The organism is Bradyrhizobium sp. HKCCYLRH3061 (genome assembly GCF_051168015.1).
Classification (GTDB): domain Bacteria; phylum Pseudomonadota; class Alphaproteobacteria; order Rhizobiales; family Xanthobacteraceae; genus Bradyrhizobium.
Map to the genome: position 1 here is coordinate 396,701 of NZ_JBNPUE010000002.1, position 111,961 is coordinate 508,661.

At 66.1% G+C, this 111,961-nt stretch carries 107 protein-coding genes and 4 tRNA genes (2 of these 111 cut by a window edge); 48 read left to right on the top strand and 63 right to left on the bottom strand.

The genetic code is table 11. The features are described 5' to 3' along the window. Positions 1-126, top strand: partial view of a transglutaminase-like cysteine peptidase gene (locus ACQR2C_RS05695; protein ID WP_316176994.1) — the 3' portion only. 501 nt of this gene lie to the left of the window's left edge; 126 of the gene's 627 nt are visible here — the last part of the coding sequence; the start codon falls outside the window, past its left edge; it ends in the stop codon at positions 124-126. 492 nt (positions 127-618) lie between these two features. Here ACQR2C_RS05695 and ACQR2C_RS05700 read toward each other — a convergent pair whose 3' ends face one another. Further along, entirely contained in the window at positions 619-1,617 is a 999-nt protein-coding gene (locus ACQR2C_RS05700) for a hypothetical protein (protein WP_315801064.1), read from the bottom strand. Between the two features lie 281 nt (positions 1,618-1,898). Here ACQR2C_RS05700 and ACQR2C_RS05705 point away from each other — a divergent pair, with 281 nt between their 5' ends. The 3 genes from ACQR2C_RS05705 to ACQR2C_RS05715 all read left to right on the top strand — a co-directional run bounded on the left by ACQR2C_RS05705 (position 1,899) and on the right by ACQR2C_RS05715 (position 4,288). Beyond that, the gene (locus ACQR2C_RS05705) at positions 1,899-2,321 is read left to right on the top strand and encodes a hypothetical protein (protein WP_315801065.1); all 423 of its coding nucleotides are present in this window, start codon (positions 1,899-1,901) and stop codon (positions 2,319-2,321) included. A gap of 242 nt (positions 2,322-2,563) precedes the next feature. Continuing rightward, positions 2,564-3,079 (top strand): hypothetical protein, encoded by a 516-nt coding sequence (locus ACQR2C_RS05710; protein ID WP_434880668.1) that lies wholly within the window; start codon positions 2,564-2,566, stop codon positions 3,077-3,079. A 396-nt stretch (positions 3,080-3,475) separates the two neighbouring features. Then, complete coding sequence (locus ACQR2C_RS05715; RefSeq protein ID WP_434880771.1) at positions 3,476-4,288, top strand: dienelactone hydrolase family protein; 813 nt, start codon at positions 3,476-3,478, stop codon at positions 4,286-4,288. A gap of 103 nt (positions 4,289-4,391) precedes the next feature. Here the strand turns inward: ACQR2C_RS05715 and ACQR2C_RS05720 are convergent, their stop codons facing one another. From ACQR2C_RS05720 to ACQR2C_RS05730, 3 genes are all read right to left on the bottom strand, one after another. Continuing rightward, positions 4,392-4,544 carry a hypothetical protein gene (locus ACQR2C_RS05720; protein WP_315801393.1) on the bottom strand — a complete coding sequence of 51 codons (153 nt, stop codon included), beginning with the start codon at positions 4,542-4,544 and terminating at the stop codon, positions 4,392-4,394. Positions 4,545-4,674: 130 nt separating this feature from the next. Then, the gene (locus ACQR2C_RS05725) at positions 4,675-4,974 is read right to left on the bottom strand and encodes a hypothetical protein (protein ID WP_315801068.1); all 300 of its coding nucleotides are present in this window, start codon (positions 4,972-4,974) and stop codon (positions 4,675-4,677) included. A gap of 158 nt (positions 4,975-5,132) precedes the next feature. After that, positions 5,133-5,570 (bottom strand): hypothetical protein, encoded by a 438-nt coding sequence (locus ACQR2C_RS05730; RefSeq protein WP_434880669.1) that lies wholly within the window; start codon positions 5,568-5,570, stop codon positions 5,133-5,135. A gap of 75 nt (positions 5,571-5,645) precedes the next feature. Here ACQR2C_RS05730 and ACQR2C_RS05735 point away from each other — a divergent pair, with 75 nt between their 5' ends. After that, a complete protein-coding gene (locus tag ACQR2C_RS05735) occupies positions 5,646-5,909 on the top strand; it encodes a hypothetical protein (RefSeq protein ID WP_434880670.1) in 264 nt (87 codons plus the stop codon). Positions 5,910-5,947: 38 nt separating this feature from the next. Beyond that, positions 5,948-6,115, top strand: a complete 168-nt coding sequence (locus ACQR2C_RS05740) for a hypothetical protein (protein WP_434880671.1) — start codon at positions 5,948-5,950, stop codon at positions 6,113-6,115. Between the two features lie 31 nt (positions 6,116-6,146). On the opposite strand, the gene ACQR2C_RS05745 is transcribed toward ACQR2C_RS05740, so the two are convergent. Together ACQR2C_RS05745 and ACQR2C_RS05750 are read right to left on the bottom strand one after the other, a co-directional pair. Then, the gene (locus ACQR2C_RS05745; protein WP_434880672.1) at positions 6,147-6,677 is read right to left on the bottom strand and encodes a gamma carbonic anhydrase family protein; all 531 of its coding nucleotides are present in this window, start codon (positions 6,675-6,677) and stop codon (positions 6,147-6,149) included. Positions 6,678-6,760: 83 nt separating this feature from the next. After that, positions 6,761-7,090, bottom strand: a complete 330-nt coding sequence (locus ACQR2C_RS05750; protein WP_009027540.1) for a DUF6949 family protein — start codon at positions 7,088-7,090, stop codon at positions 6,761-6,763. A 196-nt stretch (positions 7,091-7,286) separates the two neighbouring features. Between ACQR2C_RS05750 and ACQR2C_RS05755 the strand changes: the two genes are divergently transcribed. Continuing rightward, the gene (locus ACQR2C_RS05755) at positions 7,287-7,985 is read left to right on the top strand and encodes a hypothetical protein (RefSeq protein WP_315801073.1); all 699 of its coding nucleotides are present in this window, start codon (positions 7,287-7,289) and stop codon (positions 7,983-7,985) included. A 391-nt stretch (positions 7,986-8,376) separates the two neighbouring features. Here ACQR2C_RS05755 and ACQR2C_RS05760 read toward each other — a convergent pair whose 3' ends face one another. Beyond that, positions 8,377-8,589: a DUF3126 family protein gene (locus tag ACQR2C_RS05760; RefSeq protein WP_006611186.1), complete on the bottom strand. Its 213-nt coding sequence runs from the start codon at positions 8,587-8,589 to the stop codon at positions 8,377-8,379. A 277-nt stretch (positions 8,590-8,866) separates the two neighbouring features. Next, positions 8,867-9,697 (bottom strand): serine O-acetyltransferase, encoded by an 831-nt coding sequence (cysE, locus tag ACQR2C_RS05765; protein WP_315801074.1) that lies wholly within the window; start codon positions 9,695-9,697, stop codon positions 8,867-8,869. 495 nt (positions 9,698-10,192) lie between these two features. Here cysE and ACQR2C_RS05770 point away from each other — a divergent pair, with 495 nt between their 5' ends. Beyond that, positions 10,193-11,521 (top strand): hypothetical protein, encoded by a 1,329-nt coding sequence (locus ACQR2C_RS05770; protein WP_434880673.1) that lies wholly within the window; start codon positions 10,193-10,195, stop codon positions 11,519-11,521. A 109-nt stretch (positions 11,522-11,630) separates the two neighbouring features. Here the strand turns inward: ACQR2C_RS05770 and ACQR2C_RS05775 are convergent, their stop codons facing one another. Together ACQR2C_RS05775 and ACQR2C_RS05780 are read right to left on the bottom strand one after the other, a co-directional pair. After that, positions 11,631-12,380 carry an alpha/beta fold hydrolase gene (locus ACQR2C_RS05775; protein ID WP_315801075.1) on the bottom strand — a complete coding sequence of 250 codons (750 nt, stop codon included), beginning with the start codon at positions 12,378-12,380 and terminating at the stop codon, positions 11,631-11,633. A 147-nt stretch (positions 12,381-12,527) separates the two neighbouring features. Continuing rightward, positions 12,528-13,679, bottom strand: a complete 1,152-nt coding sequence (locus tag ACQR2C_RS05780; RefSeq protein WP_434880674.1) for a hypothetical protein — start codon at positions 13,677-13,679, stop codon at positions 12,528-12,530. A 292-nt stretch (positions 13,680-13,971) separates the two neighbouring features. Here ACQR2C_RS05780 and ACQR2C_RS05785 point away from each other — a divergent pair, with 292 nt between their 5' ends. Together ACQR2C_RS05785 and ACQR2C_RS05790 are read left to right on the top strand one after the other, a co-directional pair. After that, positions 13,972-14,214 carry a zinc-finger domain-containing protein gene (locus ACQR2C_RS05785; RefSeq protein ID WP_315714692.1) on the top strand — a complete coding sequence of 81 codons (243 nt, stop codon included), beginning with the start codon at positions 13,972-13,974 and terminating at the stop codon, positions 14,212-14,214. A 10-nt stretch (positions 14,215-14,224) separates the two neighbouring features. Continuing rightward, a complete protein-coding gene (locus ACQR2C_RS05790; RefSeq protein ID WP_316215988.1) occupies positions 14,225-15,424 on the top strand; it encodes an FAD-dependent monooxygenase in 1,200 nt (399 codons plus the stop codon). Positions 15,425-15,439: 15 nt separating this feature from the next. On the opposite strand, the gene ACQR2C_RS05795 is transcribed toward ACQR2C_RS05790, so the two are convergent. Continuing rightward, a complete protein-coding gene (locus ACQR2C_RS05795) occupies positions 15,440-15,895 on the bottom strand; it encodes a hypothetical protein (protein ID WP_315801077.1) in 456 nt (151 codons plus the stop codon). Positions 15,896-16,307: 412 nt separating this feature from the next. Between ACQR2C_RS05795 and ACQR2C_RS05800 the strand changes: the two genes are divergently transcribed. Beyond that, a tRNA-Leu gene (locus ACQR2C_RS05800) sits at positions 16,308-16,394 on the top strand. A 36-nt stretch (positions 16,395-16,430) separates the two neighbouring features. Here the strand turns inward: ACQR2C_RS05800 and ACQR2C_RS05805 are convergent. From ACQR2C_RS05805 to ACQR2C_RS05820, 4 genes are all read right to left on the bottom strand, one after another. Then, entirely contained in the window at positions 16,431-17,156 is a 726-nt protein-coding gene (locus tag ACQR2C_RS05805; protein ID WP_315801078.1) for a Crp/Fnr family transcriptional regulator, read from the bottom strand. A gap of 231 nt (positions 17,157-17,387) precedes the next feature. Further along, a complete protein-coding gene (locus tag ACQR2C_RS05810; RefSeq protein ID WP_315801079.1) occupies positions 17,388-18,047 on the bottom strand; it encodes a glutathione S-transferase family protein in 660 nt (219 codons plus the stop codon). A gap of 30 nt (positions 18,048-18,077) precedes the next feature. Next, positions 18,078-18,563: an SRPBCC family protein gene (locus ACQR2C_RS05815; protein WP_315801080.1), complete on the bottom strand. Its 486-nt coding sequence runs from the start codon at positions 18,561-18,563 to the stop codon at positions 18,078-18,080. Then, a complete protein-coding gene (locus tag ACQR2C_RS05820; protein WP_315801081.1) occupies positions 18,556-18,885 on the bottom strand; it encodes an ArsR/SmtB family transcription factor in 330 nt (109 codons plus the stop codon). The genes ACQR2C_RS05815 and ACQR2C_RS05820 overlap by 8 nt, the downstream gene beginning before the upstream one ends. A 221-nt stretch (positions 18,886-19,106) precedes the next feature. On the opposite strand from ACQR2C_RS05820, the gene ACQR2C_RS05825 reads away from it, so the two are divergent. Next, positions 19,107-20,510: a methyl-accepting chemotaxis protein gene (locus ACQR2C_RS05825; protein ID WP_315801082.1), complete on the top strand. Its 1,404-nt coding sequence runs from the start codon at positions 19,107-19,109 to the stop codon at positions 20,508-20,510. 127 nt (positions 20,511-20,637) lie between these two features. Here ACQR2C_RS05825 and ACQR2C_RS05830 read toward each other — a convergent pair whose 3' ends face one another. After that, positions 20,638-22,251 carry an ABC transporter substrate-binding protein gene (locus tag ACQR2C_RS05830; protein ID WP_434880675.1) on the bottom strand — a complete coding sequence of 538 codons (1,614 nt, stop codon included), beginning with the start codon at positions 22,249-22,251 and terminating at the stop codon, positions 20,638-20,640. A gap of 263 nt (positions 22,252-22,514) precedes the next feature. Between ACQR2C_RS05830 and ACQR2C_RS05835 the strand changes: the two genes are divergently transcribed. Beyond that, a complete protein-coding gene (locus tag ACQR2C_RS05835) occupies positions 22,515-22,655 on the top strand; it encodes a hypothetical protein (RefSeq protein ID WP_315801084.1) in 141 nt (46 codons plus the stop codon). 98 nt (positions 22,656-22,753) lie between these two features. Here ACQR2C_RS05835 and ACQR2C_RS05840 read toward each other — a convergent pair whose 3' ends face one another. Beyond that, on the bottom strand, positions 22,754-24,367 hold the full coding sequence (locus ACQR2C_RS05840; RefSeq protein WP_315801085.1) for an ABC transporter substrate-binding protein: 1,614 nt from the start codon (positions 24,365-24,367) through the stop codon (positions 22,754-22,756). A 269-nt stretch (positions 24,368-24,636) separates the two neighbouring features. Here ACQR2C_RS05840 and ACQR2C_RS05845 point away from each other — a divergent pair, with 269 nt between their 5' ends. The 8 genes from ACQR2C_RS05845 (at position 24,637) to ACQR2C_RS05880 (ending at position 35,466) form a co-directional block, all read left to right on the top strand. Further along, positions 24,637-25,767, top strand: a complete 1,131-nt coding sequence (locus ACQR2C_RS05845) for a M20/M25/M40 family metallo-hydrolase (protein ID WP_316215986.1) — start codon at positions 24,637-24,639, stop codon at positions 25,765-25,767. A 391-nt stretch (positions 25,768-26,158) separates the two neighbouring features. Then, entirely contained in the window at positions 26,159-27,100 is a 942-nt protein-coding gene (locus ACQR2C_RS05850; protein WP_315801087.1) for an ABC transporter permease, read from the top strand. 12 nt (positions 27,101-27,112) lie between these two features. Then, the gene (locus ACQR2C_RS05855) at positions 27,113-28,003 is read left to right on the top strand and encodes an ABC transporter permease (protein ID WP_315801088.1); all 891 of its coding nucleotides are present in this window, start codon (positions 27,113-27,115) and stop codon (positions 28,001-28,003) included. Between the two features lie 133 nt (positions 28,004-28,136). Next, the gene (locus tag ACQR2C_RS05860) at positions 28,137-29,783 is read left to right on the top strand and encodes an ABC transporter ATP-binding protein (protein WP_434880676.1); all 1,647 of its coding nucleotides are present in this window, start codon (positions 28,137-28,139) and stop codon (positions 29,781-29,783) included. Positions 29,784-30,031: 248 nt separating this feature from the next. Next, on the top strand, positions 30,032-31,531 hold the full coding sequence (locus ACQR2C_RS05865; RefSeq protein ID WP_434880677.1) for a M81 family metallopeptidase: 1,500 nt from the start codon (positions 30,032-30,034) through the stop codon (positions 31,529-31,531). 22 nt (positions 31,532-31,553) lie between these two features. After that, positions 31,554-32,717 (top strand): M20 aminoacylase family protein, encoded by a 1,164-nt coding sequence (locus ACQR2C_RS05870; protein ID WP_434874259.1) that lies wholly within the window; start codon positions 31,554-31,556, stop codon positions 32,715-32,717. Positions 32,718-32,782: 65 nt separating this feature from the next. Next, positions 32,783-34,219, top strand: coding sequence for an amidase (locus ACQR2C_RS05875; RefSeq protein WP_315801092.1), 1,437 nt, complete (start codon positions 32,783-32,785; stop codon positions 34,217-34,219). Between the two features lie 356 nt (positions 34,220-34,575). Further along, on the top strand, positions 34,576-35,466 hold the full coding sequence (locus ACQR2C_RS05880) for a crotonase/enoyl-CoA hydratase family protein (protein ID WP_315801093.1): 891 nt from the start codon (positions 34,576-34,578) through the stop codon (positions 35,464-35,466). 315 nt (positions 35,467-35,781) lie between these two features. On the opposite strand, the gene ACQR2C_RS05885 is transcribed toward ACQR2C_RS05880, so the two are convergent. From ACQR2C_RS05885 to ACQR2C_RS05895, 3 genes are all read right to left on the bottom strand, one after another. Continuing rightward, complete coding sequence (locus tag ACQR2C_RS05885) at positions 35,782-36,759, bottom strand: NADPH:quinone oxidoreductase family protein (protein WP_434880678.1); 978 nt, start codon at positions 36,757-36,759, stop codon at positions 35,782-35,784. Next, the gene (locus tag ACQR2C_RS05890) at positions 36,759-37,367 is read right to left on the bottom strand and encodes a 2-hydroxychromene-2-carboxylate isomerase (protein WP_434880679.1); all 609 of its coding nucleotides are present in this window, start codon (positions 37,365-37,367) and stop codon (positions 36,759-36,761) included. The genes ACQR2C_RS05885 and ACQR2C_RS05890 overlap by 1 nt, the downstream gene beginning before the upstream one ends. Positions 37,368-37,499: 132 nt before the next feature. Further along, the gene (locus ACQR2C_RS05895) at positions 37,500-38,207 is read right to left on the bottom strand and encodes a glutathione binding-like protein (protein WP_434880680.1); all 708 of its coding nucleotides are present in this window, start codon (positions 38,205-38,207) and stop codon (positions 37,500-37,502) included. A 137-nt stretch (positions 38,208-38,344) separates the two neighbouring features. Here ACQR2C_RS05895 and ACQR2C_RS05900 point away from each other — a divergent pair, with 137 nt between their 5' ends. Next, on the top strand, positions 38,345-39,367 hold the full coding sequence (locus tag ACQR2C_RS05900; RefSeq protein WP_434880681.1) for a methionine synthase: 1,023 nt from the start codon (positions 38,345-38,347) through the stop codon (positions 39,365-39,367). 385 nt (positions 39,368-39,752) lie between these two features. Then, a complete protein-coding gene (locus ACQR2C_RS05905) occupies positions 39,753-42,596 on the top strand; it encodes an autotransporter outer membrane beta-barrel domain-containing protein (protein ID WP_434880682.1) in 2,844 nt (947 codons plus the stop codon). Positions 42,597-42,695: 99 nt separating this feature from the next. On the opposite strand, the gene ACQR2C_RS05910 is transcribed toward ACQR2C_RS05905, so the two are convergent. The 3 genes from ACQR2C_RS05910 to ACQR2C_RS05920 all read right to left on the bottom strand — a co-directional run bounded on the left by ACQR2C_RS05910 (position 42,696) and on the right by ACQR2C_RS05920 (position 44,893). Further along, entirely contained in the window at positions 42,696-43,358 is a 663-nt protein-coding gene (locus ACQR2C_RS05910; protein ID WP_434880683.1) for a hypothetical protein, read from the bottom strand. Between the two features lie 137 nt (positions 43,359-43,495). Beyond that, entirely contained in the window at positions 43,496-44,017 is a 522-nt protein-coding gene (gene gpt, locus ACQR2C_RS05915) for a xanthine phosphoribosyltransferase (RefSeq protein WP_315714724.1), read from the bottom strand. Between the two features lie 138 nt (positions 44,018-44,155). After that, on the bottom strand, positions 44,156-44,893 hold the full coding sequence (locus tag ACQR2C_RS05920; protein ID WP_434880684.1) for a competence/damage-inducible protein A: 738 nt from the start codon (positions 44,891-44,893) through the stop codon (positions 44,156-44,158). Positions 44,894-45,121: 228 nt separating this feature from the next. Here ACQR2C_RS05920 and ACQR2C_RS05925 point away from each other — a divergent pair, with 228 nt between their 5' ends. The 5 genes from ACQR2C_RS05925 to ACQR2C_RS05945 all read left to right on the top strand — a co-directional run bounded on the left by ACQR2C_RS05925 (position 45,122) and on the right by ACQR2C_RS05945 (position 50,487). Continuing rightward, on the top strand, positions 45,122-46,540 hold the full coding sequence (locus ACQR2C_RS05925; RefSeq protein ID WP_434880685.1) for a circularly permuted type 2 ATP-grasp protein: 1,419 nt from the start codon (positions 45,122-45,124) through the stop codon (positions 46,538-46,540). 236 nt (positions 46,541-46,776) lie between these two features. Then, the gene (locus tag ACQR2C_RS05930) at positions 46,777-47,721 is read left to right on the top strand and encodes an alpha-E domain-containing protein (protein ID WP_315801100.1); all 945 of its coding nucleotides are present in this window, start codon (positions 46,777-46,779) and stop codon (positions 47,719-47,721) included. A 163-nt stretch (positions 47,722-47,884) separates the two neighbouring features. Continuing rightward, entirely contained in the window at positions 47,885-48,733 is an 849-nt protein-coding gene (locus ACQR2C_RS05935; RefSeq protein WP_315801101.1) for a transglutaminase family protein, read from the top strand. A gap of 205 nt (positions 48,734-48,938) precedes the next feature. Next, the gene (locus tag ACQR2C_RS05940) at positions 48,939-49,697 is read left to right on the top strand and encodes a peptidase (protein ID WP_315714729.1); all 759 of its coding nucleotides are present in this window, start codon (positions 48,939-48,941) and stop codon (positions 49,695-49,697) included. A 34-nt stretch (positions 49,698-49,731) separates the two neighbouring features. Beyond that, positions 49,732-50,487, top strand: a complete 756-nt coding sequence (locus ACQR2C_RS05945; protein ID WP_434874255.1) for an SDR family oxidoreductase — start codon at positions 49,732-49,734, stop codon at positions 50,485-50,487. A gap of 240 nt (positions 50,488-50,727) precedes the next feature. Here the strand turns inward: ACQR2C_RS05945 and ACQR2C_RS05950 are convergent, their stop codons facing one another. After that, positions 50,728-51,954 carry an MFS transporter gene (locus ACQR2C_RS05950; protein ID WP_315801103.1) on the bottom strand — a complete coding sequence of 409 codons (1,227 nt, stop codon included), beginning with the start codon at positions 51,952-51,954 and terminating at the stop codon, positions 50,728-50,730. A gap of 116 nt (positions 51,955-52,070) precedes the next feature. On the opposite strand from ACQR2C_RS05950, the gene ACQR2C_RS05955 reads away from it, so the two are divergent. Next, positions 52,071-53,321 (top strand): NupC/NupG family nucleoside CNT transporter, encoded by a 1,251-nt coding sequence (locus ACQR2C_RS05955; protein WP_434838405.1) that lies wholly within the window; start codon positions 52,071-52,073, stop codon positions 53,319-53,321. Here ACQR2C_RS05955 and ACQR2C_RS05960 read toward each other — a convergent pair. The 3 genes from ACQR2C_RS05960 to ACQR2C_RS05970 form a co-directional block, all read right to left on the bottom strand. After that, on the bottom strand, positions 53,259-55,280 hold the full coding sequence (locus ACQR2C_RS05960; protein WP_434874254.1) for an acyltransferase family protein: 2,022 nt from the start codon (positions 55,278-55,280) through the stop codon (positions 53,259-53,261). The two genes, ACQR2C_RS05955 and ACQR2C_RS05960, sit on opposite strands and share 63 nt — an antisense overlap. A 222-nt stretch (positions 55,281-55,502) precedes the next feature. After that, positions 55,503-56,081 (bottom strand): cupin domain-containing protein, encoded by a 579-nt coding sequence (locus tag ACQR2C_RS05965; protein WP_434846342.1) that lies wholly within the window; start codon positions 56,079-56,081, stop codon positions 55,503-55,505. Positions 56,082-56,214: 133 nt separating this feature from the next. Beyond that, on the bottom strand, positions 56,215-56,499 hold the full coding sequence (locus ACQR2C_RS05970) for an usg protein (protein ID WP_315801107.1): 285 nt from the start codon (positions 56,497-56,499) through the stop codon (positions 56,215-56,217). Positions 56,500-56,879: 380 nt separating this feature from the next. On the opposite strand from ACQR2C_RS05970, the gene groES reads away from it, so the two are divergent. Together groES and groL are read left to right on the top strand one after the other, a co-directional pair. Beyond that, on the top strand, positions 56,880-57,194 hold the full coding sequence (gene groES / locus ACQR2C_RS05975) for a co-chaperone GroES (RefSeq protein ID WP_315801108.1): 315 nt from the start codon (positions 56,880-56,882) through the stop codon (positions 57,192-57,194). A gap of 147 nt (positions 57,195-57,341) precedes the next feature. Next, positions 57,342-58,982 (top strand): chaperonin GroEL, encoded by a 1,641-nt coding sequence (gene groL / locus ACQR2C_RS05980; RefSeq protein WP_315719441.1) that lies wholly within the window; start codon positions 57,342-57,344, stop codon positions 58,980-58,982. A 165-nt stretch (positions 58,983-59,147) separates the two neighbouring features. Here groL and lepB read toward each other — a convergent pair whose 3' ends face one another. The 10 genes from lepB to ACQR2C_RS06030 all read right to left on the bottom strand — a co-directional run bounded on the left by lepB (position 59,148) and on the right by ACQR2C_RS06030 (position 67,833). After that, entirely contained in the window at positions 59,148-59,930 is a 783-nt protein-coding gene (gene lepB / locus ACQR2C_RS05985) for a signal peptidase I (RefSeq protein ID WP_316238853.1), read from the bottom strand. 158 nt (positions 59,931-60,088) lie between these two features. Further along, positions 60,089-61,432 carry an RtcB family protein gene (locus ACQR2C_RS05990; protein WP_434880686.1) on the bottom strand — a complete coding sequence of 448 codons (1,344 nt, stop codon included), beginning with the start codon at positions 61,430-61,432 and terminating at the stop codon, positions 60,089-60,091. 159 nt (positions 61,433-61,591) lie between these two features. Beyond that, positions 61,592-62,164 (bottom strand): 2OG-Fe(II) oxygenase, encoded by a 573-nt coding sequence (locus tag ACQR2C_RS05995; protein WP_434880687.1) that lies wholly within the window; start codon positions 62,162-62,164, stop codon positions 61,592-61,594. Between the two features lie 54 nt (positions 62,165-62,218). Continuing rightward, a complete protein-coding gene (locus tag ACQR2C_RS06000) occupies positions 62,219-63,370 on the bottom strand; it encodes a slipin family protein (RefSeq protein WP_316215965.1) in 1,152 nt (383 codons plus the stop codon). Between the two features lie 356 nt (positions 63,371-63,726). Continuing rightward, positions 63,727-63,792: transfer RNA gene (locus ACQR2C_RS06005), tRNA-His, on the bottom strand. Between the two features lie 2 nt (positions 63,793-63,794). Then, a tRNA-Phe gene (locus ACQR2C_RS06010) sits at positions 63,795-63,867 on the bottom strand. Positions 63,868-64,305: 438 nt separating this feature from the next. Further along, complete coding sequence (locus ACQR2C_RS06015) at positions 64,306-64,842, bottom strand: HNH endonuclease (protein WP_434880688.1); 537 nt, start codon at positions 64,840-64,842, stop codon at positions 64,306-64,308. A gap of 45 nt (positions 64,843-64,887) precedes the next feature. Continuing rightward, positions 64,888-64,959 (bottom strand) — tRNA-Asp (locus tag ACQR2C_RS06020). Positions 64,960-65,001: 42 nt separating this feature from the next. Next, a complete protein-coding gene (locus ACQR2C_RS06025; RefSeq protein WP_434880689.1) occupies positions 65,002-65,190 on the bottom strand; it encodes a hypothetical protein in 189 nt (62 codons plus the stop codon). Between the two features lie 1,455 nt (positions 65,191-66,645). Continuing rightward, positions 66,646-67,833: a tlde1 domain-containing protein gene (locus tag ACQR2C_RS06030; RefSeq protein WP_434880690.1), complete on the bottom strand. Its 1,188-nt coding sequence runs from the start codon at positions 67,831-67,833 to the stop codon at positions 66,646-66,648. A gap of 540 nt (positions 67,834-68,373) precedes the next feature. Between ACQR2C_RS06030 and ACQR2C_RS06035 the strand changes: the two genes are divergently transcribed. Further along, positions 68,374-69,171: an FkbM family methyltransferase gene (locus ACQR2C_RS06035; protein ID WP_434880691.1), complete on the top strand. Its 798-nt coding sequence runs from the start codon at positions 68,374-68,376 to the stop codon at positions 69,169-69,171. 8 nt (positions 69,172-69,179) lie between these two features. Here ACQR2C_RS06035 and ACQR2C_RS06040 read toward each other — a convergent pair whose 3' ends face one another. The 3 genes from ACQR2C_RS06040 to ACQR2C_RS06050 all read right to left on the bottom strand — a co-directional run bounded on the left by ACQR2C_RS06040 (position 69,180) and on the right by ACQR2C_RS06050 (position 72,379). Continuing rightward, positions 69,180-70,697 carry a glycosyltransferase family 39 protein gene (locus ACQR2C_RS06040; protein ID WP_434880692.1) on the bottom strand — a complete coding sequence of 506 codons (1,518 nt, stop codon included), beginning with the start codon at positions 70,695-70,697 and terminating at the stop codon, positions 69,180-69,182. Next, positions 70,694-71,827 (bottom strand): glycosyltransferase, encoded by a 1,134-nt coding sequence (locus ACQR2C_RS06045; RefSeq protein ID WP_434880693.1) that lies wholly within the window; start codon positions 71,825-71,827, stop codon positions 70,694-70,696. Before ACQR2C_RS06045 ends, ACQR2C_RS06040 begins: the two co-directional genes overlap by 4 nt. A 351-nt stretch (positions 71,828-72,178) precedes the next feature. Then, positions 72,179-72,379 (bottom strand): hypothetical protein, encoded by a 201-nt coding sequence (locus tag ACQR2C_RS06050; RefSeq protein ID WP_315801119.1) that lies wholly within the window; start codon positions 72,377-72,379, stop codon positions 72,179-72,181. 157 nt (positions 72,380-72,536) lie between these two features. Here ACQR2C_RS06050 and ACQR2C_RS06055 point away from each other — a divergent pair, with 157 nt between their 5' ends. Continuing rightward, on the top strand, positions 72,537-73,361 hold the full coding sequence (locus tag ACQR2C_RS06055) for a DUF72 domain-containing protein (RefSeq protein WP_316176920.1): 825 nt from the start codon (positions 72,537-72,539) through the stop codon (positions 73,359-73,361). Between the two features lie 16 nt (positions 73,362-73,377). Beyond that, on the top strand, positions 73,378-73,839 hold the full coding sequence (locus ACQR2C_RS06060) for a DUF488 domain-containing protein (protein ID WP_316176918.1): 462 nt from the start codon (positions 73,378-73,380) through the stop codon (positions 73,837-73,839). 4 nt (positions 73,840-73,843) lie between these two features. Here the strand turns inward: ACQR2C_RS06060 and ACQR2C_RS06065 are convergent, their stop codons facing one another. The 18 genes from ACQR2C_RS06065 to ACQR2C_RS06150 form a co-directional block, all read right to left on the bottom strand. After that, positions 73,844-75,529 (bottom strand): tannase/feruloyl esterase family alpha/beta hydrolase, encoded by a 1,686-nt coding sequence (locus ACQR2C_RS06065; protein ID WP_434880694.1) that lies wholly within the window; start codon positions 75,527-75,529, stop codon positions 73,844-73,846. A 91-nt stretch (positions 75,530-75,620) separates the two neighbouring features. Then, complete coding sequence (locus ACQR2C_RS06070) at positions 75,621-76,931, bottom strand: adenylate/guanylate cyclase domain-containing protein (protein ID WP_434880695.1); 1,311 nt, start codon at positions 76,929-76,931, stop codon at positions 75,621-75,623. Between the two features lie 40 nt (positions 76,932-76,971). Then, a complete protein-coding gene (locus ACQR2C_RS06075; RefSeq protein WP_315801124.1) occupies positions 76,972-78,129 on the bottom strand; it encodes an ABC transporter permease in 1,158 nt (385 codons plus the stop codon). Further along, a complete protein-coding gene (locus ACQR2C_RS06080; protein WP_316176913.1) occupies positions 78,126-79,064 on the bottom strand; it encodes an ABC transporter ATP-binding protein in 939 nt (312 codons plus the stop codon). The genes ACQR2C_RS06075 and ACQR2C_RS06080 overlap by 4 nt, the downstream gene beginning before the upstream one ends. Then, entirely contained in the window at positions 79,061-79,852 is a 792-nt protein-coding gene (locus ACQR2C_RS06085; protein ID WP_315801126.1) for an HlyD family secretion protein, read from the bottom strand. The genes ACQR2C_RS06080 and ACQR2C_RS06085 overlap by 4 nt, the downstream gene beginning before the upstream one ends. Beyond that, positions 79,849-80,517: a TetR/AcrR family transcriptional regulator gene (locus tag ACQR2C_RS06090; RefSeq protein ID WP_315801127.1), complete on the bottom strand. Its 669-nt coding sequence runs from the start codon at positions 80,515-80,517 to the stop codon at positions 79,849-79,851. The genes ACQR2C_RS06085 and ACQR2C_RS06090 overlap by 4 nt, the downstream gene beginning before the upstream one ends. A gap of 121 nt (positions 80,518-80,638) precedes the next feature. Further along, positions 80,639-81,919 carry an alpha-glucosidase/alpha-galactosidase gene (locus tag ACQR2C_RS06095; RefSeq protein ID WP_315801128.1) on the bottom strand — a complete coding sequence of 427 codons (1,281 nt, stop codon included), beginning with the start codon at positions 81,917-81,919 and terminating at the stop codon, positions 80,639-80,641. A gap of 96 nt (positions 81,920-82,015) precedes the next feature. Continuing rightward, positions 82,016-83,041, bottom strand: coding sequence for an alcohol dehydrogenase AdhP (adhP, locus tag ACQR2C_RS06100; RefSeq protein ID WP_315801129.1), 1,026 nt, complete (start codon positions 83,039-83,041; stop codon positions 82,016-82,018). Between the two features lie 122 nt (positions 83,042-83,163). Beyond that, the gene (locus tag ACQR2C_RS06105; RefSeq protein ID WP_315759242.1) at positions 83,164-83,577 is read right to left on the bottom strand and encodes a DUF2000 family protein; all 414 of its coding nucleotides are present in this window, start codon (positions 83,575-83,577) and stop codon (positions 83,164-83,166) included. A 124-nt stretch (positions 83,578-83,701) separates the two neighbouring features. Further along, positions 83,702-84,106: a DUF4189 domain-containing protein gene (locus ACQR2C_RS06110; RefSeq protein WP_315801130.1), complete on the bottom strand. Its 405-nt coding sequence runs from the start codon at positions 84,104-84,106 to the stop codon at positions 83,702-83,704. Between the two features lie 90 nt (positions 84,107-84,196). Next, positions 84,197-85,801, bottom strand: a complete 1,605-nt coding sequence (locus ACQR2C_RS06115) for an NTP transferase domain-containing protein (protein ID WP_434880696.1) — start codon at positions 85,799-85,801, stop codon at positions 84,197-84,199. Further along, entirely contained in the window at positions 85,798-86,499 is a 702-nt protein-coding gene (locus tag ACQR2C_RS06120; protein ID WP_434880697.1) for an XdhC family protein, read from the bottom strand. The genes ACQR2C_RS06115 and ACQR2C_RS06120 overlap by 4 nt, the downstream gene beginning before the upstream one ends. Before the next feature lie 3 nt (positions 86,500-86,502). Further along, entirely contained in the window at positions 86,503-86,826 is a 324-nt protein-coding gene (locus ACQR2C_RS06125; protein ID WP_315750017.1) for an XdhC family protein, read from the bottom strand. Positions 86,827-86,839: 13 nt separating this feature from the next. Next, entirely contained in the window at positions 86,840-88,045 is a 1,206-nt protein-coding gene (locus ACQR2C_RS06130) for a vWA domain-containing protein (protein WP_434838421.1), read from the bottom strand. A gap of 169 nt (positions 88,046-88,214) precedes the next feature. Beyond that, positions 88,215-89,123, bottom strand: a complete 909-nt coding sequence (locus ACQR2C_RS06135) for an AAA family ATPase (protein WP_434880698.1) — start codon at positions 89,121-89,123, stop codon at positions 88,215-88,217. A gap of 31 nt (positions 89,124-89,154) precedes the next feature. Then, positions 89,155-90,012, bottom strand: a complete 858-nt coding sequence (locus ACQR2C_RS06140; protein ID WP_315801135.1) for an FAD binding domain-containing protein — start codon at positions 90,010-90,012, stop codon at positions 89,155-89,157. A 48-nt stretch (positions 90,013-90,060) separates the two neighbouring features. Further along, complete coding sequence (locus tag ACQR2C_RS06145; RefSeq protein ID WP_315737418.1) at positions 90,061-90,546, bottom strand: (2Fe-2S)-binding protein; 486 nt, start codon at positions 90,544-90,546, stop codon at positions 90,061-90,063. A 131-nt stretch (positions 90,547-90,677) separates the two neighbouring features. After that, positions 90,678-91,124: an SRPBCC family protein gene (locus ACQR2C_RS06150; protein WP_315801136.1), complete on the bottom strand. Its 447-nt coding sequence runs from the start codon at positions 91,122-91,124 to the stop codon at positions 90,678-90,680. A gap of 232 nt (positions 91,125-91,356) precedes the next feature. On the opposite strand from ACQR2C_RS06150, the gene pcaD reads away from it, so the two are divergent. Beyond that, positions 91,357-92,139: a 3-oxoadipate enol-lactonase gene (gene pcaD, locus ACQR2C_RS06155; RefSeq protein WP_315801137.1), complete on the top strand. Its 783-nt coding sequence runs from the start codon at positions 91,357-91,359 to the stop codon at positions 92,137-92,139. Positions 92,140-92,161: 22 nt separating this feature from the next. Here the strand turns inward: pcaD and ACQR2C_RS06160 are convergent, their stop codons facing one another. Continuing rightward, positions 92,162-92,710 carry a hypothetical protein gene (locus ACQR2C_RS06160; RefSeq protein WP_315801138.1) on the bottom strand — a complete coding sequence of 183 codons (549 nt, stop codon included), beginning with the start codon at positions 92,708-92,710 and terminating at the stop codon, positions 92,162-92,164. 172 nt (positions 92,711-92,882) lie between these two features. Next, on the bottom strand, positions 92,883-93,152 hold the full coding sequence (locus ACQR2C_RS06165) for a hypothetical protein (protein WP_434838423.1): 270 nt from the start codon (positions 93,150-93,152) through the stop codon (positions 92,883-92,885). 85 nt (positions 93,153-93,237) lie between these two features. Between ACQR2C_RS06165 and ACQR2C_RS06170 the strand changes: the two genes are divergently transcribed. From ACQR2C_RS06170 to ACQR2C_RS06205, 8 genes are all read left to right on the top strand, one after another. After that, positions 93,238-94,443 (top strand): HlyD family secretion protein, encoded by a 1,206-nt coding sequence (locus tag ACQR2C_RS06170; protein ID WP_434880699.1) that lies wholly within the window; start codon positions 93,238-93,240, stop codon positions 94,441-94,443. Beyond that, a complete protein-coding gene (locus ACQR2C_RS06175; protein WP_434880700.1) occupies positions 94,443-96,413 on the top strand; it encodes a glycosyltransferase in 1,971 nt (656 codons plus the stop codon). Before ACQR2C_RS06170 ends, ACQR2C_RS06175 begins: the two co-directional genes overlap by 1 nt. A 10-nt stretch (positions 96,414-96,423) precedes the next feature. After that, on the top strand, positions 96,424-97,536 hold the full coding sequence (locus ACQR2C_RS06180; protein WP_434880701.1) for a hypothetical protein: 1,113 nt from the start codon (positions 96,424-96,426) through the stop codon (positions 97,534-97,536). Between the two features lie 297 nt (positions 97,537-97,833). Continuing rightward, a complete protein-coding gene (locus ACQR2C_RS06185; protein ID WP_315801143.1) occupies positions 97,834-98,751 on the top strand; it encodes an ABC transporter permease subunit in 918 nt (305 codons plus the stop codon). 13 nt (positions 98,752-98,764) lie between these two features. Then, positions 98,765-100,093, top strand: a complete 1,329-nt coding sequence (gene livM / locus ACQR2C_RS06190) for a high-affinity branched-chain amino acid ABC transporter permease LivM (RefSeq protein ID WP_316238837.1) — start codon at positions 98,765-98,767, stop codon at positions 100,091-100,093. Beyond that, complete coding sequence (locus ACQR2C_RS06195; protein WP_434838429.1) at positions 100,090-100,923, top strand: ABC transporter ATP-binding protein; 834 nt, start codon at positions 100,090-100,092, stop codon at positions 100,921-100,923. The genes livM and ACQR2C_RS06195 overlap by 4 nt, the downstream gene beginning before the upstream one ends. After that, complete coding sequence (locus ACQR2C_RS06200; RefSeq protein ID WP_434873146.1) at positions 100,920-101,651, top strand: ABC transporter ATP-binding protein; 732 nt, start codon at positions 100,920-100,922, stop codon at positions 101,649-101,651. Before ACQR2C_RS06195 ends, ACQR2C_RS06200 begins: the two co-directional genes overlap by 4 nt. Before the next feature lie 157 nt (positions 101,652-101,808). Continuing rightward, entirely contained in the window at positions 101,809-102,927 is a 1,119-nt protein-coding gene (locus ACQR2C_RS06205; RefSeq protein ID WP_315714776.1) for a branched-chain amino acid ABC transporter substrate-binding protein, read from the top strand. Between the two features lie 124 nt (positions 102,928-103,051). Here ACQR2C_RS06205 and ACQR2C_RS06210 read toward each other — a convergent pair whose 3' ends face one another. Further along, the gene (locus ACQR2C_RS06210) at positions 103,052-103,453 is read right to left on the bottom strand and encodes a response regulator (protein WP_315801147.1); all 402 of its coding nucleotides are present in this window, start codon (positions 103,451-103,453) and stop codon (positions 103,052-103,054) included. Between the two features lie 236 nt (positions 103,454-103,689). Here ACQR2C_RS06210 and ACQR2C_RS06215 point away from each other — a divergent pair, with 236 nt between their 5' ends. Together ACQR2C_RS06215 and ACQR2C_RS06220 are read left to right on the top strand one after the other, a co-directional pair. Continuing rightward, on the top strand, positions 103,690-106,464 hold the full coding sequence (locus ACQR2C_RS06215) for a PAS domain S-box protein (RefSeq protein WP_315801148.1): 2,775 nt from the start codon (positions 103,690-103,692) through the stop codon (positions 106,462-106,464). A 77-nt stretch (positions 106,465-106,541) separates the two neighbouring features. Further along, entirely contained in the window at positions 106,542-107,540 is a 999-nt protein-coding gene (locus tag ACQR2C_RS06220) for a P1 family peptidase (protein ID WP_315801149.1), read from the top strand. A 2-nt stretch (positions 107,541-107,542) separates the two neighbouring features. Here ACQR2C_RS06220 and ACQR2C_RS06225 read toward each other — a convergent pair whose 3' ends face one another. Continuing rightward, positions 107,543-108,316, bottom strand: a complete 774-nt coding sequence (locus tag ACQR2C_RS06225) for an EF-hand domain-containing protein (protein ID WP_434880702.1) — start codon at positions 108,314-108,316, stop codon at positions 107,543-107,545. A 229-nt stretch (positions 108,317-108,545) separates the two neighbouring features. On the opposite strand from ACQR2C_RS06225, the gene rpe reads away from it, so the two are divergent. Genes rpe through ACQR2C_RS06240 form a run of 3 tightly spaced genes read left to right on the top strand, consistent with a single transcriptional unit; the run spans position 108,546 to position 110,624 of the window. Continuing rightward, complete coding sequence (rpe, locus tag ACQR2C_RS06230; protein WP_315801151.1) at positions 108,546-109,247, top strand: ribulose-phosphate 3-epimerase; 702 nt, start codon at positions 108,546-108,548, stop codon at positions 109,245-109,247. Between the two features lie 15 nt (positions 109,248-109,262). Further along, positions 109,263-109,748, top strand: coding sequence for an ureidoglycolate lyase (locus tag ACQR2C_RS06235; protein WP_434880703.1), 486 nt, complete (start codon positions 109,263-109,265; stop codon positions 109,746-109,748). A 45-nt stretch (positions 109,749-109,793) separates the two neighbouring features. Continuing rightward, positions 109,794-110,624 (top strand): bifunctional allantoicase/(S)-ureidoglycine aminohydrolase, encoded by an 831-nt coding sequence (locus tag ACQR2C_RS06240; protein ID WP_434880704.1) that lies wholly within the window; start codon positions 109,794-109,796, stop codon positions 110,622-110,624. A gap of 86 nt (positions 110,625-110,710) precedes the next feature. Here the strand turns inward: ACQR2C_RS06240 and ACQR2C_RS06245 are convergent, their stop codons facing one another. Then, positions 110,711-111,961, bottom strand: partial view of a protein kinase domain-containing protein gene (locus ACQR2C_RS06245; protein ID WP_434880705.1) — the 3' portion only. It continues 207 nt past the right edge of the window; the window shows 1,251 of its 1,458 coding nt (coding positions 208-1,458); its start codon lies beyond the right edge, outside the window; it ends in the stop codon at positions 110,711-110,713.

Genomic DNA, 111,961 nt, shown 5'->3' on the forward strand with positions numbered 1-111,961 from the left:
GTCGTCGCCTGGACCGAAACCGGCTACCGCTTCGTCAAGCGGCAGTCGCAGAGCGACCCCAACGTCTGGGTCTCGCTCGGCGACGGTCGCCCGGCAGTGGCCACCGCCAGCGCCAGAGAACGCTAAGGCGTCCGCGAGCGCTGATCAGAGAGGCGAGACACGAATTCGAGTTACGCGACCCGGTCACATCCCCACCCCTCCCCGTCCCAGACCGGTTCGCGCGCGGCCAGCTCTCCCCCAAGGGCTGGCCGCAACTTTTTTTGGCGGCGTCGCCCGGCCGACGATAGTTCATGAACGCGTGCGAGAACGGCACGAGACGGGGAAATCTCCCGTTCACCCTCCTGCCGCGTCGGCGGGCTTCCGAAATCTGGTGCCAGGTGCGTTCGGGGACGGCGCGAGTCCGTCTACGTCTATTGGGACGACAATCCAGGCCGACGGGCCATCTCAATGAGCACGACCAATCGATCAGTCCTCGGCAAAGGCTGCCGCCCGGATCTCCCGCGTCGGGCACGATCGACTGTCCCCGCGTATCTCTCCGCGATGCCGTCCTGAGAGCAGGCCGAGATGTAGGCGCCCCCGGTTTAGAGACCAGCGGCGATCCCGACCGTCCCGGCTCCATCACTTGCCAGGAAGCGCGGAGGCTTCGGCCGGCAATGGACCATTGTTCAAGCAGGTCTGCGGCAGCCGGTCGAACGCGCGAACAAATTCCGACGAGAACCGCTTCGCGCTGTCAAATGACAGATGCACCTCGTCGACGAAGGTGAGATCGTCGCCGGTGTCCGCGTCGATATACATGGCTCCGATCGTCTCGGCGAGTTGGCTGGTCGGATCCGGCTTTGGCCAGATTTCGGTCGTCGGCATCGGGACCAGGACGACACAGTCGGCAGGCATGCCAATTCGCTTCAAGAAGGTGTTCGCCTCGATCGCCGCGAGCGGCACATTGACCTGAAAGTCCCGCAACCGATCCCGACGAACCCGCGGGCGCTGGCGATCCGCCATAAGCGAATCCCGCCAGAGAAAATAGCCATCCACTGACGATCTGAAGGCCGTCGGCGCAATTTCGCAGTCGATAAACCGAAATTTGCATAGGGCTGGCTGGGCCCACATCTCCCCCTTCTTGACCAGAGCCCGCCCGAGCTCCCATCGATCATGCATCGCGGCCAGAGCGGGCTCGCTCACACGGTCGTTGAAATAGGGGTCGACGCCAATCACCAGCACACGTGGACGCAGATGGTGCTTCACTGCAAGCGCAGAGAAGAACGCCTGCTGGTCCTCATAGCTGAATCCGAGATTGAACTGCCGTAAACCGCGTGCGGCAAAATACGACCGCACTTCGGCCGTGCTGAAAGCAAACATCGTGCGGCTCGATCCCGTGAAGACCACATCGGCTGCCTTCAGGTTGGCAAGCGCCCTGCGCTCGATCCCGAACCAAAACGCAGCATGCTCGAAGTCTCCAAACCGGCGCGCACTGCACGAGCTGATGAACTGATCACGCTCCGGCGCCGGCTTGCATCCGGCGATCGAGATACCCCTGCCGCTATATGCGATCGGAGCTGCCAGGCAGCCCGATAAGATGACCATGGCAATATAGATTAACAACCAAAGCTTGTGCCTCATCACGCACGCACGCGCCCCCCGGGCCGACCAGAACAACGGTTATAAAATACCACATGCGTTCGCCATCGCGCGCAATAAAATCGACCTCAGATCGAATTCTGAGTTTGAAGTTAGACGTCTTGCCGCCGGTCGCGGACGGTGAGAGGCACGGCATCGCTTCGCGTGAGGCCGTCTCGATGCGCAACTTTTTTTGGCCTTGCTTTGACGATATGTCGCCGGCGGGGCGCGGCACCGGCCGGCCAACCTTGTTTTCCCTCGACCGTCGGGTTTAGGTTGTCGGCATGATGATGATCCTGCGAAGCGCGACCTTGCTGGCCGCGGCCCTGACCCTGGCGAACTGCTGCATGTCCGGCACCGGCTGCTCGGGACCGCTGGCCTCGGCCGGCACACCTGCAGCCGCGCCGGCGATGGCCGCTACGCCCGCCGTGATTACCGCGCAGCCGACGAGCGCTGCGGCCGACTGGGACGGCCGTGTCGCCACCTCCGACGCCGACACCGAGATGGTGACGGAGCCGGACATCGGCACGCCGCGCAAAGGCGCCAAGCGCCGTGGCGACTCGCGGGTCGACGTGATGTCCGCGCAATCGAGCTCCGGTTATCGCGGCCGGATGAGCTGGGAGGAGGAACAGGCGGCCGACCTCGCCGACGAGGCCCGCCTCAAGCAGAAGCTCACGATCTGCCGGAACTGCAGCGCAACGCAGTAAGCATTTGTCCGTCCGCAGTTTTCGGCTGGTCGCGACCGCGACCTGGAACCGCTGCGACCGCGCGATTTCGGGCTTGCAGGCCTCGCTTTTGTCGGATTTCCTAATCAAACCTTGACGACTTGGTTCGTTCGCCAGATGCACGATTTGCGGGCTCGGCGGACAGCGTTCTCTGCTCGAGTTTTTCGCCTCTCCCAGTTTTCGGGAGGAGCATCCGAAGCTTTTTCAATTTGGGTGGTTTCGTGATGAATCCGGTGACGCGCGACACCAGACGCTACCCCGAGAAGCTCAGCCCGAGCCCCGTCAAGGGCGCCCAGCCGATCGCGCTCGCCGCCGCGACGCTCGTGGTGCTGGTCGCGGGCATCGGCGGCATCATGTTGTGGCGTGCCTATGGCGGCGCGCCGGAGGCCGAGCGCGGCGCGGTGACGCGGCAGTTGCAGGCGCGCACGGTGCAGGCATCCGAGCAATTGGTGGAGAAGACCAAGGGCCTGGAGGCCACCCAGCAGGAATCGATCGATCAGTTGCAGATGATGCAGGAGCAACTGCAGAGCATGCGCCGCCTGCTCGCGGCCCAGCAGGCCGACACCAAGCGGCTGTCGGACCAGGTCTCGACCCTGAAGGACTCCATCGATGGCCTGCGCCAGTCCTTCGCCAGCACGCAGAGCTCGGAGCAGGCCGCGCCTGCTCCGCGCAACCGCAGCATCCGCGACCGCGCCCATGCCAGCCGCAGCGGCCATCGGCATCGTCGCAACCGATCCTGAGACGCCCGGTTCTGACGCCTGCTCGTAGAATTCCTGCCGAATTTTCCCGGGACCCTGTGAAGTGCTTCACAGATTGAAACCGGGAGTCACGCCATCCTGCCTGCACCGGATGGCGAGCCAATTTCAGGATGGCACAGGGCCAATTTCAATATCCGGGGCTGGCAAGGTCGTTGGCGCCATACTGCGCCGACGGCCTTGTTCTTTGTGGCGGCGCGTTCGACCGCCCGGAACGGATCCGACGACCGCGGCTCTCCGGCTGGTGACTTGCTTTTCCCAGCTAATTCTCGGCTCAATGCGCCCTGAAGACGCAGAGGAGCCCCCATGTCCGCCGATCCAGCACTGACGTCCGATGTCATCGGGCTGACCACAGTCGCCCCCTTCTCACGCCGCGGCTTCATGACAGCGTCCGCTGCCGTGACGGCCGGCTACACGCTGGCTGCCGGCCCGGTGCGGGCCGAGGTCGTTATCACCGACACCAATGGCCTGAATGCCGGCGATGCGAAGATCAAGGTCGGCGACCGCGACATGCCGGCCTATTTCGCGCGCCCCGCCAGCGCCAGCAATCCACCCGTCGTGCTGGTCGCGATGGAGATCTTCGGCCTGCATCAGTACATCAAGGACGTGACGCGTCGTCTCGCCAAGCTCGGCGCGCTCGCCGTGGCGCCGGACTACTACTTCCGCAGCGGGACCGACCTCACCAAGATCACCGAGATCAAGGACCTGCTGCCGATCGTGAATGCCAAGCCCGACGCGGAGCTGCTGTCGGACCTCGACGCCACCGTGGCCTGGGCCAAGTCGCAGGGCGGCGACACCTCGCGTCTCGGCATCGTCGGCTTCTGCCGCGGCGGCCGCAACGTGTGGGAGTATGCGGCGCATAGTTCGGCGCTGAAGGCGGGCGTTGCGTTCTACGGCCCGCTGATCGACCCGCCCAATCCCGCCTGGCCGAAGAGCCCGACGCAGCTTGCGCCGGAGATGAAGGCGCCCGTGCTCGGCCTCTACGGCGAAGCCGACACTGGCATTCCCGTCGCCAGCGTCGAGGCCATGAAGGCCGCGCTCGCCGCCAACAAGAAGACCGCCGAGTTCAAGATCTATCCGGGCGCGCCGCATGGCTTCCACGCCGACTATCGCCCCAGCTATCGCAAGGACGCCGCGGAGGACGGCTGGGCGCAGATGCAGGCGTGGTTCAAGAAATATGGCGTGCTGAGCTGACAGCCGCGGCCCGGGGCGAGCGAACACGGAAGACTGCCCCGCGAGACTTCCCGCAAGTCGCTTGCCGGCTGTCGCTTGCGCTCGGGCGCCGGACCGGCGGCTGTTAGCGCGGCCGACGATCGTCGCGACGAATCTTCGCCAGCTGCCTGCCGCCCTGCTCGAGCTCCCAGGCCATCCAGACCAGCGCGGCGCCCAGGCTGACGACGACGCCCATGAAGACAAACGTGAGTTCAGGGGATGTGAGTGTGTTCATCATGCCTGGATCCCATGCAAGCGTTGCGCCAGCTACTTCTCCGTTGCCGCTCCGCCGATCGGAGCGGCGACGAATGGTCACGAGATGTCGTTAAGGCGAAGTGACCGGATCGGCCGGCCGCCTCGCCCAAGCTTCATTCACACACCTCGACGTTGCGATAGCGCCAGCCGTGCGCTGTCCGCACACGCTTGCGCGCGACGTAGCAGCCGCCGAGATCCTCGTAGGTGTACGGGTAGTAGTAGGGATAGCCTCCGTATCCGTAGTAGCCGGGATAGCCAAAACCGAAGCCGAACCCGAGTCCGAAACCCGGGCCAAAGCCATGATGGCCGAAGCCATGATGGAAACCGCCCGGCCCGTGCGCCGACGCCATGCCCGGCATCATTGCCGCCGCAATCACGGCACCCGCCAACAATCCCATCAATCTCTTGCGCATCGATCCGTCTCCAAATTCAACCGGCATGAAAGCGTCAGTGTACTCGGTGCTCCCAGCCGGAAGTCTCTAAGCCGGATTTGGAACAGCGCGCGGGCAAACCCGCTCACATCTGCGCGATCTCGATGTCGTTGCGTGACGTCTGGAGCGGCGGGCAACATTCAGCAACCGCGACAGATGCTCTTCACCTTCCGGTCGACCGCGTTGTTCTCCTGCTGAATCTGCACATCGGTCGCATCACCGGTACGGTTCGGGCCTGTTGCAGCGGTCCCTCCGTCTCCTCCATGACCCAAGCCGATCGTGACAGCGGAATTGCTCGCCCCCGCCCCGCTCGCGCCGGAGCCGGACGATTGCGCCGTGCCCAGGCTGTTAGTCCCGTTGGTACCTGCCGCGCCCGGTTGCGATGACTGTGAGGGATTGCTGCCGCTTCCGGCGGTCCCGGTCGTGCCGGCGCCGGCGGCCCCCGCGCTCGGCGCGCCGCCGCCGCTCGCTCCACCGCCAGCGCCGCCCGCACCGCCGCCACCGCCTTGCGCGAACACCGCAGTGGCCGTGCCGAGGCCTGCAATCACGATCAAAGTGCTCAATGAAAACCTGGCCATGGGACCGTCTCCCTTTACACTTCAACCCGACCGGACGGACCGCGTTCCGGAACGAATGTTGATCGGAGAGGATTGATGGGGCGAGGAGAGCAAGGAGCCGTGCGCAAGCTGATCGCCTTTGACGAGGACACGTTCGACAAGCTCAAGCAGCTGGGCCGCGATCAGATGCTGAGTCTGCAGGACCTCGCCGACGAGGCGTTCATGGACCTGTTGGAAAAGCACGGCGTGCCGGCGGATCTGAAGGACGCGCTGCGCAAGAGCGCTGCGGAGGATGGCGATGGCGCAGGCAAGCCTGCGCGCAAACGGAAGAACGAGCCGGACGACAAGTCCAGAAACTAGTCGAAGCCCAAACCGAAACAGAGGAGCAGGACATCAGCATGAGCACCGACCCCGATCCGTTTGAACAGGGCGAGCGCGCCGCGCGCGAGAACATTCCGGCCGAGGCCAATCCCTATCAGTACGGCAGCGAAAAGCATGCGCTGTGGGCGAGCGGCCACGAACGTGTCGCCAGCGCAGCGGAGGCAGGCGAATCCGAAGGGACGTGAGGAATCTCCGACAGCTCCATCGGCCGTGATGTCAGCCGATCTTCTTCAGACCCTTGGTGTAGCGCGGTCCCTTGGCGACATAGGCCTTGGCCGCGATGCCCATGCGCTCGACCTGCGCCGGCTCCAGCGTGCGAACGACACGCGCGGGCGCACCGATGATCAGCGCGTAATCCGGAAAATCCTTGCCCTCGGTGATGATGGCGCCGGCGCCGACGACGCTGCCGCGGCGGATGTGCGCGCCGTTCATGATGATCGAGCCCATGCCGATCAGGGCGTCATCCTCGACCGTGCAGCCGTGCAGAATGACGTTGTGGCCGACGGTGACGTTGCGGCCGACGCGCAGCGGAAAGCCGGGATCGACGTGACAGGTGGCATTGTCCTGGATGTTGGAGCTCTCGCCGATCTCGATCCAGTCATTGTCGCCGCGGATCACCGCGCCGAACCAGACCGTGACCTCCTTGGCGAGCTTCACCCGACCGATCACGGTGGCATTGTCGGCAATGTAGTAGTTGCCGTCCGCCGGCAGCTCGGGCGCCTGCCCGTCGAGTTCGTAGATGGCCATCGAGGTCTCCCGTTCGCAGGCGACCTTGGCACAGGCTCCGGAGCGATTTCAAGCAAACGCCGCGGCGGCGCCCGGCACGGGAACTAGGCCAGCACGCCCGCGGCGCGCAGCGTCATCACCACGAAGGTGCCGCACATCATGCTCCAGAAGCCGGCGATCACGGTCGCCAGCATCACGAACTCGAAGCGACGGCGCTCGATGCGGGCACCGCGCAGCGTGTTGCGCATGATGATGAAAGGCGCGGCGAACACCAGGAATGGCACCGCGGCGAACCGCCGGGGCGTGACGCCCTCCTGCAGCAGCTCGAAGCCCGGCGGACGTTCGGCATAGGCCTGGTAGCCGCTCGCCAAGGCGCCGGCCAAGGCGAAACCGATGAGGAGCGAGAACAGGGAATTGAACGCCTCTGCCGACATCGTACGCACTCACACACTTGCAAAACTGCCCGATGCTGGTTTGGCAAAAAGCGACCGCACCCGCCACATTATCCTTAAGGAAGGGTTAATGGCGGCCGCGGCCGGTGCGCGGCTCCCTGCAGGTAAGTTTCTGCAGAATGCCGCATCGCCGTGGCATAGTCGGCGCTGATTCGGTCCTTGAGATCCCCTGCCCGCCATGACGATGTTTTCGGTCCGCAGTGCCCGCCCTTCGAACGGACATGGCCACGCCGTGCCGATCATCCTGGGCTGCGTGCTGACGGCGGCCGCAGTCGCCCTCGTCGCCTACCTGCTCTGGCCCACCTGGCGCGCCAGCACCTTCAAGGGGCCCGAACGCCTGCCGGTCAGCATCGGCGGCACCGTGTTCAACGTGCCGGCGGCCGCCATCCGGGTGAAGATCCAGCGCCATACGGGGCCGCAGGAGCGCGTCGATCTCGGCTTCGAATATCCCTCGCTCACCCCGCCCGAGGCGCTGCATCACGTCAGCGCCGACCAGATCGACCAGGCGCCGCACCCGATCGATCGCATCTTCGTCTCGATATCGGCACATCACGACGCGATGTCGCCGGAGACGCGACTGAAGACGATCTATCCGCGCTATCTCAATCCGGCTGCCGTGCCGGTGCAGGACGGATTGAGCATGCGAAGCTTCCGCGCGGGCACAGCGTACGACATGGAGGATCTGTTCACGGCCGAGCAGCCTGTGCTGGTCGCCCGCTGCACGCGTGATGCCGCCACGCCGGGCATGTGCCTCAGCGAACGCCGTGTCGAAGGCGCAGATCTGACCTTCAGGTTTCCGCGCGGCTGGCTGTCACAATGGCAGGACGTCGCCGCGGCCATGGAGCGGCTGACGGCGCAGATGCATGCGGTGAAGTAGTTGGTCGTAGCCCGGATGAGCGCAGCGACATCCGGGCTCTCCGGCACAACGTGTGACCCCGCATGTCGCTTACGCTCATGCGGGCTACGCGATGCGCGCCGTTCTACTTACTCATAAGCTCATCCCCACGGCACTCGAGGGGCGGCCGATGAGCGTCGACACCTTGGCGAGGTTCTCGTGAATGCGCCCTCTCCTTGTGGGAAAGGGCATGGAGGACCGAGCGGCAAACGCACTTGGGTGAGGGGTATCTCGCGACGAGCGCCGCTGGCGGAGAGAGACCCCTCACCCAAGCGGCCCGTTGATAGGCCGGCGTCGCCCTCTCCCACGAGGGGAGAGGGCGCATTCACAGGCACCGCGCCTGATCGTGCATTCTCAAGCGTGGCGAAAGGATCTACTCTACCAGATCGTCTTCCAGGATCGCCATCTGGAACTGGAACGAGCGGTCGTCGTCCTCGTCGTCGACGAACAGAACGCCGATGAACTCTTCGCCGATATAGACTTCGGCGGAGTCTTCCTTCTTCGGCCGCGGCACCACACGGATCTTGGGATTGCCGAACACGCGCTTCAGATACGCGTCGAGCTTCCTGACTTCCTGAACGTCCACGGTGATCTCCAATCGACAGCGAGGTTTGCAGATGATGCGGACGCTACAGCGCGAACGTCCGTGTCCTTATGACTTCGACATTCCGGCCCAAGGATCGAGGCAAGACGAGCGGCGATGTCGAACGCACTGAAAGGGACGCCGTGGATCTCACATTCATTCCGCCAAGACAAACTCAAGACAAACGGCGGATCGTCAAATCCACAGACGCCGATGTGTTGGCACGAATTTCCCTGGATGAGAAGGTCTTGACTTCGCTGTCGACGGAGGCGGTCGCGGCTCAGATCCCGATCGCATTGATCATCTGATCCATGGTGCGCGACGGCTCCGCACAACCGGCCTCGCCGACGATCTTCGCCGGCACGCCTGCGACGGTGACGTTGTTCGGCACCGGCTTCACGACGACCGAGCCGGCAGCAATGCGCGCGCAATGACCGACCTCGATGTTGCCGAGCACCTTGGCGCCGGCGCCGATCAGCACGCCATGACGAATCTTGGGGTGCCGATCCTCGTTCTCCTTGCCGGTGCCACCGAGCGTCACGCCATGCAGAATCGAGACGTTGTCCTCGATGATGGCCGTCTCGCCGCAGACGAAGCCGGTGGCGTGATCGAGGAAGATGCCGCGGCCGATGCGCGCCGCCGGATTGATGTCGGTCTGGAACACGGCCGAGGAGCGGCTCTGCAGATAGAACGCGAAATCCTTGCGGCTGTTGCGATACAGCCAATGCGCCAGCCGGTGCGTCTGCAGCGCGTGGAAGCCCTTGAAGTAGAGCAGCGGATCGATGAAGCGCGAGGTGGCGGGATCGCGATCGTAGACGGCGACGAGATCGGCGCGGAACGCATGGCCGAGGTCCGGCTCGTCGCGCAGCGCGTCATTGAAGGTCTGGCGGATCAGGTCGCCCGACAGCGCGGAATGATCGAGACGGTCGGCGACGCGGTGCACGACCGAATCCTCGAGCCGGCCGTGGTGCAGAACGGTCGAATAGATGAAGGTCGCGAGCTCGGGCTCGCGGCGCACGATCTCTTCTGCCTCGTGGCGGATCCGATCCCAGATCGGATCAAGCGTCGCCAGCTTGCCGCCCTGCTGCGGATTGGTCTGATGGATAGCCATGGCTGCTTCTCGCAGTTTCAGTGGGCGGGCCTTATAGCACGGCGCATGGAACGGTGTCCTCTGCGGGCTGCGCGAGGCTGGGGGATCCCTTCCAGCCAGCCTGCTTGCCAGAGAACACGGGATTGAGACATTTTACGTCCCGCCGATGACGTTCCGGTTGCGCCGCCATGCCATTCGGCACCGCGTCGGCTCAAGGTGGGCAGCAGGAACCCGAAATCAAGACGATCCTCGGCGAAGCAATCGGTTCCGGCCCCCTGGCGGCTCTGCGGGAGGGCGACAAGGGGCGGGATACCGGCGGCTGCGGCAAAAAGGAACCACCCGGGGACAGAAGGCCGGCCATTCCCCCGTTCGATCACGGGAGCGGCTTTACCATCCATCGCTCTGCGTCTACTAGTGAATATCGCCCTGACCATATTTCGGCCACGGTGCTCCTGATCGGGGGACACGGGTATCAGTAACACTCAGATCCTGGACGAACGTGGGACGGAGGCCGGATTGGCCTGGCTCCCCGTCATCGTCATCCCGCTTTTCCTGGTCGCGCCGGCGCTGTGGAACGGCTACCCGCTGCTACAGTGGGACACCGGGGGCTACCTCGCGCGCTGGTACGAAGGCTATCTGGTGCCGAGCCGCTCGACCGTGTTCGGGCTCTATCTGCATTTTGGCGAGGGCTCGAGCTTCTGGCTCAATCTCGGTCTGCAGGCGCTGGCAACGCTCTGGATCCTGCAGCTCACCTTGCGCGTGCTGGGGCTGGCCCAGCCGCTGCGCCTGCTCTGGATCGGGCTGCTGCTGATCCTGACCACCGCTCTGCCCTGGCTCGCCAGCATGCTGCTGACCGACATCTTCGCCGGCCTGTCGGTACTGGCGCTGTACATCATGGTCGCGCACGCACGCCGGATCTCCATGTTGGAGACGTGCGCGCTGTTCGGCTTCGTGGCCTTCGCCTCCGCCACCCACAGCGCCACGCTCGGCGTGCTGTTCGGCCTGTGCTGCGTCGGCTGGATCGCCTATCCCTGGCTGCGCCGGCAGATCGCGCTCTCCGGCCTGGTCCAGGCCAGCATGACGATCGTCGCGGGTGCGGCAATGCTGCTCGCGGCCAACTTTGCCCTGTCCGGCCAGCTCGCGTGGACGCCGGGCGGCACCGGCGTCGCGTTCGGCCGCATGCTCCAGGACGGCATCGTGGCGCAATATCTGAAGGACCATTGCGCCCGCGAGAAGCTGAAGCTCTGCCCCTATCGCAACGAGCTGCCGCCTACCGCCGACGACTTCCTCTGGGGCAACAGCATGTTCAACAAGCTCGGCCGCTTCGAGGGCATGAACGACGAGATGGGCTTCATCGTGAAGCGGTCGCTCGCGGCCTACCCGCTGTGGCAGGCCAGGGCCGCCGCGGTCGCCACCGCCGAGCAGTTGATGCATGTGGCGACCGGCGAAGGCACCAATGGCTGGCTGCCGCATACCTATGGCATCATCGAGCGCTACGTCCCCTCGCAGCTCAAGAAGATGCGCGCCGCACACCAGCAGCATTGGGACATCAATTTCGCCGACGTCAACTGGCTGCACGTGCCGGTCGCGCTGGCCTCGATGCTGGCGGCGGCGGCGATCACGGCGCACGCGATCTGGCGCCGGCGGCGCGACGATGTGGCTTTGCTCGCCAGCACCGTGACCCTGGCGCTGCTGGGCAATGCCCTGATCTGCGGTGTCATCTCCGGCCCGCATGACCGTTACGGCGCGCGGATGGTGTGGATCGCCACCTTCACGGCGCTGATTGCGGCGGCGAGGTGGTTCAGCGGCGAGCGCGTGGACGGCTCGGCGGAACGCCTCCCGTAACCCGCTTGAGCGGCAGCCGAAGCCCAGAGGGCGAAGGCGGGAGCGACATGCGGGTTCACACGCGCCGCTCGGAAAACCCGGGGTCGCTGCGCTCGCCCGGGCTACGGCTTCAGCGCCGTGACAGGAAGTCGACGACCCCGGCCTTGTAGACCTTGTCGCCGACAGCGCGCATGTGATCGCGATTGGGGATGTCGAGCACTTCGGCACCGGGGATGAGCGCGCCGAGCGCCGGACCCGAGCCCGACACCTCGTCGGTGGTGCCGACCGCCACCAGCACCGGCACCGCGATGCGGCCGGCGTCCTCGCGCGAGATCAGGCCGCGCGAGCCGCGCATGCAGGCGGCCAGCGCCAGGCGGTCGGAGCGGGTCTGGTCGGCGAAGGCGCGGAAGGTGCGGCCCACGGGATCGGTCACGTCGTCGATCGACGGCGCCTCGAGCGCGACGGCGACGTTCTCGCCGGGACCGCCGCCTTCGATCATCGCCATGCCGATGCCACCGAAGATCGCCGAACGCAACCGCTCGGGCGCGGTCAGCGCGATATGCGCGGCGATGCGGCCGCCGAGCGAGTAGCCCATCACGTCGGCGCTGGCGAGGCCGAGATGATCCATCAGCGCCGTGACGTCGCTCGCCATCGCCGCGATCGAATACAGCGCGGGGTCGTACAGCTTGCCCGAATCGCCATGGCCGCGATTGTCGAGCGCGATCACTCGGCGGCCGTCCTTGCGCAGCTCGGAGGTCCAGGCCGGGTAGACCCAGTTGACGTTCTTGCTCGACGCAAAGCCATGGACGAGCACGATCGGATCGCCCTCCCCCTCATCGATGAAGGCAATTTCAACGGCGCCGTTGTGAAAGCTCGGCATCGGTCGCGAATCCCGGAACGCTGGAGTGAAGCTGGTCGGACGAAGTCTAGATCATGATGCGATTCCACGGAATCGCATCATGATCTTATCCCTTTGTTTGAGCATGATCTTTTCGGAAAACCGGCTTCCACTTTTCCGGATCATGCTCTAGCCGCAGGACGCGGTTGCGGCCAGTTCGGGAGCGGCGGACGCGGCCTGCATCCGGCGCAGGCGGCGCCGCCGGCTCCGGTCGAGCCAGGCCTGGGTGGCCCGCTCGGTCATCGCCTTCAGCGATGCGACGAAGCTGAGCAGCGTCATCAGCGCGCCGAACAGCCAGAGCGCGAGATTGAATGCCCCCGCGGTCAGCAGCAGCGCGCCGCGGCCGAGCAGCTTCAGGATCGCGCGCGTCTGGCCGCCCTTGGCCTCGGCGAGCCGCGCCGCGCGGGCGATGTCCTTCGGCCCTTCGGCGAGCTTGAGCGAATCCAGTGCGCCGCGCGTGCCGGCCTTCTCAGTGATGCGGCCGACATCCTTGGCGAGCCGCACCAGCGCGCCGGCCTTCTCGGCGCGGAACGCCGCGCGGATCGCGGTCGCGGTCTGGCCAGGACGAAGCACCGAGCCCGAGGCCACCGCCTGCTGCAACAGCGGCGCATCGACCACATCCCGCGCCGAGCGTCCGGCCCAGGCGGCGAGCCCCTCGCCGAGCCGGCCGACCTTTCGCGCATCCTTCACCAGCGTCAGCCCGGCCCGCACCGGCGCGGCAGTGCCTGCCGAGGCATAGGTCGCGGCAGTGACGGCAAGGCCGGCCGTGGCCAGGCCCAGCACCAGGCGGTCGGTCTCCTCGCCCATCACCAGATGCTTGCCTTCGCGCACCGCGTCGCGGATGTCGCCGAACACGAAGAGGTCGCCAGCCACGGTGCCGGACAGGCTCGCGACGTCGTCGGCCTGGCCGGTGACGAGCCCGGTCGCGAACCGCTTGGCGACGCTGGCCGGTGCCTTTTCGGCGGCCGCCGCATCGCTCACGCGCTGCACCAGCGCGTCATCGAGTGCCACCTGATGATCCCGCGCGAGCGCAACGAAGCTCTCGGCGAGATCGGGATCGCCGGCTTCGAGCGCATCCTTGATGCCGCTGCTGATGCGCGCCGGATCGGTCTGCAGTACGGAGGCGACCTGAAGCTCCGACAGCCTCGCCGGATCATCCTGCGCCGCGACGATGGCTCCGGCCCCATAGGCGTGCGGCCATATCGCAGCGCCGACCGCGGCGCTGACGGCAAGCCCGGCCAGCGCCAGACTGAGTCCCAGCTTGATTCGCTTCGAGATCACGCCGCCTTCACGTTTTCGCGGGAACGATGCGAAGAGACATAGTAATTTCCGTGCCTGACACAACGGCCTCGACGAAAGAAGGGCTTCTCGGCGGCCCTGAGTTTGTGTCGAATCCACAGGCCACAACATAACGGCGTGCGTTGCATCAAACGCGGGTTCCCAGCACTAGGAATTGGCATCAAGGCTCAGTATGGTCGCGCCGTTTTCGACGCGTGCGGCCGTGCGACCTCCGTCCCGTCCTGTTCCGTCGTGCTGACCGCATACGCTCCCGTTGCCACGCGAGGTAATACCGATGGCCGATAACATCGTCCCGCATTTCAACAACGATGCCGGTGTCCCCGTCATCGAGATCGGCTCGCATGAGTTCATGTGCGTGGGCGCCAATCCGCCGTTCGATCATCCGCACGTGTTCCTCGATCTCGGCAACGACAAGGAGATCATCTGCCCGTATTGCTCGACGCTGTACCGCTATGCGCCGGACCTCGCCGCCGGCGAGGCGCGGCCCCCGGAATGCGTGCTGAAGGACGTCGCCTGATCGGCGTGTCGTGGCATCGCGTACCGTCTATGTGGCGGGAGCCGGGATCGGCGGCCTGACGGCCGCGCTCGCGCTCGCCACCAAGGGCTTCCGCGTCGTCGTGCTGGAGAAGGCCGAACGGCTCGAGGAGGTCGGCGCCGGCCTGCAGCTGTCGCCCAATGCCAGCCGGATCCTGCTCGACCTCGGCCTCGGGCCGCGGCTGACCGCGCGCGCGGTGGTGCCGGACGCCGTCAGCATCATGAGCGCGCGGGCCGGCGGCGAGATCGCCCGCCTGCCGCTCGGCGAGGCCGCGAGCCGGGCAGCGGGCGCACCCTATTGGGTGATCCACCGCGCCGACCTGCAGGCGGCGCTGGCCGCGGAGGTGATGGCGCATCCGGACGTCGAGCTGCGGCTCGGCTGCCAGTTCGAGGACGTCGTCGCCCACGCCAAGGGCCTCACCGTGGTGCATCGCCGCGGCAATGAGCGCCGCCAGGACGTGGCGCTGGCGCTGATCGGCGCCGACGGCGTGTGGTCGACGGTCCGGCACCATCTGTTTCCGCAGGTCCGCGCCGAGTTCTCCGGCCTGATCGCCTGGCGCGGCACGCTCGACGCCCGGCAATTGCCGCGCGAACTGACGGCCGCGCGGGTGCAGCTCTGGATGGGTCCCGCGGCCCATCTCGTCGCCTATCCGATCTCGGCTGGCCGGCAGGTCAATGTGGTTGCGGTGGTACCGGGCACCTGGAACCGGCCGGGCTGGAGCACGGAGGGCGATCCGGGCGAGCTGAAGGCGGCGTTCGCGCCGCCGCGCTGGCCGGCGACGGCGCGGCTGCTGCTCAATGCGGTCGACGGCTGGCGCAAATGGGCGCTGTTCGGCGTCCCCGAAGGCATCGAATGGACCGAGGGCAGCGTCGCGCTGCTCGGCGACGCCGCGCACGCCATGCTGCCGTTTGCGGCGCAAGGCGCGGGAATGGCGATCGAGGATGCGGTGGTGCTGGCCAAGAGCCTGAGCGAGGCGCGCCCGGACGGTCCTGGCGCGATCCCGGCTGCGCTGAAACGCTACGCCAAGCTGCGCCGCCCGCGCGTCGGCCAGGTGCAGCGCACCGCGCGCAACCAGGGCCGGCTCTATCACATGACCGGACCGCTGGCGCTGGCCCGCGATCTCAGCATCAAGGCGCTCGGCCCGCAGCGCCTGTCGGCGCGGCAGAGCTGGATCTACGACTGGCGGCCGTAGGCGGAGAGCGCCGTCTCAGTAGACCGAGCCATCCCGCGGCAGGGTCGACGGCGTGCCCGCACCGGAGGCCATCGGCCGCGCGGGGCGCGCCGCCGGCTTGACCGGCCTCCCAGGCTTGGCGGCCGCCGGCTGCGGCGCCGGAGTTTCCTGGCACTTGTTGCGGCGCCAGGCCTCTTCGGCGAACTGGGTCTGGCCTCGGATCGCGATATAGTCGTTGCGATAGGCGACCTCGGCCACCACCGCGCCGCCGGCTCCGGTCTCCGCCTTGGCCATCAGGCCCTGCAGCTCGGCCGCGCGCCCGGCGAGCGCCTTGCGCTCGGCCTCGAGCTGCTTGCAGTCATAGAGCTCGTACTTGGCCGGATCCGCGAAGGCGGTCGACACACTGTCGCTCATGCCGGCGCAGCCCGACAGCAGCGATCCCACCCCGAGCAGTCCCGCGGCCAGCGCGACGCGAAGCCGATCGCTGGTCATGCAGCCCCGATCGTGCAGCGGCCGCGAGCCATGGGGTCGATCTTGGGCTCGATCTTGGGCCGATCGGTCGCGGACATCGGCCCGAACGGCGGCAGCATTCGCCTCTGCGATGGTCTTCGGATTCGTCACGCTCACCTCGCCCGACGACTGGTCCGCAAGGCATGCGGATCCGAATCGTTTTCTCGTGATGGGTCCGTGCCTTACAACGGCCGCTTCGTCCATGTCTTGCACCAGATGATCCCAGACCTGACAAAGCGCTTCAGCGCGAAGGCAATCTCAAAGCAGCTGGTGACGGCCGGATTGAGGCTTTACCAAGGCGCTCGCGCTGGCTTAAGCAGAGGATGAGCTTTGGAGTCAAAGTGCAACTCGTCCGGCGTCGACGGATGATGCGTCAGGTCTCCAAGATCAAAGCGCGGACGTGGCGGAATCGGTAGACGCAAGGGACTTAAAATCCCTCGATGGCAACGTCGTGTGGGTTCGAGTCCCACCGTCCGCACCAGCCCTGTGCACGCCTCGCTCGACTGCCCTGCCCGGCTCAGTTCAGCGCCGCCAGCCGCTCCAGCTCGGCGAGATCGGTGACCTCCAGCCTGCCCTCCGCGATCGTCAGGATCTTGCGATCGCGAAACAGCGCGAGCACGCGGCTGACATGGACCGAGGTCACGCCGACGGCGTCGGCGATGTGCTGCTGCTTCAAGGGAAACGGATAGCGGTGGTGCTGGACCACGCCGTCCACCGCGACCCGCCGCATCAGGCTGAGCAGCAGATGCGCGATCCGGCGCTCGGCCGGACGCTGGCCGAGCACGGTGATGAGCTCGTAGGAGGCTCGACCGTTGTCGCCGAGCGAGCGGAACACCTCCATCATGACCAGCTCGTCGGCACGGCACTGCTTGCGGACCTCCTCGCCATCGAGCCGGCTGACCTGGACCTGGGTCAAGGCCTTGGCCGAAAAGCTCATGCCTTTGGCGAAGATCGCCGCCGGCGAGAAGATGTCGCCCGGCAGCAGGAAGCGCAGGATCTGGCGGCCGCCATCCGACAACTGGATGTAACGGAATGCCCAGCCGCTGCAGAGCACGAGCACGTCGTCGCGCGCCTCGCTCTGGCATTTGATCTGCTGGCCGGCCCGGACGCTGAAGAACTGCTGATTGAGCCGCGGCAGCGCCGACTGCGCCCGGCAGGCCCTGAACAGCGCGGCACAGAATCCGGAATCGACGTGGGTGCAGGAGACGCAGCAGCCGGCGAGATCGGGTTCTGATCGCAGCATCAAGGGGTGCGCGCGCTTCCGTCCCGCCGACCCGGATTCGTCATCCGGTCATCGGGACGCTGTGGCGGTCGATCGGGGGCGGCGGATGCCGAAGCCTTCGACCTGCGTCGCAGCTAAAATGGAACCGGTCCGCAGCGATATAACCTGGATTAATCATGCGGCTGAAAGTCGCCCATCCGTCCCGACGGCCGTCGCAGCGCGACACCCGAAGCATGATCGACGCCGCTTGGCCTACGCCGCCTGCGCTCGCGCCGTCAGCTCCGCCATGGTGGTGGACTTGAAGCTCGGCCGCGCCTCCAGCCGCTCGATCCACGCGACGAGATTGGGATGGCCGGCGGTCAGCTCCGCCCATTCCGGCGTCAGCGACAGGAAGCTCGCCTGCGGCGCGGCCTGCAGATCGGCCAGCGACAGATGATCGCCGACCATGAATGGCTGCTCGCCGAGCAGCCGCGACAACTCCGCGATGACGGCTCTCGCCTGCGGCATCGCGCGCGCGATCGCAGCCTCGTCGGTGGTCGTGCCGAAGAATTGCGGGCCGATGATGCGCTGGAAGAGGATGACGTTGCACACGCCCTGGAACAGGTACCAGTCGCTGATGTTCATCACCTGGTCCATGCGCGCGGCCTGCCGGACATCCGCGGGCGTCAGGGCCGGCTCGGGCAGCACGCGGTCGAGATAGCGCAGGATCGCCTGGGTCTCGTACAACGCGAAGCCGTCATGCGCGAGCGCCGGCACGCGCCCGAAGGGATGACGCGCCAGATGCGCCGCCCCCTTGGAGTCACCCGGCGCCATCGCCGCGAGCCGATACGGAACGCCTTTCTCCTCCAGCGCAATCAACACGCTGCGCCCGAACGGGCTTCCCGGCACGGAATGGACGACGAACTCGGACATCACGATCTCCCCACGCTTATGATGAACTTCTCATGATGACGCCGGCGGCCGCTCGGCCTCGGCCAGGAAACGCTGCAGCAGCCCCGGCCAGCCGCCGTCGACATCCCGCCGCATCGACGCGCCGGCCTCGCTGCCCATGGTTTCGAACTTGTGGTGCAGCAGTTCGACCCGGGTCGCGTCCGGGCCCTCGGCCACGAACTGCACGTCGACCTCCGAGCGCATCGCGGCATCCGGCTTCCACTGCGCATCGACCTGCCACAGCATGATGAAGCGATGCGGCGGCTCCCACAGCGTGATGGTCGCGACCGTGGTCGCCGTGCCGTCCTCGGCGATCTCGAGCCAGTGGCCGCCGAGCTTCGGCTCCAGCAGCACCTTCTCGATCGGCTTGCGGCCAACCCCATGCGTATGCGGCCACCAGCGCGTCAGGCCGCGCGTGAACACGTCGAAGGCATGATCGATCGGCGCCCGGACATGGACAAGCTTCCGGACCGGCGCAATCACGGCACCCTCACTCATCGATCCTCCCTTTCGTCTGCCGATGCGTGCGCTCCGCCTCGATCTTGAAGGCGAGCAGCGCGTCGTCCCAGAAGCTGTCGAGCCAGTCGCGCAGCTCGGCCAACCCCTCACGGCGCAAAGCGTAGATGCGCCGCACCCCCTCGCTGCGTTCCTCGACCAGGCCGGCATCCTTCAGCACCTTCAGATGCTGCGAGACGGCCGGCCGCGACACCGGCATTCCCGCCGCAATCGCGTGGACCGGGCGCGGCCCGCCGCGCAGCCGCTCGAACACCTCCCGCCGCGTCGGGTCCGCCAAAACGTTCAGCGCCACTTCGTAAGTCATGACTTACTGTAAGCCAATACTTACCAAACTGTCAAGGATGCCGGCTCGACGCGGAACACGAAGTCTGATCCAGCAGATCTCGCCACCGCCGGTTGCAGGGAGAAACCCGCCGTTAACCACAACCGAACCACGGTGGAACCAACGGCTGCCGGCGTTCCGAGTCGATCACCTGCGTGCGACGTTCCGAGGCCAGCCGGGGCTCGCCATCAATGAGAGGCACGATGCTGGGATTCCGCAGCCGAAAGAACGAACCGTCGGATGCCCCGCCCGCCCCCGACACGGACGCACACGACGCCTTCCAGGACACGCTGGCGCGGTGCCTGGGCGACTGGGCGGACGGCAGGCTCAACCGCGATGTCGCTGATGTCGACGCTGCCGCGCTACGTGCCAGGCTCAAGCCGCAACTGATCGAGGCCATCCATCGCCTGGGCATCGCGCTGGCCACCCGCGCCTCCCAGGACCTGGATTCCATCGTCGACCTCTGCATCAACAGCAACGAAGCCTCGATCAGCGCGGCGCGCCTGATCGGCGCCTCCAACAATCAATCCGAGCGCTGCCAGAGCCTCGCTTCGGCCTCGGTGGAGATGCAGGCCTCCGTGCACACCATCCGGGCGACGTCGACCCAGGCTGCAGCCGAGGCCGCCGCGACCCGCCAGGCCGTCGAGGACAGCGTGACCGCGGTGCGGCGGACGTTGCAGACGATGAACGGCATCGCCAGCTCCGTGCGCGACACCTCGGCAAAGATCGCCGATCTCAGCGCCGCCTCCGCCGAGATCGGATCCATCGTCGGCACCATCGACGCGATCGCCAACCAGACCAACCTGCTGGCGCTCAATGCCACCATCGAGGCGGCGCGCGCCGGCGAGTTCGGACGCGGCTTCGCCGTCGTTGCGGCCGAGGTCAAGAACCTGTCGCAGCAGACGACCAAGGCGACGGAGGACATCAAGGGCCGCATCGAGCGGCTGCAGGGCGAGATGAGCGGCATCGTCGAGGCCATGGCCGGCGGCGCCAAGGCGGTCGAGGTCGGCATGTCCGAGATGGACGATCTGGCGCAGGCGATCGATCAGGCCGGCACCCGGACCGCGGTGGTCAGCACCAAGATGGACGAAATCTCCGGCATTCTCGCCGAGCAGTCCGCCGCGACCGACGAGGTCGCACAGGGCATCACCATCATCGCCGATCTCGCGACCGCCAATGCCAACGAGGTGATGTCGCTCGCGGACACCATGGGCAAGACGGACGCGAAGGTCGGCAAGATGCTGGGCGAGATCGCCAAGCTTTCGCTGGACCACCAGGTGGTGAGACTGGCCAAGGCCGACCACGTGATCTGGAAAAAGCGGCTGGTCGACATGTCGGTCGGCCGGCTGCAACTGCGCGCCGACGAGCTCTCCGATCATCACACGTGCCGGCTCGGCAAATGGTACTATGGCGAAGGCGGTCGGCGTTTGGCCGGGGATCCGGCATTCCGCAACCTCGAGCGCCCGCACGAGGCGGTGCACCGCCACGGCAAGGAAGCGGCGCGGCTGTTCAGCTCAGGGCACATCGAGGAAGCGCTCAATGAGATCGGCCGGGTCGAGGTCGCATCCAGCGAGGTGCTGGCGGCGCTGGACCAGATCAAGGCGTGATTGAAGATCGTCGTTCCGCGTGAGATGCGTAGCCCGGATGAGCGCAGCGACATCCGGGCTACGCATCTCACGCACGGCGGTGGCGAACCCGCATGTCGCTGCGCTCATCCGGGCTACACGACCTCCGCTACTCGCTCTTCTCGACGTTCCAGAACACCGGCACGGCCTGCCCTTCCAGCACGCCGGTGATCGACTTGCGCCAGGCGCTCGGCATGAACCATTGGCCGAGCGGCACGTAGATCACCTGATCGTAGACCTCCTGCTGAATCTGGGCGGCGATCCGCTTCTGGTCCTCCGGCTTGGTGGCCTTGGCGAAGGCGTCGCGCAGCTCCTCCATCTTGGGATCGTCGGGCCAGCCGAACGGGCTCTTCTGGCCGCGCGCGCCGACGAAGGTGCTGCCGATCGGATTGCCGGAGTCGGCGATCACCGAGTTGGTGAAGAACATGTTCCAGCCGCCCTCCTTCGGCGACTTCTGGCTGGCACGCCGCGTCACCACGGTCTGCCAGTCCGTCGTCTGCAGATCGACCTTGAAGCCGGCGGCGCGCAGCAGCTGCGCAGCGACCACCGGCTGCGCCTTCAGGGTGATCGCATCGCCCGGCGCGAGGATCACGACGGGCGTGCCGTCATAGCCGGCCTCGGCCAGCAGCTTCTTGGCCTGCTCCATGCCGTTGCCCTTCACCAGCGTCTCGGAGCCAACGTCGGATTCGAGCGGCGTGCCGCAGCCGAACACGGCGCCGCAGATCGTGTAGTACTTGGCGTTGCCGACCAGCGCGTCGAGCACGTCCTTCTGGTTCAGCGCCAGGAACGCCGCACGGCGGATTTTCACGTTGTCGAACGGCGGAAACAGGAAGTTCATGCGTCCCAGGGTCTGATAGCCGAACTTGTTCAGCACGTTCATCGACAGATCGGGATTGGCTGATAGCACCGGCTCGAGGTCGAGCGGCGGAAATTCCATGAAGTCGATATCGCCGGCCTGCAGCGCGTTGACGGCCGTCTGCGCATCGGGCATCGAGACCCACTCGACGCGATCGACCTTCACCACCTTGCCGCCGGCCGTCCAGCTCGGCGGCTCCTTGCGCGGCACGTAGTCGGTGTTCTTCTCATAGACCGCCTTCACGCCCGGCTGGAATTCCGCCTTGACGAACTTGAACGGTCCGGAGCCGATCTGCTCCGAGATCTGCTGGTTCGCGGGCGTCTCGGCGAGACGCTTCGGCATCATGAACGGTACGTAGGACGACGGCTTGCCGATCGACTCCAGCACCAGGCCGTACGGCTGCTTCAGCTTCAAGGTGATGGTCTTGGCGTCGGTGGCCTCGAGCGAGGCGGTCGCCTCCATCAGCTTCTGGCCCATGCTGTCGTTGCGGCTCCAGCGCCTCAGCGAGGCGACGCAGTCCTCGGCGGTGACATCAGTGCCGTCGTGCCACTTCAGGCCGTCGCGCAGGGTGAAGGTGTAGGTCAGCTTGTCGTCGGAGACCTTCCAGTCCGCCATCTGCGGCTGGACCTGAAACTTGGCGTCCGTCCCGAGCAGGGTGTCGTACACCATGTAGCCGTGGTCGCGTGTGATGTAGGCCGGCGTGAACACGGGATCGATGACGCGCAGGTCGGAATGCATCACTGCCGTGATCGTCTTCTTGCCGGCGGCGAAGGCCTGCGTCGTCACGCCCGCCATCGACACGGCCATGACCGCGGCGACGAACCGTGAAACGAGCCCGGATGCGGTCCGGCGCGGAGTATGTGACATGCGATCTCTCTTGGCGTGAGCTTTCATCCGATGGCCCGGGTCCCGATCAAGGCCCGACGAGGCGTCGTGCGTCGCGTCTGCAAACGCATCAGCAAACAGTCTCGGCGAGGAGACTTGCAGCAGTTCCATCGCAGGTCAATCGCCACGGGCGCATGGGTCGCCGCATCACGCGAATGCACATATCGCGATTGCGTCGAACGCGTCCCGCCATCTGGAACTCGGCGGCTCCCGGTCTGTTATGCGCAGCAGCAAGGAGCCTGATGATGCCGAATGAAGTCACCAAACCGCGGGACAGCCGACGTCCGGCCATGCCGATCCGCACCGAGAAGAACCCGTCCCAGGATCAGATCAGCCCGCCCTTGATGGTCGAGGGTCTCGAAGCGGTGCGCGATCCGCACTGCTGAAGGGCGCTCACGCACGGGCGAATGCGGGAACAAAAAAGAGACGCGGCGAAGTTTCCACTTCGCCGCGTCTTTGTTTGCATCACGAGTGCGTTCGCCGCCTACTCGCTCTTGTCGACGTTCCAGAACAGCGGCGTCGCCGGGCCGTCGAGCACGCCGCTCAGCGACTTGCGCCAGCCGCTCGGTACCAGATACTGGCCGAGCGGGATGTAGATCACCTTCTCGTAGTTCAGCTTCTGGATCTCGGTGGCGATCTTCTTCTGCTCGTCGAGCGAGGACGATCGCGCATAGGCGTCGCGCAGCTTCTCGATCTCGGCATCCTCGGCCCAGCCGAACCAGCCGCCCTTTGTGCCACGGCCGCCGACCGAGACGTTCACCACGGGATTGGCGACGTCGGCGCCGACCCAGTTGGTGAAGAACATGTTCCAGCCGCCCTCCTTCACAGGTTTCTGGCTGGCGCGCCGCGTCACCACGGTCTGCCAGTCGGTGGCCTGCAGGTCGACCTTGAAACCGGCCTCGCGCAACAGTTGCGCCGCCACCACGGGCTGCGCCTTCAGGGTGGTGACGTCGCCCGGCGCCATGATCGCGATCGGCGTGCCGTCATAGCCGGACTCGGCAAGCGCCTTCTTGGCTTCCGCCATGCCGTTGCCCTTGATCAGCGTCTCGGCGCCGACGTCGGTCTCGAGCGGCGTGCCGCACACGAACACGGCGCCGCAGATCTTCTGATACTTCTCATTGCCGACCAGCGCGTCGAGCACGTCCTTCTGGTTCAGCGCGAGGAAGGCCGCGCGGCGCACCTTCACGTTGTCGAACGGCGGGTTGAGGAAGTTCATGCGGCCGAGCGTCTGGAAGCCGAACTTGTTCAGCACGTCGATCTTGAGCTCGGAGTTCGCCTCCAGCACCGGCAGCATGTCGTAGGGAAGGTTCTCCATGAAGTCGATGTCGCCTGACTGCAGCGCGTTCACCGCGGTCTGCGCATCCGGCATCGTGATCCACTCGACGCGGTCGACCTTCACCACCTTGCCGCCGGACGTCCAGCTCGCCGGCTCCTTGCGCGGCACGTAGTCGGTGTTCTTCTCGTACACCGCCTTCACGCCCGGCTGGAATTCCGCCTTGACGAATTTGAACGGGCCCGAGCCGATCTGCTCGGGAATCTGCTGGCCCGCCGGCGTCTCGGCGAGACGCTTCGGCATCATGAACGGCACCAGCGAGGACGGCTTGGCGATCGACTCCAGGACGAGTCCATAGGGCTCCTTCAACTTGAGCACGATGGTCTTGGCATCCGCAGCCTCGAGGCTCGCCGTGAAGTCCATCAGCTTCTGGCCCATGCCGTCGTTGCGGCCCCAGCGCTTCAGCGAGGCGACGCAGTCCTCGGCGGTCACCGGCGTGCCGTCATGCCATTTCAGGCCGTCGCGCAGGGTGAAGGTGTAGGTCAGCTTGTCGTCGGAGATCTTCCAATCCGCCATCTGCGGCTGGACCTTGAAATTCGAATCGGTCGCCAGCAGCGTGTCGTAGACCATGTAGCCATGGTCACGGGTGATGTAGGCCGTCGTGAATCCGGGATCGATGACGCGCAGATCCGAATGCATCACCGCCGTGATCGTCTTCTTGCCGGCTGCGATGGCCTGGGTGCTCAGCGCCGTCGAGAGCGAAAGCATGGAAACGGCGAGGCTCGTCGCGAGCGTCAGACGTTTCCAGCGCGGGCTGTGGAACATTACGAGGTCTCCTGAGTGGATGGTTTGACCTGAAACTGATCAGATCCAGACCATTCGTTGGGCGTGCAGATCAATCCTTGTGCGAACTAACATGCTGTAAGTCGCGAGCTTTCGACAGTTGCAGAGGTCGCCTTTCGCGTCAATCCGCATTCAGCGCATGCGGCCCTGGGCTGAGAATGCCGTTAACGTCTGCATAGCTTTCGCTTTACAAGGCGTGCGCAACTCCGTCTCGTGTCATGAGATCGCGACAAAGCCTTGAGAGAGCACAAATGAATCCAGCCCATCTTCCCTTCGATACCGACATCATGCTGCAGGGCTTGCGCGGCTGGGTCGAATGCGAAAGTCCGACCTGGGACGCCGCCGCGGTGGAGCGCATGCTGGATCTTGCCGCGCGCGACATGGCGATCATGGGTGCGACGATCGAGCGCATCGCCGGACGCCAGGGCTTCGCCGGCTGCGTGCGCGCCCGCTTCCCGCACCCGCGGCAGGGTGAGCCGGGCATCCTGATCGCCGGCCACATGGATACCGTTCACCCCGTCGGCACGCTGGCCAAGCTGCCGTGGCGCCGCGAGGGCAACAGATGCTACGGGCCCGGCATCTGCGACATGAAAGGCGGCAACTATCTCTCGCTGGAAGCGATCCGCCAGTTGAGCAAGGCGTCCATCGCGACGCCGCTGCCGATCACCGTCCTGTTCACGCCTGACGAGGAGGTCGGCACGCCCTCGACCCGCGACATCATCGAAGCCGAGGCGCAGCGCAACAAATATGTGCTGGTGCCCGAGCCGGGCCGCCAGGACAATGGCGTGGTGACCGGCCGCTATGCCATCGCCCGCTTCAATCTCGAGGCGATCGGACGTCCGAGCCATGCCGGCGCGCGGCTCGGCGCGGGCCGTTCCGCGATCCGGGAAATGGCGCGACAGATCCTCGCCATCGATGGCATGACGACAGAGGACTGCACCTTCTCGGTCGGCATCGTGCATGGCGGCCAGTGGGTCAATTGCGTCGCCACCACCGCCACCGGCGAAGCGCTCAGCATGGCGAAACGGCAGGCCGACCTCGATCGCGGCGTGGAGCGCATGCTGGCCCTGTCCGGCACCACCGACGACGTGACCTTCAAGGTGACGCGCGGCGTGACGCGGCCGGTGTGGGAGCCGGATTCCGGAACCATGGCGCTGTACGACAAGGCGCGCGGAATCGCCGAGCAGCTCGGCCTGTCGCTGCCGCACGGCTCGGCAGGCGGCGGCTCGGATGGCAATTTCACCGGCGCGCTCGGCATTCCAACCCTCGACGGCCTAGGGGTGCGCGGCACCGACATGCACACTCTGAACGAGCACATCGAGATCGACAGCCTCGCCGAGCGCGGCCGCCTGATGGCGGGACTGCTCGCGACGCTCGACTAGATCGCGGCACGCGACGGCGCGCAGCCCGCATGAGCGTCAGCGACATGCGGGTCCCGCTCGTCGGCGCGGTCGCTGCGCTCGCCCGGGCTACGCTGCGCAGCAGCACGGTTTCATTTTCCGGGACCTGCACGGGGCGAGTGGACAATCACTCCGCAGCGCGCGCATGATGGCATGCGGCTTGCAAAGTTTCCGAGAAGGTTCGCCGCAAAAGTGCTGCGACATTGTTCGCAAATGCGATGGTTCGCGCGGATCACGAACACCGTGTCATCCTGCGCGCAGGAGCGGGCGAGCGCACATCGGAGACCTTGAAAGCGATGGACATCGGTGACATGCACACTCTCTCACGACGTTGCGCGCGTCGCCCCAGCACCATGAAGGCGGTTCTCTCAAGATGATCGGTTATCTGCTTCGCCGCATCCTCGCGTCCATCCCCGTGATGGGCGTGGTGGCGCTGTTCGTCTTTCTCCTGCTGCGGCTGACGCCGGGCGATCCCGCCGCGATTCTCGCCGGCGACAACGCGACTCCGGAGCAGCTCGAGCGCATCCGCATCACGCTCGGCTTGCACGAGCCGCTCTACATCCAGTTCTTCACCTGGATCAATCAGCTGCTGCATGGCGATCTCGGCGTCTCGCTGATCTCGAAGGTGCCGGTGCTGCAGATGATCGGCCAGCGCATCGAGCCGTCGATCTCGGTCGCGATCTCGACCATCATCCTGTCGATCCTCGTCGCCGTCCCGCTCGGCGTCATCGCGGCCTGGAAGCACGGCACCTGGATCGATCGTTTCGTGATGGCGCTCTCGGTGATCGGCTTCTCGGTGCCGGTGTTCGTCATCGGCTACATCCTGATCCAGGTGTTCGCGATCAACCTGCGCTGGGTCCCCGTTCAGGGCTTCAAGAGTCTCAGCGCTGGCTTCGGCCCGTTCTTCGAGCGCATCATCCTGCCGACCTGCGCCTTGTCCTTCATCTATGTCGCACTGATCGCGCGCATGACGCGCGCCGCGATGCTCGATGTGCTCGGCGAGGACTTCGTGCGCACCGCCCGCGCCAAGGGCGTCAGCGAGATCGCGGTGCTGCTGCGGCACGCGCTGCGCAATGCGGCGGTGCCCGTCATCACCGTGATCGGCTCCGGCTTCGCGCTGCTGATCTCCGGCGTCGTGGTCACCGAGAGCGTGTTCAACCTGCCGGGCATCGGCCGCCTCACCGTCGACGCCGTGCTGGCGCGCGACTATCCGGTCATCCAGGGCATGATCCTTCTGACCTCCTTCATCTACCTCGCGGTCAATCTGCTGATCGACCTCGCCTACACCCTGCTCGATCCCCGCATCCGCTACTGAGGCCCTGTTCCGATGGCAATCGTCACCACTCCTGAGCCGTCGATCCCGGTCACCACGCGACTCGGGCCCCGGTTCGGCTTTCTGACCTCGACCCCGATCATCGCCGTGGCCACGGTGTGCCTGTCGCTGATCGTGATCATCTCGATCCTGGCGCCGCTGCTGGCGCCGCACGACCCGGTGCTGCTCGCGCCGGCGCAGCGGCTCAAGCCGTCGAGCGCGCAATATCTTCTCGGCACCGACGCCTACGGCCGCGACCTGTTGTCGCGCACGATCTATGGCGGCCGCATCTCGCTTCTGGTCGGCGTCGGCGCGGCGATCATCTCGATCGCGATCGGCCTGGTGATCGGCCTCGTCTCCGGCTTCTTCCGCTGGGTCGACGCCATCATGATGCGGGTGATGGACGGCCTGATGGCGATCCCGAGCATCCTGCTCGCCATCGCCGTGGTGTCGCTGTCCGGCGCCAGCGTCGGCACCGTGATGATCGCGATCACCATCGTCGAGATCCCGCGCGTCGCTCGCCTCGTCCGCTCCGTCGTGCTGACCGCGCGCGAGGAGCCCTATGTCGAGGCCGCGATTTCATTGGGCACGTCGATGCCCAAGATCATGTGGCGGCACCTGATGCCGAACACGATCGCGCCGCTGATCGTCCAGGGCACCTACATCTGCGCCGCCGCGATTCTCACCGAGGCGATCCTGTCGTTCCTCGGCGCCGGCATCAGCCCGGAGACGCCGACCTGGGGCAACATCATGGCCGAGGGCCGCTCCTACTTCCAGATCAAGCCGTCGCTGATCTTCTGGCCCGGCCTGCTGCTGTCGATCGCGATCCTGTCGATCAACCTGATCGGCGACGCCGCCCGCGACGCGCTCGACCCGCGCATGAAGCAGCGCGAGGCCGGCAAGTGACGGCACCGCTTAGCCCAGATGATCATCTCACTTTTCGTCATTGCGAGCGAAGCGAAGCAATCCAGGGCCACGCCCGCGACTCTGGATTGCTTCGTCGCTTCGCTCCTCGCAATGACGGCGGAGACCTGACCTAATGACCGACACCATCCTCGACATCGACAATCTCGTCGTCACCGTCGGCAAGACGAAGAACCCGAACGGCCCGCGCATCATCGACGGCGTCTCGATCAAGGTCGAGAAAGGCGAGACGCTCTGCGTCGTCGGCGAAAGCGGCTCCGGCAAGTCGGTGACCTCGCTGACCACGATGGGCCTGCTGCCGAAGAACGCGCTGCATGCCGTCGGCGGCAGCGTCAAGCTGGTCGGCGAGGAGCTGCTCACCGCGACCGATCGCCGGTTGCGCGAACTGCGCGCCACCCGAATGGCGATGATCTTCCAGGAGCCGATGACCGCGCTCAATCCGGTCGTGCCGGTGGGCCGCCAGATCGACGAGGTCCTGCGCGCGCATACGTCGCTCGATGCGCGGACGCGGCGCAAGCGCATCCTCGACATGATGGAGCAGGTCCACCTGCCCGACGTCGAGCGCATCTTCGGCTCCTATCCCCATCGCCTGTCCGGCGGCCAGCGCCAGCGCATCATGATCGCGATGGCGCTGGTGCTCGAGCCGAAGCTGCTGATCGCCGACGAGCCGACCACCGCGCTCGACGTCACCACGCAGAAGCAGATCCTCTCGCTGATCCGCGAGCTGCAGCGCGATCACGGCACCGCCGTGCTGTTCATCACCCACGACATGGGCGTGGTCGCCGAGATCGCCGACCGCGTCGCGGTGATGCGCCAGGGGCGCCTGGTCGAGACCGGCGCGCTCGACAAGATCCTGCGCCGCCCCGAGATGGACTACACGCGTAACCTGCTGGCCTCCGTACCCAGCCTGATCCCGCGCCCGCCCCGGCCTGAGAGCACCGAGCCGGTGGTGCTCGAGACCAACGAGCTCGGCAAGGTCTATCGCGAGCGCTCGTTCCTCGGCAAAGCGCGCGAGGTCGTCGCCGCGCAGAACGTCACCCTCACCCTGCGCAAGGGCCGCACGCTCGGCATCGTCGGCGAAAGCGGCTCCGGCAAGTCGACGGTGGCCCGCTGCATCGTCAGGCTGATCGATCCGACCTCCGGCGGCGTCCGCCTCGCCGGCCACGAGATCTCGATCCTGACCCGGCGGCTGCTGCAGCCGCACCGCAAGCGCATCCAGATCGTGTTCCAGGACCCCTACCGCTCGCTCAACCCGCGGCTGACCGTCGGCGAGAGCATCGCCGAGGGGCCGGTCAACTACGGCACCTCGCACGACAAGGCGATGGCGCGGGCGCGCGAACTGCTGGAACTGGTCGGCCTGCCCGCGGACGCGATCTCGCGCTACCCGCACCAGTTCTCCGGCGGCCAGCGCCAGCGCATCGCGATCGCCCGTGCGCTCGCGCTCGATCCGGACGTGCTGGTGGCCGACGAAGCGGTCTCTGCACTGGACGTCTCGGTGCAGGCGCAGGTGCTGGAGCTGCTCGACGAGATCCAGCGCCGCCTCGGCATCGCCATCCTGTTCATCACGCATGACCTGCGCGTTGCCGCGCAGATCTGCGACGACGTCGTCGTGATGCAGAAGGGCCGCATCGTCGAACAGGGCCCGGCCGGCGAGATCCTGACGCATCCGAAGGAGGCCTATACCAGGTCCCTGCTCGAAGCGGCCCCCGGACGGAACTGGGACTTTGCCAACTTCCGGCCGGTGGCGGAAGCGGTGGCGTAGCAGCGCTGCCGTAGCCCGCATGAGCGAAAGCCGGCGCGCGGAACGCGCGGCGGTGCCAGCGACATGCGGGATCTCACGAACTGCGGCGATGAACCCGGATGTCGCTCCCGCCTTCGCCCTTCGGGCGCAGGCGTCCGCTCATCCGGGCTACGCGTTAGCGGCATGCAAAACGGCATCGCTCCATCGCTTGCGTGGGCCGCGAACCCGGGTCTAACGTCATCATACGTTCAACGGCCTGAGGCGAAGTAATGACGCGCGTCGCGATCGGCGGCTTCCTGCACGAGACCAATACATTCGCTCCGACGAAAGCGGACTACGACGCGTTCATGCATGGCGGCGGCCGCGGCTCGATCGTTGATGCGACCTCCGTGCTCACGACGATGCGCGGCATCAATGCCGGCCAGGCCGGCTTCATCGCGGTCGCGGAAGCGAACGGCTGGAAGATCGTTCCCACCATCGCCTGTGCGGCGAGCCCCTCCGCACATGTCACCCGGGATGCGTTCGAGCGCATCACGACCACGATGGTCGATCGCATCAGGGCTGCCGGGCCGCTCGACGGCGTCTATCTCGATCTGCACGGCGCGATGGTGACCGAGCATCTCGACGACGGCGAAGGCGAGATCCTCGCCCGCGTCCGCAAGGTGATCGGCCCGCACGTGCCGCTGGTCGCGAGCCTCGACCTGCACGCCAACGTCACGCCCGAGATGATGGCGCATGCGGATGCGCTGATCGCCTATCGCAAATATCCACACACCGACATGGCCGACACCGGACGCGCGTCGGCGGAGCATCTCGCGCTGCTGCTGCGGTCGAAAGAGCCGCTTGCCAAGGCGTTCCGGCAGTTGCCGTTCCTGATCCCGATCAGCTGGCAGTGCACCAACGACCAGCCGACCAAGGGCATCTACGAGAAGCTCGCGGCGCTGCAGAGCGAGGCGGTGCCGACGCTGTCCTTCGCGCCCGGCTTTCCCGCCGCCGATTTCGCCCATTGCGGCCCGAGCGTGTTCGCCTATGGCCGTACGCAGGCCGACGCGGATGCCGCGGCGGATGCGATCGCGGCGATCGTCACCGGCCACGAGGATGATTTCGACGGCCGCATCTACGCGCCCGATGACGGCGTGCGCCATGCCATGACGCTGGCGAAGACGGCGACGCGCCCGATCGTGATCGCCGACACCCAGGACAATCCCGGCGCCGGCGGCGATTCCGACACCACCGGCATGTTGCGCGCGCTGGTGCGCAACCGCGCCAGCCGTGCCGCGATCGGCATGATCTACGATCCGCAGGCGGCGCTCGCCGCCCATGCAGCCGGCGAAGGGGCCACCGTGACGCTGTCGCTCGGCGGCAAGAGCGGCATTCCCGGCGATGCGCCGTTCGAGGAAAGCTTCATCGTCGAGAAGATTTCCGACGGCCGTTTCGTCGCGCCCGGCCCATTCTACGGCGGTCGCAAGATGGAGATGGGACCGTCCGCGGCACTGCGCATCGGCGACGTCAGGGTCGTGGTGGCCTCGCACAAGTCCCAGCTCGCCGACCAGGAAATGTATCGCTTCGTCGGCATCGAGCCGACCGAACAGGCCATTCTCGTCAACAAGAGCTCGGTGCATTTCCGCGCCGATTTCGAACCGATCGCCGAACATCTCCTGATCTGCGCCGCGCCCGGCGCGATGCCCGCCGATCCCTCCACCCTGCCCTGGACCAGCTTGCGTCGGGGCATCCGCCTCAAGCCGAACGGCCCGGCGTTCAAAGCATAAACCTCTCAACGGAAACGCACCCATGCCGACCATCGATCGCATCCAAGGTTACGCCGACGAGCTCACCGCCATCCGCCGCGACCTGCACGCCCATCCCGAGATCGGCTTCGAGGAGACGCGCACCTCCGGGATCGTCGCCGAGAAGCTCGCGCAATGGGGCATCGAGGTGCATCGCGGCCTCGGCGGCACCGGGGTGATCGGCGTCCTCAAGGGCAAGAACGACAGCGGCAGGAAGATCGGCCTGCGCGCCGACATGGACGCGCTGCCGATGGAGGAGAACACCAACCTGCCGTGGCGCTCGACCATCCCCGGCCGCTTCCACGGCTGCGGCCATGACGGCCACACCACGATGCTGCTCGGCACGGCGCGCTATCTCGCCGAGACCCGCAACTTCGACGGCACCGTGCACTTCATCTTCCAGCCGGCGGAGGAAGGACTCGGCGGCGCACGCGCGATGATCAAGGATGGCCTGTTCCAGAAGTTTCCCTGCGACGAACTCTACGGCCTTCACAATGCGCCGGACCTGGAGCACGGCGAGATCGCGATCCTGCCCGGCCCTGCCATGGCCGGCGCCGACTTCTTCGACATCCGGATCTCCGGCTACGGCGCCCACGGCGCGATGCCCGAGCGCTCCAAGGACGCGGTGGTGATTGCCACCAGCGTGGCCCAGGCGATCCAGACCATCGTCAGCCGCAACGTCGAGCCGCTGCAGGCCGCCGTGGTCTCGATCACCCAGATCCATGCCGGCTCGGCCTACAACGTCATTCCCGGCGATGCCTGGCTGTGCGGCACCGTGCGTGCGTTCTCCGACCCCGTGCGCGCGCTGGTGCGCGAGCGCATGCGCGCGATCTGCGCCGGCATGGCGGCGGCGTTCAATTGCGAGATCGATGTCGACATCCGTGACACGTTCAGCGTCCTGGTGAACCAGGAGGAGCAGTCCAAGGTGGTCGAGGAAGTCGCGCGCACCGTGGTCGAGCCGTCCAAGGTGCTGACCCGCTCGACGCCGAAGATGGGCAGCGAGGATTTCGCCGACATGCTGCAGACCATCCCGGGCGCCTATTTCTGGGTCGGCCATGACGGCTCGGTGCCGGTGCACAATCCCGGCTACGTGCTCGACGACAAGATCCTGCCGATCGGCGCCAGCATGTTCGCCCGCATCATCGAGACGCGCCTTAAGGCAGCCTAGCGCGACTGACATACGTCAATGAGCGGGCGGCAGATCGAGATGAACTTCGGCGTGGGAGCACCAGCATGCACAAGCCCGTCTCGGACGACATCACCTCGCTTCACGATCTCTCCGCCGTCGACCTGATCGCCGGCTACCGCGCGCGCCAGTTCTCGCCGTCCGAGGTGATGGACGAGGTGCTGGCGCACGTGGCGGCGTGGGAGCCTGATATCAAGGCGCTGTACCTGCTCGACACCGACGCCGCGCGAGCGGCGGCGAAAGCCTCGACCGAGCGCTGGGCCAATGACGAGCCGGCCGGCGTGCTCGACGGCGTACCGGCGACGGTGAAGGACAATCTCGCCACCAAGGGCCAGCCGATGCCGCTCGGCGCAGCCAGCGTCACGCGCACGCCGCTCGCCGCCGACGCGCCGCCGGTGGCGCGGCTGCGCGAGGCCGGCGCGATCATCTTCGCCAAGACCACGATGCCCGACTACGGCATGCTGTCGTCGGGCCTGTCGAGCTTCCATCCGCTGACGCGCAATCCATGGGATCTCCGCATGAACCCCGGCGGTTCGAGCGCCGGTGCGGGTGCCGCAGCCGCCGCGGGCTACGGTCCGCTGCATGTCGGCACCGACATCGGCGGTTCGATCCGGCTGCCCGCGTCGTGGTGCGGCCTCGTCGGCCTCAAGCCGAGCTTCGGCCGCGTGCCGATCGATCCGCCCTATGTCGGCCGCGTTGCCGGCCCGATGACACGCATCGTCGACGATGCCGCGCTGATGATGAGCGTGCTGTCCAAGCCGGACAGGCGCGACGGCACCAGCCTGCCGCCCTCGGACCTGCACTGGAAGATCGCGGAGAAGCCGGTGCGCAAGCTGCGCATCGGCCTGATGCTCGATCTCGGCGGCGTCGGCCAGCCGCTCGAGGAGCCGGTGCGCGCGACGACGCTGGCGGCCGCCAGAGCGTTCGAGGACGCCGGCGCCGTAATCAGCGAGGTCAAGGGCTTCCTGACGCGCGAGATGCTCGACGGTCTCGACAATTTCTGGCGTGCGCGGCTGTGGGACGATCTGGCGCGGCTGGCGCCCGAGGTGCGCGCCAAGACCCTGCCCTACATCCTGCAATGGGCCGAGCGCGGCGCCGCGCTCTCCGGCGTCGAAGTCGTCAGAGGCTTCAACGTCACGATGGCGCTACGCGCCGCCGCAGCAAGACTGTTCTGCGACTACGACTACATCATCTCGCCGGTCTCGCCCGGCGTGAAATTCCCCGCCGAGTTCGCCTCGCCGGTCAACGACCCGCAGGCGCCGTTCGAGCACATCACCTACACCGTACCGTGGAACATGTCGGAGAACCCGGCGATCTCCGTCAATGCCGGCTACGACTCCGACGGCTTCCCGATCGGCCTGCAGATCGTCGGCCGCCGCTTCGACGATGTCGGCGTGCTCGGGATGGCCAAGACGTTCGAGGGATTACGCGGCGAGCAGCGGCCATGGCCAAAGGCTCCGGCTTCACAACCATCCGCCCATTAGACGACGAGCTATCCCCACGCGTGAGCGCGGATTATCACTGCGACGTCGCCCATTGAAACAAGATGACGCTGCGTTATCAGCGAGTCTTGGGTGCAGGAATGGGCGAGTTGCCTTACGCCCTTCCATGCTGCGGAATGATTTATCGGGTCTTTGCCGCCGCGCAACGCTGAACTATTGTGGTCACGTCGCGGGTCTTAGTTTGTGTCGTCATTCCGGGGCGTGCGAAGCACGAACTCGGAATCCATACTCACGATCGTGGTTATGGATTCCGGGCTCACGCCCTTCGGGCGTGCCCCGGAATGACGGCGGGATTTTTGGCTCGCCTAACTAATAACAACAGCGGACCAGGAAACCCCATGGCCTACCAGACCATTCTCTATGACGTCGTCGACAAGATCCTCACCATCACGCTCAACCGGCCGGAGAAGCTCAACGCCTTCACCGGCACCATGATGGAGGAGCTGATCGACGCCTTCGATCGCGCCGACAAGGACGACGGCGTCCGGGCGATCATCGTCACCGGGTCGGGCCGCGCGTTCTGCGCCGGTGCAGACCTTTCGTCTGGTGCCGACACCTTCGACCGCGATGCCAAGCGCGGTCCGGTGAAGCGCCATGCCGACGGTCGCGTCGACTATTCCGATCCGCAGGTGCGCGACGGCGGCGGCCAGGTGACGTTGCGGATCTTCAAGTCGCTGAAGCCGGTGATTGCCGCGGTGAACGGTCCCGCCGTCGGCATCGGCGTCACCATGCAGCTTGCGATGGACATCCGCATTGCCTCGGACGCTGCACGGTTCGGCTTCGTGTTCTCCCAGCGCGGCATCGTGCCGGAGGCGGCGTCGAGCTGGTTCCTGCCACGCATCGTCGGCATCTCGCAGGCGCTGGAATGGTGCTACACCGGCCGCGTGTTTCCGGCGCAGGAGGCGCTCGCCGGCCGCCTCGTCAGCAAGGTCGTGCCGCCGGATGATCTGCTGCCGACCGCCCGAGCGCTTGCGCGCGAGATCGCGGAGAAGACCGCGCCGGTGTCGATCGCGCTGATCCGCCAGATGATGTGGCGCATGATGGGCGCCGACGATCCGATGGAGGCGCACAAGGTCGACAGCCGCGGCATCTACGCGCGCGGCCGCTCCGACGACGTCAAGGAAGGCGTGGTGTCCTTCCTGGAGAAGCGCCCGGCGCAGTTCAAGAACACGGTGACGGCCGATATGCCGGATTATTTTCCGTGGTGGGACGAGCGGGAGTACAAGTAGTCGTCCGTCATTGCGAGGAGCAAACGGGTCCGCGCAAAGCGCGGCCCGATGACAGGCTCCACGACGAAACAATCCAGAGTCCCGTCTTAGCCCTGGATTGCTTCGCTTCGCTCGCAATGACGGCGAGCGGTGCCAACCCCACCCTCGGTGTCGTCCCGGACAAGCGCGCGGCACGGCGCGCGCCGATCCGGGACCCATAACCACAGGGCGCTGTTTGGCGAAGAACGACGTTCAGGGTGCCACAAGAGAGATCACGCGGTATGGGTCCCGGCTCAAGGCCGGGACGACACCGGTGGTTTGGCGCCGCTGTGTGCCTCAGTCCATCACCAGCGCGACCCGACCGATCGCCTTGCGATCGATCAACAGCCGCATCGCCGCGGCGTAGTCCGCGAACGGCACGCGATGGGAGACGTTCGGCCGCAGCTTGCCCTGCTCAGCGAACTCCAGCAGCGCCGCCATGCGGCGCTGGCCCAGCTCGGGATCCTTCCGCACCGCCTCGCCGGCACGGACGCCGAGCACGCTGGCGCCCTTCATCAGGATCAGATTGGTGCGTGCGAGCCCGATGCCGCCGGTGAAGCCGATCACCAGCAGCCGCGCGCCCCAGGCGATGCAGCGCACGCTGTTCTCGAACACCTCGCCGCCGACGGGATCGAACACGACGTCGACGCCGCGGCCATCGGTGATGCGCTTGACGGCATCACGGAACGGCTCGCGCGCATAGAGCACCAGGTGATCGGCGCCGCGCGCGCGTGCCACCGCGAGTTTCTCCTCCGACGACGCCGCCGCGATCACGGTCGCGCCCAGGAGCTTGCCGATCTCGACGGCGGCAAGGCCGACGCCACCGCCGGCGCCATGCACCAGCAGCGTCTCGCCGGGCCCGAGCTGGCCGCGATCGACCAGCGCGTGATGAGCGGTGCCGTGGCCGGCCAGATAGGTCGCGCCTTCAGCATAGTCGAAGGTCGACGGCAGCGGCGTGAGCTGGCTCCCGGCCACCACCGCCTCCTCGGCGTAAGCGCCGAAGCGCATCCGGACGATGACCTTGTCGCCGACGGCATGGCCGGTCGCGGCCGCGCCGACCGCGATGACGTCGCCGGCCGCCTCCACGCCGGGCGTGAACGGCAGCTCCGGCTTGAGCTGATACTCGCCCGCCGCCATCAGGATGTCCGGGAAATTGATGCCGGCCGCGCGGATCTTAACCCGCACCTCGCCCTCGGCCAGCGGGCGTGGCGGAAGGTCTTCGAGCTTCAGCTTCTCCGGCGGCCCGAGCTCGCGGCAGACGATCGCCCGCGGCATCAGCTGGCGCGCCCCTTCGCCCTCGCCAGCGCTTCACGGATCAGCGGCAGGCGGTCGTTGCCGAAATACATGTCGTTGACATCGACGAAGATGGTCGGCGAGCCGAAGCCGCCGCGCTTGACGACCTCCTCGGTGTTGATGCGCAGCTGGTCCTTGATGCCCTGCTGCGCGATCCCGTCGAAGAACGCCTTCGGATCGATGCCGACGCGCCGGCACACCTCGGCCAGCACCGCATCCTGCGAGATGTCCTGGTCCTCGCCCCAATAGATCTCGAACACGGCCCGCGCGAACGGCACCATGTCCTGGCCGAGCCAGATGCAGCCGCGCATCGCCTTGACGCTGTTCACAGGGAACACCGATGGCGGCATCTTGATCTTGAGCCCGGCCGAGCGGGACCAATCGCCGAGGTCCTTCAGCATGTAGGCCGCCTTGGCCGGCACCGGCTTCTCGCGCTGCGCATAGACGCTGGGATTGACGGTGTTGAAGATGCCGCCGACCAGGATCGGCCGCCAGACGATGTCGACGTCGAATTCCTGCGCGAGCGGCTGGATGTTGTGGAAGGCGAGATAGGTCCAGGGGCTGGAGCAGTCGAAGAAGAATTCGATCATGGATGATTTCCGTTCTGGCTGTTTTTCCTCATCCTGAGGAGCGCGCACTGCGCGCATCTCGAAGGATGAGGCCCGCGTCGTGGCCTCATGGTTCGAGACGCGCCTGCGGCGCTCCTCACCATGAGGGTTTTCTTATGAACCTCGTTCGATCATCTCTTTCGCCCGCGCGCCGAACATCACATGACGCGACTGCTCGTCGAACGGCTCCTTGACGAACTTGCCGATCGCCAGCCCCGCCTGCAGCTTCGGCCGCGCGCGCAACACCGCGTACCAGCGCTTGATGCCGGGATAGTCGTCGAGCGTAAACCCCTGGGCCTTGTGCGTCATCATCCACGGAAAGCAGGCGATGTCGGCGATCGAATAGTCGTCGCCGGCGACGTAGGCGCCGGTCTTGCCGAGCTGCACGTCGAGCACGTGGAACAGCCGTGCGACCTCATCACGATAGCGCTGGATCGCATAAGGGACCTTCTCGGCCGCATACAGCGCGAAATGGCCGTGCTGCCCCATCATCGGCCCCAGTCCGGCCATCTGCCACATCACCCATTGGATGACACGCGAGCGCGCCCGCATCTCCGAGGGGAGGAAACGGCCGGTCTTGTCGGCAAGATAGATCAGGATCGCGCCGGTCTCGAACACCGGGAACGGTGCGCCGCCATCGGCCGGCGCGTGATCGACGATCGCGGGAATCCGGTTGTTCGGGCTGATCGCCAGGAAGTCCGGCTTGAACTGGTCGCCGGCGCGGATGTCGACGGGAATGACGGTATAGGGCAGCCCGAGTTCCTCGAGCATGATCGAGATCTTCCAGCCGTTCGGCGTCGGCGCGTAATGGAGATCGATCATCCTTCCCCGATTCCTTCCCCGGACCATTATGCCGCGCTGCGGAACATGCGCGGCGGCTTCGTTCTTCTGTACGTGAAGGGTAAGCCATGGCAGACAGGCGCTCAAGCTTGACCGCCCCTCAGCCGGAGAGTTCGACCATGCTGTTTCCATCGACCATCGCAGGATCGCTGCCCAAGCCGGAATGGCTGGCCGAGCCGAACGTGCTGTGGGCGCCGTGGAAGTCCAAGGGCGACGAGCTGGCGCGCGCCAAGCGTGATGCCACCATCCTGGCACTGAAGCTGCAGGAGGATTCCGGCATCGACATCCTCACCGAGGGTGAACAGTCGCGGCAGCATTTCGTGCACGGATTCCTGGAACGTGTCGAAGGCATCGACTTCGCCCACAAGGTCGAGATGGGCATCCGCAAGGACCGCTACAAGGCGATGGTGCCGCAGGTGGTGGCGCCGCTCTCGCTGAAGGGCCGCGTCCATGGCGACGAGGCGCGGATCGCACGCACGCACACGACGCGTGCCGTGAAGTTCACCCTGCCCGGCCCGATGACCATCATCGACACCATCGCCGACAACTACTACGGCGACCGCGTCAAGATGGCGTTCGCCTTCGCCGAGCTGCTGAACCAGGAGGCCAAGGCGCTGCACGACGACGGCATCGACATGATCCAGTTCGACGAGCCCGCCTTCAACGTCTACATGGACGAGGTGCGCGACTGGGGCATCAAGGCGCTGGAGCGCGCCGCCGAAGGCCTGACCTGCCCGACCGCCGTGCACATCTGCTATGGCTACGGCATCAAGGCCAACACCGACTGGAAGGAGACGCTGGGCGGCGAGTGGCGGCAATACGAGGAGACCTTCCCCGTGATCGACGCCAGCACGATCCAGCAGGTCGCCGTCGAGTGCCGCAATTCGAAGGTGCCGATCGAGCTGCTCGGCCTGCTCAAGAACAAGATCGTGCAGGCCGGCGTCATCGACGTCGCCAGCGACGCGATCGAGACCGCCGAGGACGTCTGCAAGACCCTCGAGGACGTCATGAAGGTGGTGCCGAAGGAGAACATCATCGCCACCACGAATTGCGGCATGGCGCCGATGCGGCGCGAGGTCGCCGAGGCGAAGCTGATGGCGCTGGGCACAGGGGCCAAGCTGGCACGGCAGCGGTTCGCCTAAGTCCACGTCATTCGGCGCTTCCCAACCGCCGAGCCCCGCGATCCTCCGAACGGAATCGCGTGCGCGCGCCGCTGCACGCGGCGCCTCGCGCTATGCACCACAGTGTCAGCATACGCAGGTCAGCAGAGCGGGCCGGTCCACAGCTTCGGCGCGCGTGCGGTGGCTCAATACCGATCGCACGCCATTCGCAATCCAGTGTGTCTTTGCTGTTCTTGACAAGATGTGTCCCGACATTTCATCTCGGGAACTACAAGTTTTACGTGAATTTTTGCCGACGACATCAGTTCGGATCTGACGTCTGCCTTCATTGCTGGGGAATGAGATGGCTTGCTTTGCGAGAACGGGGTCCGCTGCGCGCATGGCAAAGCCGCGACGCTGGCTGGCCATGTCGCTCCTTCTCGCCGGCACGATGCTGAGCACGCAGGCCCTGGCGATCGACGTCGCCAACCAGGCCGACTGGAACACGGCCGTCGCGGCGGTCGCGGCAGCCGGCGCCAATTCCACTGTCAGCATCAACATCATCAGCGGTTTCACGCTGTCGAGCTCGCTGGCGCAGCTGCAGGCCGCCAATACCAACGTCACGGTGAACATCACCGGCAACGGCCAGACCATCGACGGATCGTCGACCTATCAGGGCATCGTCGTCAACGGCGCCAACGCGCCGACCGTGAACATCTCCAGCCTGTCGATCACCAACATGGCGGCGATCGGCGGCAATGGCACCAACGGTCAGAACGGCTACTACAGCGGCGGTCTGGCCTACGGCTCCGGCGGCGGCGGCGGCGGCGGCCTCGGGGCCGGCGGCGGCCTGTTCGTCGGCAGTGGCGCCAATGTCACGATTGCCGCAGTGACCTTCACTAGCAACAGCGCCACCGGCGGCGCCGGTGGCAATGGCGGCAGCGCGCAGAACGCGGCGGCTGACCCGGTAAATGGCGGCAATGGCGGCACCGGCGGTGCCGCCAACAATGGCGGCGCCAGCGGCGGCGGCGGCGCGGGCGGTACCGGTGGACATGCCGGAACGCAAGGAACGGTCGGCACGGCGGGCCCCTCGGTCGGTGACGGCGGTGGTGGCGGTGGCGGCTCCGGCACCACCAACAGCAACGTCTACACCAACAACAATCCCGGCGGCACCGGCAACGCCAATGGCGGCAACGGCGGCACCGGCGGTGATGGCGCCACCAACGCCAGCGGCGCGGGCGGTCCCGGACCCGGCTCCGACGGCGGCGCCGGCGGCAATGGCGGCGCCGGCAATGGCGGCGCCATCTACGTCGCCACCGGCGGCACGCTGACGATTCTCGACTCGCCGATCTCGGGCAACACCGTCACAGGCGGTACCGCCGGCACCCCAGGCATCGGCATCGGGCCGAGCGCCATCAACGGGTTTTCAGCAGCGGCCGGCGCGGCGCAGGGAGCCGGCATCTTCATCAGCGGCGTCACCGCCAACATCGCGGTCTCGAGCGGCACGCTCACCTACGCCAACACGATCGGCGGCACCGGCCTGACCACCGGCGGCGTCAACACCGCCCTCGTCAAGACCGGCAGCGGCACGCTGGTGCTGACGGCGGCCAATACCTACACCGGCAATACCGTCGTGAATGGCGGAACGCTGGAAGTGAACGGCACGGCGGCGAATTCGGCGCTGACCACGGTGAATTCCGGCGGCACGCTGGCCGGCATCGGCACGGTCAAGGGCACCCAGATCAATGCCGGCGGCACCTTCGCGCCCGGCAACGGCACGCCGGCCAGCACGATGGCGATCAGCGGCAATCTCGCGTTCCAGTCGGGCGCGATCTACCTGGTCCAGGTCGATACGACGACCGCCTCGCGCGTCAACGTGACCGGCACCGCGACGCTCAACGGCGCCACGGTTGCGGCGAACTACGCCAATGGCACGTATGTCGCGAAGAAATACACGATTCTGACGGCGACCGGCGGCGTCAGTGGGACGTTCGGCGGCGTGACCAACACCGGCATCCCGGCGGGTTTCAGCGCGACGGTGACCTACGACGCCAACAACGCCTTCCTCAATCTCGCAATGAGCGCGTCGGGCAACGTCAACCAACAGAACGTCAGCAACGCGCTCGGCAACTACTTCAACACGAATGGCAGCATTCCCGTCGTCTTCACCGGACTGACACCGAACGGGCTGACGCAGATCTCGGGCGAGACCGCCACCGGCGCACAGCAGACGACGTTCAATGCGATGACCCAGTTCATGGGCGTCATGACCGATCCCTTCATCGGCGGCCGCGGTGACCAGGGTCCTGGACCCAACGGCGCGATCGGCTACGCCGAGGAGACGCTCGCCTATGCGCAAAAGCGTAATCCGAATGATGCGCTGGCCGCGATCTACAGCAAGGCGCCGCCTGCGGCTGTGGCCAGGACGGGATGGAGCGTCTGGGCAGCCGCCTTCGGCGGGGCGCAGACCACCGACGGCAATGCCGCGCTCGGCTCCAACACCGCCACCAGCAATCTCTACGGCACCGCAGTCGGGGCCGACTATCGCTTCTCGCCCTACACCGTCGCCGGCTTTGCGCTGGCGGGGGGCGGCACCAACTTCAACGTTTTCAATGGCGGCGGCGGCCGGTCCGACCTGTTCCAGGCCGGTGCTTTCGTGCGGCATACCTTTGGTGCAAGCTATGTGACGGGCGCTCTCGCCTACGGCTGGCAGGACATCACGACGAGCCGCACCGTGACCGTCGCGGGCATCGATCAGTTGCGCGCCAACTTCAATGCCAATGCGTATTCCGGCCGGATCGAAGGCGGACATCGCTTCCTGACGCCGTGGACCAGCGTCGGCCTGACGCCCTATGCGGCCGCTCAGTTCACAACCTTCGCGCTGCCGGGCTATGCCGAGCAGGCGGTCGTCGGCAACAATACGTTTGCTCTCAATTACGGCGCCAGAAGCATCACTTCGACGCGCAGTGAACTCGGCCTGCGGACCGACAAGTCCTACGTGCTGTCCGACGGCCTCTTCACGCTGCGCGGCCGCGTCGCCTGGGCGCACGACTTCAACCCGGACCGCTCGATCGCGGCGACGTTCCAGGCGCTGCCAGGCGCGTCCTTCGTGGTCAACGGCGCGCGGCAGGCCAGCGAGTCCGCGCTGACCACCGCCTCCGCCGAAATGAAGTGGACGAACGGCTGGTCGGCCGCCGGAACCTTCGAGGGCGAGTTCTCGAACGTCACGCGCAGCTATGGCGGCAAGGCGGTTGTGCGCTATTCGTGGTGATGGCTGCGAGCGCGAGACCGTAGCCCGCATGAGCGAAAGCGACATGCGGGGTCAACACGGCAGCGCGTGAGATCCCGGATGTCGCTTCGCTCATCCGGGCTACGATGCGCGGGAATGAAGCGGCGGTGCGCTTTGCCTACCCTTCGGCGGCTTTGAACTGGGATGCAGCACGGGCCGGTAGCCGGCCTGCAGCGCGCGGAGCGTTGAGGGTGGCGTCAGGAGCAGCGGCCGGATGACGTCGGCGCGCGCCGCGCCGTAACCGGCGAACGACCACGGCAGTGCGTTTCCCGCGACGATCAGCAAGCTTTCGTCTCCGGCCTGAACCATCGCGCCGTCGGGCAGTTCGGGCCAAGGCATCGGCAGCGGATGCAGCCGCTTCTTGCCGCGCTCCAGCCGCTCGCCGTGCAGCACCTTGTCGATCCCGGAGGCGCGAACTTCGCTGACGCCGTTGCCCTGCTCCCATGCCGCGCGAAACCGGTTGGCGTCGTCGCGGCGGCAATAGAAGCAGGGACGATGGCCGGCCGCGAGCGCGGTGGCCTCGTCGAGGAAGAACAGCTCGGTCCAGCTCTGCCGCGCCATCACCTCGCGGCGCTTGCCGCGGAACTCGCACAGGCAGATCAGCCAGGCCGGGCTCGACCAGCGCCTGCTCAGAAGCGTCTTGGTTGCGGGATCATGGATGATGCCGCGATTTCCGGTGAACATCCCGCGATGCGGCGTGGCGACGATGTCGCCGGTCGGGCTGACGCGGTTCTGCAGCGGCATGGCGTCGCTCCGCTCTCTCCGTGGTCATTCCGGGGCGGCGCGTAGCGACGAGCCCGGAATCCATACTCCCGATCGTGGTTACGGATTCCGGGCTCACGCCCTTTGGGCATGCCCCGGAATGACCGCGAGAGTCGATTCTACGCCGCTCCATCGCGCAGCGGCGGCGCGAACGACAGCGCGGTGTCCCAGGGGAAGAAGATCCAGGTGTCCTGCGACACCTCGGTGATAAAGGTGTCGACCAGCGGTCGGCCCTTCGGCTTGGCATAGACGGTGGCGAAATGGGCGTCGGGGAGGATCTCGCGGACCATGCGCCCGGTCTTGCCGGTGTCGACGAGATCGTCGACGATCAGGAGCCCCTTGCCGGTGCCGCCGCCGAGTTGCGCCGTGTCAGCCGAGATGCCCTTCAGGACCTGAAGCTCGCCCTGCTTGGTGTGGTCATAGCTCGCGATGCAGATCGTATCGATGACGCGCACGCCAAGCTCGCGGGCCACGATCGCTGCCGGCACCAGTCCGCCGCGGGTGATGGCCACCACGGCGTGAAACGGCCCGATCTCGTTCAGCCGCCAGGTCAGCGCGCGGCAATCGCGATGAAACTGGTCCCAGGACACCGGGAAGGCCCGGCCCGCGCGCTCCTCTGCACTCAAGGTCTTGTCTGGCATCTCGTCTGGTCCGTCCTTGTCAGGCGCCTCTTGTCACCCCCGCTCCGCCGCCACAACCACTGTCATTCCGGGGCAAGGCCGCAGGCCTTGAACCCGGAATGACAGTGAATGCGGCCGCAGAGCTTCGGTGCCGGAAGCCTAGCGCGTCACGTTGAGCCCGGCGAGCATCTCCTTCACGGCCGCCATCGCGGCCGACAGCTTGTCCTGGTCGCGCGAGCGCACGACGAGATGCGTGTTCGGCTTCTGGTCCTCGTCGATGAAGGGATAGCTGCCGATGATGGTGTCCGGGTGCGCCTTGGCGATCTCGCGCAGGGGACCGCCGATGTCGCCCTCGCGGGCATTGGCGCGGACGGTCTCCGACAGCATGCGCACGCCGGACTTCAGCTTCGGCGCGACGATGTCCATCATCGCCTGCATGATCGACGGCACGCCGGCCATGACGATGACGTTGCCGAGCTTGAAGCCGGGCGCCAGGATGGTGGCGCTCTGGATCAGCTCGGCGCCGTGGGGGATGCGCGCCATGCGCAGCCGCGCCTCGTTGAGCTCCTGCTCGCTCCAGCGCTCGCGGAAGCGCGCCACGACCTCGGGATGGTGGTCGATGCCGACGCCGAACGCCTTCGCGATCGCATCCGCGGTGATGTCGTCATGGGTCGGTCCGATGCCCCCGGTGGTGAACACATAGGTGTAGCGATGCCGCAGCGCATCGAGCGCGGCGATGATGTCGGGCTCGTCGTCGGAGACCACCCGAACCTCCTTGAGGTCGATGCCCAGATTGGTGAGGTATTCGGCGATGAAGCCGATGTTCTTGTCCTTGGTCCGGCCGGACAGGATCTCGTCGCCGATGACCAGCAACCCCGCGGTGACGATCTCGCTCATGGTTTCTCCTCGCATCTGCCGTCTCTTTTGGCCCGCCACGGCGCCAATGTCATCCGGAACGTCGCAGTCTATGCCGCGGATTTGAGCACCACGCAGCCGGTTTTTCGGGCACGGCTTTCGCAACCCCCACGAAATGCCGCAGGAGAATGCATATCGCGCTGGCCCGCCCCTTGCTACCATCCCAAGGAGTCATGCAGTGTATGGCGAGGCTGGGACACACGGGCATCTATGGCAGTTGCGTTCGACGAAATGAACGAGCCGGGCGGCGACGTCCGTCAGGCTTATCAGGAGCTGTCGCGGTGGCTGAAGGAAACGCCGCCGGAGGCGCTGGAGTATCGCCGCCACGAGGCGGAGCTGCTGTTCCGGCGAATCGGCATCACCTTCGCGGTCTATGGCGAGGCGGAGGCGCAGGAGCGGCTGATCCCGTTCGATGTCATTCCGCGCATCCTCTCCGGCAAGGAATGGATCCTGCTGGAGAAGGGGCTGAAGCAGCGCGTCAAGGCGCTGAACATGTTCCTGCGCGACATCTATCACGGCCGCGACATTCTCCGCGCCAACATCGTGCCGGATGACCTGATCTTCCAGAACCCGGTGTTCCGTCCGGAGATGAACGGCCAGGACGTGCCGCACGACGTCTATGTGCACATCGCCGGCATCGACATCGTCCGCGTCGATGCCAACGACTTCATCGTGCTCGAGGACAATGCGCGCACGCCCTCTGGCGTGTCCTACATGCTGGAAAACCGCGAGATCATGATGCGGCTGTTTCCGGACCTGTTCGCGCGCCACCGCGTCGCACCGGTCGAGCGCTACCCGGACGAATTGCTGTCGTGCTTGCGCTCGGTGGCGCCGCTCAGCGCCTCGGCCGAGCCGACCGTCGCACTGATGACGCCCGGCATCTACAACTCCGCCTATTACGAGCACTCGTTCCTGGCCGACAAGCTCGGGATCGAGCTGGTCGAGGGCCGCGACCTCATCGTCAAGAACGACGAGGTGTTCATGCGCACCACCGAGGGGCTGAAGCGGGTCGATGTGATCTACCGCCGCGTCGACGACGACTTCCTCGATCCCCTCACCTTCCGACCGGATTCGGCGCTCGGCGTGCCCGGGCTGATGTCGGCCTATGTTGCCGGCAATGTCACGCTCGCCAACGCGGTCGGCACCGGCATCGCCGACGACAAGGCGATCTACTCCTACATGCCCGACGTCGTGAAGTTCTATCTCGGCGAGGAGCCGATCCTGAAGAACGTGCAGACCTGGCGCTGCCGCGAGCCAGCCGATCTGTCCTACGTGCTCGACCATCTCGGCGAGCTCGTCGTCAAGGAGGTGCACGGCTCCGGCGGCTACGGCATGCTGATCGGCCCGGCCGCCACCAAGGCGACCATCGAGGCGTTCCGCGACAAGCTGAAGCGCGAGCCGGAGGGTTTTATCGCCCAGCCGACACTCGCGCTGTCGACCTGCCCGACCTGCGTCGCGTCCGGCCTGGCGCCACGCCATGTCGATCTCAGGCCGTTCGTGCTGACGGGACGCGACCGCACCACCATCGTGCCCGGCGGCCTCACCCGCGTGGCGCTGAAGGAGGGATCGCTGGTGGTGAATTCCAGCCAGGGCGGCGGCACCAAGGACACATGGGTGCTGGATGAGTAAGAGTTGGTTTGCACAGGGTTCTGAGCTTGCTCGCTGCAACCTCTCCCCGCCTGCGGGGGCGCGACGAGCTTCGCTCGCGCTGAGAGGTCGGATTGCATCGAAAGATGCAATCCGGGTGAGGGGGTACAGGTCCATCAACTCGCACCACCCGTGCGGCTGCCCCTCACCCCAGCCCTCTCCCCGTGAAGAACGGGGAGAGGGAGCGCACCGTCTCCTCCGCACCTCATAGATTGCCCATGCTGTCGCGCACCGCCGAAAACCTGTACTGGCTGGCCCGCTACGTCGAGCGCGCCGAGTACCTTGCCCGCACCATCGACGCCACCCTGCGCGTCACGGCGCTTCCCGCGGCCTATATCGGCAAGACCAATGAATGGGAATCGGCGCTGATGACCGCCGGCGTCAATGTCAGCTTCTACGAGCACTACTCCGAGGCCAACGAGCAGAACGTCGTCGAATATCTCTCGTTCAACCAGTCGAACCCGTCCTCGATCAAGAACTGCATCGAGGCCGCCCGTCTCAACGCCCGCTCGGTGCGAACCGCGTTGACGTCGGAGATGTGGGACACCCTCAACGGATCCTGGATCGAGCTGCAGGAAGTCTGGAGCAAGGGCGCCAAGACGCGCGAGGAGCTGGCGCGCTTCCTGCGCTTCGTGCAGGAGACCTCGCTGCGCTTCGACGGCTCGGCCTACCGGACCATGCTGCGCAACGACGCCTACTGGTTCTCGCGGCTCGGCCTGCATCTCGAGCGCGCCGACAACACCGCCCGCATCCTCGACGTCAAATATCACGTGCTGCTGCCCGAGGAGGAGCATGTCGGCGGCCCGCTGGACTATTATCAGTGGACCTCGATCCTGCGCTCGGTGTCGGCGCTCACGGCCTATCACTGGGTCTATCGCGAGACGCTGAAGCCCTGGCTGATCGCGGACCTCCTGATCCTCAACGACACGCTGCCGCGCTCGCTGGCGAGCTGCTACGGCAACCTCGTCCGCAATCTCGACCAGATCGGCGTCGCCTATGGCCGCCAGGGGGCGGCGCAGCGCCATGCCCGCGGCGTCCGCAACCGGCTCGACCACTCCAACATGGACGACATCTTCCAGCATGGCGTGCACGAGTTCATCCAGGAGTTCATCGCCGACAATTCGCGGCTCGGAGAGATCATCACCAAGCAGTACCTGATCTGAGCGCAGTGGAGACAGCGATCGCGGCCCGCTGGACTGTGTCTGCGAGACCACGTCCGGCACCCGGCGCCCTGCCCTCCGCCCGAGGGATCCTCCTCCCCCCTTTCAGGGAGAGGTGAAACGAGCTACCGCGGACAGCACATCTGACGAAGACTGGTCGACCGCCATGCGCCTGCGTATCTCCCATTCCACCACCTACCGCTACGAGCCGGCGGCGACTGGCGTCATCCAGATCATCCGCATGACGCCCGGCAGCAATGACGGCCAATATGTGGCGGAGTGGCAGATCGACGTGTCGACCGATTCCCGCCTCGACATGCATGAGGACGCATTCGGCAACGTCACCCATGTGATCACGCACGGCGCGCTCGAGGATCTCACAATCACGGCCGAGGGTCTGGTCGAGACCCACGACACCGGCGGCGTGCTGAAGGGAGCGGACGAGCGCTTCCCGCCCAGCTTCTTCCTCCGGCAGACGCCGCTTACGGCCGCCAATGCCGCCATGGCCGCAGTCGTGCGCGATCTGCGCGCGGAGTCCGAGAGCGACGTGCTCGGTCTTCTGCACACGCTGATGACGCAGGTCTACGAGCACATGACCTTCGACGAGGATCCGACCCACAGCGGCACCTCGGCGGCGGAAGCCTTCGGGCTGAAGCGCGGTGTCTGCCAGGACTATGCGCACATCTTCATTGCCTGCGCGCGCGCCGCCGGCATCCCCGCGCGTTTCGTGTCCGGCCACTTCCTGCGCTCCGATGGTGCGGTGCACCAGGAGGCCGGCCATGCCTGGGCGGAAGCCTATGTGCCGGATCTGGGCTGGGTCGGCTTCGACGCCGCCAACTGCATCTGCACCACCGACGCCCATGTCCGGGTCGCGATCGGGCTCGATTATCTCGGCGCGGCGCCGGTGCGCGGCACCCGCTATGGCGGCGGCACCGAGACGCTCACCGTCAAGGTGAAGGTCGAGCAGGTCGGCCGCGGCGGCCAGTCGCAATCGCAGTCGCAGCGCCAGTCCTGAATTCCGGAACGCGCGCCCGTAGCCCCGTAGCCCGCATGAGCGAAGCGACATGCGGGTTCTCCGAGAAAGCGCGTGAGATCCCGGATATCGCTCCCACCAGCGCCCTACGGGCGCCGGCTGCCGCTCATCCGGGCTACAGCACTGCGGGGTTGGAGGGACCGTCGATTTTCGCTAGTAATTCGCGCAATGGCTCGAGGGGACTGAGATGACCTATTGCTGCGGAATTCTGGTGCGTGACGGCCTCGTCATGATCGCGGACACCCGAACCAATGCCGGTCTCGACAACGTCTCGACCTTCCGCAAGCTGCACATCTTCTCCAATCCGGGCGAGCGCATCGTGGCGGTCGCCAGCGCCGGCAATCTCGCCATCAGCCAGTCCGTGCTGTCGACCTTGACCGAAGGAATGGAAGACCCCGACACCGGCGAGGTGGAGACGCTGATGAACGCGCCGACCATGTTCCAGGCGGCGCAGCGGATCGGCAAGGCGATCCGCATGGTGCACGCCACCGAAGGGCCGGCGCTGAAGGCCGAGGATATCTCGTTCGACGTCTCGTTCCTGTTCGGCGGCCAGATCAAGGGCTCGCGGATGCGGCTGTTCATGGTCTACACCGCCGGCAACTTCATCGAATGCACCACCGACACGCCCTATCTGCAGATCGGCGAGCACAAATACGGCAAGCCGGTGCTCGACCGCGCCATGCACTACGACGTCGAGCTCTACGAGGCGCTGAAGACGGGCCTGATCTCGATGGACTCGACGATGCGCTCGAATCTCGGCGTCGGCCTGCCGATCGACGTCCTGGTGGTGCGCGCGGAGGCCTGCGAGGCCGACCTCAATCATCGCATCGAGGCCGGCGAGCCCTATTTCCACGATCTCCGCTCGCGCTGGTCGGCGGCCCTGCGCGCGGCGCATAACAACATCCCGCGGCCGCCCTATAAGACTCAGAGCGAGTCAAAACACTGAAACTGCAAAACGCTTGAATTGAAGGTGAGGAAACATGGCTGAAGCGGCAAAGAAGATCGCGCTGGTGACGGGCGCAGGCACGGGGGTCGGCCGCGCCGCATCGCTGGCGTTGATGAACTCCGGCTTCACCGTGGTGCTGGCAGGGCGCCGCAAGGAGATGCTGGAGGAAACCGCCAAGCTCGGTCCGTCCGGCATGAGCCTCCCCGTACCGGCTGACATGACGGACCCCGCCTCGATCGCGGCGCTGTTCGACACCGTGAAGTCGACCTACGGCCGGCTCGACGTGCTGTTCAACAATGCCGGCATGGGCGCGCCGCCGGTGCCGCTCGAAGACCTGACGCTGCAGCAATGGCAGCAGGTGGTGGCCACCAATCTCACCGCGCCGTTCCTGTGCACGCAGCACGCGTTCCGCATCATGAAGGACCAGTCGCCGCGCGGCGGCCGCATCATCAACAACGGCTCGATCTCGGCGCATGCGCCACGTCCGTTCTCGTCGCCCTACACCTCGACCAAGCACGCGATCACGGGCCTGACCAAGGCCTCGAATCTCGACGGCCGCGCCTATGACATCGCGGTCGGCCAGGTCGACATCGGCAATGCCGAGACGCCGATGACCGAGCGCATGGTCGGCGGCGTGCTGCAGCCCGACGGCCGCATGATGCCGGAGCCGCGGATGGACGTGAAGGCCGTCGGCGACGCCGTCGCCTACATGGCCAGCCTGCCGCTCGACGCCAACGTCCTGTTCATCACGGTGATGGCGACGAAGATGCCGTTCGTCGGACGCGGCTGATCGCCGTTTCCGATCACGGCCCCGCTCTCTCCTCACGTCATTCCGGGGCGCGCGAAGCGCGAGCCCGGAATCCATAGCCACGAGCGGTTATTTGGTGCGAGATGGATGTGGCGCTCTTCTCCGCCACACGACGTGTCGCGATTATGGATTCCGGGCTCATCGCTGCGCGATGCCCCGGAATGACGGAGAAACCGTCGTCACAACCCGTTCTCTCCCCCGACGCGAGCCGATGCTGGCCCGCTACTCCAACCGCTCGACCTTCCTCAGCTCAGGAAACAGCTTCATCCACGCCAGCGCGATCGCGATCGTGCCGAGGCCGCCGAGGATGGCGGCCGGCATGGCGCCGAACAGCGCGGCGGTGACGCCGCTCTCGAACTGGCCGAGCTGGTTGGAGGCGTTGATGAACAGGAAGTTCACCGCGCCGACGCGGCCGCGCATCTCGTTGGGCGTGGCGAGCTGGACGAGGGAGAAACGGATCACGACGCTGATCGTATCGGCGGCGCCGAGAATGGCGAGCGCTGCGACCGAAATCCACATCACCTGCGAGACGGCGAACACGACCGTCGCCGCACCGAACACGATGACCGCCTGGAACATGCGCAGGCCAACGCGCCGCCGAATGGTGTAGCGCGCCAGTACCGCCGTCATCGCCAGCGCGCCGACCGCGGGCGCGGCGCGCAGCACGCCGAGCCCGAACGGCCCGGTGTCGAGGATATCGCGCGCATAGATCGGCAGCAGCGCAGTGACGCCGCCGAGCAGCACGGCGAACAGATCGAGCGAGATGGTGCCGAGGATCGCCGGATTGGCGCGGATGAAGCGGACGCCGGCGAACAGATCGTCCTTGCTGCCCTCGAGCCGCTCGGCCGGCACGTCATCAGGCACCTGCATCAGGCCGGTCAGGGCCATGCCTCCGATCCAGAACAGCATCATGATGCCGTAGGGCACACCGGGCGCGACGGCATAGGCGAAGCCGCCGATCGCAGGCCCCGCGATGGTCGCGAGCTGCGCGGCACCGCTCGACAGCGCGCTCGCCCGCTGTAACGTGCCGGCCGGCGCGATCAGCGGCAGCAGCGCCGCGGTCGCGGGGCTCTCGAACGCGCCGGCAATGCCGAGCACGAAGACCGCCGCGAACAGCTGGAATTCGCCGAGCTGGCCGGTAGTGGCGCCCCAGCACAGATAGAGCGCGGTCAGCGCCTCGACGAGCTGACAGAGCTGCACGACGCGCTTGCGCTGGAATCGGTCAGCGGCGCTGCCGGCGACGAACACCAGCAGGGCCGTTGGCAGGAACTGGATCAGCCCGACCATGCCGAGATCGAAGGCGCGCCCGGTCAGATCGTAGATCTGCCAGCCGATCGCCACCGCCGCGATCTGGCTCGCAAAGCGCGACAGGCTGCGGGACGACAGGAAGAACAGGAACGCGCTCTGCTTCAGGAGATCGCGCGCGCCGATCGGGACGGTGGACGACATGATGCGCCTGCGTGACGCAGCCCTCATGGCTTGTCAATCGCGGGCCCCGCATGGCCGCGCGGCATTGCACGCGGCAGTTCCCTGCGCTCATAATGAAACGGGGTTCGGGGGATCTGATGCTTCAGCTGCAATCGGGGTTCGGGATCGTCGCGCTGCTCGCGATCGCATGGGCGCTCGGCGAAAACCGGCGCGCGGTGTCGTTGAAACAGGCCGGGCTCGGGCTGGTGGTGACGCTCGTGACGGCCATCGTCCTGCTCAAGGTCCCCGCCGTCGCCCGCGCGTTCGGCGCCATCAACGATGTCGTGGGCGCCATCTCGTCGGCCTCCCGGGCCGGCACCTCGTTCGTCTTCGGCTATGTCGGCGGCGGCGCCCTGCCCTTCGAGCTGAAGGCGCCCGGTGCCGATTTCGTGCTCGCCTTCCAGGCGCTGCCGATCGTGCTGGTCATGAGCGTGCTCACGACGCTCTTGTTCTACTGGCGAGTTCTGCCGCCCTTGGTGCGCGGCATGGCCTGGCTGCTGGAGCGCACCCTCGGCGTCGGCGGCGCGGTCGGCCTGTCGACGGCCGCGAATGTCTTCCTGGGCATGGTGGAAGCGCCGCTGTTCATCCGGCCATATCTCGCGCAGATGACACGCAGCGAATTGTTTCTCGTCATGACCGGCGGCATGGCCGGCATCGCCGGCACCGTGCTGGTGCTCTACGCCACGCTGCTGGCGCCGCTGATCCCCGACGCTGCCGCGCATTTCGTCATCGCCTCGGTGCTCGGCGCGCCGGCGTCGATCCTGATCAGCCTGATCATGGTGCCAGAGACCTCGAAGCAGCTCACCGGCGGCGCGCTCGCAGATCCCGGGACCGAGGCCACCTCGACTATGGACGCGATCGTCAAGGGCACCAGCGCCGGGCTCGAGCTCTTGATGAACATCGTGGCGCTGCTGCTGGTGCTCGTCGCGCTGGTGCATCTCGCCAACGCGATCCTGTCGCTGCTGCCCGCCATCGGCGGCGCCGACATCTCGCTGCAGCGGCTGCTCGGCCTCGTGATGGCGCCGGTATGCTGGCTGATGGGCCTGCCATGGTCAGAGGCCGTCACCGCCGGCAGCCTGATGGGCACCAAGACGGTGCTGAACGAGCTGATCGCCTATGTCGAGCTGGCGAAGCTCGATGCAGGCGCGCTCGATCCGCGCGCGCGGCTGATCATGCTCTATGCGATGTGCGGCTTCGCCAACTTCGCCAGCCTCGGCATCATGATCGGCGGCCTCGGCACCATGGCGCCGACGCGGCGCGACGAGATCAACGCGCTCGGCCTCAAGTCAATCGTCTCGGGCACCCTCACCACCTGTCTGATGGGTGCGATCGTCGGCCTGCTGACGTAAGCTGAGCTCCGTCGCCTGCGGGAGAAGCAGCGGCGCGATCCGGGCCATCACATGGCGCGAGCCCGCCGCGGTGAGATGCGCGTGGTCGAAGGACAGCGGGACGTCGCCGACCGTGAGTGGACACCGGCCGTCCTCGCAGACCGCCGACAGGATCGAGACGTAGGAAAAGCCCTCGCCACTCGGCAGCGCAGCCTGCATCGCGGCATCCAGCGCAAAGATGTCCGAGCGGACGAATGCCGCGGGATCGGGCGTCACGCCGCGCAGGGTGGCGCGTGCCAGCATCGACGGCAGCCGCGCGCGGAACTGCACGGAGGGACCGAGCAGGACCACCGGAATGCCGGCCTCCTGCAGCCGTTGCAGCGTCTGCTTGAGGTCGCGCACCATGCCGGCGAACCGCGGCGGGCGCGCGTTCTCCAGCCAGTCCGCCGACATCACCACGAGGTCGGGCCGCGCTTGCGCGAAATAGTCGCGCATCTGGCTCGCCAGGGCGCGGCAGGCCGCGACGCCCTGCGTCTCCGCGCTGAAGGTCGGCATGCAGGTGGGCTGGCTCGCCTGCATGATGTTGACGGTGTCCGGACCGAGCTGGGCCTTGAGGCCGTGATAGTAGTGGGCCGCAAAACTGTCGCCCCACAGCAGCACATTGGTCTTGCCGGCCGCCGCCTGCAGACAATCCTCGGCAACCCGGCCGTCCGGTGTCGTGAAGCAGGTGCCGTAGCGATAGACCGGCTTCATGTCGTAGGCATTGTAGGCGTCCAGCCGCTGCGCCGCGCGGTCGTTGTCAGACACCGCGCCGGCGCGCAGCAGGCCGACGCCGCTGCCGGCCAGCAGCAGCAGGCTCGCCAGCGCCGCAAGACCGAACGCGGCGCGCGGAGTCGCCGCGAGCCGGCGGTTGCGGAACGGCTGCTCGATGAAGCGCCAGGACAGCGTGGCGACCGCGACCGTGAGGACGAACAGGGCCGCCCGCTCCCAGCCGTCGAGCGCGAGACCGGGCTTGGCGAAGCGCGCGAAGGCGAACAGCGGCCAGTGCCAGAGATACAGCGAATAGGAGATGCGGCCGAAGAACGCCGCCACACCGAGCGGCGACAGCGGGCTGCGCGGCACATTGGCCACGCCGGCGCCGCTCCACAGGAACAGCGCCGCGCCGAGGCATGGCGCCAGCGCGTCGACGCCGGGGAAGCCCGGTCCGGGGCGCAGCGCCAGGATCGGCACCGCCATCAGCAGCAGCGACAGCGCGCGGGCGCCGCGCTGAACGAGACCCGGCCGCGGCGCGGGAAGGCCGGATATCGCGACCAGGCTGCCGAGCAGGAATTCCCAGGCGCGCGGCGGGCTGAGGAAGAACGCGCTCGCGGACGCGCCGCCGCGCATCAGCATCAGGCCGAGCGCGAACGAGCCTGTGGCAAGCAGCGCGAGAGTGACCGGCAGCGCGAGCCTGTGGCCGCGCGCCAGCCGCAGCACGGCCCAGACCACCACGGGCAGCACCAGATAGAACTGCTCTTCGACCGCCAGCGACCAGGTATGCAGCAGCGGCTTCTCGACCGCCGCGTGGTCAAAATAGCCGGACTGCAGCCAGAAGAAGATGTTCGAGGTGAAGGTGACGACGGCGGCCGCGGAACGGAGGAACTCGGCGCGCTCGGAGCCCAGCATGTCCTGCGACGCCGGGAGCGCCGCGAACGCCACCATGGCGTAGAGCGCCGGCAGCAGCCGCCGCACCCTCCGCTCGTAGAATTGCGCGAACGAGAAGCGGCCCTGCGCCATCTCTGCCGCGATGATGCCGGTGATCAGGTATCCTGAGATGACGAAGAAGATGTCGACGCCGACGAAGCCGCCGAAGATCGCCGGCGCCTCGAAATGGAATGCGACGACGGAGAGCACCGCGATGGCGCGCAGCCAGTCGATGTCCTCGCGATGGCCTGCACCTGAAGCCGAGCCGGCGCCCGCGTTGGCGATGCGAGGCTGCATCGATGCACGCGTGCGAGGCGCGCACGCAATGGTCGGAGCGAACTGGACGACGAAGCGCGGCAACGGGACGGGTACGCCTTTACGCAAGCCCGCGACGAACACGTCTGACGGATTCGTTGCCGGCCCATCCGTCCCAATGACGCGAGACCGGATGTCAACACACACGCGCGATGGGACCGCCGTCCACCGCGTCGCGGATGTTTCCATCCATTTCTGTCGGCTTTACGTCGACAGTTCGACGGTTTTGAAGTCGGCCGGCAGGATCACCTCGAGCAGCTCGACGTCGTCGGAATAGTCGAGGATCATGTGGCGGATCTTCGGCGGCTGGGTCCAGCAGCTGCCCTCCTTCATCAGCGTCTCGCCGACGCCTTCGAGGTAGCTCTTCACCCAGCCCTTGAGCACATAGACCATCTGGAAGTCGACCGCATGGGTGTGCAGCTTGGAGACTTCCTGCGGATTGCACGGTGGCAGCATGCGGATGACATGCGCGCGCGCCAGGCCGTGCGTCGCGTCGGCGATGCCGAGGTCGCGATAATGCGCATAGGCGCGCAGGCCGTCGGCCCTGAAATCCTCCTCGCGGTGATGGCTGATCGCGACCTTCTGCTTGCGCCGGCGCGGCGCCGGCGCTGGCCGCCCCTTGCTCACGAGCGCCTTGCGCGCGGACGGTGCAGCCGCCCTGCCTGGCTTGGCGGCTGTCTTGGCGGCAGTCTTCGCCGTCGGCCTTGTCTTTGCGACCTTACGCGGCGCAGCCTTCGCGGCGGCGCGTGATGATGATGTGGTGCTGCGGCTCTTCTTGGCCATGGCGCTCTCCCTGCGAGTCCTCGGGTCAGAGGCTATCACAATTGGGGGGACTCGGCAGAGCTCCAACAAAGGTCGTCATTCCGGGGCGTGCGCAGCACGAGCCCGGAATGACACCGATGGCGGGGTTGTCAGCTCAATGCAGCACGAACACGCCGTCGACGGCGCGCAGCTCGGCGGGCTTGATCAGCTTGGAATGCGCCACGGTGACCGAGTACAGCGGGCCCTCGATCTTCTCCTCCCAGAACGCCAGGAAGTCCTGCAGCGCAGGGAATTTCGGAAACAGGTCGTAGTTCTGCCAGACATAGGTCTGCAGCAGCGAGCGATGGTCCGGCATCCGATACAGGATCTGCGCGGTCGTCAGCCCGTAACCCAGCACCTGTTTCCGAAAGTCCTCGGAAACCTCAACCCTCGACACCATGCCAACCTCCGTTTCTGGAGCGCATGTCCGTGTGGCCAACCGGGGATGGAGCCACCCGGCAACGATGCGCTCACTGCCTAGAAATGTGACGCATGTCCTCAACCCATCTCAAGCTTAAATGTTTAACGACATGTTGAAAAATGCTGCATTAGCAGCCACTTAGCCCAGGTGCTAATACGGGGTTTCGCGGTTCGTTCCGCCTCCGTTAACGCTGTCGGAACGCTTTGGCAGAGCCCGCGATCGACTGCTAATTTTTCTGCTACAAGGCCTTGCCCGGCATAAAACTCTCCCCTAAATCCAGCCCGCGTGCTGGCACTCGCCGGCGCCGACTGCCAAATCTCCAGAAACTGACAATCGCTTCAATACCTTAGGAGGACTGTATGGCTTTCCGTCCGCTTCACGACCGCGTCGTGGTCAAGCGCATCGACGCCGAAGAGAAGACCGCTGGCGGCATCATCATCCCCGACTCGGCCAAGGAAAAGCCCTCGCAGGGCGAAGTGATCGCGGTGGGCCCCGGCGCCCGCGACGAGAGCGGCAAGCTCGTCCCGCTCGACGTTCAGGTCGGTGACCGCGTGCTGTTCGGCAAGTGGTCGGGCACCGAGGTCAAGATCGACGGCCAGGAGCTGCTCATCATGAAGGAAAGCGACATCATGGGCGTGCTCACCGACACCGCGGCGAAGAAGAAGGCCGCCTAAGCGCCGTTGCCCCTCATCCTGAGGAGCCGGCTTGAGCCGGCGTCTCGAAGGATGAGGCCCCAACCACCTCCTCATCTCGTCCTTCGAGACGCCCGCTGCGCGGGCTCCTCAGGACGAGGATCTCGATCAAAACCAGGGAAACCCAATATGTCAGCGAAAGACGTAAAGTTCGGCGTCGAAGCCCGCGACCGCATGCTGCGCGGCGTGGACATTCTCGCCAATGCCGTGAAGGTCACGCTCGGTCCGAAGGGCCGCAACGTCGTCCTCGACAAGTCGTTCGGCGCGCCGCGCATCACCAAGGACGGCGTCACCGTCGCCAAGGAGATCGAGCTCGACGACAAGTTCGAGAACATGGGCGCGCAGATGGTGCGCGAAGTCGCCTCGAAGTCCGCTGACGCGGCCGGCGACGGCACCACCACCGCGACCGTGCTGGCCCAGGCCATCGTCCGCGAAGGCGCCAAGGCGGTTGCCGCCGGCATGAACCCGATGGATCTGAAGCGCGGCATCGACCTCGCGGTCGAGGCGGTCGTCGCCGATCTCGTCAAGAACTCCAAGAAGGTCACGTCGAACGACGAGATCGCCCAGGTCGGCACCATCTCCGCCAACGGCGACTCCGAGATCGGCAAGTTCCTCGCCGACGCCATGAAGAAGGTCGGCAACGAGGGCGTGATCACCGTCGAGGAAGCCAAGTCGCTCGAGACCGAGCTCGACGTCGTCGAGGGCATGCAGTTCGATCGCGGCTACATCTCGCCCTACTTCGTCACCAATGCCGACAAGATGCGCGTCGAGATGGACGACGCCTACATCCTCATCAATGAGAAGAAGCTGTCGTCGCTGAACGAGCTGCTGCCGCTGCTCGAGGCCGTGGTGCAGACCGGCAAGCCGCTGGTGATCGTCGCCGAGGACGTCGAGGGCGAGGCTCTCGCCACCCTGGTCGTCAACCGTCTGCGTGGCGGCCTGAAGGTCGCGGCCGTCAAGGCGCCGGGCTTCGGCGACCGCCGCAAGGCCATGCTGCAGGACATCGCGATCCTGACCGGCGGCCAGGCGATCTCGGAAGATCTCGGCATCAAGCTCGAGAACGTCAACCTCTCCATGCTCGGCCGCGCCAAGAAGGTGATGATCGACAAGGAGAACACCACGATCGTCAACGGCGCCGGCAAGAAGGCCGACATCGAGGCGCGCGTTCAGCAGATCAAGGCGCAGATCGAGGAGACCACCTCGGACTACGACCGTGAGAAGCTGCAGGAGCGTCTGGCCAAGCTCGCCGGCGGCGTCGCGGTGATCCGCGTCGGCGGCGCGACCGAGGTCGAGGTCAAGGAGCGCAAGGATCGCGTGGACGACGCGATGCATGCGACCCGCGCGGCTGTCGAGGAAGGCATCCTGCCGGGCGGCGGCGTCGCCCTGCTCCGTGCCTCCGAGCAGCTCAAGGGCGTCCGCGCCAAGAACGAGGACCAGAAGACCGGCATCGAGATCGTCCGCAAGGCGCTCTCCGCCCCGGCCCGCCAGATCGCGATCAACGCGGGCGAGGACGGCTCGGTCATCGTCGGCAAGATCCTCGAGAAGGAGCAGTATGCGTACGGCTTCGACTCGCAGTCGGGCGACTACGTGAACATGGTGTCCAAGGGCATCATCGACCCGACCAAGGTCGTGCGCGCCGCGATCCAGAACGCCGCGTCGGTGGCCGGCCTGCTGATCACCACCGAGGCAATGGTCGCCGAGCTGCCGAAGAAGAACGCCGGCGGCCCCGCGATGCCTCCGGGCGGCGGCATGGGCGGCATGGACTTCTAAGTCCGGCCTCCTCGCGAAGATACCAAGGGCGCGGCGAAAGCCGCGCCCTTTTCTTTGCTCAGAGCGTAGCCCGCATGAGCGAAGCGATATCCGGGGTCTCGAGAAGCAGAGTCGGCAGTGCCCCATGTCGCTTCGCTCATGCGGGCTACGACATCCGCGACCGGCCTACCTCACCATCGTCCCGATCCGCTCGAAGCGGATGCGGCCGGGCCTGCCTTTGCCGGCACCGGCGGCCGAAAAGAAGATCATGGCGGCGCGGCCGATGACGTTCTCGATCGGCACATAGCCGATCTGGGACAGCACGCGGCTGTCGGTCGAGTTGTCACGGTTGTCGCCGAGCATGAACAGCCGGCCGGGCGGCACGACGAAGACATTGGTGTTGTCGAAGAAGCCGTTGCTGACGCAATCCAGCGTCTCGTAGCTCACGCCATTCGGCAAGGTCTCGCGCCAGCGCTTGACGCGCTCGGTCGCATCGCCCCCGCAGGCCGCCTCTCCGATCAGATCCTCGACCCGCTCGCGCGCGACGGCCGTATCGTTGATGTAGAGCACTCCGTCCTTCATCTGGACGCGATCGCCGGGCAGTCCGACGACGCGCTTGATATAGACGGTCGCATTGTCTTTCGGCAGGAAGAACGCGACGACATCGCCGCGCGCAGGCGTCGCACCCCAGATCCGCGCCGACGGCGGCAGCGACGAAGGCCATGACAACGGCCAAGTGAAGCGGCTGTAGCCATAGGGATATTTCGACACGAAGAAGATATCGCCGACGAGAAGCGTTGGAATGTTCGAGGATGAAGGAATGTTGAACGGCTGAAACAGAAAGGTGCGGATCAGCACCGGCGAGGCCAGCAGCAGGCAAAGAGCCACGAAGCCCGCGATGAAGATCGCTACGATCGCCCACCACGGCTCGCGCCTCGGCCCGGTCGCGCCCACCTCCAGGCTCGTCATCGCGTCTTCCCCCTCTTCACACCCTGAGGATGAGGGAAGGCCCGAGCCTGCGCAATCACCAAATGAACCGGAAGCCACGCGGCTGCCGATGATCTCCAGCCCCTGCCCATTCGTCAACGAGAGGCCGCCCGTGGGCGACCTCTCCCGGATCGTAGCTCTCACCGTCCCTTTCGCCACGGCGCGTCGGCTTCCCAGTCGCCGGCCATGATCGAGCCGTAAGGGATCACCTCGTCGATGACCTCGCCGAGCCCGTAGCGTGCGATCTGCGCCCGCACCGACGCGGCGTTCTTGTAGGCCTGCGGCAGCTCCGACAGATCGGGCTTGCCGCAATAGAAGCGCGCGTCGATGCCATCAGGCATCTCGGGACGATTCTCGCGCAGAAAAGCCTTCCGCCCGAGATTGCGCCCGGCGCCGTGTGGCGCGAAGCCGAGCGCGTCCTTGTTGTCCCGGTGCTTCAGAATCAGCACCGGCTCGGCCATGTTGAGCGGCACGATGGTGCGTCCGTCATCATCGGCCGAGAAGCCGGACCAGTTCGGCGTCGCCCCCTTGCCGTGATAGAACAGGCCGTCGCTCTTCTGGAAAACGAAGTTGTGCTCGTTCCAGAACCGGTCCGTGACGGCGTTGCCGAGCTTCGCCGCCGCGAGGTCATGGATCGCGTGGTGGTTGGCCCTGGTCCACAGCCGCGCCACCTGCAACGCCTCCCAATACGCCCGGCCGTCGTCGCTCGACGCCTTGATCCAGGCGCTGTGCTCCGGGACCTTCGGCGCGTGGATCGCGGTGTGCCGCTTCGCCACCGCCATGCCGCGCTTGTAGAGCTGCGCACCGAAGCCGCGCGAGCCGTGATGCGTCACCAGCGCCGCCTGACCGGTCGATTTGAGATGACCGACATAAGCGAAGTGGTTGCCGTCGCCCTGCGTGGCGAAGTGACCGATCGCGAAGCGCTCCAGCCCCTTCAAGAAGGGGTTGGCCTCGAACCCCGCCATCACCTCGTCGGGCGGCTGATGCAGCCGGTCGCGGCCGCCGGGACCGAAATGGGTCACCGCATTGACGGCATCGAGGATGCGCTTGGGATCGTCCTTGCGCGCGAACACGGTCACCGCCACCGAGCAGCAGATGTCGGAGGAGTGAAAGCCCGGATGGATCGCGTCCTCGCAGGCCACCACGCCGCCGACCGGAATGGTGCCGAGCGCCGTCCCCGACGGGCAGGCGTCCGGCATCACGGCGCCGGCCACGATGGTCGGCACCCGCATCAGGGCATCCATGTGCTGCGCGACCGCCGCGACGTTGGCGCGCTCGAGCTCGTTGTCGGCATCGATCAGCATCGCGAACGGCACGCCGTTGGTGCGCATCAAGGTCTCCACCGGCTGCAGCGCCTGCAGTGCCGCGAAGATCGCATCGTCGTTGGCGCCATCAGAGCGCATCGCATTCGCCGTCTCCAAGCCCTGCTTGAACCAGCGGCCGGGCTTGAAGCCCCAGGCGATCAGGGTGTTTCCGTCGATCATGGCACGTCTCGCATTTCATACAGGTCAGTTTGTAGCATCGGGCGGCGGCTGCGTTCATTGCCGGTACGGCGCGCAGCCTGTAGCCCGGATGAGCGTAGCAACATCCGGGGTCTCAAGATCAGCAGTGATCGACCCGCACGTCGCTTGCGCTCATGCGGGCTACGCTGTCCGCCGATACATCACGTCGGTTCGTAACACGTATTTGCGGCCCTGCGTGACAGGATCGCCGCGATGCATGATGGGATGATGGAACAGCAGCGCCATCCCTTTTTCCGGTGCGATGCGCAACGGACCATCCGGCATCAGACCGGTGTCGTCGCAGAACGACGTCGTGCCGCCTCCAAAATCATCGTTCAAATAGACCATGAAGGTGAATTGGCTGCGCTCACCATCGTCACGCTCGAAATGCCCGTCACGATGCCATTCAAACTTCTGTCCGACGTCGTAGCGATAGATCCGCAGCCGCTCGTTCAGCCCGACCGGCTGCCAGCGATGCTGGAACGACGGTGCCAGATGGCCGGCGAGGCGCTCGTAGAGATCCCGCGCGCGCCCGGCGTCATCGATGATGACACGATCGTTGTTGCGATGATCCTTCACGCCGCGAGGCGCAAACAACGTCGCCTGCTCGAACCCCATCAATTCACCCAAGCGGATATACTCCTCGCACTCAGCGGTGGAGAAGAAATTCGCGATCGTCTCGATGTTGTCAGCTCTCCAGGTCATCTCGGTCATGATCTCTCCTCCGTTGGCAGCGAGAAGCCGCCCGTGGGCGGCCTCTCTTGCCCATCACGCCGCATCGGGCGCCTTCAGCCGCACTAGCCGCGTCAGCAGCGCGTCGAGGCCGGCCCCCTCACCGGCGTGCAGGTCGATGCGGCCGACCTTTTCGACCAGGCGCTCCAGCGACTCCAGCTCCTTGAGCCGCAGCAGCAGCGGGTTCTCCTCCATCAGCCTGGCGGTGTTCAGGAGCGAGCGCGTCGCCGCGGTCTCCTCCTGGCGGCGGATCAGGTTGGCCTTCGCCAGCCGCTCAGCCTCGACCACCTTGTTGACGAGGTCGCGGATCTCGCCGGGCAGGATCACGTCCTTCACGCCGAGCTCCGTGATCTCCACGCCCGAGCCGTCGAGCCGCGCGCGCACGTAGTCGCGCAGCTCCGCGTCGAGCGAGGCCTTCGCCGCCAGCACCTCGTCGAGCGTGCGCGACGCCACCGCCTCCCGGATCGCGAACTGCACCAGCCGGTACAGCCACGCGTCCACGTCGGGCGACGTCGCCACCGCCGCCTCCGGATCAACGATCCGGCGAAACGCCGTCAGCGTCACCCGCAGCGCGATGCGATCCTTGGTCAGCATCTCCTGCGCGGTGATTTCGAGCACCGTGGGCCTGAGATCGAGGCGCTTGACCTCGATCTTGCGGCCGACCGCCCAGAAGGCATGCCGGCCCGGCGCCAGCCGCTCGGTCAGCCTGCCGTCGACATGGAGCAGACCGGCCTCGTGGTTCTCGACCACGGCCTCGGTCACGATGCCCGGCCGGTTGCGCTCGATCATCGCCAGGTGCCGCGCGCTCACGCGCACGTCGCTGGTGATGTCGATGCGCTCGACCTCGACATCAGTCGCGACCGTCCAGTAGACGCGGGTCTGCCAGGGCGTGAGCAGATGCGTCGGCCGGCCGTCGAGGCTGACGATCGCGATCTCGTTCGCGCCGGTCTCCACCGCCTCGAACAGCTCCGCGGCCAGATCGGGCCGTGCGGCCTTCAGCACCGCGTAGCGCTCGGTGGTATATTCGGTGCGGACGACGTCGAACACCTGCACCTTCAGCCGGTGCAGCGGATCGAGCAGCACATGGCGGCCCGGCGCGAGCACCCGCATGAGCTGGCCGTCGCGCCAGACCAGCGCCCGCTCGCCATCCTCCACCGTCACGGTCTTCGTCACCAGATGCCAAGTCACAACACACTCCCACGGTTTGCTTTCCGGCCCATCGGCCAGAATGCTGATGTCATCGATCAAAGGACGTGAGGACCGGACGACGCTTCCTGCGTGAACCGAGCGGGCCGAGGCTTGAGCGTCTGACGATGCCGGGCGCACGCGCGCGGTCGCGCGAACCATAAGTCCGAGCGTCCTTGCGCAGCCTTCCCGACATCTTCGGACGCGGTATCCACCGCGGCGCAGAGCCGGCTCTGCAGTGTCTTTGATCTGGTCGAAATGCCCTCGAAATTTTCTTGGGCAAAACGGCCGGACCGCGACTGAAGCGCGCGTCCGGTCCTCGTCAGAGGCGATTAGCTTTTCAGGCTAAACCGAAGCGCTGGAGCGGGAGTCGAACCCGCGACCCGATGAATCATAATCATCTGCTCTATCCAACTGAGCTATCCTTTGGTGGTGTCGACCGGAATCGAACCGATGCCTTCGGGCCTTCAACCCGACGCTCTCCATGAGCTACAGACTCCTTGCTCTTTGCGACGACGGAACACGGGACCGGACACCGGCCGCGCCAGTCGGGATCTCAGCGAGCCCGAACCAAAGTCATCACGAAGGATCGTTCTGCTACATGCAATTCCCATTTTACGCAAGACAAACATCTCGCTCATTTTCACTGCCGATCTCGTCGTTACTAATTAGATACACTTCGATCTCTCGATCATCAAAGAATGTCGCCCGCATGAGCGAAGCGGCATGCGGGTTCATACACGCAGCTCGTGATACCCCGGATATCGCTGCGCTCATCCGGGCTACAAACGCGCCACTACAAGCACGTGACCACCACGTAGCCCGGATGAGCGCAGCGACATCCGGGTTCACACGCGCAGCTCGTTGAACACCGCATGTCGCTCACGCCGCCGCCCGACGGGCGACGACGTGAGCTCATCTGGGCACCACGGCCATCGTCAGCGCTCCAGCTCCACGTCCCAGTAGAGATAGTCCTGCCACGTCTCGTGCAGGAATCTCGGCGGGAACAGGCGCTGTGCGGCCATCAGCTCGTGCCGCGTCGGCTCGAACGGCGGCCGCCGCGGCTTGAGGCGACGCCGGTCCTTGCGCGCGTTGCAGGGACTGCAGGCGGCGACGATGTTGCTCCACGACGTCTCGCCGCCATCGGCGCGCGGCACCACGTGGTCGAACGTCAGCTCGCCGTGGAGATAACGGCCGCCGCAGTACTGACACGTGAAGCGATCGCGCAGGAAGACGTTGAAGCGTGTGAACGGCACCCGCGTCGCCGGCCTGACATAGTCGCGCAGCGCGATCACCGACGGCAGCCGCATCGTCACGCTCGGGCTGCGGACGACGCGATCGTACTCGGCAACGACGACGTGCGATCCGCCGACCACGGCCCTGACGGCATCCTCCCAGCTGAACACGGACAGCGGAAAGTAGCTCAGCGGCTGGAAGTCGGCGTTGAGAACCAGCGCCGGATTTGTTGCTGACATCGTCGACCTCCTCTCTCGGCTCGTGATCTCATCGGGTCATGTTGCCGCCCATGACGGGAATCGAACCCGCCTTACCGGATCGACAGTCCGGTCCCTTCGCCAGATGGGACCATGGGCCTGTTCGTCGCGCCCGGCCTGCGCCGGCACGATCATGGTCAATCAGTCGAACCCAGCCGGAGCATGCTCCGGCCGAACGCCATTGATGTAGTCGAGATAGATCTGGCGAGCGCGCGCCTCGGTGACGCCGCGGCAGGCCATGACGATGCGCACGAAGGCAAGCGCCACCGGCGAGCACAGTGCTCGCGTGCGGTCGGTTGTCTCGGAATCTGGGCTCATCATGCGGGTCATCAGACCCTCCGCTCTTGGTGCGGAGGGTCAAGATCCCGCCGCGAGTTACACTTGTGCTGGAATTCGCAGTCCCGATTTGTCCAGGGACAGCACGAGATTGGCAGGACCCTGACATGCGACGCCCATGCCGGACCCATCGCGCGACCAGGTAAACGGTCGTTCGTTGGCGGGGGCGTTCGCGAGATGTGAGCGTAGGCTCAACACGGTCGTGGTCCTCAAGAGCGCGCCGGCAAACGGCGCATCGATTTCGATGGGGCAGAGCTATGCGCAGAATTTCCCGAAGCCGTCAAGGCCGCAGCGCGAAGCGATGGCGTTGCAGTCCCCTGCACCGCGACAGATTTGCAACAACCAGACTGCTCGCCGGGCAAATCAGTTGCGCATTCTCGCGAGCTACAAGGTCGCAAATGGTCATTCGAGCGATCGAAAATGCGTGCGCGCGGAAGCTCATTTGTCGAGCCCGGTCAATGGGATCGCTATGCTCACCTCCCATCCTTCGCATTTTCTTGTTTCCAAAAATCAGAAAACGTGCATTCTATGCAGGTCCTGTCCTCATGAGAGGGGCGCTTCGCGATCGTCATGAACGTGGAGGGCGGGATGCGGTGGGCGCATCGCCTCGCAGCGTGACTGCGGTCATGCCGACGAACGCGGAGATGCGCACGGCGAAGTCGTGATGTCCTGACACCCCGACGCTGGTGTCAAGGTCGAGAGAGACGAATGCTCCGACCGATGGTGGCCAGACAGCCGGCGCACCAGGGAGACCACGTATAAGCCGTCAATCCATCGCGCGGGGAATGCCGGATGATGCGGCTGAACCTGTGGTGACTGCCGCCTGCTTTCTTTGTTGCAGGCGGGCCATGGGTGAGGCCCTCACCCGGCATTCCCCGCGCCCTCTCACGATTTTCGAGGGCGATGTCGCTGGCATCACTCGGGCGTCATTCGCCGCGAGAATGCGACGTCGTGGCCGAGGTGTTCGAGCTGTGTATCCGTCTGCCCTTCTTCCCCTGCGATCGCATGAAGCGGTCGCCCGGAGCGACGCCGATCCCGAAGCCGCATCACTGCGCTCGTTACCGCACGGCATCCAATGGATTCTCGAGCTTGTGGCTCTAAGAGTGCATGCTCTTGGAGATTGGGAGATCGGACGAGCGCTGCGAGTGAATGCGCCCTCTCCCCTTGTGGGAGAGGGCATGTAGGAGAGCACGGCGTGCTCGGTTGGGTGAGGGGTCTGCCTCCGCGAGTTCGCTTGCGGAGAGATGCCCCTCCAACCGAATACTCGGAAGGGCCGTACATGCCCTCTCCCACAAGGGGAGAGGACGCTGTATCGCGCAGCGTAGTAGTTGGCGATATAGCACTCGTGCGGCGGGGGTCACGGCGCACCTTTGCACGCCCTCCAGTTCGGAACTACTGCTGAGTGCGAGGGCGACCATGCAGATCACACCTCAACGCCCCCTGCCCGCCTCACTCGATGCGGGCGAGGACGGCGAGCTTGCGGATGCCCTTGTTCTTGTAGGCATCGAGGAACGCGTAGTAGTCGCGGAACGACACGCAGCCGTTGGAGTCGCCGTTCGGGCCGAGCATGAAGGTGTGCGCCAGCAGGCCGTTGCGGCCGTGGATGGCGTCCTCGCCGCCGATCGGGTTCAGCCGCAGCGCCGGCACGCCATGGAACAGCGCCTCGCGCGGCTTCAGCTCATAGATATGCGGCGGCGTCACGCCGCGCATCTTGATCTTCTCCGAGCTTGGCTTGTCGAGGTTCTCGCCGAGGCCGGAATGCGCCTCGAGCTTGGTGCCGTCGGGCAGATACACCGCCTTGGCCGAGATGTCGTAGACCGCGGTGCTCAAATCATACGGCGGCCGGCCGCCGCGGGTCGGATCCTTGGCGATGCTGGCGGTGATGTTGGAATCAGCCGAGGCGTAGGCCAGGAGCCCGCCATCCTGGTTCTCCGGCTTGCCCCAGAGCTTTTCCTGGATCGAGTGGCGATCACCCGCGATCGACAGCACCGCCGCCTTGGCGCGCTCGGTCATCGCGCGCAGCGAGAAGCCGCTGCTCTTCGGCGCATTGGCCTCGGCAGCCTGCGCCGGCGTCACGGGCTGCTGCGGCTGCGCGGCCGGCTTGGTATTGGCGAGCGCCAGCTGCATCGGCGGCCGGGCATCCTTCTTCGGCGCCTCGGCAACCTTCGCAGGCTCAGCCGGCTTGGCTTCGGACGGCTTCGTCTCGATCTGCCTGGCCTCGACGGGCCTGGGCGGCGCGGCTTCGGCGAGCTTGGACAGCGGCGGCGCGCCGTTCGCGGCGTTGGAGGCCACGCCCTGCGGCACGGCCGCGCCGAAGCGATCGTTGAACATCTGCGGCGTGATGGCGGCGACCGTGGTGACGGGGGGAGATTCCGGGAATGCCGAGAAGGCGTCGCCCACCGCTTCGGCGGCGCTGCGCGTCGCGAGCCGCGGCGCGGGGCGCACGACGGGCTCGTCCTGCTCGATGCTGCCCAGGGTCGGATAGGCGTCGGCCGCGATGATCTTGGTATAGACCGTCACGGCGCAGCCCCCGATCAGGCATGCGATTGCCGCGCCACCGATCAATTTGTGAGAGAACGCGATCAGGGAGGACTTCCTGCGATTTCGTGCGGCCAACGCAGCTCGACTGTTACTCATTCACTCACGCCCGAACGAATACTCGACAACTCTCGCTCGATGCGCCACGGACACCCGCTTTGCATCTCGCAGAAGCACAGAGCTTCATTAAGGCGACTTTTAGTTAAATGCTGATTAAGTTTTGGCGGATTAGGGGCGGGTTAACCTTCAGGGCCTGTTTTGCCGTCAAAGAGGGCGGAAACAGGGCAAAACTGCAGCCACATGCAATATTACCGTACCGGGAAAATCCGGAGAGGCAGCATCCGTCGGCTGCGCCGATCCGTAAAACAGCGCACGCCGCGTTAACGATTGGGCCGGGGCGGCGGCGCGCGATCGATGATCTCTCGTTTGCGCGCGCTGACGAGGTAAAGGCCGCAGATCTCGCCGGTCGAAAGCCCCCGCTCCGGCAGGCCGGGCGCGACAAGCGCATCCGTAGCAGCCCGGAGCTACAGGCGCTGTGGCCGCTGGCGGCAGTATGGTACGGGACGATTCTCTGCGACACTCCGTCGGCGAATCGTACCGCGTCCGCTCCCTGCCGAGACGACACGAGAGGACCTCTCCATGCAGATCCCCGACCGGAAGCTGGCCTTCGTGCTGGCCTCGACCAATCAAGGTACGATGATCGTCAACCGGCTCGACTATCGCATGATCGACGCCAACCGCGGCTACGGTGTCGGTTTCCAGATCCTCAACACCGGCGCCTTCGATCCGGGAGAGGTGCAGCTCGCCGTCCGCCTGCTCGGCGTGCGCCGCAGGCACTATGGCGACGGCGCGGTCGCAATCGACTGTGGTGCCAATATCGGCGTCCACACCGTCGAATGGGCGAAGGCGATGACCGGCTGGGGATCCGTGCTCTCGATCGAGGCGCAGGAGCGGATCTACTACGCGCTCGCCGGCAATATCGCGATCAACAACTGCTTCAACGCGATCGCGATCCATGCCGCGGTCTCCTCGGAGCGCGGCGTGCTCAACATCCCGAGCCCGAACTATCTGACCCCGTCGAGCTTCGGCAGCCTCGAGCTGCGCCAGCGTCCCAACACCGAGTTCATCGGCCAGGCCATCGACTACGCGAACGATACCGTCGAGGTGCGCAAGCTTCCGCTGGACGATTTCAACCTGCCGCGCTGCGACCTGATCAAGCTCGATGTCGAGGGCATGGAGCTCGAGGCGCTCGAAGGGGCGACGGCGACGATCGAGCGCTGCACGCCGATCATGCTGGTCGAGAAGATCAAGACCGATGCCGACCAGTTGCGGCAATGGTTCGATCGCCGCGGCTACAAGACCGTCGACGCCGATATCAACATGGTTGCGATCCACGGCCGGGACAAGGCGCTGGCCGATATCATCCCGCAGGCCTGAGGCGCGCGTCAGCGCTGCAGCTCCGGCGGCGACGTGCGGTCGAGGAGCTCGGCCTTCGGCTCGCCGAGCGAGTAGAACGCGTAGGTCTCGATGGTCAAGGGCCCGCGCTTGCGCGCGGCCTCGCCGACCTTCTCGATGCGGCCGAACGTTTTGCTCACGTAGACCCGCGTCGCGATCTGTGCCTCGTCGACGAGCAGTTGCGTCCCCGCGAGCTTGGCCGGATCAGGCTCGGGAAAATTGACCCAGCGGATGCGCTGGATCGGCTGCAGCACGCAGGTCCCCGGCGGGAGATAGAACGACAGCCAGGCGGTGGTGCCATAATCCATCGCCAGCACGCAGGAGGCGCCGACGCGCACGCGTGCCGCCTCGATCTCGTCGGCCAGTGGGCGCCAGCCGACGCCGACACTGCGCACCGTGGCGTCGCGCCGGTAGCCGGACAGCAGGCCCGTGTTCGCCTGCACGATCAGCGCAACGAACATCACGACGCCGGCGGGCAGCGCCCAGCGCAGGCAGAATGCCGCGGTGCGCTGCTCGCGCGCCGACCAGGCGACGAGATGGGCCGCCGCCGCAGCAGCCACTACGAAGGCCGGATAGATTGGCGCGAACCAGTTGGCCTCGACGCGGGCATGCAGCGAATGCCACACGAAATAGGCGACGATGACCCAGACCATCGCCTCGATCAGGACGCGTGCCGCCGCGTCGCCGGCCCGGCGCCGGGCGAGGCCGTAGAGGCCCATCACGCCGAGGATGAAGACCAGCGGCGTCGCAAAGGCGAACTGCGTCGGGATGATCTCGGCGATGTAGACGGGCCTGACCGCCTCGACCCTGGCGCGGCCGAGCTGCTTGATGAACGACACCCATTGGTGATCGGCATTCCACAGGATCACCGGCGAAAACAGCGCCAATGCGACGAGGCCGCCGAGATAGGGCCAGGGCGAGGCCAGCCAATGCCGCAGCCTCGGCACGGCGACGAGCCAGATCAGGATCGCCGCGCCGAAGAACAGCGATGTGTATTTCGACAGCAGCGCCGCACCGACCGCCGCGCCGACGGCGAGCCACCAGACACCCCTGCCCGTCTCCAGCACCTTGGCGCAGAAGAACAGCACGAAGCTCGAGGCGACCAGCAGCGGCGCGTCGGGCGTCACGATCAAGGTGCCGACCGCCGCCATCAGCGTGACGTTGAGCAGCAGCGCCGCGGTCGCCGCCACGCGCACGCCGCCGAACAGGATCTCGGCGGTGCGATACACCGCATAGCTCATGGGCAGGCCAAGCAGGATCGAGACCAGGCGCACGCCGAGCTCGCTGTCCCCCGCGATCAGGGTGCCCAGCCGGATCACGACCGCCACCATCGGCGGATGATCGTAATAGCCGCCGGCGAGGTGCTTCGACCACATCCAGTAATAGGCTTCGTCGAAAGTGATCGGCGTGACCGCGGCCGCGATCAGCCTGACAATGACGAGGCCTGCGATGGTCAGCCAGACATTGCGGACCAGCCGGGCGTCGTCGGCGCCTGCCGCAGAGGTCATCGCTTGCGCCAGACGAACAATCCGGAGATCGCGTAATTCCACACCACGCCCATCAGCGCGCCGGCCGCGCCCGCCAGCCACCAGATCGGCTCCTGGTCGTAGACCGAGAAGGCGACGCCGACATTGGCCAGCAGCCCGACCGAGCAGACCAGATAGAACACGAGCAGGCCGCGCAGGATGGCAAAGCCCTTCAGCCGCTCGTCGCGATAGGTGAGGAAGTTGTTGAGGATGAAGTTCGAGGTCATCGCCACGAAGGCGCCGAGCGCCTGTGCCTCGGCGAACGGCATGTCGAACAAATTGAGACCGAGAAACAGCGTGGCGAGATGGACCACCAGGCCGGTGCCGCCGACCATGGCGAACAGCAGGAAGCGCAGCGACACGACGTCGTTGGTCATCTTGGCCAGCACGAGGCCGAGGAAGTCGAGCGCGACCATCGAGTCGAGCTTGCTCTCGCCATGCAGGCGCGAGCCGAACGTATAGGGCACCTCGACCGTCTTCAGACCGCCCTCGGCGCTGGCGATGATGTCGAGCAGGATCTTGAAGCCCTGCGTCGACAGTTTTGGCGCGATCTCCTCGAACCGGTCGCGGCGGATCATGAAGAAGCCGCTCATGGGGTCGTTGACCTCGACCTTGAGCGCGCGGCGCGCGATCTCGGTGGCGAAGGCGCTGGCCCCGGCCCGCTTGCTGTCGAAGCTCGCCGCGCTGCCGCCCTCGATGTAGCGGCTGCCGACCACGAGCTCGGCCGCGACGCTCTGCAGCAGCGACAGCATCTTCGGCAACTGGGTCTCGTCGTGCTGCAGATCGGCGTCGATCACAGCCGCATAGGGCGCGCTGGCAGCCAGGATACCCTCGATACAGGCACCGGACAGGCCGCGCCGGCCGATGCGGCGGATGCAGCGGACGCGCTGGTCGTTGCGCGACAGTTCGCGCACCACCTGCCAGGTGCCGTCCGGCGAGTTGTCGTCAACGAACACGACCTCCCAGGGCACGTCCTTGAACGCCGCCTCCAGCCGCCGATACAGCGTGGTGACATTGTCGCGCTCGTTGAAGGTCGGAACGACCACCGAAACGATCGGAATATCAACGGTTTGCTGGGACACTTGCGGGGCCGGTCGGAGGGCATCGGTCATGGTGCGGATGCGTATATCCGCCGCGTTCCACACTGCCAAGCGCGACGGCCGCCGGAAACTGCAAAAAGGGCGAACTGTGGTGCCGCCGTGCACCGCCGCGAATCCGGCCCAAAAACGCCAACGACCACAAACAAAGGGCGCGCGTACATCCGGCGCAGCCGCTCTGCCGTGGTCGTCTCGGTGCCGGAGCCGTTGAGCTCGACGTCACCCTCCTTCCCCAAATGGGGTGCGCCGGCCGAAATGCAAGGGCCGTCCGCCGTAGCCCGGCTGAGCGCAGCGACATTCGGGTTCACGCGAACTCTTCGGGAGACCCCGGATATCGCTCCGCTCAGCCGGGCTACGAAAGCCAGCCTAGTTCGGAACCTCGCGGACGACCGGTCCCCGCACCGCCGGGGCCACTGGGACGGTCTGCACCGGCGTGGGCGGCAGCTCGACCTTGGCCGGCTGCATCTGACGGGCCATCGGCCCGACGGGAACATAATAGAAGGCTGCCGCCAGCACGGCGGCCCCGACGATCGCGCCCAGCAGGCCACCGACCGATTCCGCTCTCATTGCCATATCTCCCCTTCCCGGCCCACGTCCTGGATACACGAGCCTCCGGAGCACGGGAAGAGCGACGCCCCAACAGCGCCGAACTGGCCAGAACCGGTCCGGTTGACTATCGTCTCCGTACCGCAACACCCTCGGCAATCAGCATCGGAATCGGTCCGTGAGCAAAGCCCCCGCACGCGCCTCGCAATCCAAGAGCCACATCTACATCGGCATTGGCGGCTGGACCTTCGCGCCGTGGCGCGGCGTGTTCTATCCGGACAAGCTGCCGCAATCGAAAGAGCTCGAATACGCCGCCTCGAAGCTGACCTCGATCGAGATCAACGGTACCTATTATGGCTCGCAGAAGCCGGAGAGCTTCCGCAAATGGGCGCGCGAGGTGCCGGACGGCTTCATCTTCTCGCTGAAGGGACCGCGCTTCGCGACCAATCGCCGCGTGCTTGCCGAAGCCGGCGATTCCGTGAAGCGCTTCTACGACACCGGCGTGCTCGAGCTCGGAGATCGGCTCGGACCGGTGCTGTGGCAGTTCGCGCCGACCAAGAAGTTCGACGAGGCTGATTTCGGCAAGTTCCTCGAGCTGTTGCCGCGTGAGCTCGACGGCCGCAAGCTGCGTCACGTCGTCGAGGTCCGCCATGACAGTTTCTGCGTCCCCGGCTTCGTCGCGCTGCTGCGCGAGTTCGCGACGCCGGTGGTCTTCGCCGAGCACGGCAAATATCCGGCGATCGCCGATGTCGTGGGTGATTTCGTCTATGCCCGGCTGCAGAAGGGCAATGACGAGCTTACGACGTGCTATCCGCCGAAGCAGCTCGACGCCTGGGCAAAGCGATTGCAGCTCTGGGCCAGCGGCAGCGAACCGGACGACCTGCCCCGGGTTGACGACAAGCCGGCGAAGAAGATGCCGCGCGACGTGTTTGCCTATGTCATTCACGAGGGCAAGGTGCGCGCGCCAGCCGGGGCGATGGAGCTCATCGAGCGCGTGAGCTGACGCGAGGGGACGCACGATGGCCAAGAGCAAGACCCTGTTCACCATCGGCTACGAGCACACGCCGGCCAAAGCCGTGCTCGACGAGCTGCAATCGGCCGGCGTCAAGCTGCTGGTTGACGTGCGCGCGGTGGCGGCCTCGCGCCGGCCGGGCTTCTCCAAGAGCCAGCTCGCCGCCGGGCTCGACGAGCGCGGCATCGGCTACGTCCATCTGCGCGGGCTCGGCACGCCGAAGGAGGGCCGCGAAGCCGCGCGCAGCGGCCATTACGACACGCTGCACAAGATCTACAGCGCGCACCTGAAGACGCCGCAGGCGAAGGAGCAGATGGACGAGCTGGCCGCGCTGGTGAAGAGCGCCGGTCCCGTCTGCCTGCTCTGCTACGAGCGCGACCACGCTCATTGCCACCGGCAATGGATCGCCGAGATCATCGAGGACCGCGACCAGGTCAAGGTGAAGAACCTGGTCGCGCCGCAGGTCTGACGCCTCACTCCGCCGCACAGGTGAAGGATGACGCCTGCTCGACGTCGCCGCTGACATATTTGGCGAATGTCGGCCACGGGCACAGCGGCCGCGTTCGCTGCGGGCTCCATGTCGATGGCAGCTCCTTGTTGGCCGCATTGACCGAGGCCGTGATCGCCTCCGGCGCCTTGCCCTTCTCGACCCAGTCCATCAGCGCGCCCAGCGCATCGAATTTCTCCAGCGTGACGCCGCCGCCGCAATGGGTCTCGCCGGGCAATGCAAACAGGCGCGCAAACGTTTCGGCCTTGCCCTGCACGTTGGCATCGAGCTTCTCGTACCAGCGGATCGTGTCGTTGATCGAGAACACCGGATCGGCCTGACCGTGGTAGATCAGCATCTTGCGGGCCCCATTTTGGAACGCCGGCAAGGTCGGGTTATCGACCGCAGGCGGCGCCATGAAGTCCATCGCCGACTCCGTGAACGGGCCTTCCTTGGCGTAGATCTTCGGCGCGTCCTTGTCGAAGTCGAAGGTCTGCAGCTTCTCGACGAGCTTGTCGGGCGAGCCCTCGATCTCGACCGGCGGCGTGGAGAAGATGTAGTTGAGCGAGGCGCCGCCCATGGTGGCGATGATCGGAAGGTTGTTCCAGGGCGCCACCGGGCTCTCGACCTTCCAGGCGCGCCAATTGCCGGTGCCGACGCCACCATCCACCGGCCAGTCGGAATACAGCGGCTCGCCCTTGGAATTGTGTGGGCCAGCGAACACTTTCTTCAAAGCATCGACCTTGGCGGCCGGCAGGCAGGCGTCGGTCGCGCCGGCGGCGCAGCGGAGGCTGTCGAAATTGAACGCCTTCTGGCAGGCTTTCAAGTTGGCCGTGAGGCCGTCCTTGGCGCCGTCGAGCCCGTCGCAGACCTCCGTGATCCTGGAGGCAATCAGCTTGGCATCGTCCCGCGTGATCGACTTGCGAATATCGGCATCGGCCTTGGTCAGCGCCTGCACGTCCCAGGCGTGCTGCACGGCCGCGCGCGGCAGGTTGAAGCCGGGGTTGCCGACCAGGAAGCCGTCATACTGCTCGGGCATGCGCTCGGCAGCGACCATGGTGTGGCGACCGCCATTGGAGCAGCCGGCGATGTAGGAATAATCCGGCTTCCTGCCGTAATGCGCCGAGATGATCGCCTTCGCGATCGGCGCCAGCGTGATGTCGGCCGAATAGCCGTAGTCGCGGCGTGCTTGCGGATCGAGGCCGAAGGCGGAGCCGGACGCAAGCCCGCGCGGCTTGTTGGCGGGATCGTTGCCGGAGTGGCCGCTGTCGGACGACAGCACCGCGAAGCCGCGGGCCAGCGGCGTGATGCCACCGCTGACGAGACCATCGGCCTTGTCGCCGAGCGCCGGCACCACGACGCCGTCATTGCCGCCATTGACCTGATGCAGGAAGCGGCCGCTCCAATTCTCCGGCAGCCGGATCTCGAACTGGATCGCATAGGCATGGCCGTCGACGCCGGTGCGCTCATTGACCTTGCCGGAGAGGATGCAATGCCGCGGCAACCCGTCGGCGGCCTCCTGCAGCTTCGATCCCGTCAGGGTCAGCCCTGGGACCTTCAGCGCCTCTGCCGTCACCTTGCTGCAGGCAACATCCTCGGCTCCCGCTGGCCCCCCGCCGGCTGCGCACGCGAGGCTTACCCCAGCCAAAAACAGCGCCCCGGTTCGGATCATGCATTCCCCCCTGATGATGCTTCTCATTGGGGTCAGTTAAACGCGGAGACCGTGCAATGTAAATCTCCGACAGCGAGCGACGGGTTGCCAGTCAGTGCAATTGCCAGACCTCGAACGGCCGATCGTAGCCGCGCACCGACACCGCGCCGTGGAAGACGGCGTCGCGCGCCCCGTCGCCGGCGGCCTGCCGCACCGCGCTCGAGATCAGGAGGCGCGAATCGAGCTCCTTGTTCAGCGCCTCGAGGCGGGAGGCGAAGTTCACGGTATCGCCGATGACGGTGTATTCCTTCCGCCGCGGCGACCCGATGCTGCCGGCAACGACCTCGCCGAGATGAACACCGATCCCGATCCGCAGCGGCCAGGACGACATCGCATTGACGCGGTCCATGGCGGCGACCATCTCGCGGGCCGCCGCGACTGCCTGCGGGGCCGCATCGCGCGACTCGAACGGCGCGCCGAACAGCGCCAGGAAGCCATCGCCGAGGAACTTGTTCACGATGCCGCCATGGCGCTCGAGAATCTCGACGAGAACAGCAAATGCGCCGTCGAGCCGGTCAACGACCTCCTCCGGCGTCTTCGACCGCGCCGCCGCGGTGAAGCCGCGGAAGTCGACGAACATCACCGCGACCTCGTGGATGTCGCGTGCCTCCGCCGTCCCCTCCTTCATCAGGCGCTCGACGACCTGGGGCGAGACGTGCTGGCCAAACAGATCCGTGACGCGGTCGCGCGCCGACGCGGCCTCGATGCTCGCCGCGAACTGGCGTCGCAGCTGCACGCTGACAGCACCAGCGAGCATCCCGCACAGCAGGATGATGAAGCTGCGCTCACCGTGATAGTAGATCTCCGGATTCTGGCTGAGATCGATCGAAGGCCGGTCGAACAGCGCCACCACCAGCAGCTCTACCGCGGCAACCAGACCGGTGAAGCTCGACAGCCAGAAATCGAGACGAAGCGTCGAGAGAACGATGAAGACGAAGTAGACCAGCGGCGCACCGAAGCCCAGCGCCTTGTCGTGGCCGATGCCCTCGATCTGCAGAATGAGAACGAACGTTGGCAGCGAGGTCTCGACCAGCGCGCTGACATAGCGCCAGATCACCGGCACGTCCCGCCCGTGGCGGATGTCCGACTTGATCCTGAACAGGATGAGAGTCTCGAAGCCGATGAAGACCACGATGATCGCGTAGACGTAGAGGACCCCGATCCGGCTCGGCCAGATCCACTCCGAGATCTTGGGTTCGAAGGTTTCGACCAGCACCGATATCACGAGAAACAGCGCCGCAGTGCTGATCAGCACCCTCACGCGCAACAGCTCGGTGTTCAACGTCTGGCGCATCAGCGCCTGGTTGAACGTAGCCGACGCCGCCGGCTCCGCGCCGGCCTGCCCTTCCCACGAGATCGTCATCCTGCCCCAGCCGTCTTCTGAGCCCGGCCGCCATTGTGCCTCAATCGAGGGTGCGGCGGAAGCGCAAGACGGCGACCGTCATGGCGAACAGCATGAGGCCGAACAGGGCGATCGTGTCATGCTGCAGGTTCTGGAGCGTCGAGCCCTTGAGCATGATGGCGCGCACGATGCGCAGATAGTGCGTCAGCGGCAGACATTCACCGAGCACCTGCGCCCATTGCGGCATGCCGAGAAACGGGAACATGAATCCCGACAACAGGATGCTAGGCAGGAAGAACATCATCGACAGCTGCATCGCCTGCAATTGGTTCTGCGCCAGCGTCGAGAAGGTGTAGCCGATCGAGAGGTTGGTCGCGATGAACAGCGTCGACAGCAGCGCCAGCAGCAATAAGCTGCCCATGATGGGAACGCCGAACAGCAGCACGCCGATGCCGATGATGATCGTCGCCTGCAGGAAGCCGACCATCACATAGGGGATGATCTTGCCGAGCATGACCTCGACCGGCTTGATCGGCATCGACAGCAGGCTTTCCATCGTGCCGCGCTCGATCTCGCGCGTCACCGAGAGCGCGGTGAAGATCAGCATGGTCATGGTCAGGATGGTGCCGACCAGGCCCGGCACGATGTTGAGCCGCGACGAGGCCGCCGGATTGTAACGGGCATGGGCCCTGATCTCGAACGGCGTGGTGACGGGATTGCCGGTGTAGAGATCATGCGCCAGCGCGGTCTGCACGATCATGCCGAGCGAGGACAGTGCCGAGGACGCCGCGACCGGATCGGTCGCGTCGGCCGCGACGAGCAAGGCCGGCCGGTCGCCGCGGCGGACCGCGCGCTCGAAGCCGCGGGGGATCTCGACGCCGAACAGGACCTTGCCGGACAGCAGGAGATCGTCGAACTCAGCGACGCTGCTGACTTCCCGGGTGAAGCGGAAATAGGCGGTGTTCTCCATCGCCTTCAGGATCGAGCGGCCGAGATCGCTGTCCTCCTGCAGCAGCACCGCCGCCGGCAGATGATGCGGCGTGGTGTTGATGGCGTAGCCGAACAGCATCAACTGCATCACCGGGATCATCACGATCATCGCAAACGAGACCCGATCGCGCTTGAGCTGGATGAACTCCTTGACGAGCATCGCATAGGTGCGCCGCCAGAAGCCGAAGCGCGGCTCGGACGACGTGGGATGAACGGCCGCATCGCTCATTGGAAGTTGTCCCGCGAACGGTTCATCAGGTCGATGAAGACGTCCTCGAGCGAGGGCGCGGCGGGCTGCCAGTGCAGGTCAGCCTTGTCGCGCCAGGACGCGATCGCCGCGTCCAGCGCGTTGCGGTCGCGGCCGGACACGTGCAGGCTGGTGCCGAACGGCGCCACCATGTCGACACCCGGCTTGCCGGTGAGGTCAGCCGTGAGCTCGCGCAGATCGTCGCCGCTTACCGTGTAGGTCGTGAGCGCCGATTGCGCGATCACCTCGGCGACGGTGCCGTGCGCCAGCAGATGACCATAGGCGATGTAGGCAATCTCGTGACAGCGCTCGGCCTCATCCATGTAGTGGGTCGAGACGAGCACGGTCAGCCCTTCGCTGGCGAGCGCATGAATCTCGTTCCAGAAATCGCGCCGCGCCTTGGGATCGACGCCGGCGGTGGGCTCGTCGAGCAGCAGCAGTTGCGGGCTCGGCAGGGTGCAAGCCCCGAGCGCCAGCCGCTGCTTCCAGCCGCCCGACAACTCGCCGGCGAGCTGCCGCTCGCGGCCGGCAAGCCCGAGCCGCTGCACCATGTCGCGCGCGGCCCGGCGCGGATCGGACATGCCATAGAGGCGCGCCACGAATTCGAGGTTCTCCCGCACCGAGAGGTCCTGATAGAGGCTGAAGCGCTGCGTCATGTAGCCCACCCGGCGCTTGATCTTGTCAGCGTCGCGCCGGATGTCGAAGCCGAGGCAGGTGCCCTCGCCGCCGTCGGGTGTCAGCAGGCCGCACAGCATCCGGATGGTCGTGGTCTTGCCCGAGCCGTTCGGGCCGAGAAAGCCGTAGATCGAGCCGCGCTTCACCTGCATCGACAGATCATGCACGACCTCGCGGCCGTCGAAGGACTTGGTCAGTCCCTGGACGTCGATCGCGATCTCGGCCGGTCCCGCCCCGTTCATTGCTTGTCCGCCACCGGAGTCTTCCGATCGGGAGTCTTGAGGTTTGGATAGATGCTGACCGGCTGGCCGACGCGCAGCGCGTCCGGCCGCGAGGGCCGCGCCTGGATCAGATAGACGAGCTTGTTGCGCTCATCGAGGCTGTAGATCACCGGCGGCGTGTATTCCGCCGAGGTCGCGAGGAAATAGATTCTGGCGGTCAGATCATCAGCGCAATTGTCACAGGTGACGCGGACCTCGTCGCCGATGGCGAGTTTCGGCAGATCAGGCTCGGGCACGTAGAAACGCAGCTTCATGTTGCCCGGCGGCATGATCGACAGCACCGGCCGCTGCGCCGCGACCATCTCGCCCTCGCGGAAGTAGATCTGCTGGACGGTCCCCGCGACGGGCGCCACACCTTTGCGCCTTGCCAGCCGCGTCTGTGAGGTCACGAGATGGGCCTCGGCGACGCGCAGCGCCGAAACGGCGGAGTCGAGCGTCGCCTGCGTCCCAGCGCCCGTCTTGCTCAAGGCGGCGGCGCGGTCATAGGTCTGCTGCGCATTGGCCAGCGTCGCCTTGGTCTGGTTGAGATCGGCCTGCTGCAGATCGTCGTCGACCGAATAGAGCGGATCGCCGATCTTGACCACGTCCCCCTCATGCACGTTGAGCTTCGTGATCCGGCCCGCTTCGTCCGGACTGACGAAGATCATGTCGGCCTCGACCCAGCCCTGATAGCCGGGATCGCGCGTCTCCTTGCAACCGTTGAACGTGAAGGCCGTGACCAGCACGGCGAGGCAGTGCAGCAGACTCATGTCGGCCTCCTCGCGCCAAAGATCAGATCGAGATGCGTCTGCAGCATCGCTTCCGCATCGAGCGGCGCATGACGCTCGAACAGGCTCTTCCAGATCACCGCGACCATCATCGGCGCGATCATCAGTTGCGGATGTTGCGCCAGCTTGGGCTCGCGGATCTCGCCGCGCGTGATCGCCAACTGGATCAGCGCACGCATGGCCGCGAGACCGCGGGAGACGACCTCGCGATAGTAGAAATCGGCAATGGACGGAAAGCGCGGCCCTTCCGCGATGATGAGCCGGACGAGATCGGCCCGCCGGGTGCCGGCGATTTCCTGCAGGAACATGCGCGCCAACGCCTCGACCATGTCGCGCACCGAGCCGCCGGCCGGCGGCGGCGCCGCAAGACGGCCGACGAAGGGCACGATCGCGGTCCGGATCAATTCCTCGAACATCGATTCCTTGTCCTTGAAGTGCAGATAGATCGTCCCCTTGGCGACCCCTGCCCGCTTGGCGACGTCGTCCAGCCGGGTCGCCGCGAAGCCTCGGGCGATGAACTCGTCCATCGCCGCCTGCACGATCGCCGCGCGGCGCTCGGCGGAGCGATCCGCCCGGCGCGAGGCGCCGGCTGCCGCCGGCTTGACGGGCTCAACTCTGCGCTCGGACAATTTCGACGGCTTCGACATTGAACAATTATGACTGACTAGTCAGTCATTGTAAAGAGGCCCCGAGAAGGCTGAGCCGTCGGCGCGGGTCAGGAGCCCGACCCGACCGCGCGCGGCCCCTCATCAGACGAAGTCAGCGCGATCACGCGCAGGACCTGATGTAAGGCCGATTGATCTCCCAAAGCTCGTCCACGATCTGGCGCGCGGCGGCGGCCGAGTTGACGACGGGATCGATGAGGAGCGCCTGCAAGGCGAGATCCTTGGACGCCGTCATGGCCGCCTGCACCGCCAGTTGCTGAACCTGAACCTGGACCGACATCAGCTTGGCGACGGCATCTGGAAGCGGGCCCAGCGAAACCGGATGGATGCCGACGCGATCCGCGACAACGGGCACTTCGACAGCGGCCTCGGCAGCCAGGTTGGGAATGACGTGACGGTTCAGAACGACGCCGGACTCGATGACCTGCTTGCGATCGTGCAGCACCGAACCGATCACGGTGACCGCGCGCTCTCCGGATGGCATTCGCCACCAGTCCGGCATGCCGGCTTTGCCTGCCAGGACCTCGTCGATCTGCCGAATCAGCTTGGCCCGCTCCGCCTCGTCCCACGCAAAGTCGTACCCGCTCTCGCCCGCTTCCCAGCCATACGCGAGATACTCGCCGACATGGCTGTCGCCGCAGCCCAGCCAGAAGCCGAAGTCGCGCAACAGCGCCCGCGTCAGCGGCGCGACCTTGGGGTCGTGGCTCCCGGCCTTTTCGCGAAGCAGTGGATAGAGATCGGCCCCGGTGTCGCGATCCCGGATCTGCACGAGGCATTGGAAATGATTGAGCCCGGCGCCCCACACGTCCACGCGCTCCTCGGCGAGTCCCAGAATGGAGGCCACCTGGCTGCGCGCGATGAAGATGCCATGGCACAGGCCGATATGCGCGACGCGGCTGTGAAGCCCGAGCGCGAGGATGATGCGGCTCTCGGGATTGGAGAAGTTGATGAACAGCGCGTCCGGACAGCGCCGCTCCATCTCGCGCACGAAGTCGAAGACGACCGGCAGGGTACGGAGCGTGAAGAACAATCCACCAGGCCCGCCATTCTCACCCAGCGTGTGTCGGATGCCGTATTTGCGCGGCACCTCGAAATCGAGCTTCCACAGGCGGTTGCGGTCGATCGCGGTGGCATGGATCACGAAGCCGGCGCCGTCGAGCGCCGCGCGCCAATCCGTGGTCGCCTCGATCTTGAGGCCGGCGCCGGAGAGGTCGTTGAGCAGCCGGGCGAGTGCTTCCGACCGGGCAAGCCGGACCGGATCGCGGCCGATCAGCACGAGCGTCGAACCGGCGAGATCATGCGTCGAGAACAGGTCTCGGAAAACGCTGAGTCCGAAGGACGCGCTGCTCGCGCCGAGGAAGACGATCTTGGTGACGGCTGCCATGAACAATTTGTGCCAGCGCCGCGCGTCCCCCTTCCTGATCCAGATCAAACCGCCGCGAAGTGTTCGGCGCGGCGGCGCACCAATCGGTCATGCTGATCAGCCGAAGTCGAGCACCACGCGACCGTCGATCTTGCCGGCCTTCATGCGGTCGAAGACGGTGTTGATCTCCGACAACGGCGCCGTGGTCACCTCGGCCGTCACCTTGCCGTCCGCGGCAAACGCAATGGCTTCGTCGAGGTCACGCCTGGTGCCGACGATCGAGCCGCGCACGGTGATGCGCTTCAGCACGACATCGAAGATCGGCGTCGGGAATTCGCCCGGCGGCAAGCCGACAAGGCTGACCGTCCCCTTGCGGCGGACCATGTGCAGCGCCTGGGCAAAAGCCGGCGTCGACACCGCGGTGACCAGCACGCCATGAGCGCCGCCGCCGGTGATCCGGATCACCTGCTCCACGGCATCCTTGTCGAGCGCGTTGACGGCATGTTCGGCGCCCGCCTCCAGCGCGAGTTTCAGCTTGTCATCGGCGATATCGAGACCGATCGCCTTCAGCCCCATCGCCTTCGCGTACTGGATGGCGACATGACCGAGGCCACCGACGCCGGAGACCACCACCCACTCGCCGGGCCGCGTGTCGGTCTCCTTCAAGCCCTTGTAGGTGGTGACGCCGGCGCAGAGGATCGGGGCGATCCTGGCGAAGTCCACATTGGCCGGCAGACGCGCGGCGAACGCCGCGGACGCGATCACGTATTCCGCAAAGCCGCCATTCACGCTGTAGCCGGTGTTGTGCTGGTGCTCGCACAGTGTCTCCCAGCCGGTCTCGCAATACTCGCAGCGCAGGCAGGCATCGTGCAGCCAAGCCACGCCCACGGCGTCGCCGACCTTGAAGTCGGTGACCCCTGGCCCGAGCGCCGCGACGATGCCGGCCGCCTCGTGACCCGGGATGAACGGCGGCACCGGCTTCACCGGCCAATCGCCGGAGGCGGCGTGAAGATCGGTGTGGCAGACGCCGCAGGCCTTCACCCTGACCAGAATCTCGCCGGGTCCCGGCGCAGGAATTGGAACGTCCTCGATGACCAGCGGCTTGCCAAAGGCTTTGACGACGGCGGCTTTCATGGTCTGCATCTGTCTGCTCCTCATGTCGCGGCGCAAACTAACGACGTCGGAGTCGTCCGGTCTTGATCGGCGTCAAGCCGCGCCGCCGCATGAAGTAACAGTTTGATGACAGCGCAATGCGCCCGTTTCTGTCAGGCGTGAAATTTGAGTCCGTCGACGACCTTGTCGACCACCTTGCGCTCGGCACGAAACGCCAGTCCCACCAGATTGAGATCGGTGCGCGCCACCGCCTTCACGGCATCGCGGTTGGCCTCGTCATGCGTGGTCTTGAACATGTCCTCGGTGTAGAGCGCAGGCTTCACGCTGCGCGACAGCGCCCGATCCAGAGCACGCGCCAGCGCGGCACGATCCGGCGCGCCGTAGATCAGGATCGGCTGCCCGATCAACGCGTGATACAGGGTTGCCGAGCCGTCCTCATAAGGTGCGCCAATGCATTCGGGAAATGCGGCGGCGATGCCGCTGGAAAGAAACGCCGCGACGTTGAGCTTCTGCCAGGCTTCGAGATCGTTGCGGATGATCAGCGCGATCTTGGTGTCGAATTGCATGTCACTTCCGGGGTTCGATGTCATCGAACGCCGAGAATAGCCGAGCCGTTCTCGGGGTGAAGCATCGAAATGAAAGCGGACGTGGAACCCCAGCAGCCGAGCCGTTGAGATCATCAGACTTGAATCAACCCTTGGCGTCGCAGACCCAGGCGCGGATGACGCATTCCTTGCCGCCATATTTGTAGCATTCCCGGGTCGCCTCGTTGAGCGAGGTCGAGATCGTCGGCCGAACAGCATAGCCGTGGGCGCCGCAGGGATTGGTGAGATCGACCGCGAACGCGGCGCAGGCCTTCTTCATCGTCACCGCGGTGCAGTCGCCCTTGCACTGCTTGAGCGCGGCGGCCTTGGCGAGATGCTCCGCCGGATAGTCGAACGCCTGGCCGTAGGCGGCGCACTGGCCCATGGCGAAGGCGCCGGCGGCGTGGGCCGGGCTGATGGCGCTGGTGCTCGCGATGCGCGCGGCAGCAACGATCACGGTCAGTCCAAATGCAAACAGCGCGAAACGTCGCGCAGCGGTCGAAATGATCACTCTCTCCTCCCCCGAGGCCCAATGTCGGCAAATCTAGCCGGGGGTCGTTGAGACTTGGTGAATGGGAGGTTGAGGGCGGGCTACGTGGGCTCAGCCACGCCGCGCGGCTTCCAGCGCCTGCGGCGTGTCGATGTCGAGAAACGCACTGTCACCATCGACCGGCACCTCGGCGACGGCCTCGGTGTGCTTGGCGATCAGGTGCCGCGCGCCGACGTCGCCGTCCAGCGTCATCAGCTCGGCGAAGAAGCGGCGCGACCACAGCACGGGGTTGCCGCGGCGTCCTTCGGACACGGGCACCACGATCAAATTGCCGCGATCGGGCGCGAACGCGGCGATCAGACGGTCGAGCAGATCCGAGGAAACCATCGGCATGTCGCCGAGGCACACGACCGCGCCATCGACGCCCTCAGGCACCGCGGCAATGCCTGATTTCACCGAGCTGGCGAGGCCGCCGGCGAAATCGGGATTGCGGACGAAGCGGACCTTCAGGTCGGACAGCGCCTGTTCGACCAGCTCGGCCTGATGACCGGTGACGACGATGACCTCACAAGCCTTGGAGGCCAACGCCTGCTCGGTCACGATCCGCACCAGCTTCTTGCCGTCCAGCTCGGCCAGCAGCTTGTTCGGCCCCCCCATCCGGGTCGAGCGTCCGGCGGCAAGCACGACCGCGGCGACCTTGCGTTCGCCCTCGGCCTCCGGCTTGGCACGCGGCTGCGGCCGCGTCACGATTTCCATCAGCAGGCCGCCGACGCCCATCGCGGTCAGCTCGGCGCGGGTGACCTTGATGCCGGCGAGCAGCCGCATCAGCACCCAGTCGAAACCGTTCTCGGCCGGCGAGCGGGCGCAACCGGGCGCGCCGAGCACCGGCACACCGCCGGCATTGCCGATCAAGAGCAGATTGCCGGGATCGACCGGCATGCCGAAATGCTCGATGGCCCCGCCGATGCCGGTGATCGCGGCGGGAATGACGTCGCGGCGGTCGGCGATCGCGGACGCGCCGAACACGATGACGAGCTCGGCGCCCAGCGCCAGCAGCTCCCTGATCGCAGCCGCCAGCGCGGCCTGCTCATGCGGCACGCGGCGCTCGGCGATGATGGTGGCGCCGGCCGGTGCGAGCCGCTCTGCGGTGACGCGCAGCGTCTTGTCGATGACCTTGGGCGCGAGCCCAGGAAGAAGCGTCGAGACCACGCCGACGCGCTTGATCACATAGGAGGCGATGCTGAGCGCGCCCCTGCCCGCCGCAGCGACGGCGGCATCTCGCAGGCGGCCTTCGACGCCGAACGGGATCAGCTTGACGGTGCCGACCATCTCGCCTTCGACCACCGGCTTGAACGCCGGCAGGGTCGCAAAGGTGATGGCCTCGTCGACGCCGTTGATGCGCTCGACCGCGGCGCGGTCGATCATCAGCACGCCGGGCTGCGCCGCGAACAGATTGGCACGCCCGGTGAATGCGCGATCGACGTGAATGCCCGCGCCGGCGACGACCTTGGCGACATCGGCGGCCGCCTCGTCCTCAGAGACGTCGCCGGCCTCGAGGCGGACGACGACGATCTCCTTGACCCCTTCCCGAGCCAGCGCCTCGACCTCCGCGGGACCGATCAACGTGCCCTTCTTCAGCACCAATGATCCCTTGCGCAGGGTGTGCACCGTCACCCCGCCGATCGCATCGGCCGGACTGGCAGGACCGAACTTCATGCCGCCTGCTCTTTCTCCTTGGCCGGCAACCGCAACGTGGCGGTGATCTGGGCCATGATCGAGACCGCGATCTCCGACGGCGACACCGCGCCGATGGCGAGCCCGATCGGCGCATGGATGCGGGCGATCTCGGCATCGCTGGCGCCCTGCGCCCGTAGCCGATCATGACGCTTGGCGTGCGTCTTCCGCGAGCCGAGCGCGCCGATATAGAAGCAGTCGCGCGAGAAGGCGTGCAGCAGCGCCGGATCGTCGATCTTCGGATCGTGTGTCAGCGCGACGAAGGCCGTGTAGTGATCGACGTTGAGCGGCGGCAGCGCCACGTCGGGCCATTCCGCGATCAGCGGCACATCGGGAAAGCGCTCGGGGCTGGCGAAGGCCGTTCGCGGATCGACAACGGTGACGTCATAGCCCAGCGACTTGGCGATCGGCGCCAACGCCTGGCTGATATGGACGGCGCCGATGATCACGAGCCTGGCCGTCGGGGCGTAGACGTTGAGGAACAGCCGCTTCCCGTCCACCTCGACCATGCCGCTCTTGCCCATGCGCAGATAGGTCGACAGCTCGTTGCGCAGCGGGTCAGTCGCGATGGCGGCGGCCTTGACCAGGCGCTGCGCGCCGGACGCGACGTCGGTGACAAGAATGGCCGGGCGACGCGCGGCACGCTCGGCGTTCAGTTCTGCCAGCGTTGCAAGTTGCATCGGTCAGCCCACTTTCTCGACGAACACGCGGATGGTGCCGCCGCAGGACAGCCCGACGTTCCAGGCGGTCTCGTCGGCGACGCCGAACTCAAGCATCTTCGGCTGGCCGCTGGAGATCACGTCCAGCGCCTCGGTGACGACCGCGCCCTCGACGCAGCCGCCGGACACCGAGCCCAGGAAGGTGCCCTCGTCGTTGATCACGAGGTTGGAGCCGACCGGGCGCGGGGCCGAGCCCCAGGTTTCGACCACGGTGGCGAGCGCCACGCCGTGACCGGATTTGTGCCAGTCCTCGGCGGCCCTGAGGATGTCTTCGTCGCGATTGAGCATGGTCATCTCCCTCTCAGGCGGCGGGCCGGATCGCGCTGCGCTGATGCGGCGGCAGCGGCGACGACAGCGCCGAGATCAGCGTCTCGATCGAGGTCAAGTTATGCACCGGGCGGAATTCGTCAACGTGGGGCAGCATGGTTTTGATGCCCTGCGCCTTCGCCTCGAAGCCGGAATAGCGCAGCAGCGGGTTGAGCCAGATCAGCCGCCGGCAGGAGCGGTGCAGCCGGTCCATCTCGAAGGCGAGCTTGCTGTCGGCCTCGCGCTCCAGCCCGTCGGAGATCAAGAGCACGATGGCGCCCTGTCCGAGCACGCGCCGCGCCCACTGCTTGTTGAAGGTCTGCAGCGAGGTGGCGATCCTGGTGCCGCCGGCCCAGTCCTCGACATTCGCCGAGCAGCTCGCCAGCGCCTCGTCGGGATCGCGCTGGCGCAGCGCCCGGGTCACGTTGGTCAGCCTCGTGCCGAACAGGAACACCGAGACACGCTTGCGCGCATCGGTGATGGCGTGGAGGAAGTGCAGGAACAGGCGGGTGTACTCGCTCATCGACCCGGAGATGTCGAGCAGCGCCACGATCGGCGCCGGCTTCTCGATCCGCCCCAGGCGATGGAAATTGATGATCTCGCCCTCGGTGCGCAGCGCCTGGCGCAGGGTCTTGCGCATGTCGATGCGGTGGCCGCGCGGATCGGTGGTGTGGCGGCGCGTCTTCAGCTCGGCCTGCGGCAGCCGCATCTTGGCGATCGCCCTGGTGACGTCGGCGATCTCCGCCGCGCTCATCTGCGCAAAGTCCTTCTTCTGCAGCACCTCGCGGTCGGACACCGAGAGCCGCAGGTCCTGCTCCTGCGCCTGCGGCTCCTCATGCATCTGCGGCTGCGACATCGCCTCCTGGACGCGGCGCGAGGCCGGCGGCGGCTTCTTCTTGGCGTGGTCCGGCAGCGGCACCGAATCGAGCATCGACTTCCATTCCTCGGCGGGACGGAAGAACAGGTCGAAGGCCTGGGCGAAGATCAGCGCATGCTCGTGGCGCTTGACGAAGATCGATTCGAGCGTAGTGAAAACATCCGGCCGCTTGCCGATGTCGATGACCTCGAGCGCGGTCATGGCATCGATGACGGCGCCGGGCCCGACGGGCAGGCCCGCGGCGCGCAGCGCCCGCGCAAAGCCGGCGATGTTGTCGGCGATGCCGCCGGTCGGCGGCGCGAGGTGATTGATGCTGGTGGGCATGGCTCTATCCCCTCGTCATTCCAGACACACCTCAACTTGAGACCGTCATTCCGGGGCGCCCGAAGGGCGAGCCCGGAATCCATACTTACGATCGTGGTTATGGATTCCGGGCCTGCGTGCTGCGCACGCATCCCGGAATGACGACCTTTGTTAGAGGCACCAGCGTGAACTACGTCTCGCTGGTCGCGTCTTTGATCACCTTGTTCAACGCATCACCCTGCATGCGGGCGATGTCGTCCTGATATTTCAACAGCGCGCCCAGCGTGTCGCCGACGACCTCGGCGTTCAGCGAGCGCGCATCGAGCTCGGTCAGTGCGGTCGCCCAGTCGAGCGTCTCGGCGACCCCCGGCGACTTGTAGAAATCCTGGTCGCGCAAAGCCTGGACGAAGCGCACGATCTGCTGCGACAGCCGCTGCGAGATGCCGGGCAGCCGGGTCTTGACGATTGCGAGCTCGCGCTCGGCGGAGGGATAATCGACCCAGTGATACAGGCAGCGCCGCTTCAGCGCGTCATGGATCTCGCGGGTCCGGTTCGAGGTGATGACGACGATCGGCGGATGCGGCGCCTTGACGGTGCCGAACTCGGGGATCGTGACCTGGAAGTCGGAGAGGATCTCGAGGAGATAGGCCTCGAACGCCTCGTCCGCGCGGTCGAGCTCGTCAATGAGCAGAACCGGCGCGCCGGCGACATCCGGCTCCAGCGCCTGCAGCAGCGGGCGCTTGATCAGGTAGCGGTCGGCGAAGATGTCCGACGTCAATTGATCGCGGTCGACCTCGCCGCCCGCTTCCGCCAGCCGGATCGCGATCATCTGCGCCGCCGAGTTCCATTCGTAGACGGCGGAGGCGACGTCGAGACCCTCGTAGCACTGCAGCCGGATCAGCTTGCGGCCGAGCGCCGCCGACAGGACCTTGGCGATCTCGGTCTTGCCGACGCCGGCCTCGCCTTCGAGGAACAGCGGCCGGCCCATGCGCAGCGACAGATAGGTCACCGTCGCCAGCGATCGCTCGGCCAGATAGCCGCGCGAGGACAACAATTCGAGCATCGCGTCGACCGATGCTGGCAGGGCCGGAGCACTCATGGGCGAGACCGCTTCCTTCTTCACGCGTCCGTCACGAAGCCGGAGCCTCGGGTTCGGCGGCTCCCTCCGACGCGGTTGAGGCCTTGGCGCCGGTATTGGCCGCATCGACCGCACGGCGCGCCAGCACGCCGATCAGATGGGCACGATATTCGGCGCTGCCGTGAATGTCGCTGTTGAGGCCTTCGGCCGAGACCGGAATGCCTTCCAGCACCTTCGGCGAAAACCGCTTCTGCAGCGCCTCCTCGAAGGCGGTGACGCGGAACACGCCGTTGCCGCCGGCCCCGGTCACGGCGACCCGCACGTCCGACGGACGGCGCGCGACGAACACGCCGACCAGCGCGTAGCGCGAGGCCTGGTTGCGGAACTTCACATAGGCCGCCTTCTTCGCCAGCGGAAAGCTCACCTTGGTGATGATTTCGTCGGGCTCCAGCGCGGTCGTGAACAGCCCGAGGAAGAACTCCTCGGCCTTCAGCTTGCGCTTGTTGGTGACGATGGTGGCGCCGAGCGCGAGGCATGCCGCCGGATAGTCCGCGGTCGGATCGTTGTTGGCGATCGAGCCGCCGATGGTGCCGCGATGGCGCACCGCGGGATCGCCGATCAGGCTCGCCAGATGTGCCAGCGCAGGAATCGCCTCGCCGACGGTGGCGGAGTTGGCGACGTCGGCGTGACGCGCCATCGCGCCAATCACGAGGTTGCGGCCCTTCACCTCGATCGTATCGAGCCCCTCGACATGGGAGAGATCGACCAGATGCGGGGGGCTTGCGAGCCGCTGCTTCATGACCGGCACCAGCGTGTGGCCGCCGGCGACCAGCTTGGCGTCTTCGTTCTTGGTGAGGAGATTGGCGGCCTGGCGCACGGTCGCCGGCCGATGATATTTGAATTCGTACATGGGGAAATGTCCTGTGCGCAGCGGGCGGACTAAGGCGAGGTCAGACGTTTAGGCGAGGTCCGATTTGGCCATCGCCTTGGCGCCGGCGGCGATCGATTGCACGATGTTCTGATAGCCGGTGCAGCGGCAGAGATTGCCCTCCAGCTCCTCGCGGATGGTCTCTTCGCTGAGCTCATGTCCCTTGCGATGGACGAGATCGACCGCGGTCATGATCATGCCGGGCGTGCAGAAGCCGCATTGCAGGCCATGGTGCTCGCGAAACGCTTCCTGCATCGGATGCAGCGGCGCGCCGTCGGCGGCGAGCCCCTCGATCGTCCTGACCTCATGACCATCGGCCATGACGGCCAAGGTCGTGCAGGACTTGACCGCCTTGCCATCCAGATGGACGATGCAGGCGCCGCATTGCGACGTGTCGCAGCCGACATGGGTGCCGGTGAGGCGCAGATTCTCGCGCAGGAACTGCACCAGCAGCGTCCGCGGATCGACGTTCGCCGTGACGGGATTACCGTTCACAATCATGGAAATCTTGGCCATTCAGGACTCTCTATTATCCGCGCCACAGCGTTGCACTGCAGCGCAGCCCAGCAAAATCAGTCGAAAACCATCATATGGGCGCTCCCGGCGGCGGGCAACCTCGCCCCCGGCCGCGCATGGGTCGGTTGCGATCAGCCTTGAACCGCCTTGGCGAAGTTGGCGAAGAACTCGTCGGCGAGTTTCTTGGCGGTGCCGTTGATCAGCCGCTGGCCGAGCTGCGCCAGCTTGCCACCGATCTGCGCTTCGACATTGTAGGTCAGCAGCGTGCCGCCGTCCTTGTCCGCCAGCGCAACGACCGCGCCACCCTTGGCGAATCCGGCGACACCGCCCTCGCCTTCGCCTGAGATCTTGTAGCCGTTCGGCGGATCGAGATCGCTCAAGGTCACCTTGCCCTTGAAGCGCGCGGAGACCGGTCCGACCTTCATCTTGGCGACGGCGCGGAGGCCGCCATCCTCGGTCCTCTCCAGCTCCTCGCAGCCGGGAATGCAGGTCTTGAGCACCTCCGGATCATTCAGCTTGTCCCAGACCTGCTCTCGCGAAGCGGCCAGCTGGACCTCGCCCGTCATCGTCATTGCCATGTGCATCTCCCCCCGATTGGCGCGGTTAGAGGCATTCAAGTAAAGCACCGAACGCCCAAAAGGAAGGGCGGGCAGCGCCCGGAAGCGTTGCAGAAAAGCCGGAGCACCGCAGCATTCCGGACCTCGCCGCCGTCGGGTTTTGATTGGCAGACGGCGGCGGCGGTGCTTAGTTCGCCATCAAATCTGCACGATTCCTCCGGCGGCGCGACCGCCTGCGACAAGGATTCCGCCCATGCCGATGATCGATGCCGACGGCTGTCTGTTGAATGTCACCGTCGAGGGCCGCGACGGCGGGCCGACCCTGATGCTGTCGAACTCGCTCGGCTCGACCCTGCAGATGTGGGAGCCGCAGATGCGCGCCTTCACGCAGGTGTTCCGCGTGATCCGCTATGACCGGCGCGGTCATGGCAAATCGCAAGTGCCGCCCGGGCCCTACTCGATCGAGCGATTCGGCCGCGATGCGCTGGCGATTCTCGATGACCTCAACATCGAGAAGGTGCACTGGTGCGGCGTGTCGATGGGCGGCATGGTCGGGCAGTGGCTCGCCGCCCATGCCCCTGAACGCGTCGGCAAGCTCGTGCTCGCCAACACCACCTGCTACTACCCCGATCCGGCAATCTGGGACGCCCGCATCAAGGCGGTCGAGGACAGCGGACTCGCTGGAATCGCCGACACCGTCATCGCCGGCTGGCTGACACAGGAGTTTCGCGATCACAATCCTGATGTCGCCGATCGGATGAAGGCGATGCTCGTGGCCACGCCCGTCGAGGGCTATCTTGCCTGCTGCGCGGCACTGCGCGCCTTGGATCTGCGCGAGGATCTGCCGGCCATCAAGAGCCCTACCCTCGTCGTGGCCGGCCGCTACGACAAGTCGACGCCGATCGCGATGGCGGAAGCGATCCGCAGCCGGATCGCCGGCGCCAGCATGACCATCGTCGATGCCGCGCACATCTCGAATGTCGAAGCGGCAGGCCAGTTCAACGATGCCGTGCTGGGCTTTCTGACCCAGCGCTGATGCACCGCGACGGATCGGGGCGTCATGCCTGCTGCGGCGACGGCGTCGCCGTGGACTCCATCATCTTCGGCGGAGCGGATGCGGAGGACGGCGAGGCCTGCGTCGACGGCTTCTCCACGAGCATGACGATGGCCGTGCCGAGCAGCATCAGGAGTTCCGTGGCATGCAGACGCAACGCCTGGGGCTCCCCGACTTTGGCGGCCATGATCATGCTGAAGAAGGCGAGCATGCTGCCGAAGCCGAGCCCGATCGACAGCGCCTCGACATAGCCGGCCACCTTTCGCACCCGCGGAACCAGGATCAGCACCAGGAACATCGCGAAGAAGCCTGCGACCGTCAGTCGCGCCAGCGCAAGCAGCCAGGCGGCACGGACCGTCTCGATGCCCGACAGCTGCAGATGGTCGCTGATGAACAGCGCCACCGCGATATTCGGCCGCGCGAACAACCCCTGGATCGGCGAAACCATGATCTGAAACGCGATGATGGTCCAGGCGGGCACGAAATAGAGCGCCAGCAGCACACCGTTGACGCAGCTGAGCCGCCAATTCCTGATCACGCAATCCTTGATCATGTCACGCCCACCTTTGCATCCCACAAACCGCCCGTCCGGCCGATTTCCAGACGAGCTAACGCCCGGCAAACCCGCACGGCAATTTAAACCATTCGTTTACCTTAACAGGGGGCGACGGGCGCGAGAGTCCACCGTCCAATCGCCGTGGAGACGGTGCTGATGACCTCGCCGGTCAGGCCTCGAATATCCGCGTGACAGCGGCCTTTCCGGCCATCGACGCGTCCTCGAACATCTGCATCGCATCGAACATTGCGCCCGCTCGGTCTTCACCCCCGCGATGCGGCTCCTCCGGCGAAAGACCGCCGTCGCCGACGCCTGCATCGGGGCACGATCGATGCGCCGGCAGCCCGATCGCGGCGGCAGCCGCTGATATCGTCCAGGCGCCTCGCAATTCTGTGCCGCCCCATCGGTGTTCTTGACTAGCGTCAAAGTAGCCGGACAATTAAATACTATCTTAACACGAGCACGACTGCGTTTCGCACAGCGGGATGATGATGCGGCAGGCAGCTGCCGAGCGGGAGTACCGCATGAAAGTAGCTCGGATCTTCATCGGCATCCTCCTGCTCGTCGGCGGCCTCTATATCCTCATCGGCGAGCATTTCGCCGGAACTTCAGGCGACGCGACCGTCAATGCCCGGCTGTACGTCGTGCGCGCGCCGATCGAAGGCCGCGTGACGCTGGGGGTGAGCAATATCGGCGCCAGGGTCAATGCCGGGGAACTCATGGCCGAGATCGTCGATGACCGATTCGACACCACGCGCCTGCTCAATCTCGAGCGCGAACGTGACGAGCAGAAGATCGCGCTCAAGCGGGTTCCAGCGCAGCGTTCGGCGCTCGAGCAGGCCCGGGCCGCCTTCGCGACCCAGTCGGCCAACTACAAGACCGGCCGCGTCCGGCAGATCGCGGCACGCATCGCCGAGGCAAAGGCGGCGGAAGATGCCGCGGCCGCCCGACTGAAGCTCGCGGATCTCACCTTCACGCGGGCCAACGAGCTGAAGGAACGCGGGGTCCAGACGATTGCCAGCCTCGACCAGGCCAGCGTGTCGCTCGACATCGCCAAGCAGGATGTCGAAAGCGCGAAGCAGCGCACCAACTATTTCGAGACCGAGCTGGGCTCCGCGCAATCGGGGGTCTTCATCGGCGACTCCTACAATGACGTGCCGTTCTCGATGCAGCGCATCCACGAGCTCGACCTGCGTCTCGCCGAACTTGCCGTGGACGAGCAGCAGATCCAATCCCGCCAGCTCCAGTACGAGCAGCAGATCAACGCCGAGCGCGTCCGGATCAATCGACTGACCTCGGCGACGCTGAGGGCCCGCGTGCCGGGCATGGCTTGGGACTTCCTCGTCGACGATGGCGAGTATGCCCGTCGCGGTCAGGATCTCGTCAAGCTGGTGGACTGCAACAGTCTCGTGGTGACCGCGAGCGTTCCCGAAAGGCTCTACGACAGCCTGTCGATCGGTGTCCCGGTGCAGTTCCGTCTGTTCGGCGACGACCGGATATTCGATGGGACGGTGACACGTCTCGGCGGCTCGGGCGCCTCGCAGCTCTACGCCAATCTCGCCGTCGGCCCGACGCCGCAGCACTTGCAGCGCTTCGACGTCACCGTGGCGGTGCCAGATCTCGCCAAGCAGCCGGACCTGTCCTGCGCCATCGGGCGCACCGGCCGGGTGATCTTCACCAGCGGACCGGTCGCGGCATTCCGCCGCTTCGTCGCCCGGTACGGCTACTGATGCCGACGCTGTCACCATTTCTGTCCGCGTTCGCAGTCATTGCAGTCGTCATCGGACTGCGCCTCCTGGTGTTGCCTCTCCTGGACCCGAGGAAATGGTACTGGCGGGCCCTGCTCCTGAGCGGCTCGATCCTGCTGGCCTGGCGCTATGTCGCCTGGCGCTTCACGGAGACTCTTGCCCCGCTTGGCCTTACGCCGGATGGGCTCCTCAGCTGGGGCTTCGCCATTCTCGAAGCGCTCACCGTCGTCTCGTCGTCCTTCGCCTTCCTGATCCTGACCCGGACCAAGGAGCGGACGACGGAAGCTGATCGCCATGCCGGCTGGTGGCTTCCGAGGCCGCCGCCTCGGGTCGACATCTTCATCACAACCTATAACGAGCAGCTCGAAGTCCTGGAGCGAACCATCGTCGGCGCCAAGGCCGTCACTTATGCGGCATTGCGCGTTTTCGTCCTCGACGACGGCAGCCGGGCTTGGCTCCAGAACTACTGCGCCGAGCACGGCATCGGCTATGTCGCCCGTACCGACAAGTCGCACGCCAAGGCCGGCAACATCAACAATGCCTTGCGGCTGCGCGCGGCGGATGCGGACCGGCCGGACTTCGTCGCCGTTCTCGACGCCGACTTCGTGCCTCATGTCGACTTCATCGAGCGGACGATGGCGCTGTTTCACGACCCGGCTGTCGGCCTCGTACAGACGCCGCAACACTTCTTCAACCCGGACCCGATCCAGCACAATCTCGGCATCGGCGCAGCCTACCCCGACGAGCAGCGCCACTTCTTCGACAACGTCGAGCCGGCGCGCGACGCCTGGGGCATCGCCATGTGCTGCGGGACCTCCTCGATATTCCGCGTCTCCGCCGTGGAGGAGATTGGCGGCGTCCCGACCGAGAGCGTCACCGAGGATTTCCTGCTCACGCTGCGCCTGTCTGCACACGGCTACCAGACCGTGTACCTGAACGAGGCGTTGTCGGAGGGATTGGCGCCGGAAGGCCTTGCGGAATACGTCGTGCAGCGCGGCCGCTGGTGCCTCGGCCTCATGCAGATCGCGCGCAACGTCTACAATCCGTTCGGCTCCCATGGTCTCGATGTCTTCCACCGGCTCAGCGTGCTCGACTCGCTGCTCTACTGGACGTCGACCTATCCGTTCCGCCTCGCCGCGCTGATCTGTCCGCTGCTTTACTGGTGGGGCGGCGTGACCGTGGTGAATGCCTCGATCGCCGACATCATCCGGTACTACGGCCCATATTATCTCTCGATCATGTACACGCTGAACTGGCTGTCCAAGGGACTGTTCATTCCGATCGTCAACGATGTCTCGCAGATCGTCGCAGCCTGGCCCGTGCTCCGTGCCGCCGCTCTCGGCCTTCTCTCCCCCGGCCCACACAAATTCTCGGTCACCGCCAAGGGCGGCGACCGCGCCAAGATCATCGTCCAATGGCCGCTGATGCGGCCCTTCCTGATCCTGATGACGCTGACGGTCGGTGGCCTGATCGTGTCGCTGACGTCCGATTTCGTGTTCAATACCACGGCGACCGCGGGAGACGGCGTCGTCATCGTGATGTTCTGGACGGTCTACAACATTCTGGTGCTGTCGGTGGCGATCGCCGTTTGCATCGATCGTCCACGCTACAACCGGCCGCAACGTCAGATCGTCGAGCCGATAACCCTGACGGTCGACGGCAAGGCGCAACGCGGCTGGATCGTCAATCTCGGTCCCGGCGGCGCGCGCGTCAGCGGTCCCGTCGGCCTTGCGACCGGCACCACCGGCACGCTCACCCTGCCCCTGATCGGCGAAATCCAGACCAAGGTCGCGGCTCCGACAAACGACGGCTACCGGCTCATATTCGGCGTAACGCCGCAGCAGCGCGCCCAGATCATCGAGCGACTACACACGGCAAGTGGAGTGCCGGGCGCCGACAGCGGCGATCTCGGCCGCATGCTGAAAGAACTCGCGCGAGCCGTGGCCGATTGAGGAGAACACGATGACCAGGCGACGGTGGAGCTTACAGACTACGGTGTTCCTCGGCGGCGCGACGCTGATCCTCGTGACGGCGCTGGCCGTGGCCATTCTCTATTCGGCGTCTCTGCAGCGGCGCGGCGAGGAACTCGCGATCGAGCAGTTGAGGACCCGCGGTGAGCTCAGCACAAACCTGCTGGCGCGACAGATGTACGGCACGTGGAGCGACGTGTCGCGGCTCGCCGCGATCATCGACCCAGCCGACATCGCCGAGGCGCGCCGACAGATCCAGTTCGTGAGCGAGCTCGAGCCGCGCTATGCCTGGCTAGGCATCGCCGACCCCGGCGGCAAGGTGATCGCGAGCAAGGACCGGATGCTGGAAGGACGAAGCGTGGCCGACATGCGCTGGTTCCGGCAGGGTCTCGGGACGCCGACGGCTGTTGATGCCCACGAGTCGGAGGCGCTAGACCGGTTGTCGCAGACCGCTTCGGGATCGTACCGCTTCATTGCCATGTCGGCTCCGCTGATGCGCGACGGCACTCCCGGCGGCGTCATCGGGGCTCAAGTCGATTGGAAATGGGTGATCGAATCCGTCGCGGCGCTGGCGTCGCGCAACATAGACCTGGTGTTGCTGTCGCGCGAAAGTATCGTGCTGTTCGGGCCGCCGGATCTCGTGGGCAAGCAACTGACGATCGGCTCGGCGCAGGCCGCAAGCCGCGGGGCCTCGGTCGCGCTCATCGAGCGATGGCCCGACGACAAGGACTATTTCACCGTCACCATCCCCACCGTGGGCTACGCCGATCTGCCGAGCTTCGGCTGGTCCGTCCTGGTCCGGCAGGACGCCGTTGCCGCGATGGCCCCGACCCGCCAGTTGGTGCGCTCGTTCTGGTTCAATGTTGCCGGCGGCGTGTTCTCGATTCTGGTCCTGCTCAATTTCGCCGCGCAATGGGTGGCGACGCCGATGCGCCGTCTCGCCCAGGGCGCCGAGACCATGGTGAAAGATCCGTTCTCCGGCCTGCTGGCTCGGGAAACCCGGTACGACGAGGCGACGCGGCTGCGCGACGCCCTGGTCCGGCTTCAGTCGAAGCTGATGGGGAAAGTGCCTGGGCCGCCGGAAGACAGCGGTAGCGGCATATAGCGGCGCCGCAACCAGTGCGAGAACCCCCCCTTTTCGGCGCTCGGTGCTGGGTTCCCTGGCGTTCGTTTGATGGCGACGGCCGGCCCCGAGGAAGGCAGGGGAACCGCGCCATCAAAGGAGGCGGGATAAGCCCGCAATTGTGGCACTGCACGCTGTTGCGGCACCCGGTTCCTAGCTGTTAGTACTGCCGCACGCGTCGCCTTGGGCGCGGGTGCATCTCCAGGCATACCAGCACCCGCTCTGCAAGGCCCCCGCCGCGTTGCGAACCGGTATCGGCAGTCTCACCCACGGCAGTTCATGGATTATTTCGCGCAACAGCTCATCAACGGCCTCGTCCTCGGCTCGATCTACGGCCTGATCGCCATCGGCTACACCATGGTTTACGGCATCGTCGGCATGATCAATTTCGCCCATGGCGACATCTTCATGATCGGTGGCTTCATCGCGCTGATCTCCTTCCTGGTGCTGGTATCGCTGGGCCTGACTGCGGTTCCGGTGATCCTGCTGATCGTGCTGCTGGTGTCGATGGCCATCACGGCGCTCTATGGTTGGACCATCGAACGCGTCGCCTATCGCCCGCTGCGGCACTCGTTCCGCCTGGCGCCCATGCTGTCCGCCATCGGCATGTCGTTCGTGCTCACCAACTATTCGCAGGTGTCGCAGGGCGCGCGCGTCAAGCCGGTGCCGCCGATCATCACCGGCGGCTACACGCTGCACGAGGGCGCGAGCGGCTTCGTCGTCCAGCTCTCCAACATCCAGATCGTGGTGGTCATCACCACCATCGTTCTACTGGCGCTGTTCACCTGGCTGGTATCCCGCACGCGGCTCGGCCGCGACATGCGCGCCTGCGAGCAGGATCAGACCATGGCGGCACTGCTCGGCGTCGACGTCGACCGCACGATCTCGATGACCTTCGTGATCGGCGCGGCGCTCGCTGCCGTCGCCGGCATGATGTACCTGCTGTATTACGGCCTGGTCGATTTCTTCATGGGCTTCGTCGCCGGCATCAAGGCGTTCACGGCGGCGGTGCTCGGCGGCATCGGCTCGCTGCCGGGTGCGATGCTCGGCGGCCTCGCGATCGGACTGATCGAGACGTTCTGGTCGGCCTATTTTTCCGTGGAGTACAAGGACGTCGCGGCGTTCTCGATCCTGATCGTGGTGCTGATCTTCCTGCCGACCGGCCTGCTCGGCCGGCCCGAAGTCGAAAAAGTCTGAAGATGGAGTCCGCGTGAGCGCGTCCCTTCCCGCCTCGTCGAAAGGCTCCGAACCGGTTGGAGCCGCCTTCATCCTCAGGAAGGCCTTTCTCAGCGCACTGGTCGCTCTCGGCCTGTTCTCCCTGATGGTCGGCGTCCGCACCGAAGCGGGCCAGAGCGGCCAGCTCGTATACTGGACCCGCTTCGGCGACCTCGCCAGCCTGGTTGCGGCGGTGTTCGTCGGCTCGATCGTGGTCGAGCTGCTGCGGCTATGGCTCGGACCGCGCGGCGGCCTCGGCAGCTTCGTTCCGCCGGCCGTGCAGAGCGGCATGTCGGTCGCCGGCCGCTATCTCGCGCCGGCGCTGCTGATCTTCACCCTCCTGGTGCCGGTGATCTTCTACAATCAGCGTTACATCCTCGACCTCGGCATTTTGGTCCTCACCTACGTCATGCTGGGTTGGGGCCTCAACGTCGTGGTCGGTCTCGCCGGCCTGCTCGACCTCGGCTACGTCGCGTTCTACGCCGTCGGCGCCTATTCCTACGGCCTGCTCTCGACCACCTTCGGCCTGTCGTTCTGGATCTGCCTGCCGCTCGCCGGCATCCTCGCCGCATTCTGGGGCGTGCTGCTCGGCTTTCCGGTGCTGCGGCTGCGCGGTGACTACCTCGCCATCGTCACCCTGGCCTTTGGCGAGATCATCCGCCTCGTCCTCATCAACTGGCAGGACGTGACCGGCGGTCCCAACGGCGTCTCCGGGATTCCGCGACCGACGTTGTTCGGCATTCCGCTCACACCGGGCGAAGGCGGCCTTGCGTCGATGCTCGGCATCCCGTTCTCGCCGACGCATCGCATCGTCTTCCTGTTCTATCTGATCCTGGCGCTGGCGCTCTTGACCAACTGGGTCACCATCCGGCTGCGCCGGCTGCCGATCGGCCGCGCCTGGGAAGCGCTGCGCGAGGACGAGGTCGCCTGCCGCGCGCTCGGCATCAACATCACCACCACCAAGCTGACCGCATTTGCGACCGGGGCGATGTTCGGCGGCTTCGCCGGCGCCTTCTTCGCGACGCGCCAGGGCTTCATCAGCCCGGAATCCTTCACCTTCCAGGAATCGGCGCTGGTGCTCGCCATCGTCGTGCTCGGCGGCATGGGATCGCAGCTCGGCGTGGCACTGGCGGCGCTCGCCATGATCGGCGGCTTCGAGCTGTTCAGAAGCCTCGAGGACTACCGCATGCTGGTGTTCGGTCTCGCCATGGTGCTGGTGATGATCTGGCGTCCCCGCGGCATTGTCGGCCATCGCGCGCCGACCGTATTCCTGGAGAAATCCAAGAGCATCTCTTCGGACCTCGTCAAGGAAGGCCACGGATGAGCTCCGCTCCCATTCTCGCACTCGAAAACCTCACCATGCGCTTCGGCGGCATCGTCGCCGTCAATGCGCTGTCGTTCACCGCGCAACGCACGCAGATCACGGCCCTGATCGGCCCCAACGGCGCCGGCAAGACCACCGTGTTCAACTGCATCACCGGCTTCTACAAGCCGACCTCCGGCGTCATCCGCCTGACCCATGATGACGGCACGCAGTACGAGATGCAGAAGCTGAAGGACTTCAACATCTCCAAACAGGCCAAGGTGGCGCGGACGTTCCAGAACATCCGGCTGTTTCCGGGCATGACGGCGCTCGAGAACCTGATGGTCGCGCAGCACAACGCGCTGATGCGCGCGTCCGGCATGACGCTGCTCGGCCTGCTCGGCGTGCCCTCGTGGCGCGCGGCCGAGCAGAGCGCGATCGACAATGCGGTGTTCTGGCTGAAGCGCGTCGGTCTGATCGACCGCGCCGACGACGCGGCCGGCAATCTGGCCTATGGCGACCAGCGCCGGCTGGAGATCGCGCGTGCGATGTGCACCTCGCCGGCCCTGCTCTGCCTCGACGAACCGGCCGCCGGCCTCAACGCGCGGGAGAGCGCGGCGCTCAGCGAGTTGCTGCTGTCGATCCGGGCCGATCACGCCACGTCGATCCTGCTGATCGAGCACGACATGAGCGTCGTCATGGAAATCTCCGACCGCGTCGTCGTGATGGACTACGGCGTCAAGATCGCCGAGGGCACGCCGCGCGAGATCCGCGACGACCCGAAGGTCATCGCCGCCTATCTCGGCACCGATGAGGAAGAGGCCGCAGCCGTGATGGAGGCCGAGGCGTGAGTGCGTCCCTGCTCGCGATCCGCAATCTTCGCGCGTCCTACGGCAAGATCGAAGCGCTGAAGGGCGTCGATCTCGACATCAAGCCCGGCGAGATCGTCGCGCTGATCGGCGCCAACGGCGCCGGCAAGTCGACGCTGATGATGTCGATCTTCGGCCGCCCGCGCGCGAGCTCCGGGCACATCGTCTATGACGGCAACGACATCACGCAGGTGCCGACGCATCAGATCGCGCGGCTGCGCATCGCACAGTCGCCCGAGGGACGCCGCATCTTTCCGCGCATGAGCGTGGCGGAAAACCTGCAGATGGGCGCCGATGCCGGCGAGACGACCGACGCCGAGCGGGCCGGCACGCTGGAGCGCGTCTTCGCGCTGTTTCCCCGGCTGAAGGAGCGCATGGACCAGCGCGGCGGCACGCTGTCCGGCGGCGAGCAGCAGATGCTTGCGATCGGGCGCGCGCTGATGAGCCGGCCCCGCCTGCTGCTTCTGGATGAGCCCTCGCTCGGCCTGGCGCCGCTGATCGCCCGCCAGATTTTCGACGCCATTCGGACACTCAACCGCCAGGACGGGCTCACCGTGCTGATCGTCGAGCAGAACGCCAATCATGCGCTGAAGCTCGCCCATCGCGGCTACGTACTGGTCAACGGCATGATTACGCTGTCGGGCACCGGCACCGAGCTGCTGCAGCGGCCGGAGATCCGCGCCGCCTATCTTGAGGGCGGCCGCCACTGAGGCGGGCCCTCAAAACCCGGCCAGAATGGCCTTAGTCCTTCGTAGGTGTGGTCAAAAATTGCCGGTGACTTCGCCGGAAAATCAGCCACAATGCGCGCGGTCTGCGGCCCGCCGTTCGGGCCGTTCCGTGTCGACCTACCCCCCGCGAGGATTTCTCATGAAACCACTCAAACTCATCGGCTTGGCTCTGGGCGCATCGCTGGCGCTCTCGACCGCAGCTTTCGCCGAAGACATCAACATCGCCGTGGCCGGCCCCATGACCGGCAGTGAATCGGCCTTCGGCCGCCAGATGCAGAACGGCGCCGAGATGGCGGTGGCCGACCTCAACGCCGCCGGCGGCGTGCTCGGCAAGAAGCTCGCACTGCAGGTGGGTGACGATGCCTGCGATCCGAAGCAGGCACGCTCGGTTGCCGAAAAGCTCGCCGGCTCCGGCATTCCGTTCGTCGCCGGCCATTTCTGCTCGTCGTCGTCGATCCCGGCCTCCGAGGCCTATGCCGACAGCAACGTCCTGCAGATCACGCCCGCCTCGACCAACCCGCTGTTCACCGAGCGCAAGCTGTGGAACGTGGCGCGCGTCTGCGGCCGCGACGATCAGCAGGGTCTCGTCGCCGCCAACTACATCGCGAAGAACTTCAAGGGCAAGAACATCGCGATCCTCAATGACAAGACCACCTACGGCAAGGGTCTCGCTGACGAGACCAAGAAGGCGCTGAACAAGGCCGGCGTCACCGAGAAGATGTTCGAGTCCTACAACAAGGGCGACAAGGACTTCAACGCGATCGTCTCTCGCTTGAAGCGTGACAACATCGATCTCGTGTATGTCGGCGGCTATCATCAGGAAGCCGGCCTCATCCTGCGCCAGATGCGCGACCAGGGTCTCAAGACCATCCTGATGGCGGGCGACGCGATGAACGACAAGGAGTTCGCCTCGATCACCGGTCCTGCCGCGGAAGGCACGCTGTTCACCTTCGGCCCCGAGCCGCGCAACAAGCCGAGCGCGAAGGCGATCGTCGACAAGTTCAAGGCCAAGAACATCGATCCCGAGGGCTACACGCTCTACACCTACGCCGCGATCCAGGTCTGGTCGCAGGCGGTGAAGAAGGCCAATACCACCGACGCCAAGAAGGTGATGGACACCATCAAGGCCGGCGAGTGGGACACGGTGCTGGGCAAGCTCGGCTTCGACGCCAAGGGCGACATCAAGCAGATCGACTACGTCGTCTACAAATGGGACGCCAAGGGCGGCTACGCCGAGCTCGGCGGCAAGGGATCCTGATAGGAACTCCCGCTTCGATCATCAGCTGGATGCAAACGCCCCGGTCATCGACCGGGGCGTTTTGTCGAAACGTCTGAAGGAAATTGCGAAACTCCGTCATACGGAGAGAAAGTAGCAGGCCGGCTCAGCCGGCACAGGCCGAAAGCGATGCGGCCCCCTTCGCCGCGACTGCCGACCGGGCCGTTTCGACGGCGCGCATCAGCTCCGCCGGGCGGAACGGTTTCTGCAAGTACACGACACGGGTCAGCTCGTCCGACATCGACGCGCCATCGAAGGCGTTCATGCCGGAGACGGCGACCACCGGCACGTCGGGAACCAGCGCACGCATGCTACCGATGAGATCGAGCCCATTGGAATCATCGAGATAGATGTCGACGATGGCCGCATCGAATGCCTGGTCGCGGAACAGCTGCAGTCCGGACGCGGCGGTTCCCGCTTCGACCACGTCGAACTGATTGACGCGCAGCACCATGGAGATCATGGCGCGCACATCCTTCTGATCGTCGACCACCAGAATCCGTGGCATCAACTTCTCCAGAATTTTTCCGTTGGACAGCCTACAACATCGAAGGAAATCGAGCACAACTACCGGTATATTTATCTCATTAGCGGTAAAGGTGCAGTTACTTCTACTATCGACTCATTCTACAGAACGTCTCGATCTGGTACCATACAACCTTCATTAGAACATTGATTTTTATCGCGCACAAGTGGTGGCCGCCGCGTTTTGCACGTTGGCTCTGTTGCGCAGGATTCCTGGAGATGCAGAGCATCGAGGATCATCGCGAAGTCCTTCTGTCGACGTCCACCGCGACGCGCCGAGACCAGATCGCAGCATTGGCTGCGATTGCGATCTCGACCCTGCTGTTTGCCGCTGCCGCTCCCTTTGCAAAGGTGCAGTTGCCGGCAGTGCCTGCGTTCGTCGCGAGCTACCAATCGGCGTTGGCGCTAAACGATCTCATCACTGCGTTCCTGCTGTTCTCCCAGTTCGTGCTGCTGCGCTCCCGACCACTGCTGTGGCTGGCCTCCGGTTACCTGTTCACCGCGCCGGCGTCGCTGCTGCATACGCTGGTGTTTCCGGGGCTGTATTCTCACAGCGGCCTGCTCGACGCAGGGCCGCAGACCGCGGTGTGGATCTACATGATCTGGCACGGCGCGTTCCCGCTGTTCGTTCTCGCCTATGCGCTGCACGACCGTGTCCATCCGACACCCGTCAAATCCGTCGCGCTGTCGCTGTCGGTCGCCATTCTCGGCGTGGCGATCGCGCTTGCGGCACTGACCTGGGCGGTGATCGCCCATGATGCAGCGCTGCCCGCGCTCGTCCGCGCCGACGCTGCCACGCCGGCATTGAAGATCGTGGTCGGCGCCATCTGGTGCGTGACGTCGGCTGCCCTGCTCGTGCTGGCGCTGCGCCGGCCGCACAGCATTCTCGACCTCTGGGTCATGGTGGTGCTGTGCGCCTGGCTGTTCGATCTCTCGCTCTCCTCGCTGCTCAACGCCGCCCGATTCGACCTCGGCTACTACGCAGGGCGCATCTACGGCCTGCTGGCAGCGAGCTTCGTGCTTGGCGTCCTGCTCGCGGACAATGTCAGTCTGCAGGCAAGACTCACGCGGCTGTTGCAACGGCAGCGCCGCGAGAGCGAGAGCGAGCGGGCACGCTTCATCGCGCGCGAGCGGCTGTTCAGCGCCGTGGTGGAATCCTCCAGCGACGCCATCATCACGCTGACGCTGCAGGGCAAGATCACGTCATGGAACCGCGCTGCCGAACACCTGTTCGGATATCGCGCAGACGAGGCGCTCGGCCACGACATCGGCCTGATCGTGCCCGCGGAACGGCGCAGCGAGGTCGATCGCATCCTGAGCCGGATCGGGGACGGCGAGAACATCGAGCATCACGAGACGATCCGCCGCCACAAGGACGGCCACGAGATCGAAGTGTCGCTCGGCGTGTCCCCGATTCTCGACGCGCGTGGCGCGGTCGTCGGCGCCTCCAAGGTCGCGCGCGACATCACCGAGAGCAAGCGCACCCGAACCGCCCTGACCCGTGAGACCGAGGAGCGCCGCCGCATCTTCGAGACCTCGCAGGACCTGATCCTGGTGGCCAACTCCTACGGACAATTGATGCAGGTCAGCCCGAGCGCGGTGGACGTGCTCGGCTACCGGCCGGAGGAGATGGTCGGCCGCAATGCCAGCGACTTCGTCTTTCCGCCCGAGCTCGAGGCGGTCCGTAGCCAGATGCGCGCCTGCCGCCGCGGCCGCGACGTCCACAATTTCGAGGCGCAGCTCCTGCACAAGGAAGGCCGCGGCGTCGTCCTGAACTGGATGGCGAGCTGGTCGGACCCGGTGCAGCGCCACTTCTTCGTCGGCCGCGACCTCACCGAGAAGCGCGCCGCCGAGGCGCAATTCCGCCAGGCGCAGAAGATGGAGGCGGTCGGGCAGCTCACCGGCGGCGTCGCCCACGACTTCAACAACATCCTCACCGTCATCACCGGCAGCATCGGCATTCTTGCCGACGCCGTGTCCGACCGGCCGGAGCTCGCCTCCGTCGCCAAGCTGATCGACGACTCCGCCGACCGCGGCGCGCAGCTCACGCGGCAGTTGCTGGCCTTCGCCCGCAAGCAGCCGCTGCAGCCGACGGATCTCGACGTCAACGCGCTGTTGAACGAGACCGCAGCCTTGCTGCAGCCGACGCTCGGCGCGCAGATCGAGATCGAGCGCACGCTCAGCTCCGATCCATGTACCGCACTGGCCGATCCGAACCAGCTCGCCACCGCGATCGTCAACCTCGCGCTCAATGCACGCGATGCGATGCCGCAGGGCGGCAAGCTGACGCTGGAAACGGCCAACGTCGCGCTCGACCAGGACTATGCCGACGCCCATAGCGAGGTTGCCGTCGGCGATTACGTGATGATCGCCGTCAGCGATACCGGCTGCGGCATCCCGCCCGCCTATCTCGAGAAGGTGTTCGATCCGTTCTTCTCGACCAAGGGCACCGGCAAGGGCACGGGCCTCGGCCTCAGCATGGTGTTTGGCTTCGTCAAGCAGTCGGGCGGCCATATCAAGATCTATAGCGAGGTCGGCCACGGCACCTCGATCAAGCTGTATCTGCCGCACTCGGCGTCCGCTCCGGCCGCCAGCGCGGGCCTGCAGGCGCCGGACGCGCGCGGCGGCAACGAGACGATCCTGATCGTGGAGGACGATCCGCTGGTACGCCAGCACGTGATCGCCCAGGTCGGCAGCCTCGGCTACACCACCCTGGCTGCAGCCAACGCCGCCGAGGCGCTCGACGTGCTGGAGCGTCATCCGGAGATCGACCTGTTGTTCACCGACGTCATCATGCCCGGCGCCATGAACGGCCGCCAGCTCGCCGATGCCGCCCGCGCGCGGCGGCCGTCGCTGCGGACGCTGTTCACCTCGGGCTATACCGAGAATGCGATCGTGCATCACGGCCGCCTCGACGCCGGCGTGCTGCTGCTGCCCAAGCCCTACCGCAAGCCCGAGCTCGCACGCATGATCCGCATCGCGCTGGAGCGATGAAGCAGCGCGCTGTTGCATTGAGCCGCCGCGTCGGCCGCGCTATCCATCCGGCATCATCACCTGCAGCGAGGGCGACCGTGCAGAACCTCCTCACCGACATCCCTGGCGTGCGCGTGGGCCACGCCGATGACGCGGCGCTCGCGTCCGGCGTCACCGCGATCCTGTTCGATCAGCCGGCGGTCGCCGCGATCGACATCCGCGGCGGCGGGCCCGGGGTGCGCGAGGACGCTCTGCTCGATCCTGCGAATACCGTGGAACGGGTCGACGCCATTGCCCTGTCGGGCGGCTCGGCGTTCGGGCTGGAGGCCGCGAGCGGCATCCAGGCCTGGCTGGCGGAACAGGGGCGCGGCTTTGCCGTGCGCGACGCGCTGATCCCGATCGTCCCCGGCGCGATCATGTTCGACCTCTTGAACGGCGGCAACAAGGCCTGGGGTCGCTACGCGCCCTATCGCGAGCTCGGCTATGCGGCCGCAGCGGCGGCCGACACGACCTTCGCGCTCGGCAGCGTCGGTGCCGGGCTCGGCGCCACCACCGCCAACCTGCAGGGCGGACTTGGCTCGGCGTCAGCGACGACGACAGGCGGCATCAAGGTCGCGGCCGTCGCGGTCGTGAATGCGGTCGGCAGCGTCACGGTCGGCGACGGTCCGTGGTTCTGGGCAGCGCCGTACGAGGTCGACGGCGAGTTCGGCGGCCGCGGCCTGCCGGCCGCCTTCACGCCGGACATGCTGGCGATGCGCATCAAGGGCGGCCCGGCGGCGTCGGCCTCCGAGAACACCACGATCAGCCTCGTCGTGACCGACGCCGTCCTGACCAAGGCGCAGGCCAAGCGGCTCGCGATGATGGCGCAGACCGGCATGGCGCGTGCGATCTATCCGGTGCATCTGCCGCTCGACGGCGACATCGTGTTCGCGGCGGCGACCTGCGCCAGGCCGATCGAGCCGCTGGTCGAGCTGAGCGAGCTCGGCATGGTCGCGGCCAACGTCCTGGCGCGCGCGATCGCGCGCGGCGTCTATCACGCGAGGCCGCTGCCCTTCGCCGGCGCGCTGCCGTCCTGGCAAGGCCGCTTCGGCAGCTGAGCCTACGCGCTGATCGCGGTCGTAGAAGACGTGGAGGCTGACAGCATGTTGGACTGCCGCTGGATCAGCTTCTCGATCATGTTGTAGGACGAGGTCGCAGCGCTGGAGGCGGTGGTGGCCGCCGGCGTCGTCAGCGTCACCTTCGAGCCATCCGCGTAGGTGATCGTGGTGGTGGTCGACCCGTCGCTGTTGGTGGACGAGGAGCTCGAGGCGCCCGACAGCGCCTGCATCAGCGCATCCGCTCCTGCTCCCGACGAATTGCCGCTGCTGCCCGACCCGCCAGAGCCGGCCTGATGATGATGATGGCCACGACCGCTTCCCGCCCCCTTCAGCGCCGATGTCAGCTCGTCCATGCTGACACTGCCGTCGCCGTTGCTGTCGAGCTTGCCGAACACCTTGTCGGCATTGGCGAGGTTGGTGCCACCGGCGCCGAGCGCGTTCTCGAATTCCGACTTCGTGATCTGCCCGTCGCCGTCGCCGTCGATCTGCGAGAACAGGTCCTGCAGCGGATTGGCGCTCGAGCTCGCGCTCGACGTCGTGCCCGACTGGCTCTGCGCCGCCAGCAGCGCGTTCATCGTCTCCGGCGCGATCTGCCCCGAGCTGCTGCTGCCGGAGCTCGACCACGGGGCGAAATTGCCGGAACTGCCCGCGTTGCCGCCGCTGAGGCTGAACAGCCCGCCGCCAGCATTGCCCGATTTGCCGGAACCAGACTTGGTGGATCCCAGCGACTGCAGTCCATCCAGGACCGACGCCGCGGCCCCCAGTGCAAACCACATGGTGAAACTCCGAGAAGGCCGCAGCGAACGGCGGCGACATGCGAACGTCCGCTCTCCTCGCAATCGCCATGCCATCGCCAAACTGCTGATATGTCCGGACATTTCGCGATGTTGCGGATGCCCCAACCCGGCACTTCATGCCGCGCCCGGCAGATTTTTCCTGCTCGCGTTGCCGGACTGGCCCCTGCATGATACGGCGACAATCCCGATCGCACTGGAACAGCCGTCCATGACCCAGCCCTTCACGCCGCGTCCGCTCGTCATCGCGCCTTCGATCCTGGCGTCGGATTTCTCCAAGCTCGGCGAGGAGGTTCGCGCCGTCGATGCCGCCGGGGCCGACTGGATCCATCTCGACGTCATGGACGGCCATTTCGTGCCGAACATTTCCTACGGCCCTGACGTCATCAAGGCGCTGCGCCCGCACACCACCAAGATCTTCGACGCGCATCTGATGATCACGCCCTGCGATCCCTATCTCGAAGCCTTTGCCAAGGCCGGCTGCGACCACATCACGGTCCATGCCGAGGCCGGCCCGCATCTGCATCGCTCGCTGCAGGCGATCCGCGCGCTCGGCAAGAAGGCCGGCGTCTCGCTCAACCCGTCGACGCCGCTCAACGTTATCGAATACGTGCTCGACCTCGTCGACCTCGTGCTGATCATGTCGGTCAATCCCGGCTTCGGCGGCCAGGCCTTCATTCCCTCGGCGATCGGCAAGATCCAGGATCTGCGGGCGATGACCGCCGGCCGGCCGATCGATATCGAGGTCGATGGCGGCGTCGGCCGCGACAATGCCGGCGCGCTCGCCGCGGCCGGCGCCAACGCCTTTGTCGCAGGCTCCGCCGTGTTCAAGGGCGGCACGGAGGAGGCCTATCGCAGCAACATCGCCGCGATCCGCAGCGCCGCCACGTTGGCGCGCGGCGAAGCGATCTGAGGCACGCGAGGCGGGATGCACACGCTCACGCCGCAGCCGCTGACGAAAGCCGCGTTCGCCGCCTTCGGCGACGTCGTCGAGACCGATGGCGCCCAGCCCATCGACATCAACCAGGGCTTTGCCCGCCGCTGCAACGGCCTCGCCGCCATCGACGTCACCTCGGGCGGCGTCGACGTCAATATCAGCCTGTTCGAGGCCAAGCCGCGGCCGCTCCCGATCGAGATCAGGCTGATGGAGCGGCATCCGCTCGGCACCCAGTTGTTCATGCCACTGCAGAACCGGCCTTGGCTGGTGCTGGTCTGCGCCGATCCGCGGGATCCCGCGAGCTACCGCGCCTTCGCCGCCAGCGGACGCCAGGGCGTGAACTACGCGCGCAACGTCTGGCATCATCCGCTGCTGGTGTTCGACGAGGCCTCGCGCTTCATGGTGGTCGACCGCATGAGTCCCGACAATCTCGAGGAGCTGTGGCTCGACCAGCCGCTGTTCCTGAGCATCCCCTGAATCATGGCGCGCGGGCGTGCCGATCCGCGCGCAGGAGAGACGACGATGGACAAGCCGAACTACTTCGTGCCGCAGGGCGGCCACCCGCCGCAGACCGATCTTCTCACCGGACGCGCCGTGTTCACCGAGGCCTACGCCGTGATCCCCAAGGGCGTGATGCGCGACATCGTCACCTCGGCGTTGCCGTTCTGGGACAAGACGCGGACCTGGGTGATCGCGCGTCCCCTCTCCGGCTTCTCGGAGACGTTCTCGCAATACATCGTCGAGGTGTCGCCCGGCGGCGGCAGCACCCAGCCGGAGCCTGATCCCGAGGCCGAAGGCGTGCTGTTCGTCGTCGGGGGCGAGATCGCGCTGACCATCGCCGGCACCGAGCATCGCTTGGGCAAGGGCGGCTACGCCTTCCTGCCGCCCTCCTGCAAGTGGACGCTGAAGAACGCCAGCGCGGCGCCCGCGACCTTCCACTGGATCCGCAAGGCCTATGAGGCCGTCCCCGGCATCCCCGCGCCGGACGCCATCGTCACCAACGAGGCGACGACCGCGCCCGTCGGGATGCCCGGCACGGACGGCCGCTGGGCCACCACGCGCTTCGTCGATCCGCTCGACGTCCGCCACGACATGCACGTCAACATCGTCACCTTCGAGCCCGGCGCCGTGATCCCGTTCCTGGAGACGCATGTGATGGAGCACGGACTCTACGTGCTCGAGGGCAAGGCCGTCTACAAGCTCAACCGCGACTGGGTCGAGGTCGAGGCCGGCGACTTCATGTGGCTGCGCGCGTTCTGCCCTCAGGCCTGCTACGCCGGCGGCCCCGGCCGCTTCCGCTATCTGCTCTACAAGGACGCCAACCGCCACATGAAGCTGCGGCCGTTCCGGTGAGGGGCGCGGGCCCGCGAATGCTCCGGCAACGCCGGACCTCGTAGGACGCGCGATCGGAACCGGACTTCTATCTCAACTCTAACGTCTCACGTCCCCGATACGGCCTTGCCCGGCGCGTCGTCATCCTCATCATCCGCCTCTCGCGCGGCGTGGCGTGTGCGGACGACGGTGACAGTGCACCCCGCCTCCGCGGCGACCTTCGCCGAGACGCTGCCGAGCAGCGAACGCAGCACCGAATCGCGGCGGGCGCCGATGATGATGTGGTCGACCTGGTTGGCCTCGGCGAATTCGATGATGGTGGCGGCAGGATCGACGGCCTCCAGCACATGCACCGTCAGCCGGCTGGCGTCGAGCTTGAGCGGCGTCGCCCAGTGCTTCAGCGCGACCATGCGATCGATGTGCTTGTTGTTGCCCTCCTCGTCCAGGGTGCGGTCGATGGTGAGGCGCCCGAGCTTCAGCACGTTGACGCAGGCGAGCCGCGCCGCAGGCAAGGTCGCGAGGATGCGCTGCGCGGTGAGCCGCAGCGCGCCGTTGAGCTCCTCGCCGCCTTCCGCGGTGTCGATCGCGACCGCCACGATCGGACTGGAGGCGATCTGCACCGCGACATCGGATGCTTTCTGTTCCGGCTGCACCAGGCCGCGGTTGAAGCGGCGCCGCCACACGGTCGTGATCGGATCGCGCTTGACCTTCTCCGCGCGCGCCGTGAGCTTGACCTGGTCGGGATGGCCGAGATCGAAGGCAAGCTGCGCCGCGGTCGGGTAGCGCCAGACCGGCTCGATCTCCAGGCAGCGCAGCACGATCTCCTGCAGCCACGGTGGATAGTCCGGCTTCAATTGCCGCGGCGGATAGGGATCGCGCCAGAGACGCCGGCGCATGCCCCGCAGCGTCTCGGTCTCGCCGAACGGCCGCACGCCGGTGGTGAAGAAGTAGAGCAACACGCCGAGCGAAAAGATGTCGCTGCGCGGATCGCTGCGCGTGCCCATCATGCGCTCGGGCGCCATGTAGGGGGCAGTGCCGTAAGGCAGGCGGAACTCCTCCTGCAAGAGATCCGGCAAGTGCTTGTGGCAGGACAGGCCGTAGTCGATCAGCACCGCCTCCCCCGACGGCCGGAACATGATGCTGGAGGGCTTGATGTCGTGATGGATGACGTGCTGCCGGTGAATATCGGCGAGCGCGGTCGCGATCTTCGCGACCAGCACCCGCGCCTCCTCGTAAGCCAGCGGCAGCTCGGGCAGCCGCTTGTACAGCGTCTCGCCCGGAATCTGCTCGATCACGACATAGGCCTGGGTGGCGAAATCGCCGGTGCCGAAACAGGCCGGCACATGCGGCCCGGACAG

Coding starts and splice junctions, on each gene's coding strand:
- ACQR2C_RS05700 (WP_315801064.1), bottom strand. CDS start 1,617: ATGAGGCACAAGCTTTGGTTGTTAATCTATATTGCCATGGTCATCTTA.
- ACQR2C_RS05705 (WP_315801065.1), top strand. CDS start 1,899: ATGATGATGATCCTGCGAAGCGCGACCTTGCTGGCCGCGGCCCTGACC.
- ACQR2C_RS05710 (WP_434880668.1), top strand. CDS start 2,564: ATGAATCCGGTGACGCGCGACACCAGACGCTACCCCGAGAAGCTCAGC.
- ACQR2C_RS05715 (WP_434880771.1), top strand. CDS start 3,476: ATGACAGCGTCCGCTGCCGTGACGGCCGGCTACACGCTGGCTGCCGGC.
- ACQR2C_RS05720 (WP_315801393.1), bottom strand. CDS start 4,544: ATGATGAACACACTCACATCCCCTGAACTCACGTTTGTCTTCATGGGC.
- ACQR2C_RS05725 (WP_315801068.1), bottom strand. CDS start 4,974: ATGCGCAAGAGATTGATGGGATTGTTGGCGGGTGCCGTGATTGCGGCG.
- ACQR2C_RS05730 (WP_434880669.1), bottom strand. CDS start 5,570: ATGGCCAGGTTTTCATTGAGCACTTTGATCGTGATTGCAGGCCTCGGC.
- ACQR2C_RS05735 (WP_434880670.1), top strand. CDS start 5,646: ATGGGGCGAGGAGAGCAAGGAGCCGTGCGCAAGCTGATCGCCTTTGAC.
- ACQR2C_RS05740 (WP_434880671.1), top strand. CDS start 5,948: ATGAGCACCGACCCCGATCCGTTTGAACAGGGCGAGCGCGCCGCGCGC.
- ACQR2C_RS05745 (WP_434880672.1), bottom strand. CDS start 6,677: ATGGCCATCTACGAACTCGACGGGCAGGCGCCCGAGCTGCCGGCGGAC.
- ACQR2C_RS05750 (WP_009027540.1), bottom strand. CDS start 7,090: ATGTCGGCAGAGGCGTTCAATTCCCTGTTCTCGCTCCTCATCGGTTTC.
- ACQR2C_RS05755 (WP_315801073.1), top strand. CDS start 7,287: ATGACGATGTTTTCGGTCCGCAGTGCCCGCCCTTCGAACGGACATGGC.
- cysE (WP_315801074.1), bottom strand. CDS start 9,697: ATGGCTATCCATCAGACCAATCCGCAGCAGGGCGGCAAGCTGGCGACG.
- ACQR2C_RS05775 (WP_315801075.1), bottom strand. CDS start 12,380: ATGCCGAGCTTTCACAACGGCGCCGTTGAAATTGCCTTCATCGATGAG.
- ACQR2C_RS05785 (WP_315714692.1), top strand. CDS start 13,972: ATGGCCGATAACATCGTCCCGCATTTCAACAACGATGCCGGTGTCCCC.
- ACQR2C_RS05795 (WP_315801077.1), bottom strand. CDS start 15,895: ATGACCAGCGATCGGCTTCGCGTCGCGCTGGCCGCGGGACTGCTCGGG.
- ACQR2C_RS05805 (WP_315801078.1), bottom strand. CDS start 17,156: ATGCTGCGATCAGAACCCGATCTCGCCGGCTGCTGCGTCTCCTGCACC.
- ACQR2C_RS05810 (WP_315801079.1), bottom strand. CDS start 18,047: ATGTCCGAGTTCGTCGTCCATTCCGTGCCGGGAAGCCCGTTCGGGCGC.
- ACQR2C_RS05815 (WP_315801080.1), bottom strand. CDS start 18,563: ATGAGTGAGGGTGCCGTGATTGCGCCGGTCCGGAAGCTTGTCCATGTC.
- ACQR2C_RS05820 (WP_315801081.1), bottom strand. CDS start 18,885: ATGACTTACGAAGTGGCGCTGAACGTTTTGGCGGACCCGACGCGGCGG.
- ACQR2C_RS05825 (WP_315801082.1), top strand. CDS start 19,107: ATGCTGGGATTCCGCAGCCGAAAGAACGAACCGTCGGATGCCCCGCCC.
- ACQR2C_RS05830 (WP_434880675.1), bottom strand. CDS start 22,251: ATGTCACATACTCCGCGCCGGACCGCATCCGGGCTCGTTTCACGGTTC.
- ACQR2C_RS05835 (WP_315801084.1), top strand. CDS start 22,515: ATGCCGAATGAAGTCACCAAACCGCGGGACAGCCGACGTCCGGCCATG.
- ACQR2C_RS05840 (WP_315801085.1), bottom strand. CDS start 24,367: ATGTTCCACAGCCCGCGCTGGAAACGTCTGACGCTCGCGACGAGCCTC.
- ACQR2C_RS05845 (WP_316215986.1), top strand. CDS start 24,637: ATGAATCCAGCCCATCTTCCCTTCGATACCGACATCATGCTGCAGGGC.
- ACQR2C_RS05850 (WP_315801087.1), top strand. CDS start 26,159: ATGATCGGTTATCTGCTTCGCCGCATCCTCGCGTCCATCCCCGTGATG.
- ACQR2C_RS05855 (WP_315801088.1), top strand. CDS start 27,113: ATGGCAATCGTCACCACTCCTGAGCCGTCGATCCCGGTCACCACGCGA.
- ACQR2C_RS05860 (WP_434880676.1), top strand. CDS start 28,137: ATGACCGACACCATCCTCGACATCGACAATCTCGTCGTCACCGTCGGC.
- ACQR2C_RS05865 (WP_434880677.1), top strand. CDS start 30,032: ATGACGCGCGTCGCGATCGGCGGCTTCCTGCACGAGACCAATACATTC.
- ACQR2C_RS05870 (WP_434874259.1), top strand. CDS start 31,554: ATGCCGACCATCGATCGCATCCAAGGTTACGCCGACGAGCTCACCGCC.
- ACQR2C_RS05875 (WP_315801092.1), top strand. CDS start 32,783: ATGCACAAGCCCGTCTCGGACGACATCACCTCGCTTCACGATCTCTCC.
- ACQR2C_RS05880 (WP_315801093.1), top strand. CDS start 34,576: ATGGCCTACCAGACCATTCTCTATGACGTCGTCGACAAGATCCTCACC.
- ACQR2C_RS05885 (WP_434880678.1), bottom strand. CDS start 36,759: ATGCCGCGGGCGATCGTCTGCCGCGAGCTCGGGCCGCCGGAGAAGCTG.
- ACQR2C_RS05890 (WP_434880679.1), bottom strand. CDS start 37,367: ATGATCGAATTCTTCTTCGACTGCTCCAGCCCCTGGACCTATCTCGCC.
- ACQR2C_RS05895 (WP_434880680.1), bottom strand. CDS start 38,207: ATGATCGATCTCCATTACGCGCCGACGCCGAACGGCTGGAAGATCTCG.
- ACQR2C_RS05900 (WP_434880681.1), top strand. CDS start 38,345: ATGCTGTTTCCATCGACCATCGCAGGATCGCTGCCCAAGCCGGAATGG.
- ACQR2C_RS05905 (WP_434880682.1), top strand. CDS start 39,753: ATGTCGCTCCTTCTCGCCGGCACGATGCTGAGCACGCAGGCCCTGGCG.
- ACQR2C_RS05910 (WP_434880683.1), bottom strand. CDS start 43,358: ATGCCGCTGCAGAACCGCGTCAGCCCGACCGGCGACATCGTCGCCACG.
- gpt (WP_315714724.1), bottom strand. CDS start 44,017: ATGCCAGACAAGACCTTGAGTGCAGAGGAGCGCGCGGGCCGGGCCTTC.
- ACQR2C_RS05920 (WP_434880684.1), bottom strand. CDS start 44,893: ATGAGCGAGATCGTCACCGCGGGGTTGCTGGTCATCGGCGACGAGATC.
- ACQR2C_RS05925 (WP_434880685.1), top strand. CDS start 45,122: ATGGCAGTTGCGTTCGACGAAATGAACGAGCCGGGCGGCGACGTCCGT.
- ACQR2C_RS05930 (WP_315801100.1), top strand. CDS start 46,777: ATGCTGTCGCGCACCGCCGAAAACCTGTACTGGCTGGCCCGCTACGTC.
- ACQR2C_RS05935 (WP_315801101.1), top strand. CDS start 47,885: ATGCGCCTGCGTATCTCCCATTCCACCACCTACCGCTACGAGCCGGCG.
- ACQR2C_RS05940 (WP_315714729.1), top strand. CDS start 48,939: ATGACCTATTGCTGCGGAATTCTGGTGCGTGACGGCCTCGTCATGATC.
- ACQR2C_RS05945 (WP_434874255.1), top strand. CDS start 49,732: ATGGCTGAAGCGGCAAAGAAGATCGCGCTGGTGACGGGCGCAGGCACG.
- ACQR2C_RS05950 (WP_315801103.1), bottom strand. CDS start 51,954: ATGTCGTCCACCGTCCCGATCGGCGCGCGCGATCTCCTGAAGCAGAGC.
- ACQR2C_RS05955 (WP_434838405.1), top strand. CDS start 52,071: ATGCTTCAGCTGCAATCGGGGTTCGGGATCGTCGCGCTGCTCGCGATC.
- ACQR2C_RS05960 (WP_434874254.1), bottom strand. CDS start 55,280: ATGCAGCCTCGCATCGCCAACGCGGGCGCCGGCTCGGCTTCAGGTGCA.
- ACQR2C_RS05965 (WP_434846342.1), bottom strand. CDS start 56,081: ATGGCCAAGAAGAGCCGCAGCACCACATCATCATCACGCGCCGCCGCG.
- ACQR2C_RS05970 (WP_315801107.1), bottom strand. CDS start 56,499: ATGGTGTCGAGGGTTGAGGTTTCCGAGGACTTTCGGAAACAGGTGCTG.
- groES (WP_315801108.1), top strand. CDS start 56,880: ATGGCTTTCCGTCCGCTTCACGACCGCGTCGTGGTCAAGCGCATCGAC.
- groL (WP_315719441.1), top strand. CDS start 57,342: ATGTCAGCGAAAGACGTAAAGTTCGGCGTCGAAGCCCGCGACCGCATG.
- lepB (WP_316238853.1), bottom strand. CDS start 59,930: ATGACGAGCCTGGAGGTGGGCGCGACCGGGCCGAGGCGCGAGCCGTGG.
- ACQR2C_RS05990 (WP_434880686.1), bottom strand. CDS start 61,432: ATGATCGACGGAAACACCCTGATCGCCTGGGGCTTCAAGCCCGGCCGC.
- ACQR2C_RS05995 (WP_434880687.1), bottom strand. CDS start 62,164: ATGACCGAGATGACCTGGAGAGCTGACAACATCGAGACGATCGCGAAT.
- ACQR2C_RS06015 (WP_434880688.1), bottom strand. CDS start 64,842: ATGTCAGCAACAAATCCGGCGCTGGTTCTCAACGCCGACTTCCAGCCG.
- ACQR2C_RS06025 (WP_434880689.1), bottom strand. CDS start 65,190: ATGACCCGCATGATGAGCCCAGATTCCGAGACAACCGACCGCACGCGA.
- ACQR2C_RS06030 (WP_434880690.1), bottom strand. CDS start 67,833: ATGAGTAACAGTCGAGCTGCGTTGGCCGCACGAAATCGCAGGAAGTCC.
- ACQR2C_RS06035 (WP_434880691.1), top strand. CDS start 68,374: ATGCAGATCCCCGACCGGAAGCTGGCCTTCGTGCTGGCCTCGACCAAT.
- ACQR2C_RS06040 (WP_434880692.1), bottom strand. CDS start 70,697: ATGACCTCTGCGGCAGGCGCCGACGACGCCCGGCTGGTCCGCAATGTC.
- ACQR2C_RS06045 (WP_434880693.1), bottom strand. CDS start 71,827: ATGACCGATGCCCTCCGACCGGCCCCGCAAGTGTCCCAGCAAACCGTT.
- ACQR2C_RS06050 (WP_315801119.1), bottom strand. CDS start 72,379: ATGAGAGCGGAATCGGTCGGTGGCCTGCTGGGCGCGATCGTCGGGGCC.
- ACQR2C_RS06060 (WP_316176918.1), top strand. CDS start 73,378: ATGGCCAAGAGCAAGACCCTGTTCACCATCGGCTACGAGCACACGCCG.
- ACQR2C_RS06065 (WP_434880694.1), bottom strand. CDS start 75,529: ATGATCCGAACCGGGGCGCTGTTTTTGGCTGGGGTAAGCCTCGCGTGC.
- ACQR2C_RS06070 (WP_434880695.1), bottom strand. CDS start 76,931: ATGACGATCTCGTGGGAAGGGCAGGCCGGCGCGGAGCCGGCGGCGTCG.
- ACQR2C_RS06075 (WP_315801124.1), bottom strand. CDS start 78,129: ATGAGCGATGCGGCCGTTCATCCCACGTCGTCCGAGCCGCGCTTCGGC.
- ACQR2C_RS06080 (WP_316176913.1), bottom strand. CDS start 79,064: ATGAACGGGGCGGGACCGGCCGAGATCGCGATCGACGTCCAGGGACTG.
- ACQR2C_RS06085 (WP_315801126.1), bottom strand. CDS start 79,852: ATGAGTCTGCTGCACTGCCTCGCCGTGCTGGTCACGGCCTTCACGTTC.
- ACQR2C_RS06090 (WP_315801127.1), bottom strand. CDS start 80,517: ATGTCGAAGCCGTCGAAATTGTCCGAGCGCAGAGTTGAGCCCGTCAAG.
- ACQR2C_RS06095 (WP_315801128.1), bottom strand. CDS start 81,919: ATGGCAGCCGTCACCAAGATCGTCTTCCTCGGCGCGAGCAGCGCGTCC.
- adhP (WP_315801129.1), bottom strand. CDS start 83,041: ATGCAGACCATGAAAGCCGCCGTCGTCAAAGCCTTTGGCAAGCCGCTG.
- ACQR2C_RS06105 (WP_315759242.1), bottom strand. CDS start 83,577: ATGCAATTCGACACCAAGATCGCGCTGATCATCCGCAACGATCTCGAA.
- ACQR2C_RS06115 (WP_434880696.1), bottom strand. CDS start 85,801: ATGAAGTTCGGTCCTGCCAGTCCGGCCGATGCGATCGGCGGGGTGACG.
- ACQR2C_RS06120 (WP_434880697.1), bottom strand. CDS start 86,499: ATGCAACTTGCAACGCTGGCAGAACTGAACGCCGAGCGTGCCGCGCGT.
- ACQR2C_RS06125 (WP_315750017.1), bottom strand. CDS start 86,826: ATGCTCAATCGCGACGAAGACATCCTCAGGGCCGCCGAGGACTGGCAC.
- ACQR2C_RS06130 (WP_434838421.1), bottom strand. CDS start 88,045: ATGCCCACCAGCATCAATCACCTCGCGCCGCCGACCGGCGGCATCGCC.
- ACQR2C_RS06135 (WP_434880698.1), bottom strand. CDS start 89,123: ATGAGTGCTCCGGCCCTGCCAGCATCGGTCGACGCGATGCTCGAATTG.
- ACQR2C_RS06140 (WP_315801135.1), bottom strand. CDS start 90,012: ATGTACGAATTCAAATATCATCGGCCGGCGACCGTGCGCCAGGCCGCC.
- ACQR2C_RS06145 (WP_315737418.1), bottom strand. CDS start 90,546: ATGGCCAAGATTTCCATGATTGTGAACGGTAATCCCGTCACGGCGAAC.
- ACQR2C_RS06150 (WP_315801136.1), bottom strand. CDS start 91,124: ATGGCAATGACGATGACGGGCGAGGTCCAGCTGGCCGCTTCGCGAGAG.
- pcaD (WP_315801137.1), top strand. CDS start 91,357: ATGCCGATGATCGATGCCGACGGCTGTCTGTTGAATGTCACCGTCGAG.
- ACQR2C_RS06160 (WP_315801138.1), bottom strand. CDS start 92,710: ATGATCAAGGATTGCGTGATCAGGAATTGGCGGCTCAGCTGCGTCAAC.
- ACQR2C_RS06170 (WP_434880699.1), top strand. CDS start 93,238: ATGAAAGTAGCTCGGATCTTCATCGGCATCCTCCTGCTCGTCGGCGGC.
- ACQR2C_RS06175 (WP_434880700.1), top strand. CDS start 94,443: ATGCCGACGCTGTCACCATTTCTGTCCGCGTTCGCAGTCATTGCAGTC.
- ACQR2C_RS06180 (WP_434880701.1), top strand. CDS start 96,424: ATGACCAGGCGACGGTGGAGCTTACAGACTACGGTGTTCCTCGGCGGC.
- ACQR2C_RS06185 (WP_315801143.1), top strand. CDS start 97,834: ATGGATTATTTCGCGCAACAGCTCATCAACGGCCTCGTCCTCGGCTCG.
- ACQR2C_RS06195 (WP_434838429.1), top strand. CDS start 100,090: ATGAGCTCCGCTCCCATTCTCGCACTCGAAAACCTCACCATGCGCTTC.
- ACQR2C_RS06205 (WP_315714776.1), top strand. CDS start 101,809: ATGAAACCACTCAAACTCATCGGCTTGGCTCTGGGCGCATCGCTGGCG.
- ACQR2C_RS06210 (WP_315801147.1), bottom strand. CDS start 103,453: ATGCCACGGATTCTGGTGGTCGACGATCAGAAGGATGTGCGCGCCATG.
- ACQR2C_RS06215 (WP_315801148.1), top strand. CDS start 103,690: ATGCAGAGCATCGAGGATCATCGCGAAGTCCTTCTGTCGACGTCCACC.
- ACQR2C_RS06225 (WP_434880702.1), bottom strand. CDS start 108,316: ATGTGGTTTGCACTGGGGGCCGCGGCGTCGGTCCTGGATGGACTGCAG.
- rpe (WP_315801151.1), top strand. CDS start 108,546: ATGACCCAGCCCTTCACGCCGCGTCCGCTCGTCATCGCGCCTTCGATC.
- ACQR2C_RS06235 (WP_434880703.1), top strand. CDS start 109,263: ATGCACACGCTCACGCCGCAGCCGCTGACGAAAGCCGCGTTCGCCGCC.
- ACQR2C_RS06240 (WP_434880704.1), top strand. CDS start 109,794: ATGGACAAGCCGAACTACTTCGTGCCGCAGGGCGGCCACCCGCCGCAG.